The sequence below is a fragment of the Gilliamella sp. B14448G11 genome (assembly GCF_016101765.1).
In the GTDB taxonomy this organism is placed as follows: Bacteria; Pseudomonadota; Gammaproteobacteria; order Enterobacterales; family Orbaceae; genus Gilliamella; species Gilliamella apicola_N.
Genome location: NZ_JACFPX010000012.1, coordinates 1 through 87,459, shown reverse-complemented (window position 1 = coordinate 87,459; position 87,459 = coordinate 1). Strand labels below are relative to the sequence as shown.

At 33.2% G+C, this 87,459-nt stretch carries 86 protein-coding genes; 50 read left to right on the top strand and 36 right to left on the bottom strand.

Features of this window, described 5'->3' with window-relative positions:
• The 19 genes from H3S88_RS09185 to H3S88_RS09095 all read left to right on the top strand — a co-directional run.
• A partial coding sequence (locus tag H3S88_RS09185) for a type VI secretion system Vgr family protein (protein WP_198228650.1) occupies positions 1 to 938 on the top strand: 938 nt, incomplete at its 5' end.
• Positions 939 to 963: 25 nt separating this feature from the next.
• Positions 964 to 1,668, top strand: a complete 705-nt coding sequence (locus tag H3S88_RS09180; protein ID WP_198228649.1) for a hypothetical protein — start codon at positions 964 to 966, stop codon at positions 1,666 to 1,668.
• A 20-nt stretch (positions 1,669 to 1,688) separates the two neighbouring features.
• Complete coding sequence (locus tag H3S88_RS09175; RefSeq protein WP_198228648.1) at positions 1,689 to 2,294, top strand: hypothetical protein; 606 nt, start codon at positions 1,689 to 1,691, stop codon at positions 2,292 to 2,294.
• Positions 2,295 to 2,358: 64 nt separating this feature from the next.
• Positions 2,359 to 5,073, top strand: a complete 2,715-nt coding sequence (locus H3S88_RS09170) for a hypothetical protein (RefSeq protein WP_198228647.1) — start codon at positions 2,359 to 2,361, stop codon at positions 5,071 to 5,073.
• Positions 5,074 to 5,168: 95 nt separating this feature from the next.
• Positions 5,169 to 5,774: a hypothetical protein gene (locus tag H3S88_RS09165; protein ID WP_198228646.1), complete on the top strand. Its 606-nt coding sequence runs from the start codon at positions 5,169 to 5,171 to the stop codon at positions 5,772 to 5,774.
• 3 nt (positions 5,775 to 5,777) lie between these two features.
• On the top strand, positions 5,778 to 6,728 hold the full coding sequence (locus H3S88_RS09160; RefSeq protein WP_198228645.1) for a hypothetical protein: 951 nt from the start codon (positions 5,778 to 5,780) through the stop codon (positions 6,726 to 6,728).
• A 494-nt stretch (positions 6,729 to 7,222) separates the two neighbouring features.
• Complete coding sequence (locus H3S88_RS09155) at positions 7,223 to 7,873, top strand: hypothetical protein (protein WP_198228644.1); 651 nt, start codon at positions 7,223 to 7,225, stop codon at positions 7,871 to 7,873.
• A complete protein-coding gene (locus H3S88_RS09150) occupies positions 7,860 to 9,503 on the top strand; it encodes a hypothetical protein (RefSeq protein ID WP_198228643.1) in 1,644 nt (547 codons plus the stop codon). The genes H3S88_RS09155 and H3S88_RS09150 overlap by 14 nt, the downstream gene beginning before the upstream one ends.
• Positions 9,504 to 9,563: 60 nt before the next feature.
• Complete coding sequence (locus H3S88_RS09145) at positions 9,564 to 10,568, top strand: hypothetical protein (protein WP_198228642.1); 1,005 nt, start codon at positions 9,564 to 9,566, stop codon at positions 10,566 to 10,568.
• 291 nt (positions 10,569 to 10,859) lie between these two features.
• Complete coding sequence (locus tag H3S88_RS09140; protein WP_086301156.1) at positions 10,860 to 11,459, top strand: hypothetical protein; 600 nt, start codon at positions 10,860 to 10,862, stop codon at positions 11,457 to 11,459.
• Between the two features lie 274 nt (positions 11,460 to 11,733).
• On the top strand, positions 11,734 to 12,282 hold the full coding sequence (locus H3S88_RS09135; RefSeq protein ID WP_198228641.1) for a hypothetical protein: 549 nt from the start codon (positions 11,734 to 11,736) through the stop codon (positions 12,280 to 12,282).
• A 121-nt stretch (positions 12,283 to 12,403) separates the two neighbouring features.
• The gene (locus H3S88_RS09130; RefSeq protein WP_198228640.1) at positions 12,404 to 13,843 is read left to right on the top strand and encodes a hypothetical protein; all 1,440 of its coding nucleotides are present in this window, start codon (positions 12,404 to 12,406) and stop codon (positions 13,841 to 13,843) included.
• Between the two features lie 74 nt (positions 13,844 to 13,917).
• The gene (locus H3S88_RS09125) at positions 13,918 to 14,586 is read left to right on the top strand and encodes a hypothetical protein (RefSeq protein ID WP_198228639.1); all 669 of its coding nucleotides are present in this window, start codon (positions 13,918 to 13,920) and stop codon (positions 14,584 to 14,586) included.
• Positions 14,587 to 15,116: 530 nt separating this feature from the next.
• Positions 15,117 to 16,016 carry a site-specific tyrosine recombinase XerD gene (gene xerD / locus H3S88_RS09120; protein WP_198228651.1) on the top strand — a complete coding sequence of 300 codons (900 nt, stop codon included), beginning with the start codon at positions 15,117 to 15,119 and terminating at the stop codon, positions 16,014 to 16,016.
• A gap of 25 nt (positions 16,017 to 16,041) precedes the next feature.
• The gene (dsbC, locus tag H3S88_RS09115; RefSeq protein ID WP_086326910.1) at positions 16,042 to 16,746 is read left to right on the top strand and encodes a bifunctional protein-disulfide isomerase/oxidoreductase DsbC; all 705 of its coding nucleotides are present in this window, start codon (positions 16,042 to 16,044) and stop codon (positions 16,744 to 16,746) included.
• An 80-nt stretch (positions 16,747 to 16,826) separates the two neighbouring features.
• Complete coding sequence (gene recJ / locus H3S88_RS09110; RefSeq protein ID WP_198228638.1) at positions 16,827 to 18,563, top strand: single-stranded-DNA-specific exonuclease RecJ; 1,737 nt, start codon at positions 16,827 to 16,829, stop codon at positions 18,561 to 18,563.
• Between the two features lie 123 nt (positions 18,564 to 18,686).
• A complete protein-coding gene (gene mpl / locus H3S88_RS09105) occupies positions 18,687 to 20,081 on the top strand; it encodes a UDP-N-acetylmuramate:L-alanyl-gamma-D-glutamyl-meso-diaminopimelate ligase (protein WP_198228637.1) in 1,395 nt (464 codons plus the stop codon).
• Positions 20,082 to 20,151: 70 nt separating this feature from the next.
• Positions 20,152 to 21,636: an NAD(P)H-hydrate dehydratase gene (locus H3S88_RS09100; RefSeq protein ID WP_198228636.1), complete on the top strand. Its 1,485-nt coding sequence runs from the start codon at positions 20,152 to 20,154 to the stop codon at positions 21,634 to 21,636.
• A 46-nt stretch (positions 21,637 to 21,682) separates the two neighbouring features.
• A complete protein-coding gene (locus H3S88_RS09095) occupies positions 21,683 to 22,042 on the top strand; it encodes a helix-turn-helix domain-containing protein (RefSeq protein WP_086326914.1) in 360 nt (119 codons plus the stop codon).
• A 93-nt stretch (positions 22,043 to 22,135) separates the two neighbouring features.
• Here the strand turns inward: H3S88_RS09095 and H3S88_RS09090 are convergent, their stop codons facing one another.
• On the bottom strand, positions 22,136 to 23,503 hold the full coding sequence (locus tag H3S88_RS09090) for an L-serine ammonia-lyase (RefSeq protein ID WP_198228635.1): 1,368 nt from the start codon (positions 23,501 to 23,503) through the stop codon (positions 22,136 to 22,138).
• A 196-nt stretch (positions 23,504 to 23,699) separates the two neighbouring features.
• On the bottom strand, positions 23,700 to 25,001 hold the full coding sequence (locus tag H3S88_RS09085) for a serine/threonine transporter (protein WP_144093274.1): 1,302 nt from the start codon (positions 24,999 to 25,001) through the stop codon (positions 23,700 to 23,702).
• Between the two features lie 422 nt (positions 25,002 to 25,423).
• Here H3S88_RS09085 and proS point away from each other — a divergent pair, with 422 nt between their 5' ends.
• The 3 genes from proS to H3S88_RS09070 all read left to right on the top strand — a co-directional run bounded on the left by proS (position 25,424) and on the right by H3S88_RS09070 (position 29,333).
• The gene (proS, locus tag H3S88_RS09080; RefSeq protein WP_198228634.1) at positions 25,424 to 27,145 is read left to right on the top strand and encodes a proline--tRNA ligase; all 1,722 of its coding nucleotides are present in this window, start codon (positions 25,424 to 25,426) and stop codon (positions 27,143 to 27,145) included.
• A 137-nt stretch (positions 27,146 to 27,282) separates the two neighbouring features.
• Positions 27,283 to 27,753, top strand: coding sequence for a dual specificity protein phosphatase family protein (locus H3S88_RS09075; protein ID WP_172398422.1), 471 nt, complete (start codon positions 27,283 to 27,285; stop codon positions 27,751 to 27,753).
• A gap of 125 nt (positions 27,754 to 27,878) precedes the next feature.
• Positions 27,879 to 29,333: a M48 family metalloprotease gene (locus H3S88_RS09070; protein WP_198228633.1), complete on the top strand. Its 1,455-nt coding sequence runs from the start codon at positions 27,879 to 27,881 to the stop codon at positions 29,331 to 29,333.
• A gap of 86 nt (positions 29,334 to 29,419) precedes the next feature.
• Here H3S88_RS09070 and H3S88_RS09065 read toward each other — a convergent pair whose 3' ends face one another.
• Positions 29,420 to 30,082, bottom strand: a complete 663-nt coding sequence (locus H3S88_RS09065; protein ID WP_198228632.1) for a histidine phosphatase family protein — start codon at positions 30,080 to 30,082, stop codon at positions 29,420 to 29,422.
• 17 nt (positions 30,083 to 30,099) lie between these two features.
• Positions 30,100 to 31,089: a 23S rRNA pseudouridine(955/2504/2580) synthase RluC gene (rluC, locus tag H3S88_RS09060; RefSeq protein WP_065738402.1), complete on the bottom strand. Its 990-nt coding sequence runs from the start codon at positions 31,087 to 31,089 to the stop codon at positions 30,100 to 30,102.
• A gap of 148 nt (positions 31,090 to 31,237) precedes the next feature.
• Between rluC and dsbB the strand changes: the two genes are divergently transcribed.
• From dsbB to rapZ, 4 genes are all read left to right on the top strand, one after another.
• Entirely contained in the window at positions 31,238 to 31,756 is a 519-nt protein-coding gene (gene dsbB, locus H3S88_RS09055; protein ID WP_065738401.1) for a disulfide bond formation protein DsbB, read from the top strand.
• 92 nt (positions 31,757 to 31,848) lie between these two features.
• Complete coding sequence (gene rluA, locus H3S88_RS09050) at positions 31,849 to 32,505, top strand: bifunctional tRNA pseudouridine(32) synthase/23S rRNA pseudouridine(746) synthase RluA (RefSeq protein ID WP_144093266.1); 657 nt, start codon at positions 31,849 to 31,851, stop codon at positions 32,503 to 32,505.
• Positions 32,506 to 32,590: 85 nt separating this feature from the next.
• A complete protein-coding gene (locus H3S88_RS09045) occupies positions 32,591 to 33,187 on the top strand; it encodes an XTP/dITP diphosphatase (RefSeq protein ID WP_198228631.1) in 597 nt (198 codons plus the stop codon).
• An 84-nt stretch (positions 33,188 to 33,271) separates the two neighbouring features.
• Entirely contained in the window at positions 33,272 to 34,120 is an 849-nt protein-coding gene (gene rapZ / locus H3S88_RS09040) for an RNase adapter RapZ (RefSeq protein ID WP_198228630.1), read from the top strand.
• On the opposite strand, the gene H3S88_RS09035 is transcribed toward rapZ, so the two are convergent.
• Together H3S88_RS09035 and envC are read right to left on the bottom strand one after the other, a co-directional pair.
• On the bottom strand, positions 34,121 to 34,939 hold the full coding sequence (locus H3S88_RS09035; RefSeq protein ID WP_198228629.1) for a divergent polysaccharide deacetylase family protein: 819 nt from the start codon (positions 34,937 to 34,939) through the stop codon (positions 34,121 to 34,123). It abuts the gene before it with no gap.
• The gene (gene envC, locus H3S88_RS09030; RefSeq protein ID WP_198228628.1) at positions 34,939 to 36,150 is read right to left on the bottom strand and encodes a murein hydrolase activator EnvC; all 1,212 of its coding nucleotides are present in this window, start codon (positions 36,148 to 36,150) and stop codon (positions 34,939 to 34,941) included. Before envC ends, H3S88_RS09035 begins: the two co-directional genes overlap by 1 nt.
• Positions 36,151 to 36,359: 209 nt before the next feature.
• Between envC and glyQ the strand changes: the two genes are divergently transcribed.
• The 4 genes from glyQ to ybaK all read left to right on the top strand — a co-directional run bounded on the left by glyQ (position 36,360) and on the right by ybaK (position 40,826).
• Positions 36,360 to 37,292 (top strand): glycine--tRNA ligase subunit alpha, encoded by a 933-nt coding sequence (gene glyQ / locus H3S88_RS09025; RefSeq protein ID WP_084810878.1) that lies wholly within the window; start codon positions 36,360 to 36,362, stop codon positions 37,290 to 37,292.
• Between the two features lie 10 nt (positions 37,293 to 37,302).
• A complete protein-coding gene (glyS, locus tag H3S88_RS09020) occupies positions 37,303 to 39,372 on the top strand; it encodes a glycine--tRNA ligase subunit beta (RefSeq protein ID WP_370528599.1) in 2,070 nt (689 codons plus the stop codon).
• Positions 39,373 to 39,439: 67 nt separating this feature from the next.
• Positions 39,440 to 40,243: a hypothetical protein gene (locus H3S88_RS09015; RefSeq protein ID WP_198228626.1), complete on the top strand. Its 804-nt coding sequence runs from the start codon at positions 39,440 to 39,442 to the stop codon at positions 40,241 to 40,243.
• 97 nt (positions 40,244 to 40,340) lie between these two features.
• Positions 40,341 to 40,826: a Cys-tRNA(Pro) deacylase gene (ybaK, locus tag H3S88_RS09010; RefSeq protein ID WP_198228625.1), complete on the top strand. Its 486-nt coding sequence runs from the start codon at positions 40,341 to 40,343 to the stop codon at positions 40,824 to 40,826.
• A gap of 138 nt (positions 40,827 to 40,964) precedes the next feature.
• Here ybaK and H3S88_RS09005 read toward each other — a convergent pair whose 3' ends face one another.
• From H3S88_RS09005 to H3S88_RS08990, 4 genes are all read right to left on the bottom strand, one after another.
• A complete protein-coding gene (locus H3S88_RS09005) occupies positions 40,965 to 41,237 on the bottom strand; it encodes an HU family DNA-binding protein (protein WP_065738392.1) in 273 nt (90 codons plus the stop codon).
• Positions 41,238 to 41,411: 174 nt separating this feature from the next.
• Positions 41,412 to 42,005, bottom strand: coding sequence for a YjaG family protein (locus H3S88_RS09000; RefSeq protein ID WP_198228624.1), 594 nt, complete (start codon positions 42,003 to 42,005; stop codon positions 41,412 to 41,414).
• Positions 41,998 to 43,071: a uroporphyrinogen decarboxylase gene (gene hemE / locus H3S88_RS08995; RefSeq protein ID WP_198228623.1), complete on the bottom strand. Its 1,074-nt coding sequence runs from the start codon at positions 43,069 to 43,071 to the stop codon at positions 41,998 to 42,000. The genes H3S88_RS09000 and hemE overlap by 8 nt, the downstream gene beginning before the upstream one ends.
• A gap of 88 nt (positions 43,072 to 43,159) precedes the next feature.
• On the bottom strand, positions 43,160 to 44,065 hold the full coding sequence (locus H3S88_RS08990) for a LysR family transcriptional regulator ArgP (protein WP_039128992.1): 906 nt from the start codon (positions 44,063 to 44,065) through the stop codon (positions 43,160 to 43,162).
• 207 nt (positions 44,066 to 44,272) lie between these two features.
• On the opposite strand from H3S88_RS08990, the gene rpiA reads away from it, so the two are divergent.
• Entirely contained in the window at positions 44,273 to 44,938 is a 666-nt protein-coding gene (gene rpiA, locus H3S88_RS08985) for a ribose-5-phosphate isomerase RpiA (protein ID WP_198228622.1), read from the top strand.
• Between the two features lie 55 nt (positions 44,939 to 44,993).
• The gene (serA, locus tag H3S88_RS08980) at positions 44,994 to 46,235 is read left to right on the top strand and encodes a phosphoglycerate dehydrogenase (protein WP_198228621.1); all 1,242 of its coding nucleotides are present in this window, start codon (positions 44,994 to 44,996) and stop codon (positions 46,233 to 46,235) included.
• Between the two features lie 213 nt (positions 46,236 to 46,448).
• Here the strand turns inward: serA and H3S88_RS08975 are convergent, their stop codons facing one another.
• From H3S88_RS08975 to srlA, 6 genes are all read right to left on the bottom strand, one after another.
• The gene (locus tag H3S88_RS08975; RefSeq protein ID WP_039128984.1) at positions 46,449 to 47,228 is read right to left on the bottom strand and encodes a DNA-binding transcriptional repressor; all 780 of its coding nucleotides are present in this window, start codon (positions 47,226 to 47,228) and stop codon (positions 46,449 to 46,451) included.
• 102 nt (positions 47,229 to 47,330) lie between these two features.
• On the bottom strand, positions 47,331 to 47,696 hold the full coding sequence (gutM, locus tag H3S88_RS08970) for a transcriptional regulator GutM (protein ID WP_172398420.1): 366 nt from the start codon (positions 47,694 to 47,696) through the stop codon (positions 47,331 to 47,333).
• A gap of 73 nt (positions 47,697 to 47,769) precedes the next feature.
• A complete protein-coding gene (srlD, locus tag H3S88_RS08965) occupies positions 47,770 to 48,549 on the bottom strand; it encodes a sorbitol-6-phosphate dehydrogenase (protein WP_039128979.1) in 780 nt (259 codons plus the stop codon).
• 12 nt (positions 48,550 to 48,561) lie between these two features.
• Positions 48,562 to 48,930: a PTS glucitol/sorbitol transporter subunit IIA gene (srlB, locus tag H3S88_RS08960; RefSeq protein WP_039128977.1), complete on the bottom strand. Its 369-nt coding sequence runs from the start codon at positions 48,928 to 48,930 to the stop codon at positions 48,562 to 48,564.
• A gap of 90 nt (positions 48,931 to 49,020) precedes the next feature.
• A complete protein-coding gene (locus tag H3S88_RS08955; RefSeq protein ID WP_198228620.1) occupies positions 49,021 to 50,013 on the bottom strand; it encodes a PTS glucitol/sorbitol transporter subunit IIB in 993 nt (330 codons plus the stop codon).
• A gap of 19 nt (positions 50,014 to 50,032) precedes the next feature.
• Complete coding sequence (gene srlA / locus H3S88_RS08950; RefSeq protein ID WP_065738381.1) at positions 50,033 to 50,581, bottom strand: glucitol/sorbitol-specific PTS transporter subunit IIC; 549 nt, start codon at positions 50,579 to 50,581, stop codon at positions 50,033 to 50,035.
• Between the two features lie 276 nt (positions 50,582 to 50,857).
• Here srlA and H3S88_RS08945 point away from each other — a divergent pair, with 276 nt between their 5' ends.
• From H3S88_RS08945 to H3S88_RS08895, 11 genes are all read left to right on the top strand, one after another.
• Positions 50,858 to 51,418 (top strand): Dps family protein, encoded by a 561-nt coding sequence (locus tag H3S88_RS08945; protein ID WP_025314541.1) that lies wholly within the window; start codon positions 50,858 to 50,860, stop codon positions 51,416 to 51,418.
• Positions 51,419 to 51,500: 82 nt separating this feature from the next.
• On the top strand, positions 51,501 to 52,052 hold the full coding sequence (locus tag H3S88_RS08940; RefSeq protein WP_198228619.1) for an NADPH-dependent FMN reductase: 552 nt from the start codon (positions 51,501 to 51,503) through the stop codon (positions 52,050 to 52,052).
• A gap of 69 nt (positions 52,053 to 52,121) precedes the next feature.
• The gene (gene mutH / locus H3S88_RS08935) at positions 52,122 to 52,808 is read left to right on the top strand and encodes a DNA mismatch repair endonuclease MutH (protein ID WP_086326704.1); all 687 of its coding nucleotides are present in this window, start codon (positions 52,122 to 52,124) and stop codon (positions 52,806 to 52,808) included.
• A gap of 212 nt (positions 52,809 to 53,020) precedes the next feature.
• The gene (locus tag H3S88_RS08930) at positions 53,021 to 53,440 is read left to right on the top strand and encodes a PTS sugar transporter subunit IIA (RefSeq protein WP_198228618.1); all 420 of its coding nucleotides are present in this window, start codon (positions 53,021 to 53,023) and stop codon (positions 53,438 to 53,440) included.
• Positions 53,441 to 53,932: a mannose/fructose/sorbose PTS transporter subunit IIB gene (locus H3S88_RS08925; protein WP_065738377.1), complete on the top strand. Its 492-nt coding sequence runs from the start codon at positions 53,441 to 53,443 to the stop codon at positions 53,930 to 53,932.
• 34 nt (positions 53,933 to 53,966) lie between these two features.
• On the top strand, positions 53,967 to 54,785 hold the full coding sequence (locus tag H3S88_RS08920; protein WP_039129363.1) for a PTS mannose/fructose/sorbose transporter subunit IIC: 819 nt from the start codon (positions 53,967 to 53,969) through the stop codon (positions 54,783 to 54,785).
• A gap of 18 nt (positions 54,786 to 54,803) precedes the next feature.
• Positions 54,804 to 55,634: a mannose/fructose/sorbose PTS transporter subunit IID gene (locus H3S88_RS08915; RefSeq protein ID WP_198228617.1), complete on the top strand. Its 831-nt coding sequence runs from the start codon at positions 54,804 to 54,806 to the stop codon at positions 55,632 to 55,634.
• 161 nt (positions 55,635 to 55,795) lie between these two features.
• The gene (locus tag H3S88_RS08910) at positions 55,796 to 57,040 is read left to right on the top strand and encodes a zinc-binding dehydrogenase (RefSeq protein WP_198228616.1); all 1,245 of its coding nucleotides are present in this window, start codon (positions 55,796 to 55,798) and stop codon (positions 57,038 to 57,040) included.
• A 108-nt stretch (positions 57,041 to 57,148) separates the two neighbouring features.
• Entirely contained in the window at positions 57,149 to 58,120 is a 972-nt protein-coding gene (locus tag H3S88_RS08905) for a sugar-binding transcriptional regulator (RefSeq protein ID WP_065738373.1), read from the top strand.
• Positions 58,121 to 58,295: 175 nt separating this feature from the next.
• Positions 58,296 to 59,711, top strand: a complete 1,416-nt coding sequence (locus tag H3S88_RS08900; RefSeq protein WP_198228615.1) for a glycoside hydrolase family 28 protein — start codon at positions 58,296 to 58,298, stop codon at positions 59,709 to 59,711.
• Positions 59,712 to 61,330: 1,619 nt separating this feature from the next.
• Positions 61,331 to 62,584 carry a PTS ascorbate transporter subunit IIC gene (locus tag H3S88_RS08895; RefSeq protein WP_198228614.1) on the top strand — a complete coding sequence of 418 codons (1,254 nt, stop codon included), beginning with the start codon at positions 61,331 to 61,333 and terminating at the stop codon, positions 62,582 to 62,584.
• Between the two features lie 86 nt (positions 62,585 to 62,670).
• Here H3S88_RS08895 and argA read toward each other — a convergent pair whose 3' ends face one another.
• From argA to aroE, 9 genes are all read right to left on the bottom strand, one after another.
• Positions 62,671 to 63,999: an amino-acid N-acetyltransferase gene (gene argA, locus H3S88_RS08890; RefSeq protein ID WP_198228613.1), complete on the bottom strand. Its 1,329-nt coding sequence runs from the start codon at positions 63,997 to 63,999 to the stop codon at positions 62,671 to 62,673.
• Between the two features lie 222 nt (positions 64,000 to 64,221).
• The gene (locus tag H3S88_RS08885; RefSeq protein ID WP_198228612.1) at positions 64,222 to 64,932 is read right to left on the bottom strand and encodes an MFS transporter; all 711 of its coding nucleotides are present in this window, start codon (positions 64,930 to 64,932) and stop codon (positions 64,222 to 64,224) included.
• Between the two features lie 69 nt (positions 64,933 to 65,001).
• On the bottom strand, positions 65,002 to 65,136 hold the full coding sequence (locus H3S88_RS13365; RefSeq protein ID WP_143422855.1) for an MFS transporter: 135 nt from the start codon (positions 65,134 to 65,136) through the stop codon (positions 65,002 to 65,004).
• A 3-nt stretch (positions 65,137 to 65,139) separates the two neighbouring features.
• Complete coding sequence (locus H3S88_RS08880) at positions 65,140 to 65,334, bottom strand: MFS transporter (protein WP_144093223.1); 195 nt, start codon at positions 65,332 to 65,334, stop codon at positions 65,140 to 65,142.
• 32 nt (positions 65,335 to 65,366) lie between these two features.
• Positions 65,367 to 65,504, bottom strand: coding sequence for an MFS transporter (locus tag H3S88_RS08875; RefSeq protein ID WP_143422853.1), 138 nt, complete (start codon positions 65,502 to 65,504; stop codon positions 65,367 to 65,369).
• A gap of 114 nt (positions 65,505 to 65,618) precedes the next feature.
• Entirely contained in the window at positions 65,619 to 66,818 is a 1,200-nt protein-coding gene (locus H3S88_RS08870) for an MFS transporter (RefSeq protein ID WP_198228611.1), read from the bottom strand.
• 268 nt (positions 66,819 to 67,086) lie between these two features.
• Entirely contained in the window at positions 67,087 to 67,599 is a 513-nt protein-coding gene (gene aroL, locus H3S88_RS08865) for a shikimate kinase AroL (RefSeq protein WP_065738368.1), read from the bottom strand.
• A 223-nt stretch (positions 67,600 to 67,822) separates the two neighbouring features.
• Positions 67,823 to 68,176, bottom strand: a complete 354-nt coding sequence (locus tag H3S88_RS08860; protein WP_039130077.1) for a DUF1870 family protein — start codon at positions 68,174 to 68,176, stop codon at positions 67,823 to 67,825.
• Positions 68,177 to 68,324: 148 nt separating this feature from the next.
• Positions 68,325 to 69,155 (bottom strand): shikimate dehydrogenase, encoded by an 831-nt coding sequence (gene aroE / locus H3S88_RS08855; protein ID WP_198228610.1) that lies wholly within the window; start codon positions 69,153 to 69,155, stop codon positions 68,325 to 68,327.
• Positions 69,156 to 69,897: 742 nt separating this feature from the next.
• On the opposite strand from aroE, the gene rpmB reads away from it, so the two are divergent.
• The 7 genes from rpmB to H3S88_RS08820 all read left to right on the top strand — a co-directional run bounded on the left by rpmB (position 69,898) and on the right by H3S88_RS08820 (position 74,951).
• Positions 69,898 to 70,134, top strand: a complete 237-nt coding sequence (gene rpmB / locus H3S88_RS08850; protein ID WP_025314527.1) for a 50S ribosomal protein L28 — start codon at positions 69,898 to 69,900, stop codon at positions 70,132 to 70,134.
• 15 nt (positions 70,135 to 70,149) lie between these two features.
• Positions 70,150 to 70,317 (top strand): 50S ribosomal protein L33, encoded by a 168-nt coding sequence (rpmG, locus tag H3S88_RS08845; RefSeq protein WP_025314526.1) that lies wholly within the window; start codon positions 70,150 to 70,152, stop codon positions 70,315 to 70,317.
• 404 nt (positions 70,318 to 70,721) lie between these two features.
• On the top strand, positions 70,722 to 71,510 hold the full coding sequence (locus tag H3S88_RS08840; protein WP_198228609.1) for a DeoR/GlpR family DNA-binding transcription regulator: 789 nt from the start codon (positions 70,722 to 70,724) through the stop codon (positions 71,508 to 71,510).
• A 58-nt stretch (positions 71,511 to 71,568) separates the two neighbouring features.
• Positions 71,569 to 72,252, top strand: coding sequence for a D-allulose 6-phosphate 3-epimerase (alsE, locus tag H3S88_RS08835; RefSeq protein ID WP_198228608.1), 684 nt, complete (start codon positions 71,569 to 71,571; stop codon positions 72,250 to 72,252).
• A 15-nt stretch (positions 72,253 to 72,267) separates the two neighbouring features.
• Positions 72,268 to 73,197 (top strand): ribokinase, encoded by a 930-nt coding sequence (locus tag H3S88_RS08830; protein ID WP_198228607.1) that lies wholly within the window; start codon positions 72,268 to 72,270, stop codon positions 73,195 to 73,197.
• A 40-nt stretch (positions 73,198 to 73,237) separates the two neighbouring features.
• A complete protein-coding gene (fucP, locus tag H3S88_RS08825; RefSeq protein ID WP_198228606.1) occupies positions 73,238 to 74,539 on the top strand; it encodes an L-fucose:H+ symporter permease in 1,302 nt (433 codons plus the stop codon).
• Between the two features lies 1 nt (position 74,540).
• Positions 74,541 to 74,951 carry a VOC family protein gene (locus H3S88_RS08820; protein WP_198228605.1) on the top strand — a complete coding sequence of 137 codons (411 nt, stop codon included), beginning with the start codon at positions 74,541 to 74,543 and terminating at the stop codon, positions 74,949 to 74,951.
• A 103-nt stretch (positions 74,952 to 75,054) separates the two neighbouring features.
• Here H3S88_RS08820 and gltP read toward each other — a convergent pair whose 3' ends face one another.
• From gltP to H3S88_RS08765, 11 genes are all read right to left on the bottom strand, one after another.
• The gene (gltP, locus tag H3S88_RS08815) at positions 75,055 to 76,365 is read right to left on the bottom strand and encodes a glutamate/aspartate:proton symporter GltP (protein ID WP_086327034.1); all 1,311 of its coding nucleotides are present in this window, start codon (positions 76,363 to 76,365) and stop codon (positions 75,055 to 75,057) included.
• 87 nt (positions 76,366 to 76,452) lie between these two features.
• Positions 76,453 to 79,143, bottom strand: a complete 2,691-nt coding sequence (gene gyrA / locus H3S88_RS08810) for a DNA topoisomerase (ATP-hydrolyzing) subunit A (RefSeq protein WP_198228604.1) — start codon at positions 79,141 to 79,143, stop codon at positions 76,453 to 76,455.
• 98 nt (positions 79,144 to 79,241) lie between these two features.
• Entirely contained in the window at positions 79,242 to 79,820 is a 579-nt protein-coding gene (locus tag H3S88_RS08805) for an SIS domain-containing protein (RefSeq protein WP_198228603.1), read from the bottom strand.
• 16 nt (positions 79,821 to 79,836) lie between these two features.
• A complete protein-coding gene (locus H3S88_RS08800) occupies positions 79,837 to 80,205 on the bottom strand; it encodes a YraN family protein (protein WP_039128621.1) in 369 nt (122 codons plus the stop codon).
• Positions 80,174 to 82,009 (bottom strand): penicillin-binding protein activator, encoded by a 1,836-nt coding sequence (locus H3S88_RS08795; RefSeq protein WP_198228602.1) that lies wholly within the window; start codon positions 82,007 to 82,009, stop codon positions 80,174 to 80,176. The genes H3S88_RS08800 and H3S88_RS08795 overlap by 32 nt, the downstream gene beginning before the upstream one ends.
• Before the next feature lie 22 nt (positions 82,010 to 82,031).
• Positions 82,032 to 83,114 carry a 23S rRNA (cytidine(2498)-2'-O)-methyltransferase RlmM gene (gene rlmM, locus H3S88_RS08790; protein ID WP_198228601.1) on the bottom strand — a complete coding sequence of 361 codons (1,083 nt, stop codon included), beginning with the start codon at positions 83,112 to 83,114 and terminating at the stop codon, positions 82,032 to 82,034.
• A 46-nt stretch (positions 83,115 to 83,160) separates the two neighbouring features.
• Complete coding sequence (gene lpxL / locus H3S88_RS08785) at positions 83,161 to 84,111, bottom strand: LpxL/LpxP family Kdo(2)-lipid IV(A) lauroyl/palmitoleoyl acyltransferase (RefSeq protein WP_039128613.1); 951 nt, start codon at positions 84,109 to 84,111, stop codon at positions 83,161 to 83,163.
• A gap of 224 nt (positions 84,112 to 84,335) precedes the next feature.
• Complete coding sequence (thyA, locus tag H3S88_RS08780) at positions 84,336 to 85,130, bottom strand: thymidylate synthase (RefSeq protein ID WP_198228600.1); 795 nt, start codon at positions 85,128 to 85,130, stop codon at positions 84,336 to 84,338.
• Entirely contained in the window at positions 85,127 to 85,996 is an 870-nt protein-coding gene (gene lgt, locus H3S88_RS08775) for a prolipoprotein diacylglyceryl transferase (RefSeq protein WP_086290229.1), read from the bottom strand. Before lgt ends, thyA begins: the two co-directional genes overlap by 4 nt.
• Complete coding sequence (gene rppH, locus H3S88_RS08770) at positions 85,993 to 86,565, bottom strand: RNA pyrophosphohydrolase (protein ID WP_198228599.1); 573 nt, start codon at positions 86,563 to 86,565, stop codon at positions 85,993 to 85,995. Before rppH ends, lgt begins: the two co-directional genes overlap by 4 nt.
• Before the next feature lie 96 nt (positions 86,566 to 86,661).
• Positions 86,662 to 87,222, bottom strand: a complete 561-nt coding sequence (locus H3S88_RS08765) for a YgjV family protein (protein ID WP_198228598.1) — start codon at positions 87,220 to 87,222, stop codon at positions 86,662 to 86,664.
• Positions 87,223 to 87,459 lie beyond the last annotated feature (237 nt).

Sequence of the window (87,459 nt, the reverse complement as noted above, 5' to 3'; positions counted from 1 at the left end):
TTGACCAAAACAAAGAGCAGCGAGGTGAGGGATTTGAACTGCGCACCGATGAGTGGGGAGCGATTGCTGCCAATAAAGGTTTATACCTGACCAGTCAGACCGAGCCTAAGGCACAGGGTAAACAACTTGATATGCAAGGTGCCATTACCCAGCTTGAAAATGCGTTATCAATTGCTAAAGCACTGCAAAATGCAGCAACCTCATCTGAAGCACATGGTGCGGATACCGACAGTCAGGAGCAACTTAAAGCGACATTAACTCAATTAGCCCAAAGTGGCATTCTTGCTTATGCGCAAGAAGGTATCGCTTTAACCAGTCCGGAAAACATCCAACTGTCCACTTCAAACAGTGTATCGGTGACCAGTGAAAACCAGACTGACATTAATGCGTTAAAAAACATTACCGTCTCATCCGGTGAATCAATCGGTCTGTTTGCTCATAAATCAGGAATGAAAGTCTTTGCCAACCAAGGTGATGTTGAGGTGCAAGCGCAAAATGCCAACCTGAATATGGCTGCCAAGCAAGATATTAAAATAGACAGTGTGGATGGAAAGCTGACGGTCACCGCAAGTGAAGAACTGACGTTAATGTGTGGCGGTTCATACATCAAACTCAGTAGTGCTGGGATTGAACTGGGCACCGCTGATAATGTTTATATAAAAAGTAATGCATTGCAGAAAATGGGGCCAGAAATATCACAAATTGATAGCCTATATTTACCATGTAAAACGGAAGATAGTTTATATCATATAAAATTTCTATTGAAAGATACCAATACAAATGAACCTTTAAAAAAGGTTAAATATGAAATTATATTAGCTAATGGTATTAAGTTAAAAGGAATAAGCGATAATAAAGGATATACTAAAAAAATTATTTCAGAAAATAATGAAATTGTTAATTTAAGGATTTTTAAACCATCATTTACAAATAATTGAATTTGATTTAAGAGATGATAGATTTATGAGTAAAATTGAAATAATGAATTCAGAAATGAATAAAATTGACAATGATGATGTGAAGGAAGCTTATATTAGTGGATCTGAAGACTATTTAATTCCATTAGTTTTTCCTGATTATCTTATTCGATTAGAAGGAGGAAGTGCAGCGACGTCAAATAAATATTTAGGCACAGACCGGGTTCCTTATTTGGGGCATGCTGGAGTATTAATAATTAATGGTCAAAATGGTAAAACCAAATATTATGAATATGGTCGATATCCTCCAGGAGATCTTGGGAGAACGAGAAATGTTCCAATAAATAATGTTGAAATAACTCCAAAAAAAATGATAACAATAACATCATTAAAACAAGTATTACGCAAAATATCAGCATCATCAGGACAGAAAGGAAGAATTGAAGGAGGAATTCTTAGGAGTGACAACATATATGATAAGGCAGTAGAATATTGTGAAAAAAAAATAAAAGAAAATGATGATCCTAATAGAAAGCCTTATTCAATTTATAGTAACAGCTGCGTAACATTTGTACGAGAATTGACTGTATATTTAGGTTTTTACGCTCCAACAATAGCCTCACATACCTCACTAACAGGATATTTTGGGAGCAAAGTTCCAACTCTATATATGCAGCAATTTCAATTTTTTATTACAGTAAGAGACTTATTTTATAACTACAAAACAGATAAATTAGAGGTTAACTTCTAATGATAAAGATGATCAATTATATGTTTTTACTTTTATTTTTTTTTACTATTGATATTTTTGCTTACAATAAAGTTGTATTAGCTTTAAATAATAATTCTATTTCATATTATAACGGAAAGGATATTGAGACTTTAACAATTACTTCAACAAAACAACCCGACTATTGTATTTTGATTTCATCAAGTGAGGGAATCCCTCTCACAAAAGGTAAAATATATTTCAATGAACCTATAGAATTATTAAAAAAAGCACTAAATAATGCTTATTTGAATCCAGCTTCAAAATGGTGGTCAATTGAACTATATCATGATAATGATTTTAATCACCCTTATGCAATTTTACCTATTACTGCGAATAAAGAATGCGATAATGGCGGATTAAACTTCGAAATTATTGAACACCATCCACCTTATTACTTTATTTCAATAAAACTTAATGATAAAACTATTTATGAATTTGGCTTTATTAAATCAGAAATTGAATTAAATGAAAAAGATTTTGATTTTGCTTTATTTGATGAAGTTTATATGAAAAACAATAATAAATACACTTTATTATCATGTGATAAAACAAATTTTGACTGTAGTATTGCCAAATATGCATATCCTTACCAATTTTTTAAATAAAAAAACAATATGTATAATGATTTCACTTAAATTATAAATATTAATTTAAGTGAAATAAATAATTATGGTTGACATAAAACAATCGAATTACTTTAAATGGTTAGATAAACTAAATATCATCAATAGAAAAAAACAGTCTTTTCAAAAGGATTTTGAGAAAATAAAAAAGTATTACCATTACCCTGAGTTTTTTATACCTTTATTACTTAATTATCCAACTCCTGAAGTTTTGTTTACTGACCTTCAATTGAGTGAGGGAGATAATAAACAAAAATTGACTTATTTACCACCAAAAGCAACATTTGAATTAGATGGGCAAGAAAACGGATACGCTAAAATTCGTAAGATTAATGATTGTGACGTTCCAAACCTATTAGTAAAAGAAAATGGCAGTTCAGACGCACCACATAAAGGTTATGTCAAAGTAACCTCACTGACTTCATTCACATTTAAACCTGAAAAATTCAATGACATTGTGGTATTAAAATCACCGATTGCAATTTCTAGTGGCGATTTTATTGGTTATATCGGGCATAATCAACTCAAAAAAAATAGTTTTAACGAGCCTACACAAGCATCTATAGCCACAATAAAACGACCATCAGATAAAAAATTACCGCAACTGTTACATGTTGAATTATTTACCGGTGAGGATTTATCAGCATTTATTACCCAAACCCGTGCTTTAGCCGATAATTTACCCGAAAGTGAAAAAAACTTAATTCTGGTTGAAAAAGGTGCAAGATTGATACAAGCATCAGAAGCGGATGGAAAATTAAATTCAGGATTAGGAATAAAGTTTACCAGTGATAAAGATAGTTATTACGTTAAAATTAACTTGGAATATACTTTAAATTCAAAGGAATACTATGCTGATAACAATCTGGCTGCACAATCTAAAGTTGATGAAAAAATTGAAGAAAATGATAACGACTTATCGAATAAGACTTTAGAAATCACTTTAACAGCCGACAATAAAGAACAGTTAGAAAATAGATATAATAAAACTTATCCGCAGTTAACCAAGTCTGATATTCCGGATAAGGTTGAACTTGTTGAAGTTGATCACAATAGTTCATCTGTCAAAATACGTTTTTGTGTGAATACTAAACATTATTGGATAGCGTCAAAAGATGTCTCTCACTTATTTGGACAAGATGGGACACTCAATACCGTAATTCCTTATTGGAATAATTTTCCGCTATCATTTGATAATTTACCTCCTGCAACTAAAGATAACACGGTACATTTTCCACGGACAGTATCATTAGATTCATTAAGTAATGAGAATTTAATCACTATAGAAGACGAAAGCACGGATTCAATTTGGGTAAAAGTCACCGCAGGAAATGAAGAGCGTTGGTCAATAACAGGTTGGGTAAACATCAAAAAAGATGCTCAAGAGCACGTTAAACGAATCAGCCCATGGCATTGGCAAGGATTTGAGACAGTAATCGAAAAAGCTAGTGTGGGAGAATTTTATACTAAAATAAACGATAACCGAGCAGGAACATTGGACATTAAAGAATATACTGATTCAATGAAAGCTATGCATAAAATCTTAATTGAATCACTTTTATATTCTGTTCAGCGAAAAAAAGGACTGCCACCTTTTACTATTGAATTTCTGAAAGATGGCCTACGCAATAGTTGGATAGCCGAAATGATAGGTCACTTAATAATAAAATATGAAAGTGAATGGTATGCAGACGAAGCGCTAACCAAATGGAACGAAATAGATAGTTTATTTGAGAAAGAAACACAGAAACAAAAAAAATTAATTGAAAAATGGTTAGATGACAATAACATAACCATGCCTTATAAGCGAAACTCAGCCTTAAACAGTGTCGATGAAGCGCACGAGGAAACCAAAATACATTGGCAACTGGAAAAAGAGCAACGCATTAAACCCTCCCTTTGGTGGCGAGAAGTAGCACAATCTCAAGCAACCCAATCATCAAACAACCAAACACCACAAACACCCGCTCTAAGCAATCTTTCTGCTGATGGCAAAGCATGGTTTATTCATCCAGTATCAATAATGGGTAGATTTATAAGCCCAGGTATAGTGACATATCATATTTACCACGATGGAAAAATTGAAAAACATATACCACTGGAAATATCGAAAGGCTACGAGCAAAAATATAAGTATGTTTATCATGATGTAAATAAAAATCAACATGAAATTGGTATTTTTAATATACATAAAACAAAAGCAATGGAAAGAGGAAATGTAGCTTTAGATTATGATGTAGAATTAATCAATGTAAAGGAGTTTGAAGAAGGATATAGTTCAAAAGAAGGAAATGTTAAAGCAAAATTTAAAACATTTAATAGTGATAGTAAAAGATGGTATATAAATCCCGATTGTTTTGCAGGATTACTTGGAGCCATGCTTGAATTAAATGTTGACTATTTAGGATTCAATGGATTTAGTACATATGATGCTAAGTCAGTTCAAAGTAAGTCTCATATTAATGGCGTCGCTGGAGATTTAAGGTATATATCAACAAAAAGAAATGGAGAATTAACTTGGTTAAGTTATTCCACCTTTGATTTTAATGAACAAGAAAAATTTAATATAGCATTACATAAATTTGGTTGGGCAAGAACTTCGTTAATGTATTCTGAATACTTTACTTATAACAAAAAAGCTAACACATTACTTTCTTATACTAAACATATGCACAAAGAGGGTAAAGGTGGATATGAGCACTATCATCATTTACATATTTGTGGTTTTGATTTTAATTTGATCATAAAAAAACAAGATTGATTTGAATTTTTTGGAATTAATTTATTATTTTTTAATTTCAGGAGATAAAATGAAAAATAGAAAATTCAATTTTAAAGTTTAGAGGAAATAACATAATGAAATTATTCAGAAAATATTTAATTATTTTTTTTATAAGTTATTTATCTGTAAATTATGCATTTTCAACAAATGTAACAAGTGAATTAAATTACTATAAAAAAATAAACTTACCTTATTCCTCTAATGAATTAAAAAAATACTATTATTGGGGAGAATATGGGTTGTATTTGTCTCCTGATATGCCGTTTCCTCTCAGGTTCACTAATAAAGAATTTTCATATAAACCTAAATTATTTGATTATCTCGCTAAAACGACATTTTATTTTCCTCATTGTTATTTTTATTATAAAAATATTTTATATAAAGGCGTTATACAGATGGCGACAGGTGAAAATGATGGTAAAGTTTTTACTTTTCAATTATATAGTTATGATAATCAAGGGGAGGTTATTGATGCAATATTACTTTATAAAGTTGAGGGTGGTGAAATATCATACTGGAATGACTTTATTATAAATCCAAATGGAAAAATTTTGATAACTCAATATCAGCAAGAAAACCTTTTTGAGGACGATGAGGAGCCAAAAAATAATCAAATCGATACCAAAACTGTAGAATTTCAAATGACTCCTTCTGGTATTTTTAATTCAACAAAGGAGTAGTTTATGAAAAAATCAATATATATAGCGGTGATAATGAATTTGCTTATTTTTAATAGCTATGCTGAGCAATTTAATGTGGCGGATGATTATAAAGGTAAATCTAATATTCCTTCAATGGATATAATTCAATTAGAAAAAGATTGCCGTAAAACAATTGATTTTTGGCAGATGACAAATTCTGAACGAGAAAGGATAAGAGAAAATTGTCCAATTAATCAAATTGCTTTCTATTTTGAAAATTTATATGAAACAATTAACAATAAAAAAAATATTTATAGTTCTGAGAAACTAGATCTTATTATTGAGAAAACTACCTCTGCCAAAATAATTAACAATATAAAATACCCCATTAAAGCGCTCAATTTATCCATTTTTAATAAAACAAATTTTATAGATAAAATTACTTTAGCGAAGAGTTATTATGATGTGGAAGGTTATTATTGGTTAATCAATCAATATTATTATATTAGTGATAGCGGGGATATTTATACATTATCAGTCAAGGATATAGATGGTAATGTGGAGCCTATATTTTGGAAACACTATCAAATAGACAAAGAAAATTTACATTTTAAACTTTCAGAACTGTTGATCGATAATGGATATAAATATGAAATCATTTATCCAGATCATTTTAAAATTCTTGAAGGTTCATTAGAAGAATCAAATTATGAAGTTGACAAATTAAAAACATGTTATCAAAAAGAATATTCGACACGTTGTAGTATTGATTCGTATCGTTTTTACCATAATATTTTGTCTCAAAAACTTGAGAAGTTAAAAGAAAAAAATATAAATAATAAACAATCGATAGAAATAATTGATAAGGAAATCAATAAAATATGTTTATCAATAACTGAGCCGGATGATCATTTTGAAGCAGAGAATTTTACCTTTACCATCACTAAATGTTTAACCGAGCAATTGAACAAAAGGATTGAAAAAATCGATTAAATATTAGAAAGTCGATGATCTAAGTTTTATATATGCATTTAGTTAATTATTAGCAACTTAATATTTGGTTATTAGATCATGACATTGCCGAGAAGGGTGTTGGATAAATTTATGGGGCATTAAAAGTTAATAACCTTAATGTACAAATAAATTTTCCTGATAATTTGATTGTATTTTTCAATTCAGATTACGATAAAAACCCAGTTCAACAGTATTTAGAAGAATTTGATATTTAATGCAATAGCAAAAATACTTTTACATATTATCTTAAAGAAGCAAAAAGAACATGGCATTAGTAGTCAAAAAATCTAAAGCAAAAAAGCACTTTCTCATTATTTAATAAAAAGTTAGATGTTTATAGAGAATAAAAATAATAATACTAAACAATAAGATGCACTTCTCCATACTCATTTACACTCAGGCGATTTTGATAATACTAAAGTAAAAGAGATTAAATTATTCTAATGATTAATTATATGTAAGGATTATAAATTATGAAAGAAAAATTATTTATAATGTTACTTTGTTTTTTCTTCTCTAATATTCATGCAGAGATAAAAGATACCAGTATAAAATCAAAGTTAATTCTCGATTCTAAGAACTACATAGGTGATGAACTTATAAGTAAAAAAGAGTTTGCTAAAAAAATAGATTTATCTTGCAATGAGGCTCATCCATATGGAGGAATTGATAAAGAAATCAATGAAGAGAGAGAAAAATGCATCTTTTCTAAGGTGAATTTTGATTATGAAAATATAGTAGACAATATAAAATTAAATGAAAAAATATATTTAACACCTATAAACGGTGTCAATTTATTTTTAAAAAAAACAAAAGAACCAAATTATCCGAAAAACTTATTAGATGATGAAGTTAAAATATATACAGAAATGAATGATAAAGTAATTGATCAGCTAATCATTTACTCTAATGAGTATGATATGGAAAGTTATTATGCAAAATCACAATACTATTTCATTGATAATTATATCTATGTATTAAGTTCTAATATATTAGAAGAAGGGCAAACGCTAAACTTTTGGGGTAAATATTCAGTAGAAAATAATGGCAAATTTAAATTACAAGAATCCATTAAATGTCATTATCTTTTTAAAGAAAGAAAAGAGATGAATGTGTGTAAATAAGTTTAATTGTCAAAATGTTTACGTAGGAAATGAAGATCGTAGGCCAATAACAGGTTGGGTAAACATCAAAAAAGATGCTCAAGAGCACGTTAAACGAATCAGTCCCTGGCATTGGCAAGGATTTGAGACAGTAATCGAAAAAGCTTCTGTAGGAGAATTTTATACTAAAATAAACGATAACCGAGCAGGAACATTAGATATTAAAGAATATACTGATTCAATGAAAGCTATGCATAAAATCTTAATTGAATCACTTTTATATTCTGTTCAGCGAAAAAAAGGACTGCCACCTTTTACTGTTGAATTTCTGAAAGATGGTCTACGCAATAGTTGGATAGCCGAAATGATAGGTCACTTAATAATAAAATATGAAAGTGAATGGCATGCAGACGAGGCGCTAACCAAATGGAAAGAAATAGATAGTTTATTTGATAAAGAAACACATAAACAAAAAAAATTAATTGAAAAATGGTTAGATGACAATAACATAACCATGCCTTATAAGCGAAACTCAGCCTTAAACAGTGTCGATGAAGCGCACGAGGAAACCAAAATACATTGGCAACTGGAAAAAGAGCAACGCATTAAACCATCACTTTGGTGGCAAAAAGTGGCACAAAACCAACAACAAGCCCAACCAACAAACAACCAAACACCACAAACACCCGCACTAAGCAATCTTTCTGCTGATGGTAAAGCATGGTTTATTCATCCAGTATCAATAATGGGTAGATTTATAAGCCCAGGTATAGTGACATATCATATTTACCACGATGGAAAAATTGAAAAACACATACCACAGGAAATATCGAAAGACTACAAGCAAAAATATAAGTATGTTTATCATGATGAAAAGGATAATGAACATGAAATATGTATTTGTGATTGGCATACTATTAAAAAGAAGATTTTATCTTCAAAAGCAGGAGGAACTTATTCATACCCAAATCATGGTACTGTATCAGAGTCTAAAACAAATGTTAATGACGGATATATGGTTGCTAGAGCTAAATACACCAATGGTGATATTCATGAATGGGTAGTTAAAGAAAAAGGAGTTAGCATCTATCAGCGGCTTACAATGGCTAATGGTGATATTGCAGAATATGGGATTCACGATACAGCAAATAATGGAAAACCAGGAAACATTTGGAAATTATATACTCAACAACAAGAGGAAGCTCAATTAATAAAAATTCCTGAAATTATAAATTATGAAAATGATGATGTGACTATTAAATGCGAACTAACAGAAACCTTTCGAAAATATACTAATCCTGACATTATGGCGGGTTTTATAGGCGCACTAGCTGAGATTAAGGAAAATATTCTAGTCACAGGTAGTGCTTACGAGCAAGGTTCTTGTTTTCCTAGTGCTTTACATATTAATGGTCAAAGTATTGATACTAAATATATTCGAAAAGTTAATAATTTATCAAACTGGAATAAAGACAGAGCATTTGTACAAGCTCTGTATAAATTTCATTTTACTATATTTAGAATTGGTACATTAATGTATGAATCAGATTTTGAAGACCTTAAGGGTACAAAGGATGGTTTAGGTTTACATAACTCTCATTTACATTCAGAAAAGTTTGACTTTGCTTCAATAAAAGAAATTACTTATTGAATTGATAAAAATATAACTATCTATGGATGTAAAAGTCGATAAATTAAATTGTGGAAAATTATGAAAATAAAAATTTTGCTAAATTTAGTCTTGTTTTTTATTTTATCAATAAATATTGTCTATGCAACCGAACCACCCGAAACATGGTATTTTTATAAAGTTTCCAAAAATACTGTTTTGGGCGGAGAGCCAACTTTTGAAAGAGAGCGATTAATATATAGATATTGGCAAACGAAACTAACAATAAGCGACAAAGAGGTAGTAATCGATAAAGCTTGCACTATTCCAGAGGGCGCAACGAACGAAATCGTTACACCATTATCGTATTGGAAGTCGCCAGAGCAAGTAGATAAGTACCAGAAAATTTTTTCAGAAGAGAGAATCCCACTCGAAAACCAAATTCACATAATAAAAAATGACTTAAATGATAAAGGTTCGCCCTGCTCTAAACAGGATCTTACCGCCTTAATAAAAACAGGAAATTTTATGGTATTTATGACCGAACCAGGATATATAATTATTTTTTCAAAAAATTTAGAAAAAGACAGATTATCATCAGCCACATATAGAGGATTAGATCAACCATTAAATTTGTTAGGTCACCCAATGTTAATTGATAAAAAAAATGTTAATAAAATGAATAAAGAGTGTAATTTTCCTGGTGATGGTACTTATGAGTATGATAGTTATAACAAATGTCCACTAACAGAATTACATATATATTTTGCCCGTGTAATAAACAAATTACAAGCTGAAAAAGAATATAGTTTTGAGAATAATAAAGATAAATTCTATTTTACTAAAAATCAAATAAAAGAATTTGAATACGAAATATATTTGAATATTGAAAAAAATAATAAACTAATAGACCGTTTACCCATCTATAAGGAAAATATTTTAGAATCAGCTTTTTTTGAACAATATTACTATATCGATAAAGAATTCAAAAATGTTTGGTTATTGAATTATTATGGGGATGATTCAATTCACCATGTTACAGAATGGAGGCATTATAAAATTGATAATACAGGACATTTTAAATTATTAGAATCTAGATCGTACTAATATAAAAATACGAAATTTTATAATGGTTAGTAGTGTTTTTATTAAATCATATTTTAGCCATTAAGTTAGGTGATTACAGAGAAAAAGTTGTGATTTTTACCCGTAACTTTTTCAAAAATAAGGAAAGGATTAAAGGTTAACAGATGAAATATTCATATTATCTAGTACCACTTTGTTTACTATTCAGCACCTACAGTCAATTCTATTTGTAGTTTTAATCATTATCTGGTAGTGAATAAAAAGTGTAACTATAAATGATATATAATAATTTTAATAATATAAGTGTAAAATATGATCAAGATTAAGCGGTTTGGTATTTTTTTTGTAGTAACTTTATTAGTTTTTCAAGTTAAAGCTCAAGATAAATTTAGTAATAAAATTCTTTATGAGTTTAAAGAATATTCGTCAAAGGTCTCATCCCCTGAATATACGTTAAAAAATTTTTTCAATGATAATCATGTTGTATATGATGAAAATAATTCATTAAATTCACTTTTTCAACCAAATACCCCATTGAATAGTATGGTTAATCATAGAAAGCCTTATACAGGTGAAGCTAAATTTTTTAAAGAAATACATCTGGATAAAAATTTAAAAATTTTGCTCTTTGCATATTTAGATCCAGATGAACAAGATTCATATTTAAATTTATTTACAATCGAAATGCAGATTTTTGATAAAAATTATAATTTTATAGACAAAATAATTGTTGTCGATGGAGCTTTAGCAGAATGTTCAATTAACAAAAGAATTCGTTTATATAAAAATAGAAATTTTGAAATTATAGAAAAAGAAAAATGCTTAGATATAGAAGAAAATGATAGATTATTATCGGAACAGACTAAAGTAACTTATTATTACATTGATAAAAATGGGGAAATACGTAATTGATAAAAAAGTAAATTTTATGATTTTTATGACCCAACAAAATATTTATTTCTTTAGAAAAACTTAGAAAAAGACAGATTATTATCAGCTAAAGGATTAAATCAACAATTAAATTTGTTAGGTCACTCAATATTAAGTGATAAAAAATGTTAGGTTGGAGTTACTCCATAAAGGGTAAAGTATACTTTTTAAACCATATTCCAAAAGAAACTACAAATCACGATCATCATTTACATATTGAATATTATGATATGAAGAAAGTTAAGGAAATCAAAGAATGAAACAGTTAATTTATCTGATTATTATCTGTTTTATTGTGTTTGGAAACGTTAATAAAGCAATTGCAAATACTATAAAAAATGAAATCTTAATAACCAACTCGTTTACTGGTGAAAAATTAATATCAAGTAAAGAATTTGTACAATCTGTAAATAGAACTTGTGAAGATGATGACACATGTACTCTTTCGAAGATAAAAAAAAGTTATTATCAGCAATTTCGTGACCTAAACAATGATGAAATAACTATATCGAAACTTAAGAATAATATTGAATTAAAATTAAAAAAAGAAGAAACTCAAAACGAATTTTTAATAACTATCGAATTAATCTCATATAAGAATAATAAAAAAGTGGATTCTTTAATATGTTATGAATACAAAAATAATCCAAATGATAGTTTGGCCATAGAAAAACTGTATTATCTAGAAGATTATAATTTATGGACACTGTATTTTATTTATGATTTAGAATCCACAACTACTGGAAGTTGGATTAAATATAAAATTAATCCCGAAACAGGAAAATTTGGGTTAGATAATAAATAACTTACCAATTGGTTTTATTAAAGTTTTACTTTACATGTAAAGCATGTATGTAAAAATACATATTAATTGAGTTTAGTTAGCAAAATATACCTAATCTATGATTTACGATGAAAGAACCATTATGAAATTAAAAAAAATCTTTTTAAAAATTATTACGGTGTTATTTTTATCAATAAACATTGTCTATGCAACCGAACCACCCGAAACATGGTATTTTTATAAAGTTTCGAAAAATACAGCTTTAGATTATGAATCAGATTCTGAAAGAGAGCGTTTAATAGATAAATATTCAGAAACTAAACTAATCTTAATTGATGGCGATTTAACATTAGATAAAATTTGTACCATGCCACATGAGACAACGACTGATATTGAAACACCTTTATCATATTGGAAATCTCCCGAACTAACAGACAAGTATAAAAAAATTTTTATAGAAGAAAAAATCCCACTAGAAAACCAAATAGAAGTAACAAGAAATAACTATGAAAATGAAAATTATCCCTGTTTTAAAGAGGAATTTACAGACTTAATAAAAACAGGTAATTTTATGGTTTTCATGACTAAACCAGGATATTTACTCATTTTTTCAGAAAACTTAGAAAAAGATCTCTCTCAATCAAATGACAAATCATTTTCAAAAGAGTTGACACAACTACCGATTATTGACACTCCTTTAAATGATTATGATTTGTATGAATTAGATAAGGAAGACTCATTAAAAGAAATACCTGTCCATTATAAAAAGTATTTGGATATTCCTTCGTACGAGGGAGAAGATATATTAGCAGCGAAATTACCTTCAATTTCTTCAAATATTAATCCATATATTATTAGTTATGTTATGGATAGTGGAGAAAGGGATTCGTATTTATATTTATTTTCAGACGATGATAAAGTGTTAGATAAACTATTAATTTTTAGTTATATAACCACGACAAGGGGCGGGCCTGGAGGATACGGGCTTCCTGTTGGCTATCGTTATTTTAACATAGATAAAAACTATTCAATTGAACGTCGGCAACGTTTTGAAGATGAAACTATTGAAATCCAACATTATCAAGTAAACCAAAATGGGAAATTTAAAGAAATTCCTGTGACATCGGAATGTTATAATCAATTTCCGCCTAAAGATAAAAATAAGCACTCCTCAAAAAGTCTTTTATTATCCAACTTTCAAGCCAATAACTATTTACGCTCTTATCTTGAGGATAAAAATGATTTCTATGATATGACTATGACACTAAATATTGAAGAAAATATTTTTTGTCTCAATTATCAACAGTCTTTTCCAATAACTCTGAATAAAATCAATGCTAAAAAGTTTTTCAATAATGAAAATTTATACCAACAACAGGTTGAAAATTTTAAGAAAGTAGGTATTGATATAAGTAATGAGTTGGAATATATCACTTTCCAAAATATTGAAAATACCCGATTAACTAATTTTTTATTGAATGGCAATCAGGCGATTTATATGGACAATAAACTCTTTTTTGTCGGTGAAAATTACTTTGCTTTCTTTTGGCAACCAAAAGATGAAGAATTATTTTATGAATAGGTTAAATTTTAAGATACGATGATAGTCATTATCCATCTTGAATAGAACAGTAAGGGTGTTGATATTAAGTATAAATGGATAGGAAAAATAAATTAGAAATAATGCGGAGCTTTGATGGAGGAGTGGTGTCTCACCTTTTTGAGTATCAAAAAATGGAAATAATATTGTCGCAACTTTGCAAGTTACTGAATAAAATCTTAATACCCTTATTGTTTGTTTTTATTAATAACCAATCATTTGCACACACTCATTCTTATTGCAATCTGAATTTGGTTGTTAGTTACGATATTGAAGAATGTGCAAATTTTTTTGAAGAAAAAATATCATCACTTTCGTCAGAACAAAAACAGTCTTTTCAAAAGGATTTTGAGAAAATAAAAAAGGATTACCCTTACCCTGAGTTTTTTATTCCTTTATTACGTAATTATCCAACTCCTGAAGTTTTGTTTACTGACCTTCAATTGAGTGAGGAAGATGATAAAAGAAAGGAATATAATAAAACGAAAATTTCTTTTGATGATGTTGAGTCTTTAGTATTTAATAAATATATAAGGATTTTTCAAATATATAAAATTATTATTATCATGTTAGAGAAAAAGAGCAATCTAACATTAAGTGAACAAAATATGCTGCAAGTAAGTAAGCAACGCAGTCAATGTTTAGGTGATATTTTAGATGATTTAAGTAACAACCCTGAAAAATCAATTGAAGAAAAAGTTATTATAGATAAATGTTATAAATAATGATTCAAAAAAATCATTAATTATTTAATAGTATTAATGATAATTGTTTATAAATTTAACTGTAAGTGAACCTATAAATATATTACAAAATGTGGGTTTATAATCAAAATAGATCATTTTACTAAAAGGTATGCTGTAACAAAATTCGAATTGAAAAGATTGATGTTCTTAGCAAGGATTAATTATAAAAGTAATGATATTTGAACAAAAAACCGATATCAAACTTTTTAGATCTGTTTATTTTAAAACTTTAGACATTAAGTAACGTTATGCAGTTAATGGTATACAATAAAAAAATAGATGCTAATGTGTTTACAAAAATTAGTATAACCCGCTTAATAAAATGATTTTGTCAAAAAGTTTCAGGTTAACTATACGTTTAAGTAAAAAATGGGTTAAACGAATAATTGAATATCGAAAAAGTATTATACCAGCCTATAATCTGAACCTATCTGCAACTTATCCTCAGTTGGTATATAATAATTATCATAAATTAATAGTAGAGATGACTTTTGATATCTGATAAAAATATACCAGCACAAAATAAACTGTTAATACAACAATTTTTAGATGCATTATGGCTAGAACGCAATTTAGCTGAAAATACTGTTGCATCTTATCAACTTGATTTAATAGCATTAAGTCAATCACTGCAACAACAAGATGTAACGTTATTGACCGCACAAACGGATAATTTACAGAATTTTTTAATGCAGAGAGTTCAAGATGGGTATAAAGCCAGCAGCTCTGCACGTTTACTCAGTGCAACTAAACGATTTTTTCAGTATCTTTATCAAGAAAACTATCGTACTGATGATCCTTCTGCAGTTTTATCATCACCTAAATTACCCAAAAAACTGCCTAAAGATTTAACTGAATCACAAGTTGATGCTTTGCTTGAATCACCTAGTATTGAAGACCCTATTGAGCTTCGCGACAAAGCCATGCTAGAAGTTCTTTACGCCACAGGTTTACGTGTTTCTGAATTGGTTAATTTAGAAATAAGTGATGTCAGTTTACGTCAAGGTGTCGTTCGAATCATCGGTAAAGGTAACAAAGAACGTTTAGTACCACTTGGTGAAGAAGCGATTTATTGGTTAGAATATTATTTTAAATATGCTCGAAATGATCTTTTGAAAAATGGTGCAATTGATGTACTTTTTCCAAGCAGATTAGGAAAAAAAATGACCAGACAGACTTTCTGGCATAGAATCAAATATTATGCCATACTAACCGGCATTAATATTGAGGCTCTTTCCCCCCATGTACTTCGACATGCTTTTGCAACCCATTTGCTTAATCATGGCGCGGATTTGCGCGTGGTACAAATGCTACTCGGTCATAGTAGCTTATCAACCACTCAAATTTACACACATGTAGCAACGGAAAGATTAAAGCAGTTACACAGCAAACATCATCCTCGAGCGTAGTTCTCAACAAAATAAGGATAATTAAATGAAGAAAATAGTTTTAAGTATAGGTTTGGCATTAATCTCAACTTCAGTACTAGCAGCTAATACAGATATTACAAAAAGCTTAAACCGATTAGGTTATGAATCCAAAGATATAAAAATTGAGAATAGTCCAGTAAATGGATTTAAAACCGTGATTACGCCTGATGGCATTTTTTATGTTTCTGATGATGGTAAATACTTAACTCAAGGACCTATTTTTGATGTACAAGGTGATGAACCACAAAATATAGCTAATAGCAACAATGTTAAATTAATTAAATCTATTGAGAAAGATGCTATTGTCTATAAAGCTAACAATGAAAAATATGTTATTTCGGTATTTACCGATTATACTTGTCATTATTGTAAGTTATTGCATGAAAATATTAATAAATATTTAGATGCGGGTATTTCAGTGCACTATTTTGCTTTTCCTCGTGCTGGTGCAGATAGCGAAGTTGGGAAAAACATGCAATCAATCTGGAGTGTAGCGGATCGTAAAGCTGCTTTTGAAAATGCTTACAAAGATAATCCTATCTCTCCAGCAAGCAGTATGATACCTTATGTAACCCAACAATTTAACGTTGGCAAACAAATTGGTATTACTGGCACACCGGCCATTGTTTTAGCTGATGGTCAACTTGTTTCTGGCTATGTTCCTGCTGATAAATTACTGACTATTTTAAATAAAAAATCGGTTAAGTAATATTTAACTAATCATTTTTAATCATTAATTAAAACGAATATAAAGACATATGTTAGCGTTTTGACGCTAACATTTATAATATGAATAAAACCAAAATATTACATCGAAAATTACCTGAAATTTTTCCTGAGTTATCACAAGATATTCCGCGATTATTGCAACGAATATACGCATTGCGTGGTATTAGATCCATGCATGAACTTGATTATACTACGCAAAATTTATGCAATTTTGATAAATTGGATGGGACACAAAACGCTGTTGAAATTCTTTATTCGGCAATGAAAGAGAATAAACGCATTGTCGTTGTCGGTGATTTCGATACCGATGGAGCAACGAGTACGGCATTAATGGTCACAGCACTTAGAAAAATGGGCGGTCAATTTGTTGATTATATTATTCCAGATCGCTTTGAAGATGGCTATGGATTAAGTATAAGCGTAGTAAAAAAAGCTATTTCACAACACACGGATTTAATTATCACTGTTGATAATGGTATTGCTGCTGTTGAAGCGGTCGAGTTTGCAAAGCAAGCTAATTTAATGGTGATTATTACTGATCATCATTTATGTCCTGAACAGTTACCCAATGCTGATGCCATAATCAATCCTAATTTACCTGATTGTGCTTTTCCATCTAAACATTTGGCTGGCGTCGGAGTAGCCTTTTATTTTATGCTGGCATTAAGGGCTAAATTACGTAAGGAAGATTGGTATACAAAGAGAAATTTAACGCCATATAATGTTACTAATTTACTGGATTTAGTGGCCTTAGGTACTATTGCTGATGTAGTAAAACTTGATCACAATAATCGAATATTAGTCCATCAAGGCATAAGCCGAATTCGATCAGGCTATTGTTGTGAAGGAATAAAAGCTTTATTGCAAATTGCTAAAAAAGAGCAGTCGTCTTTCACTGCAACCGATCTCGCCTTTTATGTGGCTCCCCGACTAAATGCAGCAGGTAGAATGGATAATATGTCTTTAGGTGTTGAATTGTTACTTTGTGATGATTTTGATACTGCTTTAGAACAAGCCAAAAATCTTGATATGCTCAATAATGATCGCAAGTTGATTGAGCAAACTATGCATAAAGAAGCATTATCATTTATTCAACAAATTGAAAATCAAGCAACAGCCATTCCTGACATACTTATTGTTTATCATCCTGAATGGCATCAAGGTATTATTGGTATTTTATCTGCCCGATTAAAAGATAAGTATTATCGACCCGTTATCTCATTTGCTTCAACATCAGACGGTTTTTTAAAAGGATCGGGAAGATCAATTGCAGGAATACATTTCCGTGATTTATTAGATGAATTTGATCAGAAATACCCTAATTTAATTGTGAGTTTTGGTGGTCATGCAATGGCGGTAGGTTTAACCATTCGTGAAGAAGATTTTGAACAATTTAAAAATTGTTTTGAAGAGTTAATCAATGCGAAATTAATTAAGACATCACTAGAACCAATTATTGAAACAGATGGTGAAATTGATGGTAAAGATTTTAATTATGCGATCGCAAAACATATAAAAGAAGCAGGACCTTGGGGAGAAGGGTTTGCTGAGCCTATTTTTGATGGAGAATTTATCATTCATCAACAGCGCTTATTTGCAGAAAAACATCTTAGATTGGTTTTGGAACCCCAAAAAGGGGGACCGGTGATTGAAGGGATATTATTTAATGCTAATTTACAACAATGGCCAGATCAATCATTAAAAAATGTCAAAATCGTTTATCATCTGATGGTAGATGAATTTCGAGGTAATCAAATGGCAAAATTATTGATTCGATATTTATGGCCTATCGCATAAGCCATAAAAATCGACTATAATTATCTGGACATTTCGGAATTACATCCAATTGCCAATCAAAACGACAGTGATAACAAAACAGATATTATTATCAGTACATTTTATTAAAGTTAAGGACTAAAAATGCATATTCATATTCTAGGAATTTGTGGCACATTTATGACAGGAATTGCATTAATAGCCCGTTCGCAGGGTCATCACGTAACGGGTTCAGACAAAAATGTTTACCCGCCGATGAGTACACTCTTACAAAAAGAGCATATTGATATTATTGAAGGATATGATCCCTCACAACTGACTCCTACCCCTGATCTGGTGATCATTGGTAATGCGTTATCAAGAGGTAACCCTTGTGTTGAATATGTGCTTGATAATAATATTCCTTATATTTCAGCTCCTCAATGGTTACATGACAATGTCTTACGCGATCGTTGGGTTATCGCGGTTGCAGGTACACATGGTAAAACAACCACTGCTGGAATGGTCAATTGGATTTTGGAAAAACAAGGTTATAAGCAAGGTTTTGTTATTGGTGGTGTACCTGGTAATTTTGATGTATCGGCAAGATTAGGCGAAGGTAATTTTTTTGTTATTGAAGCTGACGAATACGATTGTTCATTTTTTGACAAACGCTCAAAATTCATGCATTACTGTCCTAAGACATTAATCATGAATAATTTAGAATTTGATCATGCTGATATTTTTGATGATCTTGCTGCAATCCAAAAGCAGTTTCACCACTTAGTTCGTTTAGTACCAAGTAAAGGACTTATCATCACGCCACAAGATGATGTTAATTTAAAACAAGTACTAGCTAAAGGTTGCTGGAGCGAACAAAGTTTTACGGAATCTGAAACAGGTTGGTTAGCGCAACGTATTAACAGTGATGCCAGCCATTTTGCGGTTTACTACAATAGCGAAAAAGTGGGCGAAGTTAAGTATTCTTTAGTCGGTGAATATAACATGCATAATGCGTTGATGGCTATTGCTGCAGCTCATAATGTTGGTATTAAGCCGACAGATGCTTGTGCAGCACTCGGTTCATTTATCAATGCCAAAAGACGGTTAGAACTTTATGGTGAAGTTAATAATATTGAAATATATGACGATTTTGCCCATCATCCAACTGCAATTTTGGCAACACTTGAAGCATTACGTAGTAAAATTGGCGCTAATCGCCGAATTTTAGCCGTTCTTGAACCTCGTTCAAATACAATGAAGCTTGGAGTATCAAAAGATGAGTTGGCGCCATCACTTGGTCGTGCTGATGAAGTTTACTTATTCCAACCTGAACAATTACCATGGTTAGTAGCGGATGTTGTTGATGGTTGTATTCAGCCTGCATATTGGTCTGGCGATATCGATTTACTTGTCGAAATGATAACAAAATCGGCTAAACCGACTGATGCCATTTTAATTATGAGTAATGGCGGTTTTAGCGGAATACATAATAAAATATTAGAAAGCCTAAAAAAACAACAGTTAAAAAAGCAAATGAATGAACAATCATTAATCTAATCATTGATTAATTTACCTGTATGATTTTGCCACTTAATGTGGCATCTCATTTACAGAAAGAGGCAGTATCATGCAATACTTAGTTACCTCGTCTGAAATGAAGCATTACGATGCTTATACCTCAAATGAAATTGGCTTACCCTCCCTAGTACTCATGGAACGTGCGGCACTAGCCGTTGTGAACCAACTCAGTAACAATAACTATAATTTAAATAAAGTGGCTGTAGTATGTGGATACGGTAACAATGGTGGTGATGGTATTGCCGTTGCTCGCCTACTAAAATTACAACATATTGATGTGGATGTTTATTTAATTGGTAAGCCAGAAAATGCTTCCGATGAAACATTACAGCAACTTAAAATAGCCCAGCATTATAATATTACCTTTGTAACATCACCCACTGATTCCTTTGCCAAATATACAACTATTGTTGATGCCATTTTCGGTATAGGGCTTAATCGTATTGTCACTGGCGACTTTCTTCATACGATTGAATTGATTAATCAAAGTAATGCTGAAGTGCTTGCGGTTGATATTCCCTCAGGACTTTGCAGCAATACAGGTAAAATTCTTGGTATTGCAGTCAAAGCCAAACAAACGGTAACGTTTGCCTATTCAAAAATTGGTTTATCACTTTACCCTGGGGTCGAATTAGCTGGTGAAGTCTCGATTGCAGATATTGGTATCTATGCAAATACCCCAGCAAGTCATTATACTTATCAATCTAACGAGTTGAGTCAATTACTACCATGCCGATCAGATAATAGCCATAAGGGTAGCTATGGTAAAGTATTGATTATTGCTGGTTCAGAAAATATGTCTGGAGCCGCGTTCTTTTCGGCTAAAGCCGCTTATAAAACCGGTGCAGGGTTAGTACGTATTTACACACCAATATGCAATCGTGATATTTTATTGACTCAACTACCTGAAGTATTACTTACGCCATATATTCCCCAAAAAATTGATATAAAAAACCTCGAAGAATTAATAAATTGGGCTTCAGTCATTGTGATTGGACCAGGAATGGGCGTATCCGATGATACTCATAAAATCCTAGCGCACGTATTGCAATACGCTACAATTCCTATAATTATTGATGCTGATGGACTTAATACCTTGGCTACCAATTTAAAATTACTTCAACAAGCTCAGTCAACGGTTATTGTCACGCCACATCTGGGCGAAATGTCTAGATTAGTCAATCTACCGATAGAAAAAATTAAAACAAATCTCATCAAAATAGCTAAAAAATTTGCAAAAGACTTTAACGTAATCTGTGTTCTAAAAGATGCAAAAACCATTGTCGCAATACCTGAACACGCCACTTATATTAACCAATCCGGGAATAATGGTATGTCTACCGGGGGGACGGGTGATGTTTTAACGGGAATAATGGCTGGACTTATCGCTCAACATTTATTGCCGACAAAAGCAGCCCCAGTAAGTGTTTACTTACATGGATTAGCCGGTGATGCTGCTTTAAAAAGACATAATAAATATAGTTTATTAGCCAGTGATATCATTGAAAGTTTAAATGATATATTACATGTTTAGCTATAAAAATAACCTTAAATTTTAGTTTACCCAGTAAGGATTATTCATGAATGAAATTAACGACATGATAAAATTGTTATGTCGCCGAATAAAAATGGCTAGAATCGAAAAAAATTTATCGCAACAAGAACTTGCCGACAAATCTCAAATTGGTATAGCAACAATAAAACGTATTGAGCAAGGCGAATCAATCACATTACAAACATTAATTTCAGTTCTTAAAGGATTAGGCGAACTCGATCAGCTTAATAACTTACTTGCCTACAACGAAGTCATTCACAAAACCTCAGCAGACCAACCAAAACGGAAAAGAAAAAAACGAGCAACAAACACAGAAAATGTTGACGTACTTGTTGAAAATGATTTTTTGCGCTCTAAAGTGAATACCATGCGCTGGAAATACTAAAAAAAATTCAAAAAATAAAACGCTAAAACTAAGGATATAACGTAATTTTTATCTTCGCCAATTATAAAAAAGGCGAAGATAATAAATGGGCTATTAACTACAATGTACCGTAATTGCCAATCCACCTCGAGATGTTTCTCGATATTTAGCATTCATATCTTTACCCGTTTCATACATTGTTTTAATTACTTTATCTAAAGTTACTTTTGCTGCCGTTATTCGTCTCAACGCCATTCTTGTAGCATTGATAGCTTTCACCGCTGCAATAGCATTACGCTCAATACATGGCACTTGCACTTGCCCTGCAACCGGATCGCAAGTCAAACCTAAATTATGTTCCATCGCAATTTCGGCAGCCATACAAACTTGCTCGGGATTTCCGCCTAAAAGCTCAGCTAATCCTGCCGCAGCCATTGAGCAAGCTACACCTACCTCACCTTGGCAACCAACTTCCGCGCCCGAAATAGAAGCGTTCATTTGATAAAGTTGACCAATTGCACCACAAGTTAAAAAGAATCGAATATAGATATCAGGCGTAACTGGGTTAATAAATTTATCATAATAACCCAATACCGCTGGAATAATACCGCAAGCACCATTAGTTGGAGCCGTAACCACACGCCCCCCTGCTGCGTTTTCTTCACTCACAGCAAGTGCAAACATATTAACCCAGTCAATGATCACCATTGGATCACTAATGATCTGATCTTTGGTTGTAGATAGCTGTCGATAAAGAGAAAAAGCTCGGCGTGGCACTTTAAGTGGTCCAGGTAATAAACCTTCTGTATTCATACCTCGTTTGATACATTCTAAAATAGTTTGCCCTACGCGTGAAAAGTAATCTTCAATTTCTTCATACGAATGAAATTGCAGCTCATTTTTCATCATAATACTGGAAATTGATAAAGAATTATCTTCACAATGTTTCAATAATTGTGCAGCAGAAGAAAAACGATAAGGCAGTTTTACTGATTCGGTTTTTTGCTTTGCAAATTGTTCTTCTTCTACAATTTTACCGCCCCCTACTGAATAATAGGTTTTCTGAAACAGGAGCGTTTCACCATTATAGGCACTCAACGTCATACCATTTTCATGGAGAGGTAAAAATTTAGAATGAAACACCATACAACTAGCAAGAGGAAAATCGATTTCGTAGCGATTATCATAAATCGGTAAGCGATGTGTCTGACTGATTTTTTCGATAAAAGATGGAATATTATCAATATTCACCATATCAGGTTTTTCGCCAGCAAGTCCCATAATGATAGCGATATCTGTTTGGTGACCTTTACCAGTTAGCGATAAAGAGCCATAGACATCAGCCACAATTTTGGTTACCGATGACATCATGTTATTACTAATCAGTTGATCAATAAATGCCTTCCCGGCTCTCATAGGGCCAACCGTATGTGAACTTGAAGGACCAATACCAATTTTAAATATTTCAAATACCGAACTCATATTTTTCCCTTTTTGATACTTACGCAACTGTGTTGCGTAAGTTTAAATCTTCATAAATTTACTATTGCAACGAAATGGACAAGGAGCAAATTTACTATTAAAACTATTTTGCCTATTAAAGAATACGAGCCATCGGCTAATGCCGATGGTTTTGTTCATAAAAAATCAAATCAACTACGATAAATAATGGGATCTTTTAAACTAAATTATAAATAGCGGCTGAAATCGCAATAAATCCCATAATCACAATAAACCCATTACTGAGTTTGCCACGATATTGTGCTAATGCGGGTAATTTATGAATTGCATACATTGGCATTATAAACAATAGTACTGCAAGAATTGGGCCACCTAGTGATTCAATTAAACCTAAAATACTTGGATTGAGCGTTGCAATGCCCCATGCTGTTAAAAACATAAATGTTACAGCAAGTTTTTCAAGTTTCTTTTCAGATAGTGTTTTATTACGACTACGTAAAGCTTTATTCACGATACCATTAAATCCTTCTTTCGCACCTAAATAGTGCCCCAAAAACGATTTAGCCATAGCAATAAATGCAATTGGTGGACCAATATACTCAATAACTGGCGAATTAAAACGATTCGCTAAATAAGATAACGTTGAAAGATTTTGCGCTTTTGCTTCTAAAAGTTCTGCAGGCGATAAACAAAGTGCACAACTGAACACAAAAAACATCACCGTTGCAACCATCATAATATTACTTGCTGCAATAATTTTAGTACATTTTGATTCGGCATAATTTTCACCGTATTCTTTACGTTTAGCAACAGCTAAAGAAGAAATGATTGGCGAATGATTAAAAGCAAAAACCATAACAGGAATAACCAACCAAAGTGTCATTAAAATACCGTGTCCACTGTAACCATTGCTGCTAAAAGAAATATTATTAAAAATTTCGCCATTCCATTCAGGAATTAAAAATAATGCCAAAATCATTAATACCGCGATGAAAGGAAACACCAGAATGGACATAACTTTTACAATAAGCTCTTCACCAAAATGGACAATCGACATTAAAAAAGCGACCAAAATAAATGATAACAAAGCTCTTGGTAGTGACGCCATACCCAGTTGGTGCACCATAAAACTATCGACGGTATTAGTAATACCTACACTATATACTAATAAAATGGGGTAAATAGCAAAAAAATAAAGTACCGTTATCCAATTTCCTGCCGTGCGACCAAACGCTTCTTCAACTACGACTGTGATATCCCCGTCTCTACTTTTACCTGACAATACAAAACGGCATAAAGCACGGTGAGCAAAAAAGGTCATAGGAAAAGCGAGAATTAACATCACTAATAATGGAATCAAACCACCTACACCTGCATTAATTGGTAAAAATAATACCCCTGCACCAATTGCAGTACCATAAAGGCTCAACATCCATAAAGTATCGCTTTTACGCCATTTAGATAACGCAGCATCCTCTTTAGAAGTTGTTATACCCTCGTTAATGGTTAATTGGCCCATATTGAACTACTCCTTTGTCTAAAATTTTGCGCGTATGATATCAATTTAATCTCTTTATCAACGTGATCCACGTCACACAAACGCTAAAAAATTTAATATAATCAACATGATATATTTTTGAAAAAATATCTATTTTGATACTTATTGTGTCCCAAAAAATTAAAGTATCAGTTTTAATACTAAATTTTTATAAAATTGCCTGCAATTTCACAATACCCCCCAATTTATAATGCATGATACTTTTGAATTAGATTTGGCGTTTATCGCAAGTAACTTGCTTTGTTTGATACTCTTTTGATGGTCTTATTATCTATTTCACATCAAAAATAACGATAAAATTACTTTAGTGTTGCGCTGGGTACTGCTAAACTAGCAAGCATTTTTAGTATATTTATAAGTAAATTATTTTTCGGGATAAATTCATGCGAACCAGTAAATATCTTCTTTCTACGTTAAAAGAAACGCCAGCTGATGCTGAAGTAATTAGTCATCAATTAATGTTACGTGCCGGTATGATCCGAAAAGTTGCGGCCGGTTTATATACTTGGTTGCCAACTGGTTATCGTGTACTTAAAAAAGTTGAAAACATTGTCCGAGAAGAGATGAATAAAGCGGGAGCAATTGAGGTATTAATGCCTGTTGTTCAACCTGCTGATATTTGGCAAGAAAGTGGACGTTGGGAACAATATGGTCCAGAACTATTACGTATTAAAGACCGAGGTAATCGTGACTTTGTATTAGGACCAACGCATGAGGAAGTAATTACCGACTTACTACGCAATGAAGTTAGTTCATATAAACAATTGCCGTTGAATGTTTATCAAATTCAAACCAAATTTCGTGATGAAGTTCGCCCGCGATTTGGGGTAATGCGTTCACGTGAGTTTATTATGAAAGATGCTTATTCATTCCATACTTCACAAGCATCATTACAAGAAACTTATGATGACATGTACAAAGCTTATAGTGCCGTGTTTACTCGTGCTGGCTTAAACTTCAGAGCAGTACGTGCCGATACAGGATCTATTGGAGGTAATTGGTCACACGAATTCCAAGTTTTAGCTGATAGTGGTGAGGATGATATTGTCTTTTCAACTGAATCGGATTATGCAGCCAATATCGAAATGGCACAAGCATTAGCGCCAACTCAAAACCGTGCAGCACCGACTAAAACAATGGAAATTGTTGATACACCAAACGCCAAAACCATTGATGAATTAGTTCAACAGTTCAATTTACCAATTGAAAAAACCGTTAAAACATTAATGGTAAAAGCGACTAAAGAAAGTGGTCATCAATTAGTTGCATTATTGGTACGTGGTGATCATACTCTAAATGAAATCAAAGCTGAAAAAATTGACATTGTTGCTTCACCACTAGAATTTGCAACTGACGAAGAAATTCGCGCTATTGTCAATGCTGGCCCTGGTTCATTAGGTCCAATCAACCTTAATATGCCAATCATTATTGACCGAGATGTCGCAGTAATGAGTGATTTTAGTGCGGGTGCCAATATTGATCATAAACATTACTTTAATATCAATTGGGAACGAGACGTTACCCTACCGCGCATTGAAGATATTCGTAATGTGGTTGAAGGGGACATTAGTCCAGATGGTAAAGGCACATTGCAAATTAAACGTGGCATTGAAGTTGGGCATATTTTCCAACTTGGAACGAAGTATTCAGAGGCGATGAAAGCAACTGTTCAAGGCGAGGATGGACAAAACCACGTTATGATCATGGGTTGTTATGGCATTGGCGTAAGTCGTATTGTAGCTGCAGCGATTGAACAATGTCACGATGAGCGTGGAATTGTGTGGCCAGAAGCCATCGCGCCATTTAGTGTTGTCATTATTCCTATGAACATGCATAAATCTGAAAAAGTACAAGCAACGGCAGAAAAACTTTATGCAGATTTACAAACTGCAGGTATTGATGTGTTGTTTGATGATCGTAAAGAGCGACCAGGTGTGATGTTTGCAGATGCTGAGTTAATTGGGATTCCGCATACCATTGTTATTGGTGAACGAAATCTGGATAATGGCGAAGTGGAATATAAACATCGTTGTGGTGGTGATAAAGAGATGGTGAAAATTGAAAACATCATTGAATTTATCCAAAACCGTCGTCAATTGGCTTAAAAATTAATAAATTGCATCTATTTATGCTGTACACAACACAACAATTAAGATCTTGTTATGATTTTATCAAAGTAAAATTAGCAAATTCATTAATGCTGTGTTGTGTCTGCTTGATGATAATTGGCTGTCAATCTAATATGAAACCTAGTGATAATTTACCCGATAATTTTTATAAAATATCTGATGATCTTTCCCGGTCAGAACAGCCAACCAGAAAACAGATACAATATCTTGAAAAGTTAGGCTTTAAAACCATAATTAACTTACGTTTACTGCATAGTGATCGCGATAAGTTAGAAAATACGGATCTTTCCGAAGTTTGGATCAAAATACGAGCAGGAAATATTTCTGACGAAAAAATAATTGAGATACTAAAAGCCATTAATCAATCGCCCAAACCAATATTAATTCATTGTTGGCATGGTAGTGATCGCACAGGTGTTGCTGTAGCTATGTATCGTATAGTCTTCCAAAATTGGTCAAAATCTCAAGCCATTAATGAATTAATGAAACCTGAATTTGGTCATCACTATAATGTTTACCCTAATATTGTCAAATATATCGAAAATGTTGATATCGAAAAAATTCGAGCCGCTGTATTCCAATAATTTATTATTTTTTATCATTAACGCCTGATATACCTAACAGTTGATGAGCAATTCAAAGTGAAATTGTCCTTTTTTTCGGCTAAAATAGTAATCAGTTAATATTCTTATCTCTATAGGTTGAAACAATGTTAAAAAAAGTAGTCGCATTGGTACTATCTACATCGTTATTATTACAAAATGCCCCATTAGTTTATGCCGATAACATCAACCTTCCTGATATAGGTACTGCTGCTGCTTCAACATTAAGTATAGGGCAAGAGATGGAGATGGGTGATTATTATATGCGGCTATTACGCGCTGATGCCCCTATCATTAATGATCCTGTTTTAAATCAATATATCAATGATTTAGGTAAAAGATTAGTTTTAAAATCGGAATCAGTACAAACACCTTTTCACTTTTATATTATGAAAAGCAATGTACTTAATGCATTTGCTTTTTTTGGCGGTAATGTGGTTATTCACTCTAGATTAATATTGGATACCAATAATGAAAGCCAACTAGCCTCTGTCATGGCTCACGAGATTGGTCATGTTACTCAACGCCATTTAGCTAGGGCAATGGAAAACCAAAATCGCAACAGCCCTTATGTCTGGGGTGCCACATTAGGTTCTTTATTATTAGCATTAGCCAATCCAGAAGCTGGGATGATGGTAATGACAGGTGCTATGGCGGGTTCAACGCAAAGCATGATTAGTTTTACACAAAGTAATGAACAAGAAGCCGATCGTGTTGGTCTAAGAACACTTGCTAAAGCAGGATTTGATCCATATGCTTCATCGGAGTTTTTGCAAAAGTTAGCTGATGAAACTCGTTTTAGTAGTAAGCCGCCAGAAATTTTACTTACTCACCCATTACCCAATAGCCGTTTATCCGATATTCGAAATCGTTCAATGCAATATTCTAAAAAAGATATTGCCCCATCACTCAATTATTATTTAGCTAAAGCAAGATTAGCTATTTTAATGAGTAATAATATCAATACAGGCAAATTGTTACTCGAAGATTACAAAAAACTCAATAATGAACAAAGCAAAATTGCCATCGTTTATGGTTATGCACTAGCCGATTACCGAAGTGGCAATTATCAAAGAGCAAAACAACAACTGCAACCATTATTAGATAATGATCCTAATAACATTTGGTACATAGATTTAATGACGGATATTGATTTAAGTACAAATAACAATAATGCTGCAATTAATCGATTGCAAACGGCAATAAAAAAATCACCAAATAGCTCCGCATTACAACTCAATTTGGCTAATGCTTATGTGAAAAATAAAAATTATCAACAAGCCATAAGTCTACTTCATCGATATACTTTTGATCACAATGATGATACTAATGGTTGGGAGTTACTGATTTTAGCTTATGGGGGATCGCATTCAAGAGCGAAAGAGATGAGTGCTCAAGCAGAATTGATTGCACTCGAAGGTCAATTTCCACGAGCAATCCAAATATTACAAAATGCTAAAAACCAAACGAAAGGTGATCAAATCATGATTTCGAGGATTGAGGCCAGAATTAAACAGTTACAACAGCTACAACAACGTTACACAAAATACAGTAAAAGATAAACGCTAGATAGGCTTATTATCTCTCATTTTATATTATTAATATTAAATACATTATTTGAGAGATAATAAAAAATTTACATCACCGATTATTTATCCGTTAAATGATCGACATTGTTATAGTATTTAACCGTAAATTTTCCTTCTGATTTATCATCCGTTTGTTGATAATTAACAACACTTATGCTGGTATTTAACATGCGCGGAAAGTATTGATCATCACGGTGTAAACGCCAATCACCTCCATTTAATACGCAAAGTAATAATCGCAATACCGTTCCATGCGAAACGACTAAAATATTACCCGTATTTTGTGGTGCATTTTGAATTATCGTATTGAGTCCTTGTTTCATACGCGTTAGAACATCAAGATAATTTTCACCTTTATTGGCAGAAGCATCAAAATTAGCAGGATCGGTTAAATAAGTTGTAAACTCTGGCACTTCCTTTTTAAGAGTCGGTACATGTTTACCCTCCCAATCACCAAAATCCATTTCTTGCAAATCAGACAGTTCAAATGTTGGAATATCTTTAATATTTTCGTTAACGATATAATTACGTGTTTCTATAGCACGTTGTTGAGTACTGGAATATGCTTGCAAAAAAGGGACATCTTTTAAATATTGCCCTGTTATTTTAGCCCCTAAAACGCCTTGTTCTGTAAGAGGAGAGTTTTGCGATCCTTGCATCTGATCTTTAATATTCCACTCTGTTTGCCCATGTCTAATTAAGTATAAATTGAGATCTTTCATTCGCACTTACTACCTTTTTATTTTAATGATTCTGTTTGTTGATATTTATCATTTCTAAGCTGATTTAAACATGCTTGCAACTTATCATCCATAGGTGCATTTAACTGCATTTCTTGTAAAGTTTTCGGATGAATAAATTTCACATTAGCCGCGTGTAAAAATAATCGGTTAAGCTTGGTATTTGCCAGTTGCATATCAAATTGGTTATCACCATAACGATCATCAAAAGCAATTGGATGGTTAGCATATTGAGTATGAACTCGAATTTGATGAGTACGTCCTGTAACTGGACTGGCTTTAATTAAAGTTGCAAAATCAAATCGCTCTTCAACTTTAAATCGCGTTTCAGAAGGCTTTCCTTCTTTATCAACTTTGACAACACGTTCACCACTTTTTAATACGTTTTTAAGTAATGGCGCCTGCACCACTTTACATTCTGACGGCCAATTTCCTTTTACTAATGCCAAATAATTTTTTTGCATCTGTTTAAGTCTAAGCTGCTCATGTAACGCTTTTAATGCGGAACGTTTTTTAGCTATTAATAGTACACCCGATGTTTCACGATCAATTCGATGAACTAATTCTAAAAACTTTGCTTCGGGTCTTAATGCGCGTAATCCCTCAATGACACCAAAACTTAAACCACTACCGCCATGAACGGCAATACCAGAAGGCTTATTAATGGCTAAAATCACATCATCTTCATAGATGATTGCTTTTTCCAGATCAGCAACTTTATTAAGCTTAGTTGAAATTTCGGGTGTTGTTTTTTCAGCAACGCGTATAGGAGGAATACGAATCTCATCGCCATTATTTAATTTATATTCAGGTTTAACGCGTTTTTTGTTAACTCTCACTTCACCCTTTCTCAGTATGCGATAAATCATACTTTTAGGTACACCTTTTAAGTGTGTAATTAAAAAGTTATCAATTCGTTGTGTCGCATTTTCTTCAGAAATTGTGACAAATGAGACTTGCAATTTTGTTTGTGGAACGTTTGAATCCATAAGAAGTGATTAATCCGCCATCAATATATAAAAGTCGTTTACATTATCCGAAAATAAACTACACTAGCATCACTTAAAAATTAGATAGATTACTTTCGATATAATTAAAGATAAGTAATTATAACGGAATATGGAGGAATAAAATAGTATGTTATCACTACTCAATCATTACTCAAATGGCAGAGCTGCTTGGTTTTTATTATTCCTTTCTACCTTTATTTTTGAATTAACAGCGCTCTTTTTTCAACATGTGTTAGATCTAGCCCCTTGTACATTATGCATTTATCAACGCTGTGCTATTTTTGGAATTATGATCGCAAGCATTATCGGACTAATTAAGCCTAATAATTATATTTTTCGATTAGTCGGAATTTTGGTTTGGTTATTTAGTGCCTATAAAGGATTTATGTTAGCAACATTTCACGCTCATTTACAATTTGAACCTAATTTCAGTGATACCTGTGCAATTAATGTTCAGTTTCCATCTTGGTTACCTTTAAATCAATGGTTACCAAGTATGTTTAATGCCTATGGCTCATGTGCCGATAAAATTTGGACTTTTTTAACCATCGAAATGTCTCAATGGATGATTATTATTTTTGCTTGTTATCTTTTTGTAGGTCTAACCATATTAATTTCTCAATTCTTTCCAGCAAAGAAAATATAATTTGAAACCAGCGCCGCTTTTATAAAACTGGCGCTTTTTGTTGAGTTTGCTAGAATATATGACAATTTTATTTTAAGAATTGTCATATATAAATGCTTTTGGAATATCATCCCCCTATTGACCCTTGGCTTTCTATCCTACATCAAGATGACCATATTGTCGTTGTTAATAAACAGCCTGGGATATTATCTGTATCAGGTAATAAACCTCAATTTATTGATAGTATTATTCACCGTTTACAACAAAAATACAGTTATGTTGAATCGGTTCATCGTTTAGATATGGCAACCAGTGGTATTATGGTTGCTGCGCTATCAAAATTAGCCGATCGAGACATAAAAAAGCAATTTCGTGAACGGATCCCCAAAAAAACATATATTGCTGTGGTATATGGGCATCTTGAGCAAGATACTGGACAAGTTGAACTACCTTTAATTTGTGATTGGCCGAATCGTCCAAGGCAAATGGTGGATCTTGAAAACGGTAAACATGCATTAACTGAATATCAAGTTATTTCACGAAATGAGAATAATACTACCCGAGTTAAATTATTTCCGTTTACGGGACGTTCACATCAATTACGTGTGCATATGCAAGCTATTGGACATCCAATTTTGGGAGATAAATTTTATGCACATCCTGAGGCATTTTCGATGTCTCAAAGATTGTTGTTACATGCCCAATCACTGACAATAAATCATCCTAAAACAGGGGAAAGCATGACTTTTACATGCGAGCCTGATTTTTGAAAATATTCATATAGTAAATAACGGCTGTTACATAAAATTCACTAATGGTAATATTTGACAAACCAGTTATGGTAAGGAAATTAAAATGCAAAAAATTGTTTTAGCAACAAATAATCAAGGTAAAGTTAATGAGCTACAAAACCTGTTAGCCGATGCTGGTTTTAATGTTGTTGCACAAAAAGAGTTCAATGTACCTGAGGTGGATGAAACTGGTTTAACCTTTATTGAAAATGCGATATTAAAAGCAAGACATACAGCTAAATTTACTAAATTACCAGCAATCGCTGATGATTCTGGATTAGTGGTTAATGCGCTTGGTGGCGCACCAGGGATCTATTCTGCCCGTTATGCAGGCGAACATGGTAACGATGCAAGCAATAATCAAAAATTATTGCAAGAGTTAAAAAATGTACCAAGTGAAAAACGTACCGCTTATTTTTATTGCGCATTAGCGTTCATGCGACATGAAAATGATCCAACACCCATTATTTGTTTAGGAAAGTGGAATGGCATCATTTTAAATGAAACACGAGGTGAAGGTGGCTTCGGTTATGATCCTTTATTTTATGTACCCGAACTAAATTGTAGCGCTGCAGAGTTAACAAAAGAGCATAAAAGTCAGATTTCACATCGAGGACAAGCGCTTAAACAACTTATTGCGAAGATTAAAAACGAATATTAAACCAGTATTCTATATTTACTAAATTGTATCTTTACAAACAAACAGTATATACTTACACAAACCATCAATAATGGAGGTTGAATTGTGATTCTGATGATAGTGAGTGGCCGTTCCGGCTCTGGCAAATCAATTGCATTACGGGCGCTAGAAGATATGGGATTTTATTGTGTTGATAATATTCCTGTCGCTTTATTACCACAATTAGCCGATTCATTAAAAAACAATGATACGCCTGTCGCTGTTAGCATTGATATTCGCAATTTGCCTATCAATTTCGAATTTGATTACGATATACTGCAAAAACTTCCTGAATCAGTAACACCTGAAATTATTTTCTTAGATTGTAGCCGTAACACTCTTATCCGTCGTTATAGTGAAACAAGACGAATACATCCTTTAGCCAATCAAAAGCATTCACTTGAAGAAGCAATCGATCTTGAAGAAAGTTATTTAGAGTCATTAAAATCGCATGCCAGTTTGGTTATTAATACAGATAATCTTTCTGTTCACCAATTATCTGATATTTTAAGAGCGCGTATTTTAGGTAAAAAAGAGCGTGAATTAACAATGATTTTTGAATCATTTGGGTTTAAACACGGTTTGCCTGTTGAAGCCGATTTTGTATTTGATGTCCGTTTTTTACCTAATCCTCATTGGGATATCAATTTAAGACCCTTGACAGGATTAGATGAGCCTGTAATTAATTATCTATCAAAACAAGATGATGTAACCAATTTTATCTATCAAACAGCTAATTATTTGCAACAATGGTTGCCAATGTTAGAGAAAAATAATCGAAGTTATTTAACTATCGCGATTGGTTGTACTGGGGGACAACATCGTTCCGTTTTCATTGCAGAGCAATTAGCTGAATTTTTTAAAGCACAAAATAAACAAATACAAATTCGCCATCGAACATTAGAAAAAAAGTAATTATTTATTTAGATCATTATTGAAATTCCATGCATCTTCTAAAGATTTTATGCAGTTTTCAAAAATATATTTTAATGTTACTTTCGGTTTAGATTCTATTGTTAATGGCGCCACAAGTTGACTGATTTTGATTAGTTCAATATCAGGTGGTAAGTTAGCCAATTTATTTTTAAGCACATTGAGCGTCTGTGGATGTGGATGCCCAATCGCGATGGCAGAACCTTTTTTACGTGCAACTCTAATAGCTAAATCGAATTGTTGACTGATAATGGCCTCATTTTGCTTATCGTCTAAAAATACATCTCGTTCTACAACTGGAATATTATAAAGACTTGCCGCGTCTTTGACGGCTGTTTTTCCGACGGTTTTACTATCTAAAAAAAACATTGAGTGGTAACTTAGCGCTTTCATAACATTTTCCATTCCAATTTGGCTCGATGTCATTAAGCTGCCCATATGGTTATTAACTCCAATTGCATAAGGTACATGCGCTACCGCATTGGTTACAATACGATCAACTTCTTCTTCTTCCATATAAGGATACAACGTATCTTTCTCTAACGGCTGCTTACCAAAGGGAGCCATTGGTAAGTGAATCATCACATCATTGCCGTGCTCATGAGCGATATTGGCAATATGATGTGCATTTGGAGAATTAGGCAACACCGCCACCGTAATATTAGGCGAAAGTTTAATAATTTGCTCTTCATTATGTTGTCTATAGCCAAAATCATCAATAACAATTGCTAACTCTGCTGCCCATACATTGCTTGTTTGTAATAATAGACCAATGGCCATTGAAATGAGTAAACGAACCACTATTTTAACCATCCACTAGGATTTAAAGCTTTTCCATCTCGACGAATTTCAAAATATAATCCTGAACTATTTTGTCCGCCACTTGAGCCCACTAACGCAATGGGTTGACCACTATAAATTTTATCACCGACTGCCACAAGCACTCTTTGATTATACCCATATAAACTCATATCACCTTTACCATGATCAATTGCAACAACAAAACCATAACCTTGTAACCAGCTTGCTAATATTACGCGTCCATCGGTTATCGCTTTTACTTGTGTACCATCTTTAGCATTGATTACCATTCCTTTCCAATACAGTTCACCATGTAATGATTCGCCAAATCGATGCAAGACAGATCCACTTACTGGCCAATTAAATTGACGTTTAGGTTTACCAATGCCACTAACTCGAGCCATGAGCGATCGCTCTTCTGGGCTTAAAGTATAATTATTATTTTTTTGTTTTGCTTGAATATTTTTTGCTTGCCTTGCTTCTTCTTCTGCTATGCGTCGGCTTTCTCTCTCTGCTTCAGCAATTTTTGCTTGTAGTTTGGCCTCATTTTCATGTAATTGAGCCAGTTTTTGTTGATTAACTTGCATGGATGATTCTAATGAGGTAATCGTTTTTTTTCTATCTTGGCGATTTTTTTCAAGCCCAACCTGCTCCTGCTTGCGTTTTGTTTGTAATGCCTGTTGAGAAACTTGCTTCTTTTGTAAAGCTAATTTTTTTTCGTTGAGTTGCACTTGCGTTTCACGCAAAGCATTAATATGTTGTTCTCTGGCGTCATTAATGTAACCAAAATAGGTGATAAGACGTTCATTACGTTCACTTTGTTCACTAGCAAAAATAAGCTCAAAGCCTGTGTTTTTGCCTAGTTTAAAAGCGGTTTCAAGCTGCTTAGCCAATGCGCGTCTTTGTTGCTGTTGTTTAACGTTTAACTCATCGATTTGCTTGATTAACTGAGCAATTTCCTTATTAAGTTTATTTAGTGTAGCATTATTTTTTTCAATTGACGTCAGCAGTTTAGCTATCTCGGTTTCTTGTTGTTTGAGATCATTAACTAATTGTGTCCTTTCCTTTTTCTGTTCAGCTAAACGAATTTCTTGTTCTTTAATTGACTGGCGCAAATTTTGTAATTTTTGATTATCATCAATCGCATACAAAGGGTTGGCATACATTAATCCAATTAAAATAGGGATAAGAAATTTTTGATAAATAGCCATAGAATTGTAATTAGGATTTATTATCAAGCGTAAAAGATAAACCACTATACATATAAATAACTAAATATGCAAAATGTATACCATCTAAGCGAGTTTAAGAATAATTACGGCATATAGTATATTAGACATTTCACAAGCACGGATAAAAAGTATAAAATACAACACTATTTAAATTACCAAAAAATCAATTCAACCATAAAGATAACATCATGCAAAAGTTTAATGTCAAAACCTTTCAAGGGTTAATACTAACGTTACAAGATTACTGGGCTAATCAAGGTTGTACGGTGATTCAGCCGTTAGATATGGAAGTTGGTGCAGGCACTTCGCACCCTATGACTTGCTTACGAGCACTTGGTCCTGAGCCAATTAATGCGGCTTATGTTCAACCATCGCGTCGCCCTACCGATGGTCGCTATGGTGAAAACCCAAATAGGCTACAACATTATTATCAATTTCAAGTTATCTTAAAACCTTCTCCTGACAATATTCAAGAGTTATATTTAGGTTCATTAAAAGAGTTAGGTCTTGATCCAACAATTAATGATATTCGTTTTGTTGAAGACAACTGGGAAAATCCTACTTTAGGTGCATGGGGACTAGGTTGGGAAGTTTGGTTAAATGGTATGGAAGTCACCCAATTCACTTATTTTCAACAAGTTGGCGGACTTGAGTGTAAACCTGTTACAGGTGAGATCACTTATGGTCTTGAACGACTCGCTATGTATATTCAAGGTGTGGATAGCGTATACGATTTAGTTTGGAGTGACGGTGCTTTTGGTAAAACAACTTATGGCGATGTGTTTCACCAAAATGAAGTTGAACAATCAACTTATAATTTTGAGTATGCCAATACCGAATTCTTATTTTACTGTTTTGAACAACATGAAAAAGAAGCTAAATTTTTACTTGAACTTGAAAAACCACTGCCATTACCGGCTTATGAACGTATTTTAAAAGCTGCTCACTGTTTTAATTTACTTGATGCACGTAAAGCAATTTCAGTTACTGAAAGACAACGATATATTTTACGCATTAGAACATTAACTAAAATGGTAGCAGAAGCATACTATGCATCACGCGAAGCTCTTGGCTTCCCTATGTGCCAAAATTCACGTTCTAACCCAAGCGCAGCAAAGTAGGAATTTAAAGATTATGCAAAAAACATTTTTAGTGGAAATTGGTACTGAAGAGTTACCTCCAAAATCACTCCGAACATTAGCTGAAAGTTTTGCAGCTAATTTTATAGAACAACTTGATAATGCTAAATTGGAACATGGTGAAGTGCTTTGGTATGCATCGCCTCGTCGTTTAGCATTAAAAGTTTTAAATTTAAATGACACGCAGCCAGATAGCCAAATCGTTAAACGTGGCCCAGCGGTAAGCGCAGCATTTGATGCAAATGGCAATCCAACTAAAGCCGCTGAAGGATGGGCTCGCGGATGTGGTATTAGTGTCGATCAGGCTCAGCGCATTCAAACAGATAAGGGAGAATGGCTTTGTTATACGCAAAATCAAAAAGGTCAGCCTGTCGTTAATTTATTGTGTGATATGGTAAAAAACGCATTAAGCAAATTACCTATTCCTAAACCAATGCGTTGGGCGGCTCGACAAGTTGAATTTATTCGACCTTGCCACACTGTAACAATGCTTTATGGTGAAGATTTAGTGCCTGGCACTATTTTAGACATTGAATCAAATCGAGTGATTCGAGGTCATCGCTTTATGGGTGAGCAAGAATTTACTATTGATAATGCAGATCAATACCCAGATATTTTAGAACAACGAGGTAAAGTCATTGCGGATTATGATAAACGTAAAGCTATTATCAAACAACAAGCGCAAGACGCCGCAACGAAATTAAATGGTAAAGCAGATTTAACCGATAGTTTACTTGAGGAAGTCTCTTCTTTAGTTGAATGGCCGGTTGTATTAACAGCTAAATTCGAAGAACGCTTTTTGGCTGTCCCTGCCGAATCACTGGTTTATACCATGAAAGGTGATCAAAAATATTTTCCAGTTTACGATAAGCAAGGCAAACTGCTGCCGAATTTTATTTTTGTGGCAAATATTGAATCAAAAGACCCGCAAGTGGTGATTTCAGGTAATGAAAAGGTGGTTCGCCCTCGCCTAGCCGATGCAGAATTCTTTTACCAAACTGATTTAAAACAACGTTTAGAAGATCGTTTACCTCGCCTTGAAACCGTTCTATTTCAACAACAATTAGGAACGGTTAAAGATAAAGCGTTACGGATAGAAGCATTGTCTGGTTTTATTGCCGACAAAATTGGCGCTAACGTTGAGCAAGCAAAACGTGCAGGTAAACTGACTAAATGTGACTTAGTGACAAATACCGTCTTCGAGTTCCCTGAAACGCAAGGTATAATGGGTCGCTATTTAGCACTTAAAGATGGGGAATGTATTGAAGTTGCAACGGCCATTGAGGAGCAATACAAACCTCGTTTTGCGGGTGATGAATTGCCAAGCACTTACGTATCATGCGCCGTGTCAATTGCCGAGAAAATGGATACTTTAGCGGGTATTTTCGGTATTGGTCAACACCCTAAGGGGGATAAAGACCCATTTGCATTACGTCGTGCGGCTATCGGTGTGCTACGTATTATTGTCGAAAAAGCGTTACCATTAGATTTGGCCGAATTGTCAACTTATGCAGTATCACTATATGGTGAGAAGCTAAATAACAAAAATGTTGTTGAAGATATTGTTAGCTTTATGCAAGGTCGATTCCGTGCTTGGTACCAAGAACAAGGCTTTACCATTGATACCATTCAAGCTGTATTAGCACTTAATCCGACGAAACCTGCCGATTTTGATGCAAGAGTCAAGGCAGTAACGCATTTTCGAACACTATCAGAAGCATCATCATTAGCGGAAGCCAATAAGCGTGTTTCTAATATTTTATCTAAAACCGACAGTGTTATTTCTGAACATGTTAATGCCGCCCTATTGGTAGAGGGTGCTGAAGGGGAATTAGCCAAACATGTAGCGATATTAACGGATAAATTAGCTCCTTACTTTAACGATGGACGTTATCAAGAGGCTTTAGTTGAATTAGCCGCACTTAAAACACCGATTGATGCTTTCTTTGAAAATGTAATGGTGATGGTAGATGATGAACAAGTGAAACTTAATCGTCTAGCTCTTTTGAAAAAACTACAAAATTTATTTTTAAAAGTTGCTGATATTTCACTTTTACAATAATATCCCTTTCGTTAATTATATTTAGTGGTAGCTTTCTGGTTACCACTAATAAGGTAAGAATGTAAATATGCAAACAGATCTCTCTTTTTCCATAGTTTTTACTCAGACTACTAATTTTATTCGAAATCGGTTTTGGTCAATTGCGCTAATCAGTTTATTATTAAATATAGTCGCTTCATTAATTTTAAAAAATACTGTTGATCCTACAATTATTACTCAATTACTTCAAGCAAATAGTCCAAACGCATTTCCACTTTTATTAAAAATGCTAGTGATTAAATTAGTGTTATTTATAATAATTGATGCGATTTTAATTGCTGTTATTTATAACTATTCTGTCAATGAATATCTTAATTTAAATACAGTATTATCCAGAATGCTACCCAATGTACTAAATATGATTGGTTTTGAGTTGATTTTCTTAATCATATTGCCAATAATTTTCCTATTTGCGGGATTAATATTTATGATTTTGGGATTAATTATTCCAAAGGCCCTAGTCATTTTCCTATTTGCAGTCGTCGCGATTGTGTTTGCCATATTTTTTAATGCGATTTACTACAATTTTTGTGGATTAATTGCTCAACCAACAACTAAAACTTTTTTCGAAAAATTCGCTGAATGTAACAGATCTACATTAACTCATTGGCGTTTTGCTCTTCCGATGATGTTAATATATTTTCTTGTGGCTTTAGTTATTTCGCTTTTTAATGCTGTGGACAATAATATCTTTTTATCAGTTATTTATTCAACACTATTAACGATCTTAAATATTTTTACAATTTGCTTCTTTTATCGTTTGAATATGCTATTAACAAGTAACAAATCAACGCTTGAACCACCTGAGCAAAATAACAGTTTAATTATTTAAAAATAGCCATTACGTTTAGTTACCCTATTAATTTTGTTAATAGGGTAACTAAAATTCAATCATTAACCTATTTTATTTAATTACAGTAGACATCACTATGACACCTGCGATTAAGCTTCTTAAAAAGTTAAATATCACATTTAAAATTCACCAATATGAGCATGATCCTAATGATACACACTATGGACAAGAAGCTTTAAATAAACTCGATCCAAGTTTAAACGTAGTTGCTACACAAGTGTTTAAAACATTAATAGTAAGTTTAAATGGTAACGATAAAATGTTAGCAGTTTGTGTATTACCGGTTGATAATCACTTAGATCTTAAAAAAGTGGCTAAAGCACTGAACTGCAAAAAAGTAGAGTTAGCCGATCCTAATTTAGCTCAAAAAACTACAGGTTATTTAGTCGGCGGTATTAGCCCATTAGGGCAAAAAAAGCAATTACCCACTCTTATTGATTCAAGTGCAGTTCAACTAGAAAAAATGTTTATTTCGGGAGGAAGAAGAGGATTAGAAATAGAACTCATCGCGCAAGATTTAGCAAAAGTTTTAAATGCAAAATTTGTAGAGATAAAATCTTAACCTTGCTTGTATCCGCTTTTATTTTTTAATAAATCTCTGTGTGTTAAAAATTAGATAAAAAAACATGGCCACAAGACAACGTCTTATGACCAAAAGTACATCCCATCAATATAATAAAATAGGAAGAAATAAACAAACTTATTTGATTGCTTCTTTTAAGCTTTTACCAGATACAAATGCTGGAACTTTACTTTCGGCAATTTTGATTTCTTTACCAGTTTTTGGATTACGACCAATACGAGCTTTTCTTTCATTAACTTTAAATGTACCAAAACCAACTAGTTGCACTGGCTCACCAGCTTTTAATGATTCAGTAATAGCAGCTAATGTTGCTTCTAGAGCTGTTTTTGCAGCAACTTTTGTAATATCTGCTTTGCTAGCAATAGCATCGACAAGTTCTGTTTTATTCATGGAAATATCCTTACATAATTATTTTATTGTTAAAGTTAACATTATAAGCAATGCCGAAAATCAACTTTGCTTCTGTAAACAACGTTAGATTACATTGCTATTAAATGTAGTCTATATTCCTCCAATGTTAAAGGAAAATTTGGTAAAAAATAAAAAAATGACACATTTAAAAGCTTAATTGCTCAAAAAAACACCAATATTACTTATTGCAGATTCTCGAATATCTGCTTTTAAACCTTTTATTAAGTCAATCATATCGTTATTTTCATCTCGTAAAATTCGAAAAATTTCCCATTGAAAATCAAATTCATCGATCACACTAGGTAAAGTTTGTTGTTCATCTTCACTTAGAACAATATTTGATTTTGTCATTTCAAATTCTGCAACGGTTGTTGCCGATATACTACTCACTTTTGCTGTGTGTTCGGTTACTTCACCGGTTAAATATGAGTGTAAAACCTCACTTAATGCCTGACATGCATCAATAGCAGGGTAAATAATATAAGGACTATCTTCGGTAATACTAGGAATAATCACTTCTAACTTTTCCAGCTGTAAATCAAAATTGATTTTTACATTCTCAACTAATAATGATTCCCACATCAGATCAAGTATTTTCTTATAACTTTTAGCATCTTCCTCATTTTTCTGTTGTTTTGCGTAAAAGACAAAATTTGGGTACATTCTTTCACACAAACAAAGCATGAATAAACGTTGTTGCCATAATGCTAATTTTTCGATTCTTAATTGAACTGGATTTTTAATCATGATGAAACCTTTTGGAGCGTTGATGTACAGCCTCAATTAAATATTGTACATGTTCTACTGGAGTATCTTGATGAATACCGTGCCCTAAATTAAAAATATGCCCATTATGAGTACCATATTCTTTAAGAACAGTATCAACATTAGATTCTATTGTTTGTCTATCAGCATACAAAACTGACGGATCTAAATTACCTTGCACAGCAATTTTACCTTTTTGTCGAATATCACTCAAATTAACTGTCCAATCAACACCAATTGCATCACAGCCAGTGTTAGCAATATTATCTAACCATAATCCGCCACCCTTGGTAAAAAAAGTAACAGGCACATATGAGGTGACATCCTGAGTTTTATTGCCTCGTTTTAACTTTGATAAGATTAATTGCATATAGTTTAAAGAAAACTCTTGATAACTTTGATGACTTAACACGCCACCCCAAGTATCAAATATCATTATTGATTGAGCTCCCGCTTCAATTTGTGCATTTAAATATAAAGCGACACTCGTCGCCAATTTTTCAAGTAATAGATGCAGTGCTTTGGGATGACTATAAAGCATCTTTTTTATTTTGGTAAAGGTTTTACTGCTTCCCCCTTCAATCATATAAGTAGCTAACGTCCAAGGACTGCCAGAAAAACCAATTAAAGGCACTTTGCCATTTAACTCTTTTTTAGTCAGACGTATTGCATCCATTACATAGCCAAGAGATAACTGCGGATCGGGAATCGGTAATTTTTCAATATCAGATAATTGAGATAGGGATTTAGTAAATTTGGGTCCTTCGCCTGCTTCAAAATACAATCCAAGTCCCATTGCATCGGGAATGGTTAATATATCCGAAAAAATAATAGCTGCATCAAGGTCAAACCGACGCAAAGGTTGTAATGTCACTTCACATGCCAATTCGGGTGTTTGGCACATCGTCATAAAATCACCCGCTTTGGCTCGTAACTGTCGATACTCAGGCAGATAACGACCGGCTTGCCGCATCATCCAAATAGGGGTGTAATCAACAGGTAAACACTGTAATGCGCGTAAATAACGATCATTTTTTAATTGACTCATATTATCTGCTCTGTAAGTGGTTATTGCACTTTGTAAAAAAGTTTCAGGTTAGCATTACGTTTTAGTAAAAAACATTAAATTTTACTTACTATTTCCTATCTTGTGGTTGAGATAAAGAACGTTGTGCATAACGGATTAAAGTCTCAGAAATATTTTGCATTACACTACTTTCAGGCGCAAACCGATGCCAATAAAGCATTCGTCTTTGGTATAAACCTTCAGTCAGATTGACTAATTCACCATTTTTTAACTCTTGCTCAACCTGTAACATCGGTATCATACAACAGGCAGATCCCTGCTTAGCAAGCTGAACAAAGGCCTCTGATGAACTGGTAATATGACAAATTACACTACCAGGCGTTAGATTAAAATTTTCTTGTAGAAAAGCTTGATGCATATCATCCAAATGGTCAAAAGCAACCGCAGGCGCTTTTAAAAGCGAAGATCGAGTTACCCCATTGGGAAAGTATTTTTTAGCAAACTCAGGCGATGCTACAAAAATATAATCAAGCGCCCCTAATAAATCAGATAAGCAACCAGGTAATGGATTAGGTTGAATACTGATTGCGGCAACTACTGTACCTAAACGCAGTAGTTCTAAAGTATGTTCTTCATCCCTTACTTGAATATCAAAACGAAGAATATTTTTATCCAATACGGGCTTTAAAGCTGGTAAAAGCCATGTTGCTAAAGAGTCAGCATTAATTGCAATAGATAACGACAATGGTGTTGTGTTTTGTTCATTATCACCTAACCATTGCTGTTCCAATAATTCAACTTGATGCAATAATCCTAGAAGATGCTCTCCTTGCTTGGTGGCTTTCGGCGGTATCGTTCTAACTAATAATTGTTGACCGAAAAAGCTTTCTAATTGTTTGATACGTTGCGATACGGCTGGTTGTGTGATACACAATTTATCAGCTGCACGTTCAAATCCCCGTTCTTTTATCACTGCATCTAATGCTTGTAATGCTCTATAATCTGGACGCTTCATAATCTCTTTACTAATGATTTGATCATTGCTGGGATATTAAAGCTACTTTAATATCGTAAAAAATTTTTAACCTATCGAAAATTAATATATTTATTAAAATACTAATGATTTTTGCTTTCCAATTGGGTACTATGCCATATCTTTAATAATTTTTCTTTTAAAATTTTATTTTTTTAAGAAAAAGTATCCTTAACATGGGATGATATCATGACACAAGACGAATTAAAAAAGGCGGTAGGCTGGTCAGCCTTAAAATATATTAAACCAGATTCATATGTTGGAGTAGGTACGGGCTCTACAGCATCTCATTTTATTGATGCCTTGGCGACAATCAAAGATCAGATTAAAGGCACTGTTTCAAGTTCGGAAGCTTCGACACAAAAATTGAAGAACTATGGCATTCCAGTACTAGACTGTAATGATGTTGATAGCTTAGATGTATATGTTGATGGCGCTGACGAAATCAATCAACAATTACAAATGATCAAAGGCGGGGGAGCCGCTTTAACACGTGAAAAAATAGTTTCAGCACTTGCAAAACAGTTTATCTGTATTGTGGATGAATCAAAGGTTGTCGATGTATTAGGAAAATTTCCATTACCTGTAGAGGTAATTCCGATGGCTCGTTCCTATGTTGCCCGTGAGTTAGTTAAACTTGGCGGTAAACCAATATATCGACAAGGGGTCGTGACCGATAATGGCAATGTTATTTTAGATGTGCATGATCTTCTTATTACCAATCCGGTGGAATTAGAACATCGTATTAATAATATTGCTGGTGTGGTAACTGTTGGATTATTTGCCAATAGAGGGGCAGATATCGCACTAGTTGGATGCAGCTCAGGTGTAAAAGAGTTAAATAAAACTATTTAATTTTAAAAAAATTATAGTAAATACCTATTATATTTTGATGGATAGAGAGGAAATAATGGTTGTTCAGGCGTTAACGAAAGATGAAAACAAGTTTGTATTACTTGAAGGGATCCACCCTAGTGCGGTTGAAACACTTAAATCAGCAGGTTATAACAACATTGAATATCATAAAGGTGCATTATCTAAATCTGAACTTAAAGACGTATTAAAAGATGCAAGATTTATTGGTATTCGCTCAAGGACACACTTAACGAAAGATATCATTGATGCTGCACCTAAACTTGCTGGGATTGGTTGTTTCTGTATTGGAACCAATCAAGTTGAACTTGAAGCTGCTACCGTTAAAGGAATTCCTGTTTTTAATGCACCGTTTTCTAATACTCGTTCAGTTGCAGAGCTCGTATTAGCTGAAGCGATTTTATTACTTCGTCGAGTACCAGAAGCCAATGCTAGAGCTCATCAAGGCAAATGGAACAAAATAGCCACTGGCTCTCACGAAGCACGAGGTAAAAATTTAGGCATCATTGGTTACGGTCATATTGGTAGTCAATTGAGTGTACTTGCTGAATCATTAGGTATGAATGTTTACTTTTATGATATTGAAACCAAATTGCCATTAGGAAACGCCAAACAAATTGCAACCATGAAAGAATTACTTGCTATGAGTGATATTGTTAGTATGCATGTTCCTGAAAATGCAACAACAATTAAAATGATTGGCAAATCAGAAATTGATATGATGAAATCAGGTGCAATTTTGGTTAATGCTTCCCGCGGCAGTGTGATCGATATTGATGCACTCACTCAAGCGCTAGAAGCCAATAAGCTTAGTGGCGCAGCAATTGATGTATTTCCAACTGAACCTGCTAGCAACAGTGATCCATTTGAATCGCCATTATGTAAATTTGATAATGTCATTATTACTCCTCATATTGGCGGTTCAACCAGTGAAGCTCAAGAAAATATTGGTATTGAAGTAGCAACAAAACTTGCTAAATATTCAGACACAGGGGCTACACTTTCCGCAGTTAATTTTCCTAAAGCTGCTTTGCCAATTCCAGCAAAAGGTTCAAGTCGTTTTATCAATATTCATCACAATCAACCTGGCGTATTAACAGCAATTAATACGTTATTTGCAGAACAAGGCCTGAACATATCTGCACAATATTTGCAAACCGATCCTCAAATTGGTTATGTTGTTATTGATATCGATAGAGTAGAACAAAGCAAAGCCGAAGAGTTATTAGTAAAATTAAAAAATGTAGATGGTACCATTCGAGCTAGATTATTATTTTAATTTATCTTAGCGATATGTTCCAATAATCCTTTTTCAAAGGATTTAATGAATAAAAAACGTTTGAGCGTATATCTATACTGTCGGAAATGATCTAAAACGGTTAAAGACTCAAAGCTTATTATTAAACCAATTTTAATAAGCTTTGATATTCATTATTAGGTTTGATGCATAACTTTGGGCAGAACCCTTTCTAAGATTTTGTATCTAGATTTTTTATTTGGTTAACGGCTTTACTTTTATTACTTTAATGCCCTTTTGCATTAATGCATCATAATATTTATCATCTAAATTATTGTCTGTAATGATGGTATCGACAGCACTTAAATCACACACCACATTTGGACTGCGTCTTCCAAATTTTGAAGAATCCGCTAATAAGATTAATTTCGCAGCCGCTTTACTCATTGCAACACTACCATGATAGCTTTCATTAAATGTAGTAACTCCACCAACTAAATCTACGCCATCTGCACCCATAAAGAGTTTATCAAACGTGTAGGATTCAAAAGCAGCAATGGCGGACGCATTATTGCTATGGAATGAGGCTGATTTACGGCGAAATGTTCCGCCCGTTAAGATAATAGTTTGGTCATTATCATTAGCGACCAGTTCATTTACCATATGTAAGCTATTGGTCATAATAGTTAAATTATTGAATCTAGCAAGCATAGGGATCATTTGAGCAACCGTGCTACCAGCATCAAAAATGATTGAATCACCTTCATGGATCAATTTAGAGGCTTCTTCGGCAATCGCCTTTTTTTGAGCAGTATTAATGTAAGTTTTATGATCGATGGCTCGGTCACCAATTTCGCGGTTTAGCATAGCACCACCATAAGTACGCAAAACTAAACCACTTTCATGAAGTTGTGTAAGATCTTTACGGATAGTTGTGCCAGTAGTTTTAAAGTGTTCAACCAGTTCATCAACACTAACTTGTCCATGACTTTGCAAATATTCTAAAATAGCTGTCTGTCTTTGCCTTACCTTCATGCTTGGATCCCATCACTATAACTAGCGTATAAAAATTTTTATTTTATATAATTATTATACTTTATAATGAAAGAAAATACTTTTCAAAATAAAAGTTAATTTTCATTTATTGGCAGTCAAAGCGACAGTTAATGCACTTTGTGAAGATGGCTCATTAGGAAATATCTTTTCAGGTATGATATCTAAAACCGACAATCCATGTAATTGTGAGATAGGTTTGGGTATAGCAAAAACCGTAATCCCTTTCATAATAACAGAATCAATGACTACCTGATTTTCATCTAACGAAATCGCAATTAATACTCTGGGTTTAAAACGTTTATTTTTACTACGACCAACTCCCAAGTACATACCTTTTTTCAAGGATAAAAAAGCATGATTAAAACGGCGTATTTGAAACCAACTAAAAATAATTTGGATACACCACGCAATCAATGCCATGACAATTAGCGTATTGGTCATATTCATGATTAATCCTTTTTATATAAATTGAATAATAAAGTGCGATAAGTTTTAAATTAACTTACGCACTTTATTCTCATTAAAACATCACTTGACCACCCGTTATATTAATTGATTGTCCTGTACAATAAGAAGCTTTGTCACTTGCATAAAATAATAAGACATTAAGTACATCTTGATAATCACAACCACGTTTAAGGGGTACTTTATCAATATAAACTTGCTCAACTTGATCTTCTGCAATACCTAACTTTTTAGCATACTGAGGTATTAATGATTGGAACATTGGCGATTTTAATAAATTACCTAACATTAATGAGTTGACTGTAATTCCATAATCAGCAAGATCCAGCGCCAATGATTGAGTTAACCCAACACCGCCAAATTTAGCCGCACTGTATCCAGAGTTATGTTTACTGCCGACTTTACCTGATTTAGAGTTAATTTGAATAATTCGACCCGGGATTTTATGATTTACCATTAATTTAGCAAATTCACGTGCACATAAGAAATAACCAGTAAGGTTTACATTCACTGATAGTTGAAAATCGCTTAATACGAAATTAGTAATTGGCGCAGCTTTAGCAACGCCGGCGCTGTACACCATTAAATCCGCACGTTTAAAAGTATCATTAACATCATTTGCCAACTGAATAACACTTTCTTCGTTTGTTGCATCAACCCCAAAACCTTTAGCAGTACCTGCACCATGCTTTTGGTTTATCTCGTCTGCAACTTTATTGGCGTTTGCGATATTTAAATCAGCAACGGCAACCTTGTATCCAGCATCAGCAATACCCTTACATAAAAATTCACCTAAAGTTTGACCACCACCTACAATAACTGCTACTTGTTTCATCTTTTATTTTCCTTAATTATTTAAAATTTTAATTTCATCACCTACAAAAAGTTTTTCAGGGATTTCACCCTTTACATGCACCGTTCCGGGTAATTCAGCTTGACGATTACCATCAAACCTTATTGTGATATGTCCTAATTGTTGAAAATTAACATTTGCTACATCACCTACCGCTGTAATGTTATAAATATGATGACCTAAATGAATCACTTGTCCGACTTGTAAATCCTGCTTTAAAACATCATGACTATGAATAAAGCAGTAATCGGCTAAATCGGCTGGCGCACCGGTTTTAAATAGAATTAGCATGCCATCAGCTAATGCTTCTGACGCAAATTCACCAATTTGATTAATGTTTGATTGATAGATAACATTTGACATTCTTAACCTTCTTATTTTCTGTACTAAACACTCATTTTTATTGCGATTGTTAGCTTAAAACGGGATGCGCAATCCCATTTTTTAATCGGTTTATTGATAGATAAATAATGAAACGCCCCAAGCAATTAATACGGTTGGTGCTCCCGTTAAAAAGCGACTAACAAGTACCGAAGGTACGCCAACTCTAACGGTATCTTGCTTAGCTTCTGCTAGTGACAAACCAACCGGTATAAAGTCACATGCTGCTTGCGCATTAATGGCAAATAATGCTGGTAAAGCGAGATGAGGTGGAATATTACCCAGCCCTATTTGCACCCCAACTAAGGTTCCAATAACTTGTGCAATAACCGCGCCCGGTCCTAAGAACGGTGAAAGCAAAGGGAAAGAACAGATTAGCGCCAATATAACTAGACCAAGTGGATTATTAGCTAATGGCACAAGACCATGTGCAATAAAGTCGCCTAACCCAGATGCGATGATAATTCCGATTAATGCCGATACAAACGCCATAAAGGGAAGAATGGTTTTAAGTACGGTATCGATAGTGTCACGACCCGCTTGGAAGAAAACGGCAACACCCGATCCCATTCCGATACCGATTTTTGCTAGTAAACCATCACTTTGTTCAGTAATTTTTTTACTGCTATCATAATCTTTAAATTCAGATACAGTTTTGCTCGCTTGCGATGCAGCTTGGTTAACGGCATCCCCCTCTTTTTCAATTAATGTGATATTGTTTGGTTTTACGGCTGAAACATAGATGTCTTCAACAATATATTGAGCAAGAGGCCCGGATTTGCCCGTTGCATGAATATTAATCGTTGGTATACGATTTTTTGGATAAATACCGCAACGTAATGTGCCACCGCAATCAATAACCGCTACGCCAATTTCTTCTTTAGGTGGTTCGCCTTCTTTAAAACCATCAATTGCTTGCCAGCCTGTTAATTGAGTGAGTGTGTCAACGATTGCTGGTCGCGTACCGGCTGCAATATAGACGATTTTTTTTCCTGCAATGATAGGAAGTTCTAAAGGTCCGCCCCAACCCGATTCACCTTTTTCTATACGAATAAATTTAGCCATTTTGTGTACCTTACCATTGTTATAAATGCACTTTTCTATCTAATTTAATGCCCATTTTTTTTTCAAAAATGGCAGTACAAAAGTCTGTGATCCAACCTCTAAAGAAATTGGTGCCTAAACCGACAAGGAAATAGCTAACCGCTAAAGGACCTAACGGTAAATTTAAAGTGGTTAAGCCAGCTGCGACCCCTAAATAAACAAAAAGTTCACCAGGGTTAACATGAGGAAATAAACCATTCATTGAATGGCAGCTATAAGATGAAGCAGCGTAATAACTTGGTTTATAAAACTCTGGCATAAAGCGACCTAAACTTAATGTCATTGGATTACAAAACACAAAAGTACCAATTAACGGTAAAATTAAATAACGAGAAACAGGATTACCAGCACAAGCTTGAGCTAAACGTTCGATACGTTCTTGGCCGATAAATTTAATAAGTGCGTTCATCACAACCAGTAATGAAATTAATAATGGTAAAATCGACGTTACCATCCCCACAAAAACTTTGCCTCCTTCTTGGAATAAACCAATAAACCATTCGGCACCAAATGAAATAGCATCAATCATAATGTCTCCTATTGAGTTAAATTTCGATTAAATACTATCAACTTCAAAAACAAATAACTTTTAACTCGATCACATTTTGAAATATTTTCTTTTATTGTGAAAGAAATTTATTAGAAAATAATTAAAAAAAGGAAAGTGTATGAAATGAGTGTTATCCATAGATTGCTAAAATAGCAGTGATAGCCAACAATAGCTCATTTTGATTGGACTTTGATTGCCAGTTAGCGTAATTTGTAAATACACACTTATTTTGTTTTTCAACTTAAGGAGAATATCATGGCTAAAAGTATTACCTCTTCTAAATCTAAAAAAGCAGCTAGCGCAAAGAAACTACAGCAAGCAGCAATTTTGTTCCCTACTGATTTAGGTCAAAAAGCATCAAAAGATATTTCCGGCGCAATGAACTCTGTATTAGCAGATGTATTTGCTTTATATTTAAAAACTAAAAACTTTCATTGGCATGTAAGTGGCCCTCATTTTCGTGATTATCACTTAATGTTAGATGATCATGGTGACGAATTATTCGCAATGACCGATCCAATTGCTGAACGTGTGCGTAAATTAGGTGGCACAACATTGCGCTCTATTGGTCACATTTCAAAATTACAAAGTATTTCTGATAATGATGCGGATTTTGTTGAGCCGTCAGATATGATTGCTGAACTCTGCCAAGATAATATTAAACTTACCACTCGTATGCGGGTTGCACATGATATTTGTGATAAATATAACGATTCGGCAACAGCAAGTTTAATTGAAGAGTGGATAGATCAAACAGAAAAACGTGCTTGGTTTTTGTTTGAAACCAGTCGTAAATTGGATTCTTCAGGTCACTAAAAATTTAGTAATGTTGAATCATTATCCCTAATAAGAGACACATTATTGTGTCTCTTTATCTTTCTGTTAAGGGGAATTACAAATGAGTAAAAAAATAGCTGTACTTGTTGGTAGTTTACGTAAAGATTCTTTCAATTTAAAAGTAGCGAAGGTATTTAAGCAAATTGCACCACAATCACTATCACTCGATATTATCGAGATCGGCGATTTACCTTTTTATAATGAAGATATTGATACAGACACCCCACCCCAATCCTACGTTCGTTTTCGTCAAGAAATTGCTAATTGTAATGGTGTAATTTTTGTTACCCCAGAATATAACCGAGGTTTACCAGCCGTAATTAAAAATGCTTTGGATGTGGGCTCTCGTCCTTATGGTAAAAGTGTTTGGTCCAAAAAACCTGCGGCGGTAATTTCTGTATCACAAGGCGCTATAGGCGGTTTTGGTGCTAATCATCAATTACGACAATCATTCGTTTTTCTTGATATGCCAACCTTACAGCAACCTGAAGCCTATATAGGAAATATTAATAACGCTTTTGATGAAAATAATGGGAATATGAACGAGAAAACCAAAGAATTTCTTTCTGCTATTATCAACAGTTATGCACATTGGGTTGAAAAGTTAAGTTAATTATGTTTTATTGAGTACCCACAGTTCTAATTAACTGTGGGTTTATTTTGCAATTGATAAAGTTTTGACATGACAACAATTTATTTTCCAACCAATGAACAACAATTATTAAACCGTGCCCAATTAGTTGCGGGTTATACGTTTGGTGAAATAGCCCATTATCTCAATATGCCGGTACCGAATAATCTTAATAAGCAAAAAGGCTGGGCGGGTAATCTTATTGAGACCTTTTTAGGTGCGAATGCTGGAAGTAAAGCGGAACGCGATTTTGCTAATTTAGGCATTGAACTAAAAACAATTCCAATCAACAAACAAGGTAAACCATTAGAAACGACCTTTGTTAGTGTTACGCCATTAATGGCGAATCATGGTGTGATTTGGGAAACGAGTCATGTCAAATATAAACTCAGTAAAGTACTTTGGATCCCAATTGAAGGAGAAAGAACCATTCCTCTTGCAGATAGAAAAGTGGGGCATCCTATTTTATGGACACCAACGCACGAACAAGAGCAACAGCTTAAGCAAGATTGGCAAGAATTGATGGATATGATAGCACTGGGTCAAGTGGAAAAGATTACCGCTCGCTATGGTACTTATCTACAAATCAGACCTAAAGCAGCAAATGGAAAAGCATTAACTGAAGCGATTGGTGAAAATGGACAAATTATCCTAACACGTCCAAGAGGATTCTATCTTAAAAAATCTTTTACTTTACAGATTCTACAAAACGCAACACCTTCTTTTATTAAAGAATAATCATAATTCAATTTTCCCCCTCAAATTTATAAAGTTTAACCTTACAAATTACTACTTTTTTATATCACCATAAAAGAAATTTCTTTTATTTTGCAAGAAAATCAAATCTAAATCACATTTCTTCACATTTGTGATTTACTTTGATTATTTGTGAATATAAATTCACCTAAACATTTGTGAAGCAACAAGAGAATTTGTGAAAGAGGTGTGATATGAACTTTATATTAGCTGGCCATGGAAACATTGCTATTGAAATGAAAAAGAGTATTGAAATGATAGCTGGAGAATATGCAAACCTACATGCTATTACTTTTCAATTAGGTGAAGGTATTGAGAGTTTAAAAGATAAATACCTAAAAATTATTAGTCAATCAACTGAGCAACCATTCATTATTATTACTGATATCTTTTCCGGTAGCCCCTATAACGCAGCGGCAATGTTGGCAATGCAAAATGACAATATTGAAGTCATCAGTGGCCTATCCTTACCACTTTGTTTAGCGTTATTACATATTGATTACGCCTCAATCCGCTTAGAAGAAACTTTTGAACAACTTAACGACATGAAAGCAGATTTCATCAAATCTTTCAGTCAATTATCCAAAAACATCGCTAAACATGAGGAATTTTAAATGATTATAAATTTAGTCCGTATTGATGACCGTTTAATACATGGTCAAGTCACGACTGTTTGGACCAAAGAGGCCAAAGCAGAAAGAATAATTGTTGTTAGTGATGAAGTGGCTAATGACGAAATTCGTTCCACTTTAGTTAAACAAGCAGCGCCTCCTGGAATTAAAGTTTCTGTAGTGAGTATTGCTAAAGCGGCGGCTGTTTATAAAAACCCTAAATATGAAAATGATACGGTGTTTTATCTTTTTACCAACCCAACAGATGTCATGCGACTGATTGAAGAAGGTGTACCAATTAAAAGTATCAATATTGGCGGTATGTCTTTCAAAACAGGCAAAAAGCAGATTACTAAAGCTGTTTCACTCGATGAAAACGATGTATCAGCATTTAGAAAAATGCATCAGATGGGGGTTGATCTGTGCTTAAAAGTGGTGATTACCGATCCTACCGTCGATTTTATCAAATTGCTTGACCAAGAATTTCCATATTAACAACCATCATTAGTAATAAATAAGGAGGTAGAAAATGGAAATTTCATTATTTCAAATTGTATTAATTTTTATTTTTTCTTGTATCGCAGGAATGGGAAGTGTACTTGATGAGTTTCAAACCCATCGGCCATTAATTGCTTGTACCGTGATAGGTTTAATCTTAGGCGATATAAAAACAGGTATTATTTTGGGCGGTACGCTTGAATTGATAGCATTAGGTTGGATGAATATAGGTGCCGCTCAGTCACCCGATTCAGCACTCGCTAGTGTTATATCAGCAATTTTAGTTGTCGTTGGTAAACAAGATATTCAAACCGGAATTGCAATCGCCCTACCCGTTGCTGCCGCTGGACAAGTTTTAACGGTATTTGCAAGAACCATCACGGTTGCCTTTCAACATGAAGCGGATAACGCCGCTGAAAAAGTTCAATTCAAAAAAATAGAGCTTTTGCATTTTAGTGCGCTGTTTGTACAAGCATTGCGAGTAGCAATACCTGCAACTTTAGTTGCCATTTATGTTGATGCAAACACTGTCAAGAGCTTATTAAATCTATTACCAGATATTGTGACGGGAGGTCTTGCTGTAGCCGGTGGTTTTATTGTTGTGGTTGGCTATGCCATGGTTTTGAACATGATGATGGTTAAATATCTGGCCCCTTTCTTCTATTTAGGGTTTGTTCTTGGTGGGTATTTGAATTTTAGTTTACTGTCATTTGGCATTTTAGGCGTCATTTTTGCCATTATTTATGTTCAATTAAATTCTAAATTTAATACGACTAAAAATCATGAAACAAACATTAATGTCGTGACCAATAACCATTCAATCATTGCTGATGATGAATTAGATGATTAATAAGTAAAGGGTTTTATTATGAAAGAAGTATTAAATACTATACAAAAGAAAGATATTGTCAGTACATTTATTCGATCTAATTTTCAACAAGCATCTTTCAATTATGAACGAATTCATGCCTTAGCTTTTTGTGTCGATATGATTCCGACAATTAAACGGGTATACAAAACAAAAGAAGAACAACGAGAAGCATTAAAAAGACATCTAACCTTTTTCAATACAACACCTGCAATGTGTGGGCCTGTTTTGGGCGTCACCATGGCAATGGAAGAGGCCAGAGCAAATGGCGCGGATATTTCTGATGGCACGATTAATAGTTTAAAAGTTGGTCTTATGGGACCTTTAGCGGGAGTGGGTGATCCATTAGTTTGGGGCACATTACGTCCAATTACCGCAGCTCTTGGTGCATCATTAGCGCTTACTGGAAATATCGCTGGTCCATTACTATTTTTTATCCTCTTTAACTTAATTCGAATTGCGATGAAATGGTATGGCTTAACTTATGGGTTATCGAAAGGAATCGGAATCGTTAAAGATCTATCCGGTAATATTCTTCCAAAATTAACTGAAGGTGCGTCTATTTTAGGGTTATTCATAATGGGCGTATTGGTCACCAAATGGACCTCGATTAATGTCCCACTTATTGTGTCACAAACTACGGGCATGAATGGTGAAGAGGTCACTATGACAGTACAAGGCATCCTTAACGATCTGGTGCCAGGATTACTCCCTTTAGCATTAACACTGTTAATGATGAAATTATTAAGAAAAAAAGTTAGTCCAATAACTTTAATCTTTGCATTATTTGCGGTAGGCATTATTGGCTATGGTTTAGGTATTCTTGGTTAAAACGATAGATTCAAAACAAAAACTTCACCGCCCAAAATTAATTAACAGGTTCAAAGTCATTACAAAGTGATCGGATAACACTAATTTTTAACCAGTAATACAGTTACTTTGAACCTTTTTTACTGAGCAAATTTAATCAATTTTAAAAATAAGAGGAATATATGAAAACTCATGCAGTTAGACTATATGGAAAAAATGATTTGCGATTGGAGTCATTTGAACTTCCCAAAATTACTGATGATGAAATTCTAGTGACAGTCATTGTTGATAGTATGTGTATGTCTTCATTAAAACTAGTCAATCAAGGTGAAAATCATAAAAAGACACCACCTGATTTAAAAAATAATCCAATCATTATTGGCCATGAATGTTGTGGTGAAATTATACAGGTTGGAAAAAATTGGCAACATAAATTTAAGCCCGGACAAAAATATGTTGTTCAAGCCAATTTGCAACTGACGGATAGTCCATATTGCGTAGGATACTCCTATCCTTATACTGGTGGTTGTGCAACGTACATGATAATCAACCATGATGTATTAAAACAAGACTGTTTGATTCCTTATGATGGACAAACTTATTTCGAAGGTGCATTAATTGAACCTTTATCATGTATTATCGGCGCGTTTAATGCTAATTTTCACTTAAAACCCAATAGTTATGAACATATTATGGGTATAAAACCTAATGGTAATTTGATTATTTTAGGTGGTACCGGTCCGATGGGAATGCTGGCAATAGATTATGCATTAGGTGGTCCTATTGCACCTAAAAAGATAGTCGTAACCGGTCGCAGTAAAGAAAAAATAGAACACTTAAAAACCCTTTACCAATCCCGCAATGGTATTGAATTAGAATTTGTGGATATCTCAAAGACCGATGATCAAGTTACCCTATTAAAAAATAAATCAACAACAGGCAGTTTCGATGATGTTTTTGTTTTCTTACCTTCGCAAGAGTTGATTCAACTTGCCTCTCAATTATTGGCAATTGACGGTTGCCTTAACTTTTTTGCCGGTCCACAAGACAAAAACTTTTCTGCTGAAATTAATTTCTACGATGTTCATTATAACTTTACCCATATCGTTGGCACTTCAGGCGGTAATACTAATGACATGCGCGAAGCGGTTAAACTTATTGAATCGGGAGCAGTCGATGTGGCAAAAATCGTATCGCATATTATGGGTATTGATCATGCGAGTAACATCACTCAAATTCAAGACCAGATTAAAGGAGGAAAAAAATTGGTTTATACTCATAAAAAGTTTGATCTTAAAAATTTGGAATCATTAAATGAAGATGCGGATGATATTGCTTTACATAAAATATTGTCTAAAAATCATGGCATTTGGTCAAAAGAGGCCGAAGATTATGTTTTAAACTATTTTCCTGATGTCGATTCTTGATTTTTTGGTATACTCTATTCACTTCAAGTTGTCATACAAAAATGACTTCTTGATGTGAATAAAAACACGGAGTTTTTTAATAACTAAAAATAATAAGATAACGCTACTATGATTAATCAAAATTTTCGCAACGACGAGTTTGAACAACACAAGATGTTAATTAAGATTGCTCAGTTGTATTATGAAGAAAATAAAACACAATCAGAAATAGCAAAAATTGTGAATATACATCGTTCAAGCATTAGTCGCATGTTAAAAACAATACGCGAGCTCGGTATTGTTTCGATTTCGATTAATTATAATTTGTTACCCGATATCGCGTTAGAAGAAAAAATTCGTAAGAAATATCATTTAAAACAAGTTATTGTCGTACCAGTCAATCTTGATATAGACAATGAAAGTAAAAATCAGATTGTTTGTAATGTCGCTTCAAATGTTCTACTCAAAAATATTACCGAGAATGATGTAATTGGTGTGTCTTGGGGTCGATCGATCAATTATATAGTTAATAGCTTAAAAAATGATAATGCTACATTCGAAAACGTTACCATCGTACCAATGATTGGTGGCCCATCTGGCAAGATCGAAACAAAATACCATGTAAATAATATAGCTTATAAACTTTCGGATAAACTTAAAAGTAACGCGATATTAATTGACTACCCTGCCATCGTCGATACCGCTAATTTGAAAACTGAAATCGAAAAAACTCAGCATATGAAAGAACTTAATAATTGGTGGAATAAAATTACCGTTGCTTTATTTAGTATAGGCTGTCCTGCAATATCCAAAAACTCCATTTGGTATGGTTTTTATGGTGAACTTTTTCAAAAAATTACCAACAAAAAAATTGTCGGAGATATTTTGTCGCGATTTTACGATAAGAACGGTAAGGAATTACAAACCCCTTTTCATGATCAAATCATCGGTGTTACCTTAGAAAATCTCAAAAAAATTCCTTTAAAAATATGTGCGAGTGGTGATGCGGAAAAACTCAATAGTTTGATTGCGGCATTAAATGCAAATTATATTGATATATTAGTCATTAGCGATGAAATGGCCAATCAATTAGCTAATTAAGCCATTAGATAAACAAATAGATAATTAATACATACCAAAAATAAAACTTCATTTCAATTTTTATAAACTATTTTTCTGTTTTGTGATTCTATTAACAGATTCTTTTACAGTTAACCTAGATAATCATTTGTATATTCACTATTTTGTTTTTTTTACTTTTGATTAAGGAAAAATTATGTATCGGTTAACTATAAAAAATGGATTATCTATTGGTCTATTCTCCCTCACAGCTAGCTTTGGTGTTTTTGCATCGCCTTCATTTTCCCCGGTTACTTTAGAAAAATTAAATATTCCTAATAAACAATGTAATGTTAGAGACTATGGTGCTGAAGCAACAGGTATTTGGTATGACACAAAAGCATTTCAAGCGGCTATCGATGATTGTGTTCAAAAAGGCGGGGGTAAAGTTATTGTCCCTGAGGGTTATTATTTATCAGAACCCCTTTTTTTAAAAAGTAACATTGAATTTCATTTAGAAAAAGGTGCTGTTTTACAAGCTTCTGCTGAAGAAAGTGCTTATCATCCCACAGAAAAACAACAAAAATGGTCAAGCTCGGCTAAATCATTGCCATTGGCTGAACAATGGATTGGCTTTATTAATATTGCAGAAGAAAAGAATATTGCTATCACTGGTGAAGGTATTATTGATGGACAGGGTTCAACACTTTTAGAAAAATATCGCGCAGAGACTCGTAAGGCAGGAAAAAAAGGACCAACAAATCGACCACGTTTACTTTTATTTAAAGACGCGAATAATATCTTAATTGAAGGCGTCACTATACAGAATTCACCAAGTTTTCATATCGTTTTTAAAAATGTGGAAGATATTACGATTAACAAAACAACCATATCCGCTCCTGCTTGGTGGCAAAATACTGATGCAATTGATCCAATGAATAGTAGAAGAGTCAGCATTACCAAAAATAATATTAGTGTTGGCGATGATCACGTTGCAATCAAAGCGACCGTAAACAACCTTAGCCATGATTTTTATATTGCTGATAATAACTTTATGCTTGGGCGTGGGTTATCTATTGGCTCAGAAACAAATGGTGGCGTGAGTAATCTGCTTGCTGAAAATAATACTTTCACCGATGCAATGTATGGCATTCGAATAAAATCTCCTCGAGGTAAAGGTGGAGAAGTCAAAGATATTCAATATAACAACAACACAATGATAAATGTAAAAACACCAATTGTACTGTCAGCTTATTATAAAGGAGGACCAACAACTAAAGATGCGAGAATTAAAGCATTGCAAGAAGGCGAATTTGCAGGTGGATTTATGCTAGGCGACCAAATCTATCCTGCTGATAATGAACAACCGAAAGAGTATAAAGAAAACGAAACACCTTACTTTAATAACATAAGCTTTAATAATCTTACAGTTAAAGGTAAAACCAATTATGCAGGTTTTATCATTGGAACCCCTGAAAAACCATTTGATAATATCAAATTTTCTAACATTAATATTGAATCTGAACTTGGTTTTAAAATTCGTAATGCCTCCGTAGAGTTCAGTAAAACGACAATTAAGGTAGAAAAAGGATCTGATATTATTAAAGAAAAAGGCAGTAAAATAACTAAGTAATAATAATTTAATGTATTAGTTTAGATTGAACTGGATAAAAAGCTAACAACAGAGGGCGTTATCTGTTTTGATATAAAATATCAAATCGACAATCAAAACAGATAACGCTCATTTCTCATATTCAAAACTTAATGAAACGGCATAGACTCCTGAATTATTTTTACAGATAAACATTAATAAACTCAATTAAGAGTTATCTAAAAAAGACAATCAATAAAATAATTGCTGGCAACTGTGGGGATAATGTCACTGACTGAAATAACTTTAATTTAAAAAGTATGGTGATGGCATCTTTATCAACTTCTTTTTATCTTAAAATCCTTTTCTTATATTCAAAACTCAATGAAACGGTATAGACTCCTGAATTATTTTTACAGATAAACATGAATAAACTCAAGTAAGAGTTATCTAAAAAAGACAATCAATAAAATAGTTGCTGGCAACTGTGGGGATAATGTCACTGCCTGAAATAGCTTTGATTCAAAAAGTATAGTGATGACATCTTTATCAACTTCTTTTTATCTTAAAATCCTTTTCTTATATTCAAAACTTAATGAAATGGTATAGACTCCTGAATTATTTTTACAGATAAACATGAATAAACTCAAGTAAGTGTTATCTAAAAAACAATCAATTGGGATATTTGCTGACAACTGTGGGGATAATGTCACTGCCAGAAATAACTTTGAATTAAAAAGTATAGTGATGACATCTTTATCAACTTCTTTTTATCTTATAATCCTTTTCTTATATTCAAAACTTAATGAAACGGTATAGATTCCTGAATTATTTTTACAGATTAACATTAATAAACTCAAGTAAGTGTTATCTAAAAAACAATCAATTGGGATATTTGTGACAACAATGAAGAATAATGTCACTGCCTAAAATAACTTTGATTTAAAAAGTATAGTGATGACATCTTTATCAACTTTTTTATCTTATAATCCTTTTCTCATATTCAAAACTTAATGAAATGGTATAGACTCCTGAATTATTTTTACAGATAAACGTTAATAAACTCAAGTAAGAGTTATCTAAAAAAGACAATCAATAAAATAGTTGCTGACAACAGTGAAATATAATGTCACTGCCAGAAATAACTTTGATTTAAAAAGTATAGTGATGACATCTTTATCAACTTTTTTATCTTAAAATCCTTTTCTTATATTCAAAACTTAATGAAATGGTATAGACTCCTGAATTATTTTTACAGATTAACATTAATAAACTCAAGTAAGAGTTATCTAAAAAAGACAATCAATAAAATAGTTGCTGACAACTGTAGGGATAATGGTCACTGCCAGAAATAACTTTGATTTAAAAAGTATGGTGATAACATCTTTATCAACTTCTTTTTATCTTATAATCCTTTTCTCATATTCAAAACTTAATGAAACGGTATAGACTCCTGAATTATTTTTACAGATAAACATGAATAAACTCAATTAAGTGTTATCTAAAAAAGGTCAATTAATCATCCTTAATTAAGATAAATATTTGCTTATAATTAATTATTTTTTTATTACATTTGCTAATTTGTGATCCAAAACACAAAATGAAATAGCATTTCATTTATAATGATTTATTATTTTATTATTAGGTTTTGGAGTGGAAACATGGGGCTTTTTCTAAATATATTTGGTCAACCAGCTATCATTATTGCATTAGTAGCTTTTATCGGTCTGATATTACAGAGAGCAAAAATTTCTAAAATTATTACTGGAACGCTACTTTCATTTATTGGATTTGTGTTAATTAAGACTGGCGGAAAAATTTTGGGTGGTGTGTTAATTATGTTTAGTAACATGTTTACTCACGCGTTTGGAATGCATGGCGTAGTACCAAGTAATGAAGCCATTACCGCATTGACAATGGAATCACTTGGCACAAGCGCTGCTTTTATCCTCTTTTTTGCGATGATCATTAATCTGCTATTAGCAAGATTTACTCGCTTTAAATCGATTTATTTATCATTGCATTTAGTGCTATTTATGGCATTTTCGTTCACTGCCGTATTACAGGGTATGGGCTATAATGGCTATATAATTGTTGCTACTGGCGCAATTATTATTGGGCTTTATATGGCGATATTTCCAACTTTACTCTCTAAATTCAGCCGTAAAATAATAGGCAATAATGATTATTGTATTGCTCATGCAGGGACTATCTCATATTTGATAGGTTCTTATTTAGGTTCATTGTTAGGAAATAAAAAAAATGATATTGAAAATATCAAAATAAACGATCGTTTTAGCTTTTTAAGACAGTCTGATGTGGCGACTTTTATTACCATGTTTGTCTTACTATGTTTATCTGGCGCGTTTTCTTCTGCTGATTATTTAAAAGATATTCTTAAAAATAACACGTTCATTATTTTTGCACTGGAACAATCAGCTATTTTTGCAGGCGGTTTATATATTGCTAAAAAAGGGGTAGCCATTTTTACTGAAGAAATTATTCCAGCTTTTAAAGGATTTGCTCAAGTTGTCGCACCTGGTTGTGTACCCGCTGTCGACCCTATGGTGTTATTTGATAAAGCACCCAATTGTGTATTGGTTGGTTTCATTGTGAGTTTCTTTACTGAAATAGCCTGCGTTGTTGTTTTTCCTTTTGTTGGTTTACCCATTATTATTCCAGGAATTATGGCAAGCTTTATCACAGGTGGAACCGCGGCTATTTTTGGTAATTCAACTGGCGGAGCACGAGGTGCAATAATTGCTGCTTTTATCAATGGGTTATTATTATGTATATTACCTGCTCTAGCGTTACCTCTTTTTGCATTTCTAGGTGTGGAAGGCGTTACATTTGCCGATCCTGACTTTACCAGTTTGTCATTGATTACCGAATTTGTAGTGAAATTGTTTAACTAGCACTAAAAGCGCTTTCGCTTTGATTAAGTTAAGTATTCATGATTGGTTAAAAGTCTGCCGAATAAGCAGACTTTTTAATGATCATTTCATTCAATATTAAACATTAATATTTTTGAATTTCTTTGATAATTATAGAGTTGTTTCTTTTTAATTGGTAAATCATCCACTTCTGCTGGATTAAAGCCCTTTTCTCTAAACCAGTGAATACTACGGGTAGTTAATACAAATATTTTTTTTAACCCTAAGTTATTTGCACTTTCCATGATCTTTTCAATCAATAAATCACCACGAGATGAATTACGATAATCAGGATGGATTACGACACAAGCCATTTCACCCATTTTTTCTTCTAGATAAGGGTAAAGAGCAGCACAACCAATCGTCATATTATCACGTTCAATAATGGTGAATTTATCAATTTCCATCTCTAATTGTTCACGTGAACGCTTAACTAATACGCCTTGTTCTTCTAATGGTCGGATGAGTTCTAATATGCCACCAATATCATTAATGGTTGCAGAGCGAATCTGTTCTGAATGTTCCATTGAAACTTGTGTTCCAATACCATCACGGGAAAAGAGTTCTTGTAAAATAGAGCCATCAACTAAATAACTGACTAAATGGCTTCGCCTAACTCCACAACGGCATGCTTTAGAGGCTACCCGTAAAAAACGTGCTTCACTTGATAAATGCTTACCTTGTTGCTCTTTATTATTTACATAATTATCCGCATCTATAGGATAAAGATCGGTAATAACTCGACCATTTTCATCGAGAACACCTTGTTCTGCGCAAAAACTGATTAGTTTATCGGCCTTTAAGCGAATAGCGACTTCAGCAGCGACATCTTCAGATGCTAAATTAAAACTTTCGCCTGTTACCGAAACGCCTACAGGACCGAGTAATACAATAGAGCCACGCTCTAATTGTTCTTCGATGGCTTCGTTATTTATGCGACGAATTTTACCTGTATGACAATAATCAACTCCGTCATCAACCCCCAATGGTTGAGCAATGACAAAGTTACCGCTAACGACACTAATATGAGCGCCTTGTAATGGTGTATTATTTAAACTCATTGATAAACTTGCGGTAATGTTGAGCTGCAATAGGCCAGTAACTTGCTTGATGACATCCAATGTGGCGGCATCAGTGATACGGGTATTTTTATGATATTTAGGCGTAATGTTATGATTTTTTAACGACGCATCAATTTGATTACGTGCACCATTAACAATAACGAGTTTAATTCCTAGACTATAAAGCAATCCAATATCACTGATGATACTTGAATAGTTATCGCTTTTTAGAACCGCTCCAGTAAGTAAAATCACAAATGTTTTACCATGATGGGCATTTATATAAGGCACTGAATGTCTTAAACCTTCAACTAACTCTGTTGTACGCTCTTTCATCTTCACAACCTTTCATCATTGAATATTTATTCATTATTTGTGTAATTTTATGTATTTTTATTTTGATCGCAAGCAGTTTTTAAAAAATAATTCAGAAAGGGATTTTTACTAATATAAAAATAAAAAACTTAAATTATCAATTTGAAATAATTGATTTTTCAAATGTGGTTTATTTAGTAAATATAAAAAAAAGAGCATACCAATAACGGCATGCTCTTAATATCAGAGTATTTTGTTAAATGAATAATTATCTTTATCTGCTCTTTTAGAAATATTAAATATTTTTCGGTAACGGATTAATACAACTACCGCTAATAATGTCCCTAAACCAGCAATAATTGCATCGCTAAGCATAACATAACGCAAACCTAAATTTGTTGATATCCAACCAATGAAAAATGGTATCATGGCTGTTGCAACACTCGATGATGTAAAGAAAATCCCCAATACTTTTCCTTTACCCGATGGAAAAAATTCGGCCATTGTGGTTAATGCTAACTGCAATACACCACCTGCTGCAGTGAAACCAAGCACGAAACCAGCAATAATACACATCATTGGTGTTGGATAGCTATATAGAATAATTAACATTAAGGTTGAAAGTAATGGGTATAGAATAACAATATAAACAGGCCTTACCAGACTTTTTACTAAAATTGAGGTTAAAAATACACTGGCTAATGTACCAATGCCGTATGATGAAAATGCCTGAACTGCCCCAGATGAATCCATACCAGCAACCGTTTGTGAAAAATCTTTTAAACAAGATGAGACTAAATAAAATGTTGCTGTCGATGTAAAACCAATAACAATAAAGCATAAACCTTCAATATAAAAATTAGCTTTTTGTTTTAATATCGGCGTTTGGTTTTCAAGCGTTTGTAGGTCTTTCTCTTTTTCCTCTGGAGTAATTTTATAATTTGGAAATAGCATTTTTAATACAATTAATGCATTCAATCCTAAAATAATACAACACAGTATAAATGATCAACCATAATAACCTTAGTTAGCTATGATAATGTCCATAATAATTGGTAGTACAGATTGACGACCTGAGGCAATGGCTGCTTTAATTAAAATTGACGCCGAACCCGGTGATTTTGCAAATGCTTCCATCAAAGCAGGATAAGTACCCACATCTCATGTTGAGTTGGCTATGCCACCTAAAATTGCAAACATAAAAGCAATTTGTACATTTGGACTAACTAAAATACCAAGTAAGAATCCTATATAAAATAGACCACCTAAAACGATAAATGGTTTACGTCCAAATTTACCTGAGAGAGTCCCCATGATAAATAATACTAATAATCGGCCAACACCTAGCCCCATCATGACATTATAAACATTTTGTTTAGCTTCACAGACTAATCCAATTTGTTCTGCGTTAATGAATCTTTTGCAATATTAAATAAATAGGTAAGCTCTGGGTTAAATTGTGCAGCTAAATAATCAATATTTAGCCCAAGAATGATGGCTCCCATTCCGTGCACAAAATAGTTCATATATAAACAAATTTAGGTGCCTAAATATTTATTTAGACACCTATTATTTCCTATAAACATTCATTTTTTGATTATTAGTAATTATTTTTTAAAAAAATTTATTAATATTTTGTTTTATATTTTTGTCATATCAATTACTTGTTTAAATCGATAAAGGACAATAGAGCCAAGTATGACACTTGCTAGGGCGATAAAGAAGTCGATCAAAATAGCATAACTTACATCATACATAGCCAATTTTGGCACGATAAGCGGAATAACGATAAAGGATAACCCACTAAAAGTATACATACAGCCGACCGCTATACCTTTGCGTGTTGGGAACAATTGCTGCATAACAACTAGAGTTAATTGAAGCACGCCACCGGCTGCCGTAAAACCCATACCAATTGCAGCGATAACACACATCATAGGTGAAATATTACAGTAAAATAACATTAATACTATTGCTGACAGTAAAGGTAAGATAATGATACAAAATATAGGTTTTAATAGATGTTTAACGATAAATGCCGTTACAAAGACTGAGATAATTGATGCGGTACTATAGTAGCTAATCAATTGTTTAGCTTCAAGATCGCTCATATTAACCCCATTAATCGCAATGGTTGGTAACCACTGTAAAATTATGACAAATGTTGCTGTGGTGGTGAATCCCATAAGGATCAATAAAATGCCTTCAAATTCAAACTTTGGTTTAGCTTTGAAATAATCTTCAGTACCACCATTGCCTTTTATTGCGGTATCTTTGTTAGGAAAATTTTGAGGAAATAGAATTAAACCATTAATAACTAAATAAGCCGTAAAGCCAAGAAACGCCCAACCATACCATATTTCGTTTGTATTAAAAAAGGTAACAATAAATGGAAGAATTAGCGTTCCAATAGAAATAAATGCTTTAATGAGGACACTTGCAGAACCCGCTGAACGAGGAAAACACTCGGTCAAAGCAGGCATTGAACCGGTATCTAAAAAAGAATTGCCTGCCCCCACGGCAATTGCAAGACAAAAAGCGATATGAATATTGGTACAGAAAGTCATGCCAATAAAGAAGATCGCATAGCAAGCCATGCCCAGATAGATAAAGAGTTTTCTTCCAAATTTATCCGATAGTATTCCACCTGCAAACATTAAAAAAATCTTGCCAATACCTATACCTGAAGCAACATAACCAAGACCAAGCAAATCAGTATTAAGCTGCTTTGTAAGATCTTGAGAAAATTGCATAATCACAATCAATGCAATACTTTGAATAATATAATTGGCATAAATAGATCCGACAATTCCATAAGAATTAATTTTTCGATTATCCATTTGTGATACTCCATATGTAAAATTAAATTTTTGAGCATTTGATTGTATTCAATATATAAATATTCATCTGAAAACGTTTACGCCAAATTTATTATTAAACTTTTCGTTTTTTATATTTATCTACAGTTTTTAAATTATGTATAAATAAAATTAGAATAATATTGAATAAAAATCGAACTCATCAATAGATGTTTTTATAAGTTTCTAACTTATTATTTTTAATAAAAAATACCACTCTTTAAGTGGTATTTAATAAAAGGATATTAGATTAATTTTGCAACATATGAAGTATATTATTAAGTATTAGAGCTTCATCCTGTTCAACATTAACTACATGATGTGCTGCATCATGATATAACGGTAACCGCTCTGCCAACACTTTTTCCATCTCATCAAAAATAGATAGACCCGTTAATGATGGGCGCTGAGCAACATTAGGATCTTTCATTAAACGTGCAGCTAATGTTGCAGCTGTAGCTGATAAAAAAATGACAGTACCATTTTGTTTCATAAAATGGCGATTGTGATCGGCCAGTACCATTCCTCCACCCGTAGCAATGACTCGATTTGGCTTAGTTGTATCAATTAAAATCTGGCTTTCTCTGGCTCTAAAGCCTTCCCAACCTTCTTTTTCAACAATTTCAGCTACTGTTTTTTGAGTAGTTTCAAGCAAATGGCAATCTGTATCAATGAAAGAAAACGATAGCTTATTTGCAAGCATTTTTCCCATTGTCGTTTTGCCAGCTGCTCTGGCGCCTACTAAAAAAATAGTATTATTCATATTGAGTCCTGTTCCTTCAAATTTACAGCTTACAGAATATACCGTCTATGCTAGTGATTCACTTTAAGTTTTGCAATATTTTTTTTACATATTATTATATATTTTTAAAACTTATTGATTTTTATAAAATAAATAAATAAATTTTAATATCTACTTGTAAAAAATAATTTACACTTTTATTAAAAATATCTCTAAACTTAAATGGTAGTTGTATTAATTTTTGTTAACACAATTTTTCTAAACCACGAAAATATAACTCTGTCGCAATAGATTGATGTAATCGCCACTGAATGATATCAAGTTCTGGATTGACTTTTTTGAACTCTTCATAGGTCATAAAATAACGAATAGTATTACTACCAACACGATCATTAATACTATTAATAATAATATTTATTTTATCAGTTCGGAATTTTTTCAATTCTTGCATTGCGGTAACAACATATTGGGGAACTGGAACAGTACCTTTTTCCCAATTATGCCATGTACTAGCATCAGTTTTACCAATATATTCACTTGCCTCAGACACTTTTAACATTAGGAAACGACGATACGCTTGCAATTCTAAGTTAGTCATAAATACTCCTCCTTATCGTATTTTTACTTATACAGTAACTTTACATATGACACCGATATCATTTATTTATATAAAGAATTTAAAAAAGTTAAACGTATAGATATCAGCAATACATCTAATTTAAATTAGATGTATATACTTTTATTTATTATTTACCTGCTAGGGCATCAATTACGGCTTGTTTTGCCCGTTCAGAAAGATCTTTACCCGTCCAAATTTTAAATTGTGCATTCGCTTGCCCAATAAACATTTCTCGACCGGAAATTGACTCCCAACCTGCTTTTTCAGCTTCTTGTCTGAAGCGAGTATTATATGGCGTATAAACGATATCGTACGCAATACCTTTACCTTTAAACCATGCTTGTTCATAAGGTGTTTGATCTTCAAATTTACCTGTCATACCTAATGGAGTCGAATTAATAATTATTTGCGCTTCTACTTTATTTCGATCTTGCCATGCAACGGTTTTAAGATTGAACTCTTTAGCTAATGATTGAGGTAAATCATCAACAATGTCAGTTACAGTAATATCGGTATAACCAAGATCTTGTAAACCAACAACGGCAGCTCGTGCGGCACCGCCTGCCCCAAGTAATAAAACCTTTTTGTATTCAGCAGGCAAATTTTTCGCTCTAAGTGGCTCCATGAAACCAACAATATCAGTATTGTCACCGCAAAGCTTGTCGCCATCCCAATACACTAAATTCGCTGCTCCCGCCTTTTTTACATGCTCAGTTACTTCATCTAAATAAGGAATAATGGTTTGTTTATGTGGAATAGTGACACATAATCCACGTATATTTAATAATCTTACCGATTTAAATAATGTTGGAATTTCTTCTGGAGGAGTAGGAAATGGTACTAATACAGCAGGAATACCATAATCTTGAAATGATGTAGTATGAATAAGTGGACTCATACTGTGACCTAAAGGATAACCGATAATGCCGTATATGCTATATGGCTGAAACTGGCTCATATAATCTCCTTGAAAGTTGGAAAATCAAAAGGAATAAATAAAATCTTCATCCTAATTATTAAAACACATTTATTATAAAATTAAATCATTTTTTCTAAAATCACAGACAAAGTTAACATTTTGTTTTATAAAAATTTGTTTAATATGTAAAAAATAATATCTACTCTATTAATAGAATATTTTGAACAGAATTTAACTTTTTAATTATTCACCGTCACAAGCTAATATTTTTGACACATCAAATAGTAAGATAATTTTCCAAACTCCCCCAAAATAGCATTGTCATTATATTTAATTAAGATATGTTCAATTAGAAAGCAATAAAACTTTTGCTCTGTGGGTAATAAAGGTCTATTTTTCATTGTGGCAATAAAAATATCTCTTTTCTGATAGTTTTTATTTATGATAAGGTGAGCAACATTAAACTCCTCAAGAATGAGTACTCTTGTTATAATGTCTATACCATAATAGATCGAAACCAAATCCATCACGGCACTTTCTACCTCAATTTGGGTTTTATGTGAACTACATTTATATAAACTTATTTTAAGCTTAAATAAGATAATGCTTGAGAATTTGTGTATAACAGCGTATACTTCGCTACCTCATTATTGTGGGTGTAGTGTGAGAGGTTAGACTGCTTCTCAGATAGAACTGCAGCAAACTAAAAGCCTGACGAGGTTAATTCCATTAACATATTACGCCCAAGGCTTAAGCATAGAAATTTCGGAGAATTATTGACATGTCACGAGTATGCCAAGTAACAGGAAAAGGTCCTTTAGTAGGAAATAATCGTTCTCATGCGATGAATGCTACTAAACGTCGTTTTCTACCAAATCTTCAAACTCACCGTTTCTGGGTTGAGAGCGAAAAACGTTTTGTAAAATTGCGTATATCTGCTAAAGGTATGCGAACTATCGATAAAAAGGGTATTGATGCAGTTTTAGCTGAACTTCGTGCCCGTGGTGAAAAGTACTAATAAGGAAACCATATCATGGCTAAAGGTGTACGCGAAAAAATTAGATTAGTTTCTTCTGCTGGTACAGGTCATTTTTATACCACTAGCAAAAACAAAAGAACTATGCCTGAGAAAATGGAAATCAAAAAATACGATCCCGTTGTTCGTCAGCATGTTATTTATAAAGAAGCTAAAATTAAATAGTTATCTAATAAATAAAAAGCCCAGCAAATGCTGGGTTTTTTATAGTTGCAAAAAAATATTTCCCACCATCCAAATAAAAAAGAACTTCAATCACATATTCAGCAAAAATACTCCCAACTAATAAGCATTACGATTCATAATAGACTATCATTAATTTATTTAAAAAGATTCGGTCAAATTCAGTCAAAATCAAATACGATTTTATATACCGATTTTGACCGTTTTTTTTTGTTTCAGGTAATAATATGTATAAATTTAATCAAGTATACAATCATTCAATAAGATAAATGTGTTCTTTATCATATTTTATTATTAATGAAACAAAACAAATAACAAAACAGATTCCATACACAAAATGGTAATTTCTAAAAAAGTTAAAATGGTAAGGCAGTTAAGGAGATATTATGTTAATACTAGAACGGCAACAAATGATCATTCAATTACTAAGTCAACACACTAGTCTGACAGTAAATGATATGGCAAAACTATGTTCCGTATCTAAAGAAACACTACGTAGAGATTTGAGAACTTTAGAGAAAAAGGATTTAATTCGTCGCAGCCATGGAGGCGCAGTACTAGCCTCAACTATCTCTAGTGATCCTATAGTGCCTTCCATATTAAGTAATAATCGCTCATTCCGCCAACGGATTTTAGTTAATACTGATGTAAAAACCCGCATCGCTCGAAAAGCACTACAATTTGTGAATAATGCAGATCGTATCGCTTTAGACAGTAGTTCATCTTGTTGGTTTTTAGCTCGACAACTTCCAAATGTTGATATGACTGTTATCACTCATTCTATAAATGTTGTTCAGACATTAGCGGCAAAAAGTCAAATTCAAATTTTTGTTTTAGGCGGTGCCTATTTTGCCAAAAATGAAGATATGGTTGGGTCATTAACCGAAAAGATGTTGGCAGAATTTACTATAGATACATTATTCATTTCTTGCGATGGATTAGATTTTGATAATGGTTTAAGTGATAACAATGAATATCATGCTCATTTAAAAAAGCAGATGATTTTAACAGCAAGAAAAATCATTGTACTAGCTGATTCGACCAAATTTAATCAAAATGCTTTCGCTAAAATATGTAACTTAGGCGATATTGATGTACTCATTACCGATAAAAATATCGATAAACTACTACAAAAAGAAATGGATTGGCACAGTGTAGAGGTTGTATTAGCTTAATTAAATATCTCTTCTTAACTAGATAAATATTATGGTTCTAGTAATAAGGAGAATAATTATGCCATGTAAAATTTCCCCATCACTGATGTGTATGGATTTAATTAATATAAAAGATCAATTAACATTTTTTAATCAACATGCTGACTTTTTGCATGTTGATATTATGGATGGTCATTTTGTAAAAAATATCACACTTTCAGCTTTCTTCATTGAACAAATAAAACCTCACACATCTATACCCATAGATGTCCATTTAATGGTGGAATACCCTACGGATTTTATTGATCAAATGGCAAATGCTGGTGCTGATTTTATCTGTCCTCATGCAGAAACAATTAATACTAATGCTTTTAGGGTGATTAATCATATTCATCAATTAAATAAAAAAGCGGGAGTTGTCATAAATCCAGCAACTCCTATTGAGTACATATCAGAATATATTCATCTACTTGATAAAATTACCATAATGACCGTTGATCCAGGCTATGCTGGTCAACCATTTATTCCAGAAATGCTACAAAAAATAAAAAAACTTTCTGAATTGAAAAAACGTAATAATTTTAAATTTCTAATTGAGGTTGATGGTTCTTGTAATGCAAATACTTATCATCAACTGCTCTCATCAGGAGCTGAAGTATTAATTATGGGAAGCTCAGGACTATTTAAAAAGAATCTCTCTTTAGATGATGCGTGGAAAAAAATGACGACTGATATCAATAACGCTATTAAAACTATCAAATAGTAAAAGGACAATTAAATGAAAGGAAAAGTTTGTGTTTTCGGATCTTTTAATCTTGATATAACTGCATTTTTAGAGCGTTTCCCCATGCCCGGTGAATCATTAGTTGCCAGATCAAGTAAGATTTCAGCAGGAGGAAAAGGTGCTAATCAAGCCACAGCAGCGTTGAAAGCAGGGGCAAACGTACATTATATAGGGAAAATAGGAGAAGATGATTTTGGTTATTTTGCTCGCCGTCATCTTAAGGAAGTAGGGTTTAATGCTGTAACCATATTAAGTTCAAATCAACGAGCTACAGGCAATGCATTAATTTACGTTGCTGGCGAAAGTGCTGAAAATATGATTTCTGTCGATCCTGGTACCAATATGATTGTAACAGAAGAAGAAATTAAAAAATGCGAACCTGCAATAAAATGTGCAGATGTAGTATTAGTCCAACTTGAGAATAATCTTTCAGCTATCAATCAGGTAATTGATATTGCAAATAATAACAATGCATTTACTATTTTAAATCCAGCGCCATTTCAACCTGTTAGTGATAATTTATTATCAAAAGTTGATTTGTTAACCCCCAATGAAACAGAGGCTTATCTTCTCACAGGTCAAAAAATTACTGATAAAGAAAGTGCAGAATGTGCTGCTGATTATCTACACCAAAAAGGTGTTAAAAAAATCATTATCACTATGGGTGCTAAAGGTTCACTACTTTCAGATCATTCAACCAAAACTTGGATCCCTTGTTTCCCAGCAAATCCTGTTGATACAACTGGTGCTGGAGATGCTTTCAACGGAGCCTTAGCCGCTCAAATTGCTAATGGACAAAATATTAAACAAGCTGCGTTATTTAGTTCTGCTTTTGCAGCAGTGAGTGTCGAATATATTGGAGCTGCATGTATGACTACCTACCAGCAGGCAATTGAACGCATGAACAAATTTAGTAGTAATTAATAAATTATTACTGATTATTTTTAAATATTAAGGTTTTATTATGAATACGACTAATAAATCATCTACTTTAGATAGTAGTACTTATTTAACAAAAACGCCATGGGCAAAATTTATTCTAGTATGTTGTTTATTTGCTCTCTGGGGAATGGCTGTTAATTTAAATGATATTCTAATTGCACAGTTTAAAAAAGGGTTTGATCTTACTGATACACAAACTGCTTTAGTACAATCCGTATTTTTTTTAGGATACTTTTTTATCGCATTACCAGCAGCAGCAATAATTAAAAAATTCTCTTACAAATTAGCAATTGTTATTGGTTTAATGTTATATGCGACTGGTTGCTTTTTATTTATACCAGCAGCCTCATCAATGACCTATTATGCATTTCTTGGTTGCTTAGGCATTATCGCTTGTGGTTTGTCATTTCTTGAGTCATCTTGTAATACTTATTCAAGTTTGTTAGGTCCCATAGAAACATCAACACAACGAATTAATTTCTCACAAATTTTTAATTCCGTTGGTGTTATATTAGGTGTTCTAATCGGTCAACAATTAGTATTTGGAAAAAATGATCCTAGTCATGCTGAATTATTGCAAATGACACCGGAAGCAGCAAATGAGGCTAGGCATCAAATGGTTGGGCAAGTAGTTACACCTTATTTAATAATCGGTTCAATATTAGTTTTAATTGCATTGATATTTATTTTTGTCAAATTTCCAGCATGTAAGGCTAGTTCGATTGAAAATCAAGAAAATGAAAATTTAATCCATTCTTTAAAAAGACTTTTTGCTATTCCTCGTTTTACTTTAGGTATTATTTCTCAATTTTTATATGTTGGTGCTCAAGTTGGTGTCTGGAGTTTTACTATACGTTTCGTCCAACAAGTTGAAACTGGCACATCTGAACATAATGCTACTTATTGGTTACTTATCTCACTACTTTTCTATGCATTAGGGAAAGTTGTATCTACATTTTTAATGAAAAAAATAAGTCCTGCTAAATTATTGAGCATCTTTGCCATTCTGGCAGTTATCTTGTTAGCAATAGCAATAATGAGCTCTGGGATCATGGCCATTGCAACATTAACTACCATTAGTTTTTGTATGGCTCCTGGATGGCCAACTAATTTCGGATTAACAATTAAAGGAATGGGTAAAGATACTCAAACTGCAGGATCCATTGTCGTTATGTCAATTATTGGTGGTGCAGTTATTCCACTAATTATGGGAATTATTTCTGATGTAAATCAAGGAAACATGCAAATAGCATTTACCGCACCTCTATGCTGTTTTATCTACGTTGCATTTTATGGTTACTATTGTTCGAAAAAAGGTATCTAATATGAATAATTTAATTACAGGTATTGCCCATTTGGGTTTAAAAGTTAGTAACATTGATAAATCCTCATCTTTTTATCAAACGTTAGGTTTTACAGTTACAGAAAAATTTTCCAAAAAAGTTCAAAATGGTGAAGTGCGTGTAGAATTTTTAAGTTCGCCAAAACTTACATTGGAACTGTATCAATTACCGGATAATACTTATACCGATTTAATTCAAACTCACAATGGTATTGAACATTTTGCACTAGAAGTTAATGATATTGACGGGATGCTTAATAAGATAAGAAGCTTCGGTTACGAGATCAATGAGGGGCCAATTTATGAGAAAAGAGAGCATTGTGAAGTAAGCTTTTTTCTTATTAGTGGTCCTGATGGAGAAAGAATTGAATTTGATATGACAAAATATTTCTAATAATTATAAAAATAAGTAATTAAAAAACAGGTTATAAAACTACCTGTCATTACAGGTAGTTTTAAATTTTAAAATAATCATTATAGATTAGCTAACAATAGAATTATTTCAAATATTGTTGTTCGTATGCTTTTGCTTTTTTATCATCAAAAACATGTTCCCAACGAGCAATAACAATCGCTGCTAATGCATTACCGACAACATTAACAACCGTTCTACCCATATCTAAAATACGCTCTACGCCCATAATATAACCAATACCTTCAAGCGGAATACCCACACTGCCTAGGGTTGCAGATAAAACAAGGATTGAAGCACCCGGTACGCCAGCTATACCTTTAGAGGCAATCATCAATGTTATAACAATAATAATCTGATCTAAAATGGTTAAATCTATATGGAATAGCTGAGCCAAAAAGATAACCGTAATACTTTGATAAAGCGTTGAGCCATCAAGATTAAATGAATAACCTGTTGGAATAACAAAACTTGTGATCGCCTTTGGCGCACCGTATGCTTCCATCTTTTCAATAATTTTTGGTAATGCAGTTTCAGAACTCGCTGTTGAAAATGCGATAACCAACTCTTCTTTTAATATTTTTAATAGCGTAAAAATATTAAATTTACAAAGTTTACATACAAGTCCTAATACCACCAATGTAAAAATAATCATAGCTGAATAAACAGTGAAAATTAATTTAAACAACGGCAGAAGAGATGCAAATCCATATTTAGCAACGGTTACAGTAATCAAAGCGAAAACACCAATTGGTGCGTAGCGCATAATCATGTTCGTTACTTTAAACATGGTGTCAGATACAACTTTTAAGAAGAAAACAAATGGTTCACGTTGTTTGTCTGGTAATGACATTAAACCTAAACCGAAAAAGACACAGAAGAAGATAACAGGTAAAACAGCGCCATCACTCATAGCTTTGAAGATATTAGCTGGAATCATATCTAATATCATAACAATTAAGCCATGAGGTTTTCCGCTCAATTCTTCTGCGGCTTTAGTATACTTACTAATATCGCTCGTTGCTAAGGTTGTAGAGTCAATTCCCGCACCCGGTGCAAAAATATTTCCCCAGAAAAGCCCTAGTAAGATGGCAATCGTTGTAATAATTTCAAAATAGAGAATAGTTTTAAAACCCAATGTTCCTAATCTTTTTGAACCACCAATACCTGCAATACCTAAAGTGAGCGTACTGAGTATAATAGGTAATACAATCATTTTAATTAAACGAATAAAGATATCACCAGCTGGTTGAAAAATATTAACTATCGAAAATTGATAATATGAATGTAAAGGATGGCTTGGGACAGAAAGTTCAAATAAATAAGCGCCCACCGCTACACCTAGTATCAAAGCAATTAAAATTTGCCATGCAAGATTTGTTAAGATTTTCTTTATTAAAAATGACATTTAATACTATTCCTTTTCTGGATATTATAAATAAAAAAGGATTAGTTATAACTAATCCTTTTTGATAATTAAAACTTATTCTTCTGACTCCGAAGATGAACTCTGTCGTTCATCTTCTTGAGAAAGATCGGACTCACTTTCCTCATCCTCAGTTTCGGCTATTCTCTGTAATCCAACGACTTTTTCGTTATCTGCTGTACGAATAAGCATAACACCTTGTGTATTTCGACCTACAATACTTACTTCCGAAACACGTGTACGCACAAGCGTTCCTGCATCAGTGATTAACATGATTTGATCTGTTTCATCAACTTGAACAGCACCAACGACTTTACCATTTCTTTCACTCACTTTGATAGAAATAACACCTTTTGTCGCGCGTGATTTGGTTGGGTATAACTCTTGTTGTGTACGTTTACCATAGCCGTTTTGCGTTGCAGTTAAAATCGCGCCATTTCCTCGTGGAACAATCAGTGATACGACTTTATCATCGTCTTCTAATTTAATACCTCGAACACCTGTCGCAGTTCGTCCCATGCAGCGAACTTTATTGGCTGGGAAGCGAACCACTTTACCATTAGCGGAGAACAACATAATGTCTTCTGTATTAGAGATTTGAGAGACCTCTTCATCATTATCAGTCTCATCAACAATTACATCATCATTGAGTTCATCATCAACAGTATCAGACGTTTCATTACTTGTTAGATCTACACCGATTAATTCATCATCATCACGTAAATTAATAGCGATAATACCACCACTTCTTGGACGACTAAATTCAATTAGTGAAGTTTTCTTAACGGTACCTTGTGCTGTAGCCATAAATACACAGTGTTCGTCATCAAATTCTCGAACAGGTAGGATCGCGGTAATACGTTCACCTGCTTCGAGTGGTAATAAATTAATAATTGGACGTCCACGTGAACCTCGACTTGCTTCAGGTAGTTGATAAACTTTCATCCAATATAAACGACCACGGCTTGAGAAACAAAGAATCGTATCGTGGGTATTCGCTACAAGTAATTTTTCAACAAAATCTTCTTCTTTGATTTTCGTTGCAGATTTACCTTTGCCACCTCGACGTTGAGCTTCGTAATCAGATAAAGGCTGATATTTTACATAGCCTTGGTGTGAGAGAGTTACAACAACATCTTCTTGAGCAATAAGATCTTCAATATTAATATCAGCACTGCTTGCTGTAATTTCAGTTCTTCTTGCATCTTGGAATTGATCACGAACCGCTTCAAGCTCTTCACGAATCACTTCCATTAAACGTTCTGGACTGGCTAAAATGTGCAGTAACTCGCTAATTTGAATCAGTAATTGTTTATACTCATCCAAAATCTTTTCATGTTCTAGACCCGTTAATCGATGTAAACGAAGATCTAAAATAGCTTGGGCTTGTGCTTCTGATAGGTAATAATAACCATCGCGAATACCAAATTCTGGCGCTAAATCTTCTGGTCGAGCAGCATCGTTACCCGCTTTTTCGAGCATTGCTGCTACATTACCAAGCTGCCAAGCTTGAGATAATAATTTGCTTTTAGCTTCAACTGGAGTTGAAGCTGCGCGAATTAATTCAATAATAGGATCAATATTGGCAAGCGCAATAGCTAACCCTTCTAATACATGGGCTCTTTCACGAGCTTTACGTAATTCATAAATAGTTCTACGAGTTACCACTTCACGTCGATGAAGCACAAAGGCTTCAATCATCTCACGTAAATTTAGAAGTTTAGGTTGCCCTTTGTGTAAGGCTACCATATTGATACCAAATGAGACTTGCAATTGTGTCAATGAGAATAAGTTATTTAATACAACCTCACCGACAGCATCTCGTTTAATTTCAATAACAATACGCATCCCATCTTTGTCAGATTCATCGCGTAGCGCCGAGATACCTTCAACTTTTTTGTCTTTAACTAATTCAGCTATTTTCTCGATCAGTTTTTTCTTGTTAACTTGATACGGAATTTCATTAACAATGATTGTTTCACGCCCACTATGATCATCAACTTCAATAGTTGCTTTAGAACGAATATAGATAATACCACGTCCAGTTCGGTAGGCATTTTCAATACCCTTTCGACCATTAATTAAAGCAGCAGTTGGAAAGTCAGGTCCATGGATATGTTCCATTAATCCATCAACTGAAATATTTTCATCTTCAATAAAAGCAAGGCAACCATTAATGACTTCAGATAGATTATGAGGAGGGATATTTGTTGCCATACCAACCGCAATACCTGAAGAACCATTTATCAGTAAATTAGGAATACGCGTTGGCAATACATCAGGAATCATTTCAGAGCCATCATAGTTCGGCGAGAAATCAACGGTTTCTTTATCAAGATCAGTCAATAACGCACCTGCAAACTTTTGCATACGTATTTCGGTGTAACGCATTGCCGCAGCCGAATCACCATCAACAGAACCAAAGTTTCCTTGACCATCAACTAACATATAACGTAATGAAAATGGCTGCGCCATACGTACGATTGTGTCATAAACAGCAGAGTCACCATGTGGATGGTATTTACCAATAACATCCCCAACAACACGAGCAGATTTTCGATAAGGTTTATTCCAATCGTATCCTGCTTCATGCATGGCAAAAAGGACCCTTCTATGGACTGGTTTTAAGCCATCGCGTACATCAGGTAAAGCACGCCCGACAATGACAGACATTGCATAGTCAAGATAAGAGGATTTTAGCTCATCTTCAATATTAACGGGGGTTATTTCTTTGGCTAGTTCGGTCATAACACCATATTCTCTTATTAAATTAGGTCATCAAAATAGCTTGTAATTATAGCATAAAATTCGTTATTAATGCAGGACTATACCGTTTTTATTTCAACTTATTCATGTTGAATAAACAAAGTATTTTCAATTAATTGGCATAAACAATTTAAAATCATAGCATGCATTTCATATGCCATTACTTTTTTATAAGATGGAACTCTTATCTCAATATCATTTTGACCAAGTAAGCCGATAACTTCACCACCATCAAAAGCAGTTAAAGCAACAATTTTCATATCTTTAATCACAGCTTCTTGAACAGCGCGAATAATCGAACGGCTGTTACCTTGGCAAGTCAATACTATCAAAATATCACCTTGCTGCCCCAAAGCTTGTATTTGGCGAGCATAGACTTCTTCATGATTGGCGATTGCACTTAATAATACATTATCAGATACCAAAGCTATAGCGGGTATGCTGGGTCTTTCTATATTAATACTGGTAATTAATCGAGAAGTAAAACTTTGTACATTTGCCGCAGATGAGCCATTACCACAACTCATAATTTTATTACCATTAAGTAAACCTTGAACAATAATGCTTGCCGCTTTTTCAATTGATGTCCCTAAAGACTCAGCCATTACAATTTGAGTTTGAATACTTTCAGTAAAATAATTTTTTATTAAATCTTGCACGTTTTTCACCTAAAAATTAAAACGCATTAATAATCCATTTTTGGTTTTTGCCCGTAATAGCAAAAATATCAAATCTAAATTCTGTATCATCAATATTCATATTTTCTGATAACATCCAGAGTTGTGCCGCTTGCTTGATTTTATTTTGTTTACTTGATGTTACGGTCATTTCGGCATTACCAAAATTGGCATTTTTTCTATAACGTACTTCAACAAAAACGAGACATTGTTTATCACGCATAATTAAATCAATTTCACCTAAACGATATTGACTATTTTGAGCAATAAATGAAAGCCCTTGTTTTAGTAAATACTGGCAAGCAATATCTTCGTAATGCTTGCCAATTTTTTTGTTATTCTTCTGAATTAGATCGGGATAATGCATGAATATATTGTTGCCAAGATAAAGCACGAGTGACTTCACATTGATCCTTGGTCGATAATTTACCCGTCATACCATTTAAAAAGTCAGTTTGGTACGAATTCATTTGATTAAAGCGATTTGCAAGTCTCCAAGCATCAATCCCCATCGCATATAAACGCAATAATGAATAATTTTTCTGAATATTGTCAGGTATGATTTCTGACATTTGATCAGAATAATTAACGATCATTGGAATTTCAGCATATTCAGTATGATCCATATCATAATTAAAATCATCCGAAGCATTAGCCACATGACTTTTGGTGCTTGTGTAGATCATAAGTGAGGATGAATTACCTACTGATTTGCCGGCTGCCATATCAATCATTGGTTTTATAAGAGTTAACTCATCGTATGAAGCATAAATATAGACAGCGTCAAAATTGTCTGATTGATCTTCTGTATAATCGGTTAAAATAGGGATTCCAGTAAGTTTTATTCCTACATTACGATTCATACCAGAACTTAATGTACTTTTATTGCCAAAATATTGTACATAAGCTTGTGAACTATTAGATGATAATTCAGACCATTTTTTAGCAAAACTTTGAGCTACACGTTGACCGAGATCATTTTGCGGAACCAGCAAGAGTGGCTTTAATTTGTTTTGTACATAAATATGATCTGCTGCATCTTGTGCTTCATCTTCTGGTGATAATGCGAAATAACACATTTTATTCGGTGTAACTGAACTATTATCCACTTTATTCAATGCTAAAACAGGTAAAGAAGGCGCCAACTGTTTAATCTTAATCACTTCATCTTTCAGTAAAGGACCTACTATCAATTCAACATTTTGTTCTTTAGCTTGACTTATAAGAGCATCCATATCAGCACTTGTTGTATCAAGTAAAACTACATTTTGTTGTGGCTCTTGTGGGAAAAATTTAATGGCATCAAAATAACCTTGTCGAATAGTATCACCAAAAAGGCGTGATGATCCTGTTAGTGGTAATAATAATGCTACTTTTTTAGCATTAACATCATCAACATTTAATGCTTGTTCTCCTATTAATAAAGAAATGATACTTTTAGCTGGATGATCCGGATATTGTAGTAACCAATCTTTTACAGCCTGTTTTAATAATTCGTTCTGTTTTTGTACTCTCTCTGCAATAATTTCAGGCGTATCATCTTCTTGTGTTTTTGGTTCTATATTATTACTTTTATAAGCATCCGCTAAATTAATCCATCCTTGTAAAGTTACTTCATCTTCATAAACTAAAATGGTATTAACTTGTTTAGTACTCAATCTACTAAAAAATTTCCATGTATCATTTAATATCTGGTTTTTCTGTTTTTCTGGCGTATATTTTTCTAGTTCAATATAATCATGAGCTTGACCATTGATATCTCTATTTTTTTCATCCAAACTTAATTTAATAGAGTAGTAACGGTATAATTGTGAATTGGTTAACCCATCAGTTGTTAACTTTTTAATATTAAATGGTTTTTTCAATTTTACTGCAATTTCACCTTGCAACAATAATTTTTCTTTCTGTTGTTCATCATTAAGATCAGAGGATATTTGAGATAACAAATCTTTTGCTTGAGAAACTTTATTTTCTTTAATTAATGCCTGAATAGCTAGTAATTGCCAATTGGTTTTAGCATTTCCAGAACTTTCATCCGCTAGTGATAGATAATAACTAGAACTTTTAGTTCCATCATAATCACTAAGTTGCGATTGATTACCCGGACATCCAGTTAAAAATGTCAATAATATAGACATTAATATTGAATAAAAGAAAATTTTTAAATTCATACACCCACTCTCTTGTTATTTACTATCCCCAAATTCGTTGCACATGAACAGTAATTTCTTCACGATCATGATAAAGCTGCTTGGCCTGAATTTGAACATTGATTTGATTATTATTTAATTCGTCATTGAGTAACTTTATATTTTGTTTTACTTCTTCATACCGTTTTTTCATTGGTAATTTAAGATTAAAAATGGTTTCTCGACACCAACCATTAATCACCCATTTAGCTATTAATTGCGTCACCTTGGTCGGTTTTTCAACCATATCACAAACTAACCAATAAATATTATGTTTTTTAGGCGTAAATTTAAAGCCATCTTCACGATAATGTTTAACTTGTCCAGTTTCCATTAGTTTGTTATTCATTGGACCATTATCAATAGCGTAAACCATCATACTTCTTTTAACTAGTTGATAAGTCCAACCGCCTGGGCAAGCACCTAAATCAACTGCATTCAAACCACCTTTTAAGCGTTCATCCCACTCTTCATAAGGAATAAAAATATGGAACGCCTCTTCCAATTTTAATGTAGAACGACTTGGTGCATCAGCAGGAAATTTTAGTCTAGGGATCCCCATATAAAAAGGTGAGTTATTTTGACTTAATGAATAACCTACATAACAACTATTACTACTTGTAAAAAATAGATGAATAACAGGTTTTTTTGGATTTTCAACTTTTAATAAAATACGTTTGCTTCGTAGCGCTTGACGAAGTGGTACTGTAAATTTACGACAAAATCCACCTAGTTCTTTACCTTCATTGGTATCAGCGACTTCTACACGCACATCACCTGCGTTATCGATCAAACCCGATAATGCATTAATTATTGGAGTGATCCGATCATTGGCTGGTAGATCAGTCAATAAATCACCTGATACAAACATCTGTCTAGCAAAGATTAGAGTACGAAACGGAAGTTTTTTTATCAGTATTGTCGCTTGATCGTCTTGATAACATTCAAAAGTGACATAACCACTATTTTCTATAACTTTGGCAAAACCAAATATTTCCAGTTGTGCAGCTCTATCTGTGATTTCAGCAGCACATTCTTTTTCAAATCCACAGCGACAGTATAGAATAATTTTATTTAGTTTTTGCATTTCGTATTTTTACTCTTCAAACAGACATTATAAAAAAATAATTGATTTAGTCAGATTGAACATCATTAGTATACAAAGGAGCTTCCCCCTTAGGACGGGTTTTAAATCGTCGGTGTAACCACATATATTGTTCTGGAGCTTTTAAAATTTCTTGTTCAATAGCTTTATTCATAAAAGTTGCAGCTAATACATCATCATCAATAGGATAACCTTCAAGCGCTGGTGTTACATACACGGTATAATGGCCATTTTCCTCACGCTTAGGTGTAAATGGAATAATGGCGGGTTGGCCTAATTTAACCAATATACGTGTACCTATCGTCGTTGCTGCTTTTTCTACTGAAAATAATGGAGCAAAGACACTATTTTTAGGTCCATAATCATGATCAGGGGCATACCAAAGTAACTCACCATTTTTTAATGCGCGGATCATACCTTTAGTATTATAGCGATCTAACATGTATTTATTAGATTTGAGTCTACCTTTAAGCTGAACATAATCCATTACCAGATTATCATTTGGTCGATAAACACCTACACCGGGATGACTCATTCCTAAAATGCGTGCCCCTAATTCTAATGTTAGGAAATGAATTCCAATAAGTAAAACGCCTTGACCTGATTGTTGTATATTTTTGATATATTGGTCACCGACAATAGATGAATGTTTAGCTAATCTTTTGTCAGACCAGAACCAAGCCATCCCTGTTTCGAAAATAGCCAATCCAGTAGAAATAAAATTGCCCCGCAACAATTGATCACGTTCAAGCTGTGATTTTTCAGGAAAACAAAGTTTAAGGTTTTGTCTTGCTGTCTCTTTACGTTTACCAATTAATTTCATTGAAAGCAACCCTAAACTTTTTCCTAATTGATAAATTACTGGATAGGGTAATAAAACGATTAAATATAAGATACCAATACCAAACCACGTTAACCAGTAACGAGGGTGTAGTAGGCGTTTAGTAAAGATAGGACGAATTTCCTGATTTTGACTCATATTAAGATTAAGTTATTGTTAATAACAAAGTTGATTATTATATACTATATATTGATTTTAAGGGCAGAAAATTAGAAAGATCTTCCCTACATTAATGTATCTAATAAGGTATAGTTTAAACAGATCACAACAATATATAATTAGTTGCTGTGATCTTCGTTCTTAAGATTTTTTAAAATTTTATACTCAAACGTAGGCTTTTCCTGAAACTTCTTTACAAGAATTTAAACCGCAACGGGTGCTTTGATTGCAGGGTAAGGATCATAGCCAATAATTTCAAAGTCCTCAAACTCATAATCAAAAATTGTTGGAGGTTTACGTCTAATAGCAAGTTTTGGTAGCGCTCTAGGCGTTCGACTCAATTGTAAATGAGTTTGTTCCAAATGGTTTGAATATAAATGCGTATCACCACCAGTCCAAACAAAATCACCCACATCTAAATTGCATTGTTGAGCAATCATATGAATTAATAACGAATAGCTAGCAATATTAAATGGTAACCCTAAAAACACATCACAAGAACGTTGGTAAAGCTGGCAAGAAAGCTTTCCATCCACTACATAAAATTGAAAAAATGCATGACAAGGAGCTAACGCCATTTGATCCAATTCTCCAACATTCCAAGCAGAAATTATTAGGCGTCTTGAATCAGGATCATTTTTGATTTGATCAATTAATTGCGATATTTGATCAATATGCTGCCCATCTGGTGCTGTCCATGCTCGCCACTGTTTTCCATAAACAGGACCTAAATCACCATTCTCATTAGCCCATTCATCCCAAATAGTTACTTTATTATCTTTTAAATATTTAATATTTGTATCGCCTTTTAAAAACCAAAGTAATTCATGAATAATTGAACGTAAATGGCATTTTTTTGTAGTGACTAATGGAAATCCATCCTGTAGATTAAACCGCATTTGATGACCAAAAATGGATAATGTTCCAGTTCCTGTCCGATCTGACTTAGGCATACCTTCTGCTAATATCTTTTGCATAAGTGCTAAATACTGTTTCATCGTGTTGTCGCCTTTTTGTTAACTCTATATGTATAAAAAAGAAATAAAATACCGGCAAAAATCATTGGTAGGCATAAAATTTGCCCCATACTAATGACATTAAAAAATAGTCCTAGTTGCTCATCGGGTTGTCTAAAGAATTCGATTACAAATCGAAATAAACCATAACAAAGCAAAAACAATCCAGATACAGCACCTGTTGGTCTATTTTTACGAATGAACAAATTCAAAATGATAAATAAAACAATTCCTTCAAACATCATTTCATAAAGCTGTGAAGGATGTCTTGGTAAAATGCCATTTAGAGAAGTATAAAGCGATAACCACTCAGGATGTGTTTGTACAAACATAAAATCCGCATGAGAGGAAGTCGGGAATAACATACCAATATGAGATTGAGTCACACGTCCCCAAAGCTCACCATTAATAAAATTACCAAATCGCCCAAACATTAAACCAATAGGTACTAAAGGAGCGACAAAATCAGCCACTTGCATAAAGGTTTTATGATTAATTTTTGCGAAAATAGCAATAACGCAAATTGCACCGATTAGACCACCATGGAAAGACATGCCGCCTTCCCAGACTTTAAATAATGTAACAGGGTCTTGGATAAAAACGTTAAAATTATAAAAAAGGATATAGCCTAATCGTCCACCAATAAAAAGCCCTAAAAAACCCCAGAATAGCAAATTCTCAACTTGTTGTGTTGTCCATTGACTATTAGGTTTATTTGCTCTTCGTTTGGCTAAATAAAGCGCTCCAAGCACTCCAAATAAGTACATTGCACCATACCAATGAAGCGATATAGGGCCAAGTGAAAAAGCAATTGGATTGAAGTTAGGAAATTGTAAGTATTGATTCATTTTTTAATACACTGTTTATTTTTTCGTTTATGAGCAAAGAAATTAAATCGTTTCTTTTTAGAAACATTTGCTATTGGTGCTTCCGCATCGGATTGGATGCTAAATACTGGCAATGAAAATTCTTTCATTGCTTTTCGATAAACATCGCGTTTAAAAGCAATAACCTGACGAATAGGGTACCAATAACTAACCCATTTCCAATCATCAAATTCAGGAGTTGAAGACTTATTGAGATTGATTACCGATGTATCAGATATCAATTCTAATAAAAACCATTTCTGTTTTTGACCAATACAAACAGGTTGATTTTCCCAACGTATCATTCGTTTAGGTAATTTATATCGCAACCAACCGTTAGTAACGGATAGAATCTTTACATCTTGAGGTAATAATCCTACTTCTTCGTTTAATTCACGAAACATTGCCTGCTCAGGCGTTTCGTTTAGTTTTATTCCGCCCTGAGGAAACTGCCAAGAATTTTGTCCATAACGACGAGCCCAAAGTACTTGACCATACCTGTTACAAATAACTATTCCTACATTTGGACGGTAGCCATCATTATCAATCACTGACTACCTCAAAAAATTTATTCTTATATGGCTAAATTGTTTCATACATACAGCAAGAAATAAATAGGAAAATGAATTAATCGAGTAAATATCCCATCACACAGTTTGTTTTTTAGATAATTTAATAATTGTAATAATATTAATTATGGCGAATGTTACTTCTATAGCCAGACTTCCTAAAGACCCTATCCATAAACTATAAATAATCCATAAAATACTGCTCATCAGTATAAGTAGTCGCATTTTCTGTTGTTGTAAACGAAATAATGCAATGGTAACTAATGTCGTACCAATAACAGATAAATAATGTATAAATTGTGTCAGATCTGGAGTAGTAAGAAAATAAAATATCCACATTAAAGCAATAAAAAATAACATTGCTAACATATTTTTTGTGTAATTCGAAGCAACATTTCTAAATATATTTACTATATTAAGAATTGCTGCTGGATAAGACTCCGGACCCAATAAGTAAAAGTGCAAAGTCATAATGACATTAACGATTGTTAACTGCCAACGAAAAGCATTATCGCTACGTTGTAAAAAAGCACTGATACCTACAAGATAACCTAAAATACCAATTAATTGAGGTAAAGTAGTATATCTATCAATAAAATCTGAACCCACGAATTGATATAAAAAGTTTAGATTATCCATCGTTCACTCCATAGATAAATGGATCTAAATAATTAGTTAATAACCTATTTATAAATAATTTAGAAAAAAATTTATTAAATGTTATTAATAAATAATCATATAATCACATCTTTAAAACATAAAATTTTATATAAATTTCAGTCAGTTTTATTATCTCTATATGCAAAAAAGCCCAGCATTCCTGCTGGGCTCTCTCTATATTTAAAAGTCTGGCGGCTCCCTACTCTCACATGGGTA

Excerpts from the sequence above, each read along its gene's own strand:
- H3S88_RS09180 (WP_198228649.1), top strand. The coding sequence starts at position 964 with ATGAGTAAAATTGAAATAATGAATTCAGAAATGAATAAAATTGACAAT.
- H3S88_RS09175 (WP_198228648.1), top strand. The coding sequence starts at position 1,689 with ATGTTTTTACTTTTATTTTTTTTTACTATTGATATTTTTGCTTACAAT.
- H3S88_RS09170 (WP_198228647.1), top strand. The coding sequence starts at position 2,359 with ATGGTTGACATAAAACAATCGAATTACTTTAAATGGTTAGATAAACTA.
- H3S88_RS09165 (WP_198228646.1), top strand. The coding sequence starts at position 5,169 with ATGAAATTATTCAGAAAATATTTAATTATTTTTTTTATAAGTTATTTA.
- H3S88_RS09160 (WP_198228645.1), top strand. The coding sequence starts at position 5,778 with ATGAAAAAATCAATATATATAGCGGTGATAATGAATTTGCTTATTTTT.
- H3S88_RS09155 (WP_198228644.1), top strand. The coding sequence starts at position 7,223 with ATGAAAGAAAAATTATTTATAATGTTACTTTGTTTTTTCTTCTCTAAT.
- H3S88_RS09150 (WP_198228643.1), top strand. The coding sequence starts at position 7,860 with ATGTGTGTAAATAAGTTTAATTGTCAAAATGTTTACGTAGGAAATGAA.
- H3S88_RS09145 (WP_198228642.1), top strand. The coding sequence starts at position 9,564 with ATGAAAATAAAAATTTTGCTAAATTTAGTCTTGTTTTTTATTTTATCA.
- H3S88_RS09140 (WP_086301156.1), top strand. The coding sequence starts at position 10,860 with ATGATCAAGATTAAGCGGTTTGGTATTTTTTTTGTAGTAACTTTATTA.
- H3S88_RS09135 (WP_198228641.1), top strand. The coding sequence starts at position 11,734 with ATGAAACAGTTAATTTATCTGATTATTATCTGTTTTATTGTGTTTGGA.
- H3S88_RS09130 (WP_198228640.1), top strand. The coding sequence starts at position 12,404 with ATGAAATTAAAAAAAATCTTTTTAAAAATTATTACGGTGTTATTTTTA.
- H3S88_RS09125 (WP_198228639.1), top strand. The coding sequence starts at position 13,918 with ATGGATAGGAAAAATAAATTAGAAATAATGCGGAGCTTTGATGGAGGA.
- dsbC (WP_086326910.1), top strand. The coding sequence starts at position 16,042 with ATGAAGAAAATAGTTTTAAGTATAGGTTTGGCATTAATCTCAACTTCA.
- recJ (WP_198228638.1), top strand. The coding sequence starts at position 16,827 with ATGAATAAAACCAAAATATTACATCGAAAATTACCTGAAATTTTTCCT.
- mpl (WP_198228637.1), top strand. The coding sequence starts at position 18,687 with ATGCATATTCATATTCTAGGAATTTGTGGCACATTTATGACAGGAATT.
- H3S88_RS09100 (WP_198228636.1), top strand. The coding sequence starts at position 20,152 with ATGCAATACTTAGTTACCTCGTCTGAAATGAAGCATTACGATGCTTAT.
- H3S88_RS09095 (WP_086326914.1), top strand. The coding sequence starts at position 21,683 with ATGAATGAAATTAACGACATGATAAAATTGTTATGTCGCCGAATAAAA.
- H3S88_RS09090 (WP_198228635.1), bottom strand. The coding sequence starts at position 23,503 with ATGAGTTCGGTATTTGAAATATTTAAAATTGGTATTGGTCCTTCAAGT.
- H3S88_RS09085 (WP_144093274.1), bottom strand. The coding sequence starts at position 25,001 with ATGGGCCAATTAACCATTAACGAGGGTATAACAACTTCTAAAGAGGAT.
- proS (WP_198228634.1), top strand. The coding sequence starts at position 25,424 with ATGCGAACCAGTAAATATCTTCTTTCTACGTTAAAAGAAACGCCAGCT.
- H3S88_RS09075 (WP_172398422.1), top strand. The coding sequence starts at position 27,283 with ATGAAACCTAGTGATAATTTACCCGATAATTTTTATAAAATATCTGAT.
- H3S88_RS09070 (WP_198228633.1), top strand. The coding sequence starts at position 27,879 with ATGTTAAAAAAAGTAGTCGCATTGGTACTATCTACATCGTTATTATTA.
- H3S88_RS09065 (WP_198228632.1), bottom strand. The coding sequence starts at position 30,082 with ATGAAAGATCTCAATTTATACTTAATTAGACATGGGCAAACAGAGTGG.
- rluC (WP_065738402.1), bottom strand. The coding sequence starts at position 31,089 with ATGGATTCAAACGTTCCACAAACAAAATTGCAAGTCTCATTTGTCACA.
- dsbB (WP_065738401.1), top strand. The coding sequence starts at position 31,238 with ATGTTATCACTACTCAATCATTACTCAAATGGCAGAGCTGCTTGGTTT.
- rluA (WP_144093266.1), top strand. The coding sequence starts at position 31,849 with ATGCTTTTGGAATATCATCCCCCTATTGACCCTTGGCTTTCTATCCTA.
- H3S88_RS09045 (WP_198228631.1), top strand. The coding sequence starts at position 32,591 with ATGCAAAAAATTGTTTTAGCAACAAATAATCAAGGTAAAGTTAATGAG.
- envC (WP_198228628.1), bottom strand. The coding sequence starts at position 36,150 with ATGGCTATTTATCAAAAATTTCTTATCCCTATTTTAATTGGATTAATG.
- glyQ (WP_084810878.1), top strand. The coding sequence starts at position 36,360 with ATGCAAAAGTTTAATGTCAAAACCTTTCAAGGGTTAATACTAACGTTA.
- H3S88_RS09015 (WP_198228626.1), top strand. The coding sequence starts at position 39,440 with ATGCAAACAGATCTCTCTTTTTCCATAGTTTTTACTCAGACTACTAAT.
- ybaK (WP_198228625.1), top strand. The coding sequence starts at position 40,341 with ATGACACCTGCGATTAAGCTTCTTAAAAAGTTAAATATCACATTTAAA.
- H3S88_RS09005 (WP_065738392.1), bottom strand. The coding sequence starts at position 41,237 with ATGAATAAAACAGAACTTGTCGATGCTATTGCTAGCAAAGCAGATATT.
- H3S88_RS09000 (WP_198228624.1), bottom strand. The coding sequence starts at position 42,005 with ATGATTAAAAATCCAGTTCAATTAAGAATCGAAAAATTAGCATTATGG.
- hemE (WP_198228623.1), bottom strand. The coding sequence starts at position 43,071 with ATGAGTCAATTAAAAAATGATCGTTATTTACGCGCATTACAGTGTTTA.
- H3S88_RS08990 (WP_039128992.1), bottom strand. The coding sequence starts at position 44,065 with ATGAAGCGTCCAGATTATAGAGCATTACAAGCATTAGATGCAGTGATA.
- rpiA (WP_198228622.1), top strand. The coding sequence starts at position 44,273 with ATGACACAAGACGAATTAAAAAAGGCGGTAGGCTGGTCAGCCTTAAAA.
- serA (WP_198228621.1), top strand. The coding sequence starts at position 44,994 with ATGGTTGTTCAGGCGTTAACGAAAGATGAAAACAAGTTTGTATTACTT.
- H3S88_RS08975 (WP_039128984.1), bottom strand. The coding sequence starts at position 47,228 with ATGAAGGTAAGGCAAAGACAGACAGCTATTTTAGAATATTTGCAAAGT.
- gutM (WP_172398420.1), bottom strand. The coding sequence starts at position 47,696 with ATGAATATGACCAATACGCTAATTGTCATGGCATTGATTGCGTGGTGT.
- srlD (WP_039128979.1), bottom strand. The coding sequence starts at position 48,549 with ATGAAACAAGTAGCAGTTATTGTAGGTGGTGGTCAAACTTTAGGTGAA.
- srlB (WP_039128977.1), bottom strand. The coding sequence starts at position 48,930 with ATGTCAAATGTTATCTATCAATCAAACATTAATCAAATTGGTGAATTT.
- H3S88_RS08955 (WP_198228620.1), bottom strand. The coding sequence starts at position 50,013 with ATGGCTAAATTTATTCGTATAGAAAAAGGTGAATCGGGTTGGGGCGGA.
- srlA (WP_065738381.1), bottom strand. The coding sequence starts at position 50,581 with ATGATTGATGCTATTTCATTTGGTGCCGAATGGTTTATTGGTTTATTC.
- H3S88_RS08945 (WP_025314541.1), top strand. The coding sequence starts at position 50,858 with ATGGCTAAAAGTATTACCTCTTCTAAATCTAAAAAAGCAGCTAGCGCA.
- H3S88_RS08940 (WP_198228619.1), top strand. The coding sequence starts at position 51,501 with ATGAGTAAAAAAATAGCTGTACTTGTTGGTAGTTTACGTAAAGATTCT.
- mutH (WP_086326704.1), top strand. The coding sequence starts at position 52,122 with ATGACAACAATTTATTTTCCAACCAATGAACAACAATTATTAAACCGT.
- H3S88_RS08930 (WP_198228618.1), top strand. The coding sequence starts at position 53,021 with ATGAACTTTATATTAGCTGGCCATGGAAACATTGCTATTGAAATGAAA.
- H3S88_RS08925 (WP_065738377.1), top strand. The coding sequence starts at position 53,441 with ATGATTATAAATTTAGTCCGTATTGATGACCGTTTAATACATGGTCAA.
- H3S88_RS08920 (WP_039129363.1), top strand. The coding sequence starts at position 53,967 with ATGGAAATTTCATTATTTCAAATTGTATTAATTTTTATTTTTTCTTGT.
- H3S88_RS08915 (WP_198228617.1), top strand. The coding sequence starts at position 54,804 with ATGAAAGAAGTATTAAATACTATACAAAAGAAAGATATTGTCAGTACA.
- H3S88_RS08910 (WP_198228616.1), top strand. The coding sequence starts at position 55,796 with ATGAAAACTCATGCAGTTAGACTATATGGAAAAAATGATTTGCGATTG.
- H3S88_RS08905 (WP_065738373.1), top strand. The coding sequence starts at position 57,149 with ATGATTAATCAAAATTTTCGCAACGACGAGTTTGAACAACACAAGATG.
- H3S88_RS08900 (WP_198228615.1), top strand. The coding sequence starts at position 58,296 with ATGTATCGGTTAACTATAAAAAATGGATTATCTATTGGTCTATTCTCC.
- H3S88_RS08895 (WP_198228614.1), top strand. The coding sequence starts at position 61,331 with ATGGGGCTTTTTCTAAATATATTTGGTCAACCAGCTATCATTATTGCA.
- argA (WP_198228613.1), bottom strand. The coding sequence starts at position 63,999 with ATGAAAGAGCGTACAACAGAGTTAGTTGAAGGTTTAAGACATTCAGTG.
- H3S88_RS08885 (WP_198228612.1), bottom strand. The coding sequence starts at position 64,932 with ATGCTATTTCCAAATTATAAAATTACTCCAGAGGAAAAAGAGAAAGAC.
- H3S88_RS08880 (WP_144093223.1), bottom strand. The coding sequence starts at position 65,334 with ATGATGGGGCTAGGTGTTGGCCGATTATTAGTATTATTTATCATGGGG.
- H3S88_RS08875 (WP_143422853.1), bottom strand. The coding sequence starts at position 65,504 with ATGAACTATTTTGTGCACGGAATGGGAGCCATCATTCTTGGGCTAAAT.
- H3S88_RS08870 (WP_198228611.1), bottom strand. The coding sequence starts at position 66,818 with ATGGATAATCGAAAAATTAATTCTTATGGAATTGTCGGATCTATTTAT.
- aroL (WP_065738368.1), bottom strand. The coding sequence starts at position 67,599 with ATGAATAATACTATTTTTTTAGTAGGCGCCAGAGCAGCTGGCAAAACG.
- H3S88_RS08860 (WP_039130077.1), bottom strand. The coding sequence starts at position 68,176 with ATGACTAACTTAGAATTGCAAGCGTATCGTCGTTTCCTAATGTTAAAA.
- aroE (WP_198228610.1), bottom strand. The coding sequence starts at position 69,155 with ATGAGCCAGTTTCAGCCATATAGCATATACGGCATTATCGGTTATCCT.
- rpmB (WP_025314527.1), top strand. The coding sequence starts at position 69,898 with ATGTCACGAGTATGCCAAGTAACAGGAAAAGGTCCTTTAGTAGGAAAT.
- rpmG (WP_025314526.1), top strand. The coding sequence starts at position 70,150 with ATGGCTAAAGGTGTACGCGAAAAAATTAGATTAGTTTCTTCTGCTGGT.
- H3S88_RS08840 (WP_198228609.1), top strand. The coding sequence starts at position 70,722 with ATGTTAATACTAGAACGGCAACAAATGATCATTCAATTACTAAGTCAA.
- alsE (WP_198228608.1), top strand. The coding sequence starts at position 71,569 with ATGCCATGTAAAATTTCCCCATCACTGATGTGTATGGATTTAATTAAT.
- H3S88_RS08830 (WP_198228607.1), top strand. The coding sequence starts at position 72,268 with ATGAAAGGAAAAGTTTGTGTTTTCGGATCTTTTAATCTTGATATAACT.
- fucP (WP_198228606.1), top strand. The coding sequence starts at position 73,238 with ATGAATACGACTAATAAATCATCTACTTTAGATAGTAGTACTTATTTA.
- H3S88_RS08820 (WP_198228605.1), top strand. The coding sequence starts at position 74,541 with ATGAATAATTTAATTACAGGTATTGCCCATTTGGGTTTAAAAGTTAGT.
- gyrA (WP_198228604.1), bottom strand. The coding sequence starts at position 79,143 with ATGACCGAACTAGCCAAAGAAATAACCCCCGTTAATATTGAAGATGAG.
- H3S88_RS08800 (WP_039128621.1), bottom strand. The coding sequence starts at position 80,205 with ATGCATTATCCCGATCTAATTCAGAAGAATAACAAAAAAATTGGCAAG.
- H3S88_RS08795 (WP_198228602.1), bottom strand. The coding sequence starts at position 82,009 with ATGAATTTAAAAATTTTCTTTTATTCAATATTAATGTCTATATTATTG.
- rlmM (WP_198228601.1), bottom strand. The coding sequence starts at position 83,114 with ATGCAAAAACTAAATAAAATTATTCTATACTGTCGCTGTGGATTTGAA.
- lpxL (WP_039128613.1), bottom strand. The coding sequence starts at position 84,111 with ATGAGTCAAAATCAGGAAATTCGTCCTATCTTTACTAAACGCCTACTA.
- thyA (WP_198228600.1), bottom strand. The coding sequence starts at position 85,130 with ATGAAACAGTATTTAGCACTTATGCAAAAGATATTAGCAGAAGGTATG.
- lgt (WP_086290229.1), bottom strand. The coding sequence starts at position 85,996 with ATGAATCAATACTTACAATTTCCTAACTTCAATCCAATTGCTTTTTCA.
- H3S88_RS08765 (WP_198228598.1), bottom strand. The coding sequence starts at position 87,222 with ATGGATAATCTAAACTTTTTATATCAATTCGTGGGTTCAGATTTTATT.